The organism is Natronomonas pharaonis DSM 2160, from assembly GCF_000026045.1.
GTDB classification, from domain to species: Archaea; Halobacteriota; Halobacteria; order Halobacteriales; family Haloarculaceae; genus Natronomonas; species Natronomonas pharaonis.
The window spans coordinates 1-113,799 of the sequence record NC_007426.1; the positions used below are offsets into that span (position 1 = coordinate 1).

Annotated in this window: 110 protein-coding genes, 1 tRNA gene and 1 pseudogene (1 of these 112 only partly in view); 51 read left to right on the top strand and 61 right to left on the bottom strand. The window is 64.4% G+C overall.

What is annotated here, in order from left to right; translation table 11 throughout:
- Positions 1-5 precede the first annotated feature (5 nt).
- Together NP_RS00005 and NP_RS00010 are read right to left on the bottom strand one after the other, a co-directional pair.
- Positions 6-1,106, bottom strand: a complete 1,101-nt coding sequence (locus NP_RS00005; protein ID WP_011321731.1) for a hypothetical protein — start codon at positions 1,104-1,106, stop codon at positions 6-8.
- A gap of 46 nt (positions 1,107-1,152) precedes the next feature.
- Positions 1,153-1,224 (bottom strand) — tRNA-Val (locus NP_RS00010).
- Positions 1,225-1,309: 85 nt separating this feature from the next.
- On the opposite strand from NP_RS00010, the gene NP_RS00015 reads away from it, so the two are divergent.
- The 3 genes from NP_RS00015 to NP_RS00025 all read left to right on the top strand — a co-directional run bounded on the left by NP_RS00015 (position 1,310) and on the right by NP_RS00025 (position 4,830).
- The gene (locus NP_RS00015) at positions 1,310-1,861 is read left to right on the top strand and encodes a DUF192 domain-containing protein (RefSeq protein WP_011321732.1); all 552 of its coding nucleotides are present in this window, start codon (positions 1,310-1,312) and stop codon (positions 1,859-1,861) included.
- A gap of 71 nt (positions 1,862-1,932) precedes the next feature.
- On the top strand, positions 1,933-3,858 hold the full coding sequence (locus NP_RS00020; RefSeq protein WP_011321733.1) for an ABC transporter ATP-binding protein: 1,926 nt from the start codon (positions 1,933-1,935) through the stop codon (positions 3,856-3,858).
- 102 nt (positions 3,859-3,960) lie between these two features.
- On the top strand, positions 3,961-4,830 hold the full coding sequence (locus tag NP_RS00025; RefSeq protein WP_011321734.1) for an ATP-grasp domain-containing protein: 870 nt from the start codon (positions 3,961-3,963) through the stop codon (positions 4,828-4,830).
- Between the two features lie 33 nt (positions 4,831-4,863).
- Here NP_RS00025 and NP_RS00030 read toward each other — a convergent pair whose 3' ends face one another.
- Positions 4,864-5,238, bottom strand: coding sequence for an Hsp20/alpha crystallin family protein (locus NP_RS00030; RefSeq protein ID WP_011321735.1), 375 nt, complete (start codon positions 5,236-5,238; stop codon positions 4,864-4,866).
- Positions 5,239-5,288: 50 nt separating this feature from the next.
- Positions 5,289-6,305, bottom strand: coding sequence for a type II glyceraldehyde-3-phosphate dehydrogenase (locus NP_RS00035; RefSeq protein WP_011321736.1), 1,017 nt, complete (start codon positions 6,303-6,305; stop codon positions 5,289-5,291).
- A 131-nt stretch (positions 6,306-6,436) separates the two neighbouring features.
- Between NP_RS00035 and NP_RS00040 the strand changes: the two genes are divergently transcribed.
- The 4 genes from NP_RS00040 to NP_RS00055 are packed head-to-tail and all read left to right on the top strand — an operon-like array spanning position 6,437 to position 9,524.
- A complete protein-coding gene (locus NP_RS00040) occupies positions 6,437-7,414 on the top strand; it encodes an aminopeptidase (protein ID WP_011321737.1) in 978 nt (325 codons plus the stop codon).
- A gap of 37 nt (positions 7,415-7,451) precedes the next feature.
- A complete protein-coding gene (locus NP_RS00045) occupies positions 7,452-8,102 on the top strand; it encodes an HVO_0476 family zinc finger protein (protein ID WP_011321738.1) in 651 nt (216 codons plus the stop codon).
- A gap of 3 nt (positions 8,103-8,105) precedes the next feature.
- Positions 8,106-8,744: a protein-L-isoaspartate(D-aspartate) O-methyltransferase gene (locus NP_RS00050; RefSeq protein WP_011321739.1), complete on the top strand. Its 639-nt coding sequence runs from the start codon at positions 8,106-8,108 to the stop codon at positions 8,742-8,744.
- 39 nt (positions 8,745-8,783) lie between these two features.
- Positions 8,784-9,524, top strand: coding sequence for a protein-L-isoaspartate O-methyltransferase family protein (locus NP_RS00055; protein ID WP_011321740.1), 741 nt, complete (start codon positions 8,784-8,786; stop codon positions 9,522-9,524).
- Here the strand turns inward: NP_RS00055 and NP_RS00060 are convergent, their stop codons facing one another.
- Entirely contained in the window at positions 9,525-9,974 is a 450-nt protein-coding gene (locus NP_RS00060; RefSeq protein ID WP_011321741.1) for a DUF7382 domain-containing protein, read from the bottom strand.
- Positions 9,975-10,055: 81 nt separating this feature from the next.
- On the opposite strand from NP_RS00060, the gene NP_RS00065 reads away from it, so the two are divergent.
- Positions 10,056-10,415, top strand: a complete 360-nt coding sequence (locus NP_RS00065; protein WP_011321742.1) for a fluoride efflux transporter FluC — start codon at positions 10,056-10,058, stop codon at positions 10,413-10,415.
- Positions 10,403-10,753 carry a fluoride efflux transporter FluC gene (locus NP_RS00070; protein ID WP_011321743.1) on the top strand — a complete coding sequence of 117 codons (351 nt, stop codon included), beginning with the start codon at positions 10,403-10,405 and terminating at the stop codon, positions 10,751-10,753. Before NP_RS00065 ends, NP_RS00070 begins: the two co-directional genes overlap by 13 nt.
- Before the next feature lie 36 nt (positions 10,754-10,789).
- Here the strand turns inward: NP_RS00070 and NP_RS00075 are convergent, their stop codons facing one another.
- Positions 10,790-11,356, bottom strand: a complete 567-nt coding sequence (locus NP_RS00075) for a HalX domain-containing protein (RefSeq protein WP_011321744.1) — start codon at positions 11,354-11,356, stop codon at positions 10,790-10,792.
- A 140-nt stretch (positions 11,357-11,496) separates the two neighbouring features.
- Here NP_RS00075 and NP_RS00080 point away from each other — a divergent pair, with 140 nt between their 5' ends.
- A complete protein-coding gene (locus NP_RS00080; RefSeq protein ID WP_011321745.1) occupies positions 11,497-12,687 on the top strand; it encodes a CBS domain-containing protein in 1,191 nt (396 codons plus the stop codon).
- Here the strand turns inward: NP_RS00080 and NP_RS00085 are convergent, their stop codons facing one another.
- Positions 12,688-13,455, bottom strand: coding sequence for an enoyl-CoA hydratase/isomerase family protein (locus NP_RS00085; RefSeq protein ID WP_011321746.1), 768 nt, complete (start codon positions 13,453-13,455; stop codon positions 12,688-12,690).
- A gap of 88 nt (positions 13,456-13,543) precedes the next feature.
- Between NP_RS00085 and NP_RS14540 the strand changes: the two genes are divergently transcribed.
- On the top strand, positions 13,544-13,870 hold the full coding sequence (locus NP_RS14540; RefSeq protein WP_011321747.1) for a hypothetical protein: 327 nt from the start codon (positions 13,544-13,546) through the stop codon (positions 13,868-13,870).
- Position 13,871: 1 nt separating this feature from the next.
- On the opposite strand, the gene NP_RS00095 is transcribed toward NP_RS14540, so the two are convergent.
- The 6 genes from NP_RS00095 to NP_RS00120 form a co-directional block, all read right to left on the bottom strand.
- Entirely contained in the window at positions 13,872-14,303 is a 432-nt protein-coding gene (locus NP_RS00095; protein WP_011321748.1) for a universal stress protein, read from the bottom strand.
- Positions 14,304-14,371: 68 nt separating this feature from the next.
- A complete protein-coding gene (msrA, locus tag NP_RS00100; RefSeq protein ID WP_011321749.1) occupies positions 14,372-14,908 on the bottom strand; it encodes a peptide-methionine (S)-S-oxide reductase MsrA in 537 nt (178 codons plus the stop codon).
- Positions 14,909-14,973: 65 nt separating this feature from the next.
- Positions 14,974-16,449, bottom strand: coding sequence for an APC family permease (locus tag NP_RS00105; protein WP_011321750.1), 1,476 nt, complete (start codon positions 16,447-16,449; stop codon positions 14,974-14,976).
- Between the two features lie 112 nt (positions 16,450-16,561).
- Complete coding sequence (locus tag NP_RS00110) at positions 16,562-18,856, bottom strand: amino acid permease (protein ID WP_011321751.1); 2,295 nt, start codon at positions 18,854-18,856, stop codon at positions 16,562-16,564.
- A 50-nt stretch (positions 18,857-18,906) separates the two neighbouring features.
- Positions 18,907-19,302 (bottom strand): universal stress protein, encoded by a 396-nt coding sequence (locus NP_RS00115; protein WP_198408091.1) that lies wholly within the window; start codon positions 19,300-19,302, stop codon positions 18,907-18,909.
- A 145-nt stretch (positions 19,303-19,447) separates the two neighbouring features.
- Positions 19,448-19,723 (bottom strand): SPX domain-containing protein, encoded by a 276-nt coding sequence (locus NP_RS00120; protein WP_232503977.1) that lies wholly within the window; start codon positions 19,721-19,723, stop codon positions 19,448-19,450.
- A 9-nt stretch (positions 19,724-19,732) separates the two neighbouring features.
- Between NP_RS00120 and msrB the strand changes: the two genes are divergently transcribed.
- The 3 genes from msrB to ubaA all read left to right on the top strand — a co-directional run bounded on the left by msrB (position 19,733) and on the right by ubaA (position 21,731).
- Complete coding sequence (gene msrB / locus NP_RS00125; RefSeq protein WP_011321754.1) at positions 19,733-20,146, top strand: peptide-methionine (R)-S-oxide reductase MsrB; 414 nt, start codon at positions 19,733-19,735, stop codon at positions 20,144-20,146.
- Between the two features lie 39 nt (positions 20,147-20,185).
- The gene (locus NP_RS00130) at positions 20,186-20,857 is read left to right on the top strand and encodes a halocyanin domain-containing protein (protein ID WP_011321755.1); all 672 of its coding nucleotides are present in this window, start codon (positions 20,186-20,188) and stop codon (positions 20,855-20,857) included.
- A gap of 61 nt (positions 20,858-20,918) precedes the next feature.
- Entirely contained in the window at positions 20,919-21,731 is an 813-nt protein-coding gene (gene ubaA, locus NP_RS00135; RefSeq protein WP_011321756.1) for an SAMP-activating enzyme E1, read from the top strand.
- Here the strand turns inward: ubaA and NP_RS00140 are convergent.
- The 8 genes from NP_RS00140 to NP_RS00175 all read right to left on the bottom strand — a co-directional run bounded on the left by NP_RS00140 (position 21,724) and on the right by NP_RS00175 (position 28,753).
- The gene (locus NP_RS00140; protein ID WP_394296339.1) at positions 21,724-22,485 is read right to left on the bottom strand and encodes an NAD+ synthase; all 762 of its coding nucleotides are present in this window, start codon (positions 22,483-22,485) and stop codon (positions 21,724-21,726) included. The two genes, ubaA and NP_RS00140, sit on opposite strands and share 8 nt — an antisense overlap.
- A 251-nt stretch (positions 22,486-22,736) precedes the next feature.
- A complete protein-coding gene (locus NP_RS00145; RefSeq protein WP_011321758.1) occupies positions 22,737-23,171 on the bottom strand; it encodes a universal stress protein in 435 nt (144 codons plus the stop codon).
- A gap of 75 nt (positions 23,172-23,246) precedes the next feature.
- Entirely contained in the window at positions 23,247-23,489 is a 243-nt protein-coding gene (locus tag NP_RS00150) for a hypothetical protein (protein WP_011321759.1), read from the bottom strand.
- A 66-nt stretch (positions 23,490-23,555) separates the two neighbouring features.
- On the bottom strand, positions 23,556-25,034 hold the full coding sequence (locus NP_RS00155; RefSeq protein ID WP_011321760.1) for a globin-coupled sensor protein: 1,479 nt from the start codon (positions 25,032-25,034) through the stop codon (positions 23,556-23,558).
- A 71-nt stretch (positions 25,035-25,105) separates the two neighbouring features.
- Positions 25,106-25,519, bottom strand: a complete 414-nt coding sequence (locus tag NP_RS00160) for a desampylase (protein ID WP_011321761.1) — start codon at positions 25,517-25,519, stop codon at positions 25,106-25,108.
- On the bottom strand, positions 25,516-26,430 hold the full coding sequence (locus NP_RS00165; RefSeq protein ID WP_011321762.1) for an ABC transporter substrate-binding protein: 915 nt from the start codon (positions 26,428-26,430) through the stop codon (positions 25,516-25,518). Before NP_RS00165 ends, NP_RS00160 begins: the two co-directional genes overlap by 4 nt.
- 49 nt (positions 26,431-26,479) lie before the next feature.
- Positions 26,480-28,222 carry an arginine--tRNA ligase gene (argS, locus tag NP_RS00170; RefSeq protein WP_011321763.1) on the bottom strand — a complete coding sequence of 581 codons (1,743 nt, stop codon included), beginning with the start codon at positions 28,220-28,222 and terminating at the stop codon, positions 26,480-26,482.
- A 75-nt stretch (positions 28,223-28,297) separates the two neighbouring features.
- Complete coding sequence (locus tag NP_RS00175; RefSeq protein ID WP_049939372.1) at positions 28,298-28,753, bottom strand: HTH domain-containing protein; 456 nt, start codon at positions 28,751-28,753, stop codon at positions 28,298-28,300.
- Between the two features lie 221 nt (positions 28,754-28,974).
- Between NP_RS00175 and twy1 the strand changes: the two genes are divergently transcribed.
- The 3 genes from twy1 to ribB all read left to right on the top strand — a co-directional run bounded on the left by twy1 (position 28,975) and on the right by ribB (position 31,496).
- Positions 28,975-29,949 carry a 4-demethylwyosine synthase TYW1 gene (gene twy1 / locus NP_RS00180; RefSeq protein ID WP_011321765.1) on the top strand — a complete coding sequence of 325 codons (975 nt, stop codon included), beginning with the start codon at positions 28,975-28,977 and terminating at the stop codon, positions 29,947-29,949.
- Positions 29,950-30,085: 136 nt separating this feature from the next.
- A complete protein-coding gene (locus NP_RS00185; RefSeq protein WP_011321766.1) occupies positions 30,086-30,784 on the top strand; it encodes a DUF120 domain-containing protein in 699 nt (232 codons plus the stop codon).
- Entirely contained in the window at positions 30,771-31,496 is a 726-nt protein-coding gene (gene ribB / locus NP_RS00190; RefSeq protein WP_011321767.1) for a 3,4-dihydroxy-2-butanone-4-phosphate synthase, read from the top strand. Before NP_RS00185 ends, ribB begins: the two co-directional genes overlap by 14 nt.
- A 37-nt stretch (positions 31,497-31,533) precedes the next feature.
- On the opposite strand, the gene glnA is transcribed toward ribB, so the two are convergent.
- A complete protein-coding gene (glnA, locus tag NP_RS00195) occupies positions 31,534-32,904 on the bottom strand; it encodes a type I glutamate--ammonia ligase (protein ID WP_011321768.1) in 1,371 nt (456 codons plus the stop codon).
- A 127-nt stretch (positions 32,905-33,031) separates the two neighbouring features.
- Here glnA and lrp point away from each other — a divergent pair, with 127 nt between their 5' ends.
- A complete protein-coding gene (lrp, locus tag NP_RS00200) occupies positions 33,032-33,484 on the top strand; it encodes an HTH-type transcriptional regulator Lrp (protein ID WP_011321769.1) in 453 nt (150 codons plus the stop codon).
- Between the two features lie 42 nt (positions 33,485-33,526).
- Positions 33,527-33,814, top strand: coding sequence for a hypothetical protein (locus NP_RS00205; protein ID WP_011321770.1), 288 nt, complete (start codon positions 33,527-33,529; stop codon positions 33,812-33,814).
- Here NP_RS00205 and hisH read toward each other — a convergent pair.
- The 4 genes from hisH to NP_RS14290 all read right to left on the bottom strand — a co-directional run bounded on the left by hisH (position 33,811) and on the right by NP_RS14290 (position 35,925).
- Positions 33,811-34,458, bottom strand: a complete 648-nt coding sequence (hisH, locus tag NP_RS00210) for an imidazole glycerol phosphate synthase subunit HisH (RefSeq protein ID WP_011321771.1) — start codon at positions 34,456-34,458, stop codon at positions 33,811-33,813. The genes NP_RS00205 and hisH overlap by 4 nt on opposite strands.
- 92 nt (positions 34,459-34,550) lie before the next feature.
- The gene (locus tag NP_RS00215; protein WP_011321772.1) at positions 34,551-35,135 is read right to left on the bottom strand and encodes a uracil-DNA glycosylase; all 585 of its coding nucleotides are present in this window, start codon (positions 35,133-35,135) and stop codon (positions 34,551-34,553) included.
- Positions 35,132-35,752, bottom strand: coding sequence for an endonuclease dU (locus NP_RS00220; RefSeq protein WP_011321773.1), 621 nt, complete (start codon positions 35,750-35,752; stop codon positions 35,132-35,134). Before NP_RS00220 ends, NP_RS00215 begins: the two co-directional genes overlap by 4 nt.
- Positions 35,749-35,925, bottom strand: a complete 177-nt coding sequence (locus NP_RS14290; RefSeq protein WP_011321774.1) for a DUF5786 family protein — start codon at positions 35,923-35,925, stop codon at positions 35,749-35,751. Before NP_RS14290 ends, NP_RS00220 begins: the two co-directional genes overlap by 4 nt.
- Positions 35,926-36,121: 196 nt before the next feature.
- Here NP_RS14290 and NP_RS00225 point away from each other — a divergent pair, with 196 nt between their 5' ends.
- Positions 36,122-39,163 (top strand): PAS domain S-box protein, encoded by a 3,042-nt coding sequence (locus NP_RS00225; protein WP_049939374.1) that lies wholly within the window; start codon positions 36,122-36,124, stop codon positions 39,161-39,163.
- Between the two features lie 26 nt (positions 39,164-39,189).
- Positions 39,190-39,801: an MBL fold metallo-hydrolase gene (locus tag NP_RS00230; protein ID WP_011321776.1), complete on the top strand. Its 612-nt coding sequence runs from the start codon at positions 39,190-39,192 to the stop codon at positions 39,799-39,801.
- Positions 39,802-39,867: 66 nt separating this feature from the next.
- Here NP_RS00230 and NP_RS00235 read toward each other — a convergent pair whose 3' ends face one another.
- A complete protein-coding gene (locus NP_RS00235) occupies positions 39,868-40,017 on the bottom strand; it encodes a 50S ribosomal protein L40e (RefSeq protein ID WP_011321777.1) in 150 nt (49 codons plus the stop codon).
- A gap of 128 nt (positions 40,018-40,145) precedes the next feature.
- On the opposite strand from NP_RS00235, the gene NP_RS00240 reads away from it, so the two are divergent.
- The 12 genes from NP_RS00240 to NP_RS00295 all read left to right on the top strand — a co-directional run bounded on the left by NP_RS00240 (position 40,146) and on the right by NP_RS00295 (position 57,136).
- Positions 40,146-41,546, top strand: a complete 1,401-nt coding sequence (locus NP_RS00240) for a signal recognition particle protein Srp54 (RefSeq protein WP_011321778.1) — start codon at positions 40,146-40,148, stop codon at positions 41,544-41,546.
- A gap of 74 nt (positions 41,547-41,620) precedes the next feature.
- The gene (locus tag NP_RS14930) at positions 41,621-42,901 is read left to right on the top strand and encodes a COG1361 family protein (protein ID WP_011321779.1); all 1,281 of its coding nucleotides are present in this window, start codon (positions 41,621-41,623) and stop codon (positions 42,899-42,901) included.
- Positions 42,888-43,544, top strand: coding sequence for an ABC transporter ATP-binding protein (locus NP_RS00250; RefSeq protein ID WP_011321780.1), 657 nt, complete (start codon positions 42,888-42,890; stop codon positions 43,542-43,544). Before NP_RS14930 ends, NP_RS00250 begins: the two co-directional genes overlap by 14 nt.
- Entirely contained in the window at positions 43,541-44,668 is a 1,128-nt protein-coding gene (locus NP_RS00255; protein ID WP_011321781.1) for an ABC transporter permease, read from the top strand. Before NP_RS00250 ends, NP_RS00255 begins: the two co-directional genes overlap by 4 nt.
- A 53-nt stretch (positions 44,669-44,721) precedes the next feature.
- Positions 44,722-46,146 (top strand): dihydrolipoyl dehydrogenase, encoded by a 1,425-nt coding sequence (gene lpdA / locus NP_RS00260; RefSeq protein ID WP_011321782.1) that lies wholly within the window; start codon positions 44,722-44,724, stop codon positions 46,144-46,146.
- Positions 46,147-46,207: 61 nt separating this feature from the next.
- Entirely contained in the window at positions 46,208-47,011 is an 804-nt protein-coding gene (gene pheA / locus NP_RS00265) for a prephenate dehydratase (RefSeq protein WP_011321783.1), read from the top strand.
- A 213-nt stretch (positions 47,012-47,224) separates the two neighbouring features.
- Positions 47,225-47,452, top strand: coding sequence for a DNA-directed RNA polymerase subunit H (locus NP_RS00270; protein WP_011321784.1), 228 nt, complete (start codon positions 47,225-47,227; stop codon positions 47,450-47,452).
- A complete protein-coding gene (locus tag NP_RS00275; protein WP_011321785.1) occupies positions 47,449-49,014 on the top strand; it encodes a DNA-directed RNA polymerase subunit B'' in 1,566 nt (521 codons plus the stop codon). Before NP_RS00270 ends, NP_RS00275 begins: the two co-directional genes overlap by 4 nt.
- A gap of 1 nt (position 49,015) precedes the next feature.
- Positions 49,016-50,848 (top strand): DNA-directed RNA polymerase subunit B, encoded by a 1,833-nt coding sequence (rpoB, locus tag NP_RS00280; protein WP_011321786.1) that lies wholly within the window; start codon positions 49,016-49,018, stop codon positions 50,846-50,848.
- Entirely contained in the window at positions 50,845-54,027 is a 3,183-nt protein-coding gene (locus tag NP_RS00285) for a DNA-directed RNA polymerase subunit A' (protein WP_232503990.1), read from the top strand. Before rpoB ends, NP_RS00285 begins: the two co-directional genes overlap by 4 nt.
- Positions 54,020-56,704, top strand: coding sequence for a DNA-directed RNA polymerase subunit A'' (locus NP_RS00290; protein WP_011321788.1), 2,685 nt, complete (start codon positions 54,020-54,022; stop codon positions 56,702-56,704). The genes NP_RS00285 and NP_RS00290 overlap by 8 nt, the downstream gene beginning before the upstream one ends.
- 6 nt (positions 56,705-56,710) lie before the next feature.
- On the top strand, positions 56,711-57,136 hold the full coding sequence (locus NP_RS00295) for a NusA-like transcription termination signal-binding factor (protein ID WP_011321789.1): 426 nt from the start codon (positions 56,711-56,713) through the stop codon (positions 57,134-57,136).
- Positions 57,137-57,141: 5 nt separating this feature from the next.
- Here the strand turns inward: NP_RS00295 and NP_RS00300 are convergent, their stop codons facing one another.
- Positions 57,142-58,068 carry a cation diffusion facilitator family transporter gene (locus tag NP_RS00300; RefSeq protein ID WP_011321790.1) on the bottom strand — a complete coding sequence of 309 codons (927 nt, stop codon included), beginning with the start codon at positions 58,066-58,068 and terminating at the stop codon, positions 57,142-57,144.
- 117 nt (positions 58,069-58,185) lie between these two features.
- On the opposite strand from NP_RS00300, the gene NP_RS00305 reads away from it, so the two are divergent.
- The 3 genes from NP_RS00305 to NP_RS00315 all read left to right on the top strand — a co-directional run bounded on the left by NP_RS00305 (position 58,186) and on the right by NP_RS00315 (position 60,636).
- Positions 58,186-58,614 carry a 30S ribosomal protein S12 gene (locus NP_RS00305; RefSeq protein ID WP_011321791.1) on the top strand — a complete coding sequence of 143 codons (429 nt, stop codon included), beginning with the start codon at positions 58,186-58,188 and terminating at the stop codon, positions 58,612-58,614.
- Positions 58,614-59,225 (top strand): 30S ribosomal protein S7, encoded by a 612-nt coding sequence (locus tag NP_RS00310; protein WP_011321792.1) that lies wholly within the window; start codon positions 58,614-58,616, stop codon positions 59,223-59,225. The genes NP_RS00305 and NP_RS00310 overlap by 1 nt, the downstream gene beginning before the upstream one ends.
- A gap of 73 nt (positions 59,226-59,298) precedes the next feature.
- Positions 59,299-60,636, top strand: coding sequence for a PQQ-dependent sugar dehydrogenase (locus NP_RS00315; RefSeq protein WP_011321793.1), 1,338 nt, complete (start codon positions 59,299-59,301; stop codon positions 60,634-60,636).
- On the opposite strand, the gene NP_RS00320 is transcribed toward NP_RS00315, so the two are convergent.
- On the bottom strand, positions 60,633-61,388 hold the full coding sequence (locus NP_RS00320) for a DUF5781 family protein (RefSeq protein WP_011321794.1): 756 nt from the start codon (positions 61,386-61,388) through the stop codon (positions 60,633-60,635). The genes NP_RS00315 and NP_RS00320 overlap by 4 nt on opposite strands.
- A 149-nt stretch (positions 61,389-61,537) precedes the next feature.
- Between NP_RS00320 and NP_RS00325 the strand changes: the two genes are divergently transcribed.
- From NP_RS00325 to NP_RS00340, 4 genes are all read left to right on the top strand, one after another.
- Complete coding sequence (locus tag NP_RS00325; RefSeq protein ID WP_011321795.1) at positions 61,538-63,727, top strand: elongation factor EF-2; 2,190 nt, start codon at positions 61,538-61,540, stop codon at positions 63,725-63,727.
- Between the two features lie 134 nt (positions 63,728-63,861).
- Positions 63,862-66,135, top strand: coding sequence for an NADP-dependent malic enzyme (locus tag NP_RS00330; RefSeq protein ID WP_011321796.1), 2,274 nt, complete (start codon positions 63,862-63,864; stop codon positions 66,133-66,135).
- 56 nt (positions 66,136-66,191) lie between these two features.
- Entirely contained in the window at positions 66,192-66,542 is a 351-nt protein-coding gene (locus NP_RS00335; RefSeq protein WP_011321797.1) for a winged helix-turn-helix domain-containing protein, read from the top strand.
- An 82-nt stretch (positions 66,543-66,624) separates the two neighbouring features.
- Entirely contained in the window at positions 66,625-67,287 is a 663-nt protein-coding gene (locus NP_RS00340; RefSeq protein ID WP_011321798.1) for a helix-turn-helix domain-containing protein, read from the top strand.
- Here the strand turns inward: NP_RS00340 and NP_RS14055 are convergent.
- The 12 genes from NP_RS14055 to NP_RS00400 form a co-directional block, all read right to left on the bottom strand.
- Complete coding sequence (locus NP_RS14055) at positions 67,270-68,724, bottom strand: sensor histidine kinase (protein ID WP_011321799.1); 1,455 nt, start codon at positions 68,722-68,724, stop codon at positions 67,270-67,272. The genes NP_RS00340 and NP_RS14055 overlap by 18 nt on opposite strands.
- A gap of 6 nt (positions 68,725-68,730) precedes the next feature.
- The gene (locus NP_RS00350) at positions 68,731-69,210 is read right to left on the bottom strand and encodes a response regulator (RefSeq protein WP_011321800.1); all 480 of its coding nucleotides are present in this window, start codon (positions 69,208-69,210) and stop codon (positions 68,731-68,733) included.
- Between the two features lie 55 nt (positions 69,211-69,265).
- Entirely contained in the window at positions 69,266-70,954 is a 1,689-nt protein-coding gene (locus NP_RS00355) for a sensor histidine kinase (protein ID WP_011321801.1), read from the bottom strand.
- Complete coding sequence (locus NP_RS00360; protein ID WP_011321802.1) at positions 70,951-72,837, bottom strand: sensor histidine kinase; 1,887 nt, start codon at positions 72,835-72,837, stop codon at positions 70,951-70,953. The genes NP_RS00355 and NP_RS00360 overlap by 4 nt, the downstream gene beginning before the upstream one ends.
- Before the next feature lie 48 nt (positions 72,838-72,885).
- A complete protein-coding gene (locus NP_RS00365) occupies positions 72,886-73,431 on the bottom strand; it encodes a hypothetical protein (protein WP_011321803.1) in 546 nt (181 codons plus the stop codon).
- 114 nt (positions 73,432-73,545) lie between these two features.
- Positions 73,546-74,070, bottom strand: a complete 525-nt coding sequence (locus NP_RS00370; protein ID WP_011321804.1) for a DUF7261 family protein — start codon at positions 74,068-74,070, stop codon at positions 73,546-73,548.
- A complete protein-coding gene (locus NP_RS00375; protein ID WP_011321805.1) occupies positions 74,052-74,459 on the bottom strand; it encodes a DUF7262 family protein in 408 nt (135 codons plus the stop codon). Before NP_RS00375 ends, NP_RS00370 begins: the two co-directional genes overlap by 19 nt.
- On the bottom strand, positions 74,452-75,093 hold the full coding sequence (locus NP_RS00380) for a DUF7263 family protein (RefSeq protein WP_011321806.1): 642 nt from the start codon (positions 75,091-75,093) through the stop codon (positions 74,452-74,454). The genes NP_RS00375 and NP_RS00380 overlap by 8 nt, the downstream gene beginning before the upstream one ends.
- Positions 75,090-75,551, bottom strand: coding sequence for a DUF7266 family protein (locus tag NP_RS00385; RefSeq protein WP_011321807.1), 462 nt, complete (start codon positions 75,549-75,551; stop codon positions 75,090-75,092). The genes NP_RS00380 and NP_RS00385 overlap by 4 nt, the downstream gene beginning before the upstream one ends.
- A complete protein-coding gene (locus NP_RS00390; protein WP_011321808.1) occupies positions 75,544-76,251 on the bottom strand; it encodes a DUF7289 family protein in 708 nt (235 codons plus the stop codon). The genes NP_RS00385 and NP_RS00390 overlap by 8 nt, the downstream gene beginning before the upstream one ends.
- Positions 76,248-78,095 carry a type II secretion system F family protein gene (locus NP_RS00395; RefSeq protein ID WP_011321809.1) on the bottom strand — a complete coding sequence of 616 codons (1,848 nt, stop codon included), beginning with the start codon at positions 78,093-78,095 and terminating at the stop codon, positions 76,248-76,250. Before NP_RS00395 ends, NP_RS00390 begins: the two co-directional genes overlap by 4 nt.
- 105 nt (positions 78,096-78,200) lie before the next feature.
- Positions 78,201-80,363 (bottom strand): type II/IV secretion system ATPase subunit, encoded by a 2,163-nt coding sequence (locus tag NP_RS00400; RefSeq protein ID WP_011321810.1) that lies wholly within the window; start codon positions 80,361-80,363, stop codon positions 78,201-78,203.
- 140 nt (positions 80,364-80,503) lie between these two features.
- On the opposite strand from NP_RS00400, the gene NP_RS00405 reads away from it, so the two are divergent.
- Both NP_RS00405 and NP_RS00410 read left to right on the top strand, forming a co-directional pair.
- Positions 80,504-81,214 (top strand): helix-turn-helix domain-containing protein, encoded by a 711-nt coding sequence (locus NP_RS00405; protein WP_011321811.1) that lies wholly within the window; start codon positions 80,504-80,506, stop codon positions 81,212-81,214.
- 53 nt (positions 81,215-81,267) lie between these two features.
- Positions 81,268-82,902, top strand: coding sequence for an acyl-CoA synthetase (locus NP_RS00410; RefSeq protein WP_011321812.1), 1,635 nt, complete (start codon positions 81,268-81,270; stop codon positions 82,900-82,902).
- Positions 82,903-82,917: 15 nt separating this feature from the next.
- On the opposite strand, the gene NP_RS00415 is transcribed toward NP_RS00410, so the two are convergent.
- The 11 genes from NP_RS00415 to rpl18a form a co-directional block, all read right to left on the bottom strand.
- Positions 82,918-83,652 (bottom strand): ABC transporter ATP-binding protein, encoded by a 735-nt coding sequence (locus NP_RS00415; protein WP_011321813.1) that lies wholly within the window; start codon positions 83,650-83,652, stop codon positions 82,918-82,920.
- Complete coding sequence (locus NP_RS00420; protein ID WP_011321814.1) at positions 83,645-84,424, bottom strand: ABC transporter ATP-binding protein; 780 nt, start codon at positions 84,422-84,424, stop codon at positions 83,645-83,647. The genes NP_RS00415 and NP_RS00420 overlap by 8 nt, the downstream gene beginning before the upstream one ends.
- Before the next feature lies 1 nt (position 84,425).
- On the bottom strand, positions 84,426-85,562 hold the full coding sequence (locus NP_RS00425) for a branched-chain amino acid ABC transporter permease (RefSeq protein WP_011321815.1): 1,137 nt from the start codon (positions 85,560-85,562) through the stop codon (positions 84,426-84,428).
- Positions 85,559-86,518, bottom strand: coding sequence for a branched-chain amino acid ABC transporter permease (locus tag NP_RS00430; protein ID WP_011321816.1), 960 nt, complete (start codon positions 86,516-86,518; stop codon positions 85,559-85,561). The genes NP_RS00425 and NP_RS00430 overlap by 4 nt, the downstream gene beginning before the upstream one ends.
- A 63-nt stretch (positions 86,519-86,581) precedes the next feature.
- Entirely contained in the window at positions 86,582-87,898 is a 1,317-nt protein-coding gene (locus NP_RS00435) for an ABC transporter substrate-binding protein (RefSeq protein ID WP_011321817.1), read from the bottom strand.
- 132 nt (positions 87,899-88,030) lie between these two features.
- A complete protein-coding gene (locus NP_RS00440; protein WP_011321818.1) occupies positions 88,031-88,702 on the bottom strand; it encodes a nitroreductase family protein in 672 nt (223 codons plus the stop codon).
- Positions 88,703-88,806: 104 nt separating this feature from the next.
- Entirely contained in the window at positions 88,807-89,910 is a 1,104-nt protein-coding gene (locus tag NP_RS00445) for a carbon-nitrogen hydrolase family protein (RefSeq protein ID WP_011321819.1), read from the bottom strand.
- Positions 89,911-89,985: 75 nt separating this feature from the next.
- On the bottom strand, positions 89,986-90,369 hold the full coding sequence (locus NP_RS00450) for a type IV pilin N-terminal domain-containing protein (protein ID WP_011321820.1): 384 nt from the start codon (positions 90,367-90,369) through the stop codon (positions 89,986-89,988).
- A 4-nt stretch (positions 90,370-90,373) separates the two neighbouring features.
- On the bottom strand, positions 90,374-91,480 hold the full coding sequence (gene ftsY / locus NP_RS00455; protein WP_011321821.1) for a signal recognition particle-docking protein FtsY: 1,107 nt from the start codon (positions 91,478-91,480) through the stop codon (positions 90,374-90,376).
- Between the two features lie 7 nt (positions 91,481-91,487).
- Positions 91,488-91,943: a prefoldin subunit alpha gene (gene pfdA / locus NP_RS00460; protein WP_011321822.1), complete on the bottom strand. Its 456-nt coding sequence runs from the start codon at positions 91,941-91,943 to the stop codon at positions 91,488-91,490.
- Positions 91,940-92,113, bottom strand: coding sequence for a 50S ribosomal protein L18Ae (rpl18a, locus tag NP_RS00465; protein WP_011321823.1), 174 nt, complete (start codon positions 92,111-92,113; stop codon positions 91,940-91,942). The genes pfdA and rpl18a overlap by 4 nt, the downstream gene beginning before the upstream one ends.
- A gap of 117 nt (positions 92,114-92,230) precedes the next feature.
- Between rpl18a and NP_RS00470 the strand changes: the two genes are divergently transcribed.
- Entirely contained in the window at positions 92,231-94,036 is a 1,806-nt protein-coding gene (locus NP_RS00470) for a PAS domain S-box protein (protein ID WP_049939382.1), read from the top strand.
- On the opposite strand, the gene NP_RS00475 is transcribed toward NP_RS00470, so the two are convergent.
- Genes NP_RS00475 through NP_RS00485 form a run of 3 tightly spaced genes read right to left on the bottom strand, consistent with a single transcriptional unit; the run spans position 94,020 to position 97,372 of the window.
- A complete protein-coding gene (locus NP_RS00475) occupies positions 94,020-94,910 on the bottom strand; it encodes a phosphatase PAP2 family protein (protein ID WP_011321825.1) in 891 nt (296 codons plus the stop codon). The genes NP_RS00470 and NP_RS00475 overlap by 17 nt on opposite strands.
- Positions 94,907-96,214 carry a YihY/virulence factor BrkB family protein gene (locus tag NP_RS00480; RefSeq protein ID WP_011321826.1) on the bottom strand — a complete coding sequence of 436 codons (1,308 nt, stop codon included), beginning with the start codon at positions 96,212-96,214 and terminating at the stop codon, positions 94,907-94,909. Before NP_RS00480 ends, NP_RS00475 begins: the two co-directional genes overlap by 4 nt.
- Positions 96,215-96,271: 57 nt before the next feature.
- A complete protein-coding gene (locus tag NP_RS00485; RefSeq protein WP_011321827.1) occupies positions 96,272-97,372 on the bottom strand; it encodes a tRNA (guanine(26)-N(2))-dimethyltransferase in 1,101 nt (366 codons plus the stop codon).
- 32 nt (positions 97,373-97,404) lie between these two features.
- Here NP_RS00485 and NP_RS00490 point away from each other — a divergent pair, with 32 nt between their 5' ends.
- Positions 97,405-97,815, top strand: a complete 411-nt coding sequence (locus NP_RS00490) for a hypothetical protein (protein WP_011321828.1) — start codon at positions 97,405-97,407, stop codon at positions 97,813-97,815.
- Here NP_RS00490 and NP_RS00495 read toward each other — a convergent pair whose 3' ends face one another.
- A complete protein-coding gene (locus tag NP_RS00495; protein WP_011321829.1) occupies positions 97,816-99,669 on the bottom strand; it encodes a PINc/VapC family ATPase in 1,854 nt (617 codons plus the stop codon).
- A 105-nt stretch (positions 99,670-99,774) separates the two neighbouring features.
- Between NP_RS00495 and NP_RS00500 the strand changes: the two are divergent.
- Together NP_RS00500 and NP_RS00505 are read left to right on the top strand one after the other, a co-directional pair.
- Positions 99,775-100,512: pseudogene (locus NP_RS00500) on the top strand (M20/M25/M40 family metallo-hydrolase); the annotation flags it as partial.
- 27 nt (positions 100,513-100,539) lie between these two features.
- Positions 100,540-101,976, top strand: a complete 1,437-nt coding sequence (locus NP_RS00505) for a DHH family phosphoesterase (protein WP_011321831.1) — start codon at positions 100,540-100,542, stop codon at positions 101,974-101,976.
- Here the strand turns inward: NP_RS00505 and NP_RS00510 are convergent.
- Genes NP_RS00510 through NP_RS00520 form a run of 3 tightly spaced genes read right to left on the bottom strand, consistent with a single transcriptional unit; the run spans position 101,973 to position 105,093 of the window.
- Positions 101,973-103,505 carry a phytoene desaturase family protein gene (locus tag NP_RS00510; RefSeq protein ID WP_011321832.1) on the bottom strand — a complete coding sequence of 511 codons (1,533 nt, stop codon included), beginning with the start codon at positions 103,503-103,505 and terminating at the stop codon, positions 101,973-101,975. The genes NP_RS00505 and NP_RS00510 overlap by 4 nt on opposite strands.
- Before the next feature lies 1 nt (position 103,506).
- A complete protein-coding gene (locus NP_RS00515) occupies positions 103,507-104,550 on the bottom strand; it encodes a Brp/Blh family beta-carotene 15,15'-dioxygenase (RefSeq protein WP_011321833.1) in 1,044 nt (347 codons plus the stop codon).
- 54 nt (positions 104,551-104,604) lie between these two features.
- On the bottom strand, positions 104,605-105,093 hold the full coding sequence (locus NP_RS00520) for a hypothetical protein (protein WP_011321834.1): 489 nt from the start codon (positions 105,091-105,093) through the stop codon (positions 104,605-104,607).
- Positions 105,094-105,296: 203 nt separating this feature from the next.
- On the opposite strand from NP_RS00520, the gene NP_RS00525 reads away from it, so the two are divergent.
- The gene (locus tag NP_RS00525; protein ID WP_011321835.1) at positions 105,297-107,216 is read left to right on the top strand and encodes a beta-CASP ribonuclease aCPSF1; all 1,920 of its coding nucleotides are present in this window, start codon (positions 105,297-105,299) and stop codon (positions 107,214-107,216) included.
- A 1-nt stretch (position 107,217) separates the two neighbouring features.
- Here the strand turns inward: NP_RS00525 and NP_RS00530 are convergent, their stop codons facing one another.
- On the bottom strand, positions 107,218-108,570 hold the full coding sequence (locus NP_RS00530) for a DEAD/DEAH box helicase family protein (protein ID WP_011321836.1): 1,353 nt from the start codon (positions 108,568-108,570) through the stop codon (positions 107,218-107,220).
- A 111-nt stretch (positions 108,571-108,681) separates the two neighbouring features.
- Between NP_RS00530 and NP_RS00535 the strand changes: the two genes are divergently transcribed.
- The 4 genes from NP_RS00535 to NP_RS00550 all read left to right on the top strand — a co-directional run bounded on the left by NP_RS00535 (position 108,682) and on the right by NP_RS00550 (position 113,230).
- Positions 108,682-109,137 (top strand): DUF2267 domain-containing protein, encoded by a 456-nt coding sequence (locus NP_RS00535; RefSeq protein ID WP_011321837.1) that lies wholly within the window; start codon positions 108,682-108,684, stop codon positions 109,135-109,137.
- 54 nt (positions 109,138-109,191) lie between these two features.
- A complete protein-coding gene (locus NP_RS00540) occupies positions 109,192-109,845 on the top strand; it encodes a nucleotide exchange factor GrpE (RefSeq protein WP_011321838.1) in 654 nt (217 codons plus the stop codon).
- Positions 109,846-109,978: 133 nt separating this feature from the next.
- Complete coding sequence (gene dnaK, locus NP_RS00545) at positions 109,979-111,949, top strand: molecular chaperone DnaK (protein ID WP_011321839.1); 1,971 nt, start codon at positions 109,979-109,981, stop codon at positions 111,947-111,949.
- Between the two features lie 72 nt (positions 111,950-112,021).
- Positions 112,022-113,230, top strand: a complete 1,209-nt coding sequence (locus NP_RS00550) for a potassium channel family protein (RefSeq protein ID WP_011321840.1) — start codon at positions 112,022-112,024, stop codon at positions 113,228-113,230.
- 12 nt (positions 113,231-113,242) lie between these two features.
- Here NP_RS00550 and NP_RS00555 read toward each other — a convergent pair whose 3' ends face one another.
- Positions 113,243-113,799 carry the 3' portion of a magnesium transporter gene (locus tag NP_RS00555; protein ID WP_011321841.1) on the bottom strand. It continues 94 nt past the right edge of the window, so the window shows 557 of its 651 coding nt (coding positions 95-651); its start codon lies off the right edge, out of view; the stop codon is at positions 113,243-113,245.

Below are 113,799 nucleotides of genomic sequence, written 5' to 3' on the forward strand. Positions count from 1 at the left end.
GCCGCTTACCGGTCAATATCGGCGACCACGTCGTTGTGATACGCCAGATACGCCGCCCCAAGGTCGTGGTCGTCAGCGACGGTCAACCGGTGGCCGTCGACGCTGTCTTCGTAGGCATGCTGGATGTCGAGCGTCTGCGGGTCGATGCGAACGAGCCCGTGTTCGAGGTCGGCTCGGTGGTTCGGGCAGACCACAACCGCGTTTGCCGCCGTCTCCGGACCACCCTCCGCCGGCGGCATCGGCCGGTGCAGTTCGGCGTATCCCTCGTCAGAGGCGCGCCGGCGGCGGTCGCCACAGACCATACACCGGTAGTCGTAGGCGTCGAGGAGCGACGTTTCAGGGGGTGTTTCCGAAGCGGAGTCAGTGCCGGCATCGGGAACAGCGCCGGCGTCGGTGTCGGTGTCAGCAGCAGCAGTATCGGCATCAGCAGCAGTATCGGCATCAGCAACAACAGCGGTATCGGTAGCGCGGTGGCTCTCCCCGCCGGGGGCGGTCGTCAGTCCATCGTCCGCGCTCGCTTCGACCGCCGAAGTGGTGTCGGTTCCGTTCGCCTCGCCGTCGGTGTCGGCGCGCTCCCGGAAGCCGTCGATGCCCTCCGAGCGCCGCTTGCCGGCCCGCGTAAGCTCGTTGAGCCCGCCGTCACGAGTGAGGTAGCCGAGCGCGACGAGCCACTGCAGCAGCGGCTCGACGGCATCGGTGTCTTCGAGCTCGGCATCGAGTTCGGTGCCGAGCAAATCGAGAATCTCGATATCCGTCAGCGGACGGACCCCCAGCGCGTCAACGGCGGCGTCGAACCCGCGAACCGACGACAGTGCTCGGTAGAGAACCACCGGCTCCGTGTCGGGGGCAGCATCAAGCAGCCGGCGGCCACGCTCGTCAAGCCGGCACTCCTCGTCGACGTACAGGAGACCAAGGTCGTCGAGAAACCTGAGTTGTCGCTCGGCGGCGGCGCGGCTCGCAGCGCCGCGGTCACACAGCCACGAGGCGGCGGCCGAGGCCGAGGGTGCGTCGTCGCTGACGTGTACACACAGCGAACGAACCGTCTCGGACCACTCCGAGGGCGGCCCGGCGAGCGGCTCGATAGCCAGCGCATCGAGGTCAGTCATTGGCCGGGGATACAACGAGGACCGAAAGGAAGGTGTCGGAACAGAGTGGGCGCGGATGGAATTGAACCATCTTCTTGGCCTTGTAAGGGCCACGTCATAGCCACTAGACCACGCGCCCGCAGTTCGTCCAAGTCGGTCGTTGGGGATAACGCTTACTTTCTGTGCCGGAACGCTTACCGGCCCACACCACCAGCATTCGGTCGATGGACACCCGCCGCGTCGTCGGGTACGCCGTCGCAGCCGTTGCGCTCGCGGCTGCGGCCGTGCTGCTCGCGTTCTCGACAGGCCTTATCGCGCCGTTTCTCGGCGACGGCTACGACCCGGACGCCTACGACCCGGACGACAGCTACGGCGGCGACACCGACTACGAGCACACGACGGTCACCGTCGTTGACGGCGAGACCGGCGCAGAACTCGGGGCTGTCGATGCCGCCATCGCGGACACGTTCAACAAGCGGTATCTCGGCCTGAGCGCGACCGACGGCCTTCCCGAAGACCGTGGGATGTTCTTTGTCCACGACAGCCCCGACGACTACACCTACGTGATGCGGGATATGTCGTTCGGCATCGACATCGTCTACGCCGACGCCGACGGGACGATTACCGCGGTCCACGAGGCTCCCGCACCCGGACCGAACGAGGACGGCGACGACCACGAGTACCCGGGCTACGGCCAGTACGTTCTCGAAGTCAACAAGGGCTGGATGGCCGACCGTGGAGCCGGCGTCGGTGACAAACTCCGATTCGAGCTGTAGTCGTCGCCGAAAACCGGCGCTGAACCGCCGGGAGGCCAAGGATTATCCGCCACCAGCGGCGAAAAACACCGATGGCGGATATCGCCTGGGACGACGACGACCCCTTCGAAGAACAGCGGGCCAATACGGATGACCCGATGGGGCGACTTTTTTCGGCGTACGGGCGGCCACACATACTGCCGGCGACAGTCGGCGTCATCGCCAGCATCGCCGCCCGACTGCTCGATTTGCTGCCGCCGGTGCTGCTGGGGCTGGCCATCGACGCCGTCTTCAACGACGACGCCGCGTTCGCGATGTGGCTCATCCCTGATGCGTGGCTGCCGGCCGAAGAAAGCGAACAGTTGCTGTTTGTCGTCGGCCTCATCGGCGGTGCGTTCGTACTCAGCGCCGGCTTCCACTGGGTCCGCAACTGGGGATTCAACGCCTTCGCCCAGCGCATCCAACACGACGTCCGGACCGACACCTACGATGCGATGCAACGGCTCGAAATGGGCTTTTTCGCCGACAAGCAGACCGGCGAACTCATGTCGATTCTCTCGAACGACGTCAACCAGTTGGAGACGTTTCTCAACGAGGGGTTGAACTCGATGTTCCGGCTCGGCGTGATGGTCGTCGGCATCGGTGCCGTGCTCCTCTACTACAACTGGCAACTGGCGCTTGTCGCGCTGTTGCCGGTCCCGCTCATCGCGGGCTTTACGTACCTCTTTGTGAAGGTTATCCAGCCGAAGTACGCCCGTGTTCGTTCGTCGGTGGGGACGGTGAACTCCCGGCTGGAGAACAACCTCGGCGGGATGCAGGTCATCAAGACCGCGACGACAGAGGAGTACGAGTCCGACCGCGTCGATGCGGTCTCTTCGGAGTATCTCGACGCGAACTGGGACGCCATCGGAACACGAATCAAATTCTTTCCGGCGCTTCGGCTGCTCGCCGGCCTCGGGTTCGTGCTCACCTTCGTCGTCGGCGGGTTGTGGGTCATAACCGGCAGCGGTCCGGGGCCGCTGACCGGCGACCTCACCGTCGGGACGTTCGTCGTCTTCATCCTCTTTACACAGCGGTTCGTCTGGCCGCTGGCGCAGTTCGGGCAGATAATCAACATGTACCAGCGCGCCCACGCCTCCGCCGAGCGGGTCTTCGGACTCGTCGACGAGTCGGACGGTCTCGAAGCGACCGGGGAGGCAGACCCACTGGCGGTGACAGACGGCAGCGTCGAATACGACGGCGTGACGTTTGGATACGACGGCGAGACAGTCGTCGAGAACATCGACTTCGAAGCCGATGGCGGTGAGACGGTCGCACTCGTCGGCCCGACGGGGGCCGGGAAATCAACCGTGCTGAAGCTCCTGCTCCGGCTCTACGATGTCGATGAAGGAGCGATTCGCATCGACGGACAGGATATCCGCTCGGCAACACCGACATCGCTACGGCGGCACATCGGTTACGTCGGCCAAGACACGTTCCTGTTTTATGGAACCGTCCGGGAGAACATCGCCTACGGAACGTTCGACGCCGACGAGTCGGATATCGAGGCAGCCGCGAAGGCCGCCGAAGCACACGAGTTCATCACCAACCTTCCGGAGGGCTACGAGACGATGGTCGGCGAACGCGGCGTGAAACTCTCGGGTGGCCAACGGCAGCGCATCGCCATCGCCCGTGCGGTGCTGAAAGACCCCGCGGTGCTCGTCTTGGACGAGGCAACGTCCGATGTCGACACTGAAACCGAGCTGCTCATCCAGCGGTCGCTCGACCGGTTGACAGCCGACCGGACGACCTTCGCCATTGCCCACCGGCTCTCGACTATCAGGGACGCCGACACCATTCTGGTCCTCGATGACGGCGAAATCGTCGAGCGCGGCACCCACGACGAACTCATCGAACGCGATGGGCTGTATGCGCATCTGTGGGGCGTACAGGCCGGCGAAATCGACTCGCTGCCGGAGGCGTTCGTCGAGCGAGCCGCCGAACGGCGCGCTCGCGCCGATGTCGACGGCGACGACTGAGTCCGCAGTGGGACGCCGCCGACGCCGACTCGGACCGAAGCGTCGGACCGCATCGGTCGCCGCGACCGGCGTTTTCAAGACGCTGTCGGCCGACGGTGTGGTATGCTCCGGCTCGCGGTCGCAACCGACGCAGAGACGCTTGACCGCATCCGCGACCCGCTCGCTGACCACGGCATCGAGGCCGAACACGTTCCGACGACTGAGCGAGCCCAACCGCTCGGGGAACCGTTCACGGAGACGGCCTTCGATGTCGGCTTCGTCTACCCGTCGCGGCTGATGGAAGGCGGTGTCGCCGACGCCGCACTCGACATCCCGTGGGTCAACGGTCGGGACGCGATACTCAGAAGCCGGAACAAGGCAGGGGCACTGACACGGCTCCAGCGGGCGGACGTGCCGGTGCCCGAAAGCGTCTACCTCTCGAATCCCGTCGACGACGCGACGCTCCGGGCAGCCTTCGAGGCCTTCGACCCGCCGGTCGTCATCAAGCCCAATTCGACGACCCGCGGGGTCGGCATCGCCAAAGCTCACGACCTCGATTCCTTTCTCGGCATCTGTGAGTATCTCTCGCTGGTTCACGACTACCGTGCCGCCGACGACCGCTCGTTTCTCGTTCAAGAGTACCTCCCGGACGCCCGCGACTACCGCGCGATGGTCGTCGACGGCGAGTGCGTCGGCGCTGTCGAGCGGCGGCTGCCGGACGAGGAACGACGGGCCGGCCGCTGGAAGCACAACGTCCACCGTGGCGCGACCGCTGAGGGGGTCGAGCTTCCGGCCGAACACCGGCGGCTCGCTGTGGCGACCGCCGACGCCCTCGACATCGACTGGCTCGGTGTCGACCTGCTCGTATCCGGCGACCGGGCCGTCGTCAACGAGACGAACGCGCGACCAACCGTTGATGCGGCGACAAAATACGAACCGGGGTTTTACGACCAGTTGGCGGCGCTCATCAGGCGAACAGCCGAACAAGGATAGCCGGGAGAGCCGCGATTGGCAAAACCGGCTACGTCAGGAAAGGTCGATATCGGCAGAGCTACCGGTGCGTTCGAACTCGACTTCGAGGACGCCGTTGTTGAACGTCGCCGACGCCGAATGCTCGTCGACGCGGGCCGGGAGCTCGATACGCTCTTTGTAATCGCTGTGGTCGGTCGTCGCCGCGATGGTGACGCGGCGGCCATCGCACTGAATCGTGAGGTCGTCCTTATCGACGCCCGGTAGGTCCGCGACGACGCGGATTTCGTCGTCGTCCTCGTAGACGGAGACGTGGGCATCGCCCCCAAAGCCGGCGTCGCCGGCATCGATGCCGCCCGTCATCTGGTTCATCATTCGCTCTATCTCGTCGAAGATGTCATCGAACGGGTCATCGCGGTCGTCGCGGCGCATATGCGGCGATACGGGAGATGCGCTCAAAAGCCTTCTGTCAGTTACGGATGTTAGAGCCCGACGCCGAGCGTCTCGTTTGTCGTCTCGCGGGACTCGTCGGCGTCGGCAGTCCCGAGCACCGCACGAATGGCGTCGATGTTCTCGGGGACAACGTCGGATTCCTGATGGATGGCCTGGAAGAGATAGAGGTCCGAGCCCTCCATCGAAACGGATTCCGCCCAGATGCAGTTCTCCCAGATGTCGGCGCGCGGGCGGCCGCGGTCCATCGCGAACTCCTTGAGCTTGCCCGCGCCGTCGATGCCGTAGCTTTCGGGGATGAGGAAGGTCCGGTCCTGCTCGTCGAGAAGGTCGGCAACTGCCTCGGCATCAGGGGTAGACTCAAGCGTCACGTTCACCGAGTGGGTGTGCATCAGCGTCGCCGGCACTTTCAACCCGAGGGTGTCGATATCGAGGTCGGGGAAGATAGTGTTGACGTCAGGGCCGTGGTGGGACGGGAGGCTGACCGGGTTCGGAAGGATGTCGTTAATCGGGCCACGGCCGGTCTGTCCGGGGTCGCCGCCGCGCCGGACCAGCGTGACGCGGGCCTTCTCGACACCGTACTCCTCTTGGAGTGGCGCGAGCAGCCGTGAGAGCCCGGTCGTGTTACAGGAGACGACGCGGACGTGGTCGGCATCCGCGGCGGCCTCGAAGTTGCTCCGGGCGTTGAACGAGACGTCGACGAGGTCGGCCGACTCGCCGCCCTGATACAGCGCCGGCGTGTCGTGGGCCTCATAGAGCGATTTGTTATCCGCGCCGATGCCGGACGGGCAGGCGTCGACGACGATGTCGGCGGCCTCGACAAGTTCGTCGACGGTCCCGGCGAGGTCGATGCCGGCCGCCTCGAAGTCGTCAATCCGGTCTTCGATGGCCGCATACAGCGGGTAGTCGTTCTCGACGGCGAGTTCCGCCTCGTGGTTCGGGCTCGTCTTGGCGACGCCAACGAGTTCCATGTCCGGCTGGAGCGTCACGGCGTCGGCGACGCGTTTGCCGATGGTTCCGTAACCGTTGACCGCGACCTGAATGCTCATGCCGGTGGCTCCTCGCCGGACCGGAATAGCCGTTTCGTTCCCGTCTCGTCGCGCCTGTGCCGTGCGGTCACGACCCGACCACAACGAGACAGGTGGCAACGTCTATGCGGCCGCCGCCCGAACTGCCGGGTATGGCCGACGAACTCGAAATCGAATCGCCGTCGGCGGTCGCTTCGGCCGCCGAGACGGCAGTCGAACAGTGTCTCGCCATCGAGGCCGGAGAGCGCTGTGTCGTCGTCACCGACGACAAGCGTGCCCCAATCGGCGAGGCGCTCTACGAGGCCGCGCTTGCGGTGACCGACGACGCGACCATCGTCCGCTATCCGCCGGGGCCACAGCACGGCGCGGAGCCGCCCGCCCCCGTCGCTGCGGCGATGGCCGACGCCGATGCTTTCCTCGCGCCGACGACCAAGAGCCTCAGTCACACTCGCGCGCGCTCGGAGGCGAGCGAGGCGGGGGTCCGCGGAGCGACCCTTCCGGGCATCACCGAGTCGGTGTTCACGACCGGGCTAGATGCTGATTACGACGCCATCGCCGAGACGACCGCGACGGTCTATGCGGCTGTCGCCGACGCCGAGCGCGTCCGGGTCACCTCGCCGCAGGGAACCGACATCACCTTCGAAATCGGCGACCGGGAATGGCTCGAAGACACCGGCATCGTCCACGAGCCGGGGAGCTTTTCGAACCTACCGGCCGGCGAAACGTTCGTCAGTCCGACATCGGCGGACGGCACCTACGTTGTCGACGGGACGATTCGACCCCACGGTCGCCTCGATGCCGACCAGACGGTCACCTTCGAGGTCGAAGACGGCTTCGTGACCGATGTCGACGACGCGGCAATTCGGGACGAACTGGAGACGGCCGCCGCGGAGGTCGGCGAGGACGCATACAACCTCGCTGAACTCGGCATCGGCACGAACCTCGGCGTCGAAGCACTCGTCGGGAGCGTACTCTTAGACGAGAAGGCCGCCGGGACCGTCCACATCGCCGTCGGTGATGACGCCGGCATCGGCGGGGAGACGGACGCACCCATCCACATGGACGGCATTCTTCGAGAGCCAACGGTGCTTGTCGACGGCGAGGAGCTGTCGCTGCCGAGCGCCGAGTAGCCACGCGCTTATACGTCCGGGCGGTCAACCACGAACAATGAGTCAACAACGCGTTGCGGTCCGCTGTCCCTCCTGTTCGCCAGCGGAGGAGACCGCCCACGAAGTTCTCAACGACGGCGGACAGGCGACTGTCCGGTGTGGGGCCTGCGGCCACGTCCACAAAACGGCTATCGAAACCGAATCGACTGTCGACCGCCGTGTCGTCGTCTCCCAAGACGACGAATCGACCGAAGCAAGAGTCGACATCCCGCCGGGCGAGTCGCTGGAGACGGGCGATGAGTTCCTCGTCGAGACCGACGAGGCCATCCTGACCGCTCGAATCACGTCGCTGGAGTTGACGAGCGGTGACCGCGTCGAGGAAGCGACAGCCGAAGACGTCCGGACGCTGTGGACACGGGCCGTCGGTAACGTCGCGGTGAACCTGACGCTGCACCCGAAAGAGGGGGTTCCGGAGGAAAGCCGGAGCGTGAAGATTCAGGTACCGGGCGACGAGGCGTTCGTCGTCGGCGATACTCACGAGTACGGCGGCGAGGAGTTCACCGTCGAGCGGATTATGGTCCGAGAGGACGCCACCGACTACGACCGCGAGGGTTACGATTTCCAGGGCGACACCGTGCTGGCGAAAGACGTCAAGCGGGTCTACGCCCGCGACGAGGACGCCCGCACCCGCGCGTGGTCGGGGTGGTGACGGATGAGCGAGGAGTCGTTCGCGGCACAGCGCGACCGAATGGTCGATGCCCTCGCCGAGAGCGGCCGCATCGAGCGCGAAGCGACGCTCGAAGCGCTGCGTGCGGTCCCCCGACACGAGTTCGTTCCCGAGCCGAGGCGTGAGGAAGCCTACGCCGACCGGCCACTCCCCATCGGCGACGGGCAAACCGTCTCCGCGCCACACATGGTCGGCATCATGTGTGACCGCCTCGGGCTGGCCGCCGGCGACGACGTGCTCGAAATCGGGACGGGCTGTGGCTACCACGCGGCTGTCACAGCCGAAATCGTCGGCGACGACAACGTCTACAGTGTCGAGTACATCGAGCGGCTCGCCGAGGCGGCCCGCGAGCGGCTGGACACGCTCGGCTACGGCGGCGTTTCGGTCCGTGTCGGCGACGGCCACGAGGGCTGGCCCGAACACGCGCCCTACGACGCGGTGTATCTGACCTGTGCGACCCCGGCGATTCCGGACCCGCTCGTCGAACAGCTCCGGGTCGGCGGCCGGCTGCTCGCCCCCGTCGGCGATACGACCCAACGGCTCATTGAGGCCACAAAGACCGACGACGGGCTCGAACGGACACAGCACGGCGCTGTCAGGTTCGTCCGGATGCAGGGCGACTAGGGCGCGCGATTCAAGACCGTCCGGCACTGAATCGGAGATATGGACCCCGCGGTACTCAGAGACGACATGGTCGACAGCCTCGAACACGAGGCGAAGGCTGTCGTCCGCTCCGAGCGCGTCAGCGTCGCGATGCGGGCGGTCCCCCGAGAGCCGTTCGTCGAAGACGAATCGCTCGCCTACGCCGACCGGACCGGCGAGCAACTGGGGACGCGGGTACTCTCGCCGAGCGCCGCCGGGCGGCTGCTCGAGGCGCTCGACGTCGAGCCGGACGATTCGGTGCTGGTTGTCGGGGCTGGTGTCGGCTACACAGCGGCGGTGTTGGCGGCGCTGACCGACGAAACCGAAGTCCACGCCGTCGACATCGACCGCCGGCTCGTCGCTGCGGCGCGGTCGAACCTCGCTACCGCGGGCTATCCCGGCGTGTTGGTCGACTGCCGAGACGGGGCGGACGGATTACCCGAATACGCTCCGTACGACCGGATTCTCGTCGAGGCGGCCGTCGTTGAGCCGCCGCGGGCGCTGCTTGGCCAGCTTGCCGACGGTGGGCGACTGGTCGCCCCGCTCGGCAACGGGGCACAGGAACTCGTCGCCATCGAGGGCGGCGAGCGTGTCGCCGAATACGGGACCGTCGCGTTCCGGCCGCTGCTCGTCGACGGCGAGCGGGCAGACACCGTCGAGCGGAATCGGACCCGTCGCGAAGACCGCGAGCACGCCCAGCGAGCCGCCGAGCGCCGGCGGGGCTGGGAGCAGTCCTGGATAGACTGGGACCGCCACCGGTAGCTACTCGTCGACGACGAGCAGCGCCGTGTTCTCCCGCTCGTCGGCGTACTCGCTGCCAGCCGGCGGCTTGATGTCGAATTCGACAGTCCCGTCCCGCTGGTTCGGGCGGAGCGTCGGCGAGAGGTCGAGCTGTGTGTGGCCGTCGGCGTCGGTCGTCGCCGTCTCGACACCGTCGAGTCGGGCCGAACCGCCGCGGGCGACGACCGTCGCGTCCGCAACGCTGTTTCCGTCGGGGTCGACAACCTCGATGTCGACGGTGTGGTCGCCGGGAGTGACGACCTCCGGGTCGGGCCGAACGTCAAGCTCCGTGACCGCGAGCCCGGAGATGCCCGAGAGCATGTTCATCATCACCGAGAGGCTGGCGACCCCGACCACGAGCGCGATGACGAGCCGGACCGGCAGCCCTTCGATTCCCCTGTTGTCAGCCCACAGCCGCCGTAGCTGTCGCATGGGACGTCTGGCTGCGGTATCGTATATAAACGCTCGTTCCGGAACCGCAAGCTCCCTGTACCGGCCGGTCGGAAGGCGGGTATGAAACCACGCGCGGTCGCGCTCGTCGCCGGTGGCGGCTTCGCCGGGGCGCTCTGTCGGCACGGGATTGCCGTCGTCCTCCCGGGCACGTTCCCGTGGGGGACGCTCGTGGTGAACGTCGCGGGCGCGTTCCTGCTCGGCGCAATCGTCTACGGGACCGAACGGCTCCGGTCAGTTCCCGAGTCGACACGACTCGTCGTCGCAACCGGCTTCCTGTCGTCGTTTACGACCTACAGCACCTTCGCCGGTGAGACGATTGCGCTTGCGCCGCGGCTGGCGGCGCTGAACGTCGTCGGCAACTACGCGCTCGGGTTCGTGGCCGTGCTCGTCGCCCGCGAGGTGATTCGATGGCGCTCCTGACTGCGCTGGCGGTCGGCGCTGGCGGGGCAGCCGGAGCGGTCGCACGATACGCCGTCGGTCTGTCTGTGGGCCGTCGGGCTGTCGACACCGGCCTCGTCAACGTCTTCGGAAGCTTGCTGTTCGGCGTCGCCATCGGCGCTGACTTCGGCGGTGCTCCGGCGGTCGCCGTGACGGTCGGATTCTGTGGAGCGTTCACGACGTTTTCGTCGTTTGCCGTCGAGACCGTCCGGCTGGCAGAGGATGGACAGCGGCTCGCGGCGGCGGGCAACGCCGTCGGCACGCTTGCGGCGGCGCTGCTCGCTGTGTTTCTCGGGATAGCACTCGGAGCGGCACTGTAGGTCGTCGTGCCGGCCTGTCGCGAACGGTTGGTGCGGTCAGGCGATGAGGCGCTGCATCTCGGCTTCGAGGTCGCGGGCATCAAGCTGCGAAAGCGTCGCCTCCAGTTCCGACTGGAGTTGGTCGATATCGGCAGTGAGCTGTTGGTATGCGTCGCTCTGTTCGAGCTTTTCATCGGCTTTTTCAGCACGGAGCGCCGCGCGCTTCGAGGCCAAGGCAAAGAGCCGCTGGACCTGACTGTCGTATTCCGAGCGGGCGACAAGCGCCTCGACAACTGATTCGAGTTCGTCTTTTCGGACCGGCTTGACGGCGTACTCGTCGAAGCTGAGGTCGATGATGTCGAAATCCGGCTCGACGGAGGTAACCATCGCGACCCGGCAATCATAGTCGGCTGCTCGAACGTGGTCGAGCACCTCATCACCGGACGTCTGCGGCATAAGCCGGTCGACGAGCGCGACGTCGATATCCTCGTTGAGCCGCTCTACGGCTTCGGGGCCGCCGTAGGCTGTCCGGACATCGTAGCCCGACTCCAGCCATGTCGCATACAGGTCAGTTAGTTCGGGCTCGTCGTCGACGACGAGCACGGTCGGTTGCTCATCCGTCATGGGCTCGCCATGCCTGTAGCGTCGCTCTGACGCTACATAGCCGTTCGGGGTCTTCTACGCTGCCGAAACCGGGCTACGGACAGCGGCTGCCGTCCGGATGATGGACAATCTTCATAGGTGCGCTCGGCGACAGTTACCATATGTTCAAGAGCTTTCGAGTCGGCTCCATCGCTGACATCCCAATAAAGCTCGATATCACGCTGCTGTTGATACTTCCCGTGCTGGCGTTTCTCATCGGGAGCGGGATGGGTGAAGCCGTCGAGGCGTTCGAGCAAATCGGGGCCGCCTTCGAGAGTCCCGAGCTGCTTGTCGCTGGCTGGACGCCGTGGCTGCTCGGCTTCGTGGCAGCAGTCGGGCTGTTCGTCTGTGTGCTCCTCCACGAACTCGGCCACGCTGCGGTCGCCCGCCACTACGATTACGGCATTGCTTCGATTACGCTGTGGCTGCTCGGCGGCGTCGCCCGCCCGGAAAAGCAGCCCGAGCAGTGGAACCACGAGTTCTGGATTGCTATCGGCGGCCCGGTTGTCAGCGTCGCGCTCGGTATCGGCTGCTATCTCGTCTATGGGTTCGCGGGAGCCGAGCCGGTCCAGTCGGTGCTGGGCGTCCTGACGGCCGATTCGCTTCGGTTTCTCTTCGGCTATCTCGCCCTGCTGAACATCGTTCTCGCGGCGTTCAACATGCTCCCGGCGTTCCCGCTCGACGGCGGCCGCGTCATGCGAGCCCTGCTAGGCCGTACTCGCCCGTTCACCGAGGCGACAAAGACCGCCGTCGCGGTGGGGAAGTTCTTTGCCATCCTGTTCGGCATCTTTGGACTGCTGATGTTCAACCCCTTCCTCGTCGCCATCGCCTTCTTTGTCTACATCGCCGCTGCCGCTGAAGGACGCCAGACCGTGCTCGAAGCGGCGTTCAGAGGCGTCCGGGTCGCCGACGTGATGACGCCCGCAAACGAGGTCCGAACCGTTGAGACGACGGCGACGCTGGACGCAATTCTCGACCGAATGTTCGAAGAGCGACACACCGGCTATCCGGTCGTCGAAGGTGGCAAGCTCGTCGGCATCGTCACACTCGCCGATATCCGAAACGTCCATCCCGAAAAGCGAAGCGAAACGCGGGTAGCAGACGTGATGAGCGAGGACCTCGAAGCCGTTTCGCCGGATACCGAGGCGATGGACGCAATGCGGCAGCTCGCACAGCACAGCGTCGGGCGGCTCGTCGTCACCGATGAGTTCGGCAATCTCGCGGGGCTGCTCACGCGTTCGGACCTCGTGACGGCGATGAACGTCGTACAGGAAAAACGTCTCAGCCGCGGCGAAGAGGCGGCTCCGCGGTGACTACCGGCCCTCGAACTCCGGCTCTCGGTCGGCCAGAAACGCCGCGACACCCTCCATGAAGTCGTCGCTCTCCATCAGCGCCGACTGTGCGAGCGCCTCCTCGCGGAGCGTCTCCTCCATCGACCGCTGGTGGCTACGGTAGACAAGCCGCTTTGCCGCACCGACCGCCAGCGTCGGCCGCTCTGCCAGCATCGCAGCGCGGTCGGCGACGACCGACTCGAAGTCGCTCTCGGGAACTGTCTCGTTGGCGATGCCGAGATTGACCGCCTCGTCGGCGGCAACGCGCCGACCGGTGATGAGCAACTCCAGCGCCTGCCGGACGCCGACCAGCCGCGGCAGCACGTAGGTCGCGCCCGTATCCGGCGCGAGGCCGATGTTCGTAAAGCCCCACTCGAAGAAGGTCCCTTCGACGGGGTAGACGAAATCACAGGCCGAGGCTATCGATGCGCCCGCGCCGACAGCCGGCCCCGGAACCTTCGCCACAGTCGGTTTCTCCATCCGCATCAGCCGCCTGACGATGGCGTTGAGTCCAGCATCGAGTTCGGCGACGACATCCCCGCCACCCATGTCCCCGGCCAAATCGAGGCCGGAGCAGAACGCCTCGCCCTCGCCAGTAACGACGACACACCGCACCGAATCGTCGGCCGCCACGTCGGCAACGTGGTCGGCCATCTGTCGGGCAGTTGGGGCATCAATGGCGTTTTTCCGGTCGGGATTGGAGATGGTGATAGTCGCGACGGCGTCGTCCCGCGTCAGCTCGACACTCATACGCCAATCCCGCCCTCCCAGCGACTTGATTGTATCCACTTCGATACCGATAGATGCGCTTATCGGTGGGGGTGACCGTCTATGAGATATGAGCGACGCCGGCGAGCGACGGCCCGACGGCGATACTGAAGCACGACCCGGCGGCGACGCCGAAGAACGGCCGGAAGCTACGGACAGCGAAGCAGCAGAGGAACCGGCCGACGAAACAGGCCGTCCCGACGACATCGTCACCATCAGGACCGCACTCGTCGGACTCGGGTTCCTGTGGCTGACAGCCGTTGCCGCCGCCGTGACGCTTCTATCGAGCGTCTACGGCGTGCTGTCGTCGGGGTGGTATCTCGTTGCGGCGGTCGCAGCAGCCGGTGTTGCGGTTACGGCCGGCCGTCGGACGGTACGGACGTTTAAAAGTGGGTGAGCTACTCGTCGTCCGTTTTCCGCACGGTGAGAACGGGGACATCAGCGGTACGAACGATGCGCTCGGTGACGCTGCCGAGCAGGTATCGGTCTAGACCGCTCCGGCCGTGGGTGCCCATAACGATGAGGTCACAGCCGGCGTCGTCGGCGTAGTCGAGAATCGACCGGTGCGGCGTGCCGTCCCGGATTTCGGTCACGAGTTCGACATCGGCTTCGGCGGCCCTGGAGCGAATGTTCTCGATGGCCTCCTCGCCGATGGTTCGAAGGGTCGCCTCGACTTGGTCGTCCATCATCTCGGGGGCGTACGGGATGTCCTCGACGACAAAGAGGGCGTGTAGCTCCGCGCCCGTCTCCTCGGCGAGCGAAACCGCTTGGTCGACAGCGGGGTTCGTTCCGGCGCTTCCATCGGTGGGCAGCAGGATGCGGTCGTACATATCCTGACCATTCCGGCGACGGTATAAAGAGATGATGGGGTCGTCCCGAGCGTCAGGGAAGGCCGCGTTCAGCGTGAGTCGACCTTCTCGGCGAACGCTTCCCGGACCGTCTCGATTTTTGGCTGGGCGTGCATCCGACAGTAGGCGTCTTGGGGGTTCTTTTCGAAGTAGTTCTGGTGGTTCTCCTCGGCACGATAGAACGTTTCGAGCCGCTCGATTTCAGTCACGATGTCATCGTCGTACTCGCCGGCCTCGTCGAGTGATTCGATGTATGCTTCTGCCAGTTCCCGCTGTGTGTCGTCATGGTAGAGGACGATAGACCGGTACTGGCTGCCGACATCAGGACCCTGCCGGTTCAACTGCGTCGGGTCGTGGACGGTGAAAAACACCTCCAGCAGGTCTTCGTAGGCGAGCACGTCGGAGTCGTACGCGACCTGTACGACCTCCGCGTGACCGGTGTTGCCGGAGCATACCTCCCGGTAGGTTGGGTCCTCAGTGTGGCCGCCGGCGTACCCGGAGGTGACCGATTCGACGCCGTCGAGTTCCTCGAAGGCCGCCTCGACACACCAGAAACAGCCGCCACCGAGTGTCGCAGTCGCAGTCATACCGCCGCGTACGGTCGGAGCGGGTATGTACCTGACGAGCGGGGCAGAACACGGACGGCCGCCGGTCAGTCGTCGTTGCCAACCTGCTCGTGTTTGTGGAGCAGCGCCATCCGGGACCGCAGGTCCTCACCGCGCCGCTCGTAGGCCCGAATCCGGTACTTGTAGGCAGCAGAGACGATGATGAGCCACGCGAGAACGAGCCCGAAGGCGGTCGGGGCCGTTGTCGCGACCAGCGCCGTAAACACCACCGAAACGACAACGTTGCCGACGGCAACGACCCGCAGGACCGGCAACGGGAGCTTGTAAATCGAGTACTCGTAGCGCTGGGGGAACACCTTTGGCAGGTTCCACAGCGCGACCCCGCCGACCATGAACGCGACGAAGATGCCGGTAACAACCACGACGACGAGCCAATCAAGGACGTCGGGGCCGACGACTGCATCAAGCGTGCCGGCGAACGGAGCGGCCGCAAGCGGCGGGATGCCGAGCAACACGACCGCGCGATTCGGAGTGCCGAACCGCCCGTGGACCTTCGCTAGCCCGCCCGGGACGACCTCATCGCGAGCGGCCCGCATGACGGTTCTGGAGTACGAAGTAAACAGCGTGTTAATCGTCGTCGCGCCGGCGACAAGCGCCGCCAAGGAAATAAACAGAATGCCGGCAGCCGGGATGGTGCCCTCGGCGACGGCCGCGAGGCCACCCTCGACAGGCTCACCCTCAGTGACGCTGCCGCCTTCGGGGACCGTCTCCGGGTCAATCGTCTGTTCCCACGGGACCGCCCCGACGAGCACGAAGATAACGGCAATCGAGACGACGGCGACAAGCCCCATGCCGATGGCGAGCACTCGCGGGATGTTTTTGACGGGGTTTTCGAGCTCCTCGCCGATTTCGATTATCATGCCGAACCCCTGAAACGGGATGTACAGCAGCACGACCGCAAAGAGGAACGGCGCGAGCCCGCCGGCAAACAGGTCGTCGGGGAACATCGGGGTGTAGTTTCCAGTGTCAACGGCCGGCCCCATCCCGACGACAAAGGTCACGAGTCCGGCGAGCAAGAACAGTACCATTCCGATCTGTACCGCCGCGACGATTCGCAGGCCGACGTAGTTGAGCACTAAAAAGAGCCCGACGATACCCCAGACGGTAAGCGTCGTCGAGACCGACACACCGGCGACGGTTGCGGCAAGCCCGTCGAGGTACTGTGCGAACCCAAGCGCCGCAAACAGGATGTACGACCACACTGCGAGTACCGGAATCGCGACCCCAATCATTCCCCAGTAGGGTCCCACGAGCCGCGAGCCGTAGACGTAGATACCGCCGGCAACCGGAATCGCACCGCCGAGCTGTAACAGGAGCAACACCCCAAGTATCATCGGGAGAATGGAAACGAGTATTGCCATCGTGATGCTCGGGCCAGCAACGGCCGCCATCTGTGTCGGGACGATGAAGATACTCATCCCGACTGCCGTCCCGACAAGTAGCGCGACGGCTCCCCACAGTCCCACCTGTTCGTTAATCAGTTTGAAATCGTCAGCCGACATCGTGTGGTATGAGTCACCGTTTCATTCGAGGGCCTTGAACTTACGGGGCGTTCAAGGAGAAAACCGGTGGAGAAAACCCCCGGCGACGAAAGGCGGCTGCTTGAACGACCAGTCAGTTACGACCGAACAACCGCTCCAGAAGCGACCGGTCTTCTGGGCGTTCAGCCATGAGCACCGAGGTGTCAAGCTCCTCCAGGACGGAGAAGGTCAGCGAGCCGCCGACGATTCTGGCAAGCAGGCCGCGGCCGGTCGCGCCGACAACGACGAGTGTCCTGTCCGTTGCGGCTCGTTCGATTGCCGACTCGACATCACCGGTCTCGACAAGCAGCTCGGCGTCTTCGAGGCCTTGGTTGGTTGCCCACTCCGTAATGAACTCCCGGCCGGCCTCGGTGTCGCCGTCGTCGGCAACATAAAGCACCGAGACATCGGCGTCAAGCGTATCCCGAAGCGCACGGGCGACATCGGCCGACAGCGTCGACGAGTAGCCGCCGGCGGTCGGCAACAGCACCTTCGAGGGGTCGAACTCCCGTTCGTTCAGCACGAGGAAATCACAGGGCAGGTCGTAGGCGAGTTCGTCGAGCGCTCCCTCAACACGGCCCCCGGCGAGTCTCGTGCCGCCGTATCCCATCACGACCGTGTCTGCGCCGCTGCTGCGGGCAGCATCGAAAACCTCCTCAATACCACGGTGTGAGAGAACGGTCTTTGTCTCAATGTCTACGTCGAACGCTTCGGCGTCCGCTTTGGCGTCGGCAAGCAGCCGCTCGGACTCGGCTCCGATGTCGTCTCTGTCGGCGGCGGCCTCCAAGGCAGTCTGGTCCGGAACCTGTACGATATGGGTCGCCAGCACGTCCGCATCCTGTTGCTTTGCGAGCGCACCGGCAAGCGTCACGAGCGCCGACTCTGTGCGCGGGTTCGAGAGTGCGACCATGATGGTCCGAGACTCTTCGGCGCTTCCGTTCGGCGCGACGGCCTCGGCGGCGTCAACGACCGGAGACGGCATCCGCTCGCCGCGCTCTAGAATATGCTTTGCCAGCACGCCCTGCTTCTCGGTATGGTGGCGGGCATAGAGGAAATACCACGCGATGGCTCCGAGAACGAACAGCGCCGAGAGGGCGAGTTCGATACCACCAACGACGAGAACGAGCCCCAAGGAGAGCACGATACCCGCAATCGGCGTAATCGGGTACAGCGGAACCCGGAAGTCGGGGTCGTATTCGGGAACGTCCGCCTCCCGGAAGACGATGAGAGCGGCGTTCATCAGCGCGTAGACGATGAGATGGAGCACGCTTGCAGCCTGTGAGAGAATCTCGATAGACTGTCCAAGCAGGATGATGAAGACAAGTATCATTCCGCCGGTCAGCAGAATCGAACGGTACGGCGTCGCGTAGTTCGGGTGAATCTCGTTGAGCCAGTTGGTAACGATTTTGTCCCGACCCATCGCGAAGTTGATACGCGCCGACGAGAGGATGGAAGCGTTGGCCGACGACGCCGTCGCCAGCAGTGCGCCGACTGTCATCACCGCAGCAGCGGCGGTTGCGACACCACCGATGGGGCCGATGGACTCGGGGAAGGCGACGCGGGCAACTTGGTCAACCGGTGCGCTATCGCTGAGTTCCGGCCACGAGACGACGCCGAGCATCACCGTCACGAGAATCGCATAGATGACAGTAACGATGGCGACGCTACCGATGATGGCGATCGGAAGATTACGGCCGGGGTTTTTCAACTCTTCTGCGACGGTGGCTATTTTCGCATACCCAAGGAACGAGACGAAGACGAGCGCTGTCGCTGGCAGGATAGCACCGTAGCCGCCGGTCGCTACGGGCGCGAAGCCGGCCTGCTCTGCGGGCAGTCCCTCCCCGACGAGCGTGCCGTAGTCAAACGAAAAGAAGCCGACGATGGTGAGCACGGTGAGGATAGCGAGCAGAATCGTCACGATAACCGTCTGGATATTGCCGGTCTCCTTGGCGCCGATATAGTTGATAACGATAAATATCGCGCCGGCGATCAGCGCGCCGACCTGAATCTCGCTCAGGATGAGCAGGCTCGGCAACCCGACGAAGGTGACGAGATACTGACCGAAGCCGATGCAATAAAACGCGGAGGCGAATGCAAGTCCCATCCAGTCGCCCATCCCGGCGATAGAGCCGAACATCGGCCCGAGCGACTTGTTAATGTAGTAGTAGCCACCGCCAGCTTTCGGCATGGCGGTGCCGAGCTCCGAAACAGAGAGCGCGTTGACCATCGCAACGAATCCACCGAAAATGAACGAGACGACAACGATCGGGCCGGCGTCGTGTGCGGCAACACCGGGAAGCACGAAGATACCGGCACCAATCATTGTCCCGATACCGATTGTCATCGCCGAGACAAGGCCGAGGTCCTTGGCGAGTTCTTCGTCAGCCATCAGTCGTTACCTCCGGCTCATCACCCGAAAACGCATGTTGCAATCTCATGTTACTGCTCCCGTGGAAGCGCAACGACCGGCACTGCCGCCTCAGTGACGAGTCGCATCGATGTATCTCCTGAGAGGAACCGAACGAGGCGTCCGCCTTTGCGGGCAACAAAAACGACGCTCGTCGAGTCGGTTTCAACCGCGAGGTCGAAGAGCGCGTCGACGATATCGGTGCCGTAGACGATTTCGGTCCGAACATCGGTCTCGTCGCCGAGCCGGGCGTCGACGATATCGAGCATCTCCCGGGCATCTTCTTCCCGTTTCCCCATCGGAGCCTTGTCGATGCCGCCGCCGGCCTTTTCAATCGCGTGAGCGGCGATAACCCGGTCAACATCGTCAAGGTGGGGTTGCAGCGCCGCACACGTTTCGACCGCATCCTCGTCCGTTGCGACGGGCATCAGGACGCGTTGTAGTAGTGTCATAGTAGGTACAGCGTTCCGAACCGGCGACAGCAGCGCCCGCAGCCACCGGCCTGGGACGTCTATCGCCCGATAGCGGGCCGTCTCTGTTAAGCGTTTAGGAAGTACGTGGTGGGGTCCAGTCTCACGAGGTCGTAAAGCCGGCGTCCTCGTCGTACTCTTCGAGAACCCATTCGAGCTCCTCAATCGCGCGCAGGACGGCGACCTCGGCGGTGTCTTCATACTCCGAGGACGGCGGGTCGTAATCGTCGTATTCGGACTCCAATTTCTCGATTCGCTCCTGTATCTCCGATGCAGTTCGCATGTCCGAACCGAGCCGCGGCACCCTCTTTGACCTTGCGGCACGGACCGCGACTGGCAGGACGGCCGCCGCCGTAACGGCCATCCGCATCGAAGCCATACCTGCGGTATGTCCGATACCGACGGCGAGCGCAACGACATCCCCGACAGCGACGACGAGTGGCGCAAGCGGCTCTCGGAGGAAGAATACCGAATTCTCCGGGAGGCCGGGACTGAGCCGAAGTTCTCGGGCGACTACCTCGACAAGGGCGACGACGGCGTCTACCGCTGTGCCGGCTGTGGGGCGACGCTTTTCGACTCGGAGACGAAATTCGACTCGAACTCGGGGTGGCCGTCGTTTTATGCGGCCGAAGACGATGCTGTCGAGTTCCGGGAAGACCGAAGCCACGGGATGGTCCGCACCGAGGTCGTCTGTGCCCGTTGTGAGGGCCACCTCGGCCACGTCTTTGACGACGGCCCGGAGCCGACCGGCAAGCGCTTCTGTATGAACTCCGTCGCGCTCGATTTCGACGACGGAAAGTAACAATCCTCAAATATAGTGGTCGACAACGGCCTCACAACGATGGCTCCGAACGATGGGACCGGACTCGGCCGCCGTGACCTGTTCCGTGCGACCGCGGGGGCGGCGGCAGCCGCGGCCGCGACCGGAACCGCGTCAACGGCGTACGCACAGGAAACGTTCGACTACGACGGCTGGTTCGAGGACGTGCCGAACTACGATGGCACGGTCGACATGACCGGCGAAGACGAAGTCGTCGTCGACGTCGGCGGTGGGGCTGCCGGGCTGACATTCGAGCCCGCTGCCATCCATGTCGACCCCGGAACGACCGTCGTCTACGAGTGGACCGGTGAGGGCGGCGGCCACAACGTCGTCGAACAGGAAACCGGCGACCGATACGAAAGCGAGCGAACCGACGAAGCGGGGACTATCTACGAGGTCACCTACGAGAGCGACGGCATCTCGAAATACGTCTGCGTCCCACACATCGCCAACGGCATGAAGGGCGCTGTCGCCGTCGGCGACGGCGAGGGCGTCCCGGACATCACCGAGGGCGAGACACTCATCGGCGGCCCCGAAGAGGAAGACGACGACGAACCGGAGGACCTCCCGCCAGCGTTCGAGATGGACAGCGAAGTCTTCGCCATGTTCGGCGTCGCCGGGCTGCTCGCGCTGCTGTCGCCGCTCGGCGTCCTCTACCTGATGCGTCGCCAGAACGGCGGCGAGCCGGAGTAGCAGGGCGGAACCCGGTGGGCGACCCCCGGCGGATTTATACACGGGGCTGCAAGTATACGTCATGACCGACCTTTCGCTTTCGGCCGACCAGCTCGACCGCTACTCGCGGCACATTATTATGGACGATGTCGGGCCGGAGGGACAAAAGCGGCTGCTCGATGCGAACGTGCTCTGTATCGGGGCCGGCGGCCTCGGCTCGCCCATCATCCAGTATCTCGCCGCCGCCGGAGTGGGCACGCTCGGCATCGCCGACGACGATGTCGTCGAACGGTCGAACCTCCAGCGGCAGGTCATCCACGGTGACGACGATGTCGGGCAGCCGAAAGTCGAGTCGGCAGCAGCCTTCGTCGAGGCGTTGAATCCGGACGTGACCGTCGAGCCGCACGAAACGCGCGTGACCGCCGACAACATCGACGGGCTGTTGGCGGAGTACGATGTGGTCGTCGACGGCTCCGACAACTTCGCGACCCGATATCTGGTCAACGACGCCTGCACGCTCGCCGGCGTCCCCTTTGCCCACGGCGCAATTCTCCGTTTCGAGGGACAAATAACGACCTTCGAGGCGACACCCGAGGGCCCCTGCTACCGGTGTCTCTTTCCGGAAGCGCCCGAACCGGGGACGGTACCGGACTGTGCGACCGCCGGCGTTCTCGGAGTCCTTCCGGGGACCGTCGGCTGCATACAGGCCACCGAGGCGGTCAAGCTCGTATTGGGCCACGGCGAAACGCTCGATGGGCGGATGCTCTTCTACGATGCCGCCGACATGAGCTTCGAGGAGATCCCCGTCGAAAAGCGGCCGGACTGTCCGGTCTGCGGCGACGGCGGCGTCGAGTCGGTCCACGACGTCGACTACGAGTCGACCTGCGCTATCTGACGGACGGACATGGCGGCCGCCGCCGCTTGTGTGCGGTCTGCTCGTGGTGGCGCTTGACTCGGTCGACGACAGCGGCGTCGACGCCGAGTTCGGAGCATATCGCGTCCGTCGTCCGGTCGTCCGCAACGAGCCGCTTGAGAACGGCATCGACGGTTGTGTACGGCGCGCCGAAGTCGGCACGGTCGGACTGACCGGGGTAAAAGCCCGCCGTCGGTGGTTTCTCAGCGATGAACGGCGGCACCTCAAGCGCGTCGGCGAGCCGTTCGACCTCGGTCTTATAGAGGTGGGCAAGCGGTAGCACGTCGGCGGCACCGTCGCCGTGCTTCGTAAAGTACCCCAGTAGGTGTTCGCTGCGGTTTGTCGTCCCGACGACGAGCCGCTCCATCGCGTTGGCTGTGAGATACAGCATCGACATCCGCAACCGGGCAACGAGGTTTCCGCGCACGACGGGGTCGCCGTGGAGGTCGACCGGCCCGGGGACCATATCACCGAAACAGGCCAAAAGCGGCTGTAGGTGTATCGTCTCGTGGTCGATGCCGAGTACGTCGGCGACGGTTTCGGCATCCTGTGCGCTCTTGGAGCCGAGTTTGCTGCTCGGAAGCACGAGACCGTAGACCCGCTCGGAGCCGAGCGCTTCGACAGCGAGCGTCGCCGTCGTTGTCGAGTCGAGGCCGCCGCTCAGACCGACGACGACGCCGTCGGCGTCGGCCGCGTCGACGGTCGTCTCAATGCAGTCGACCGCCTCCGCAGCCATCGCCTCCGTGTCGGCGCGAAACGAGACGCCCGGCGGCAGAGCATCGGTCATGGGCAGTCCCGGAGGCTGAGTGAACGAACCTTCCGTCGAATACAGTTCATATGTACGAACGTTTCGCTCTTGCCGATAAGTCTTGGCAATAGGGATATTATTATGCCTCTTACTGTTGGGAGGCGTACTAGTGGGTCGGCGGCGTGTGGGCACCGCTACCCGGAGCACAACAAAACCGCACAGATGGCAAAAGCCAGTCGTCAGTCGTCTTCGAGCGGAATCACGAGCACGGGTAGGGTTGATTCGGTGACGACATCCTGCGAGACGCTCCCAAGCATCCGGCGTTCGTGGCTGTCGGCTCCGCGAGTGCCCATAACGATGAGATCGGCGCCGACCTCGTCGGCGTACGCTCGGATTTCTTCGCCCGGTCGACCGCGGCGGACCACGGCCTCGCTTTCGAGGTCGGCGTCGTCTGCCGCCGCGGACAGTTCGTCGACGGCTTCCTGGGCCTCGGTGGTGAGTTCTTCCTCGACGGCGTCTTTCAGGTGTTCATCGAGCGTGAGAAACACGCCTTTGTCGATGACGGAGATGCCATGCAGTGTCGCCCCACGGTCGGCCGCGATAGCGACCGCTTGGTCGATGACTTCCTCCATCTGTTCGCCGCCGTCGGTCGGAACGAGGATATCGTCGTACATCGCCTTCACACGAGGTTCCACGCGGAGCCTCAAAACCGGTTCGTTCGGTCCCGGAAGCCAGGACAAAAGCAGCCACTACAGAGTAAAAACCAACAGCAACAACCCGAGATGCCAGAAGAAAGCAGCGCTCGCGACCGCGGGCTTCCGCGGCGAAACTGGGGGATTCCGGAACAGCGCCTCGTAGAGAAAGAGCGTCGCAACGAGGCTGCCACCGACAAGCCCTTCATGGAGCGTGACAGCGGCATGGAGGCTGGCGAGAGCCCCCATTAAGAGGGAGGCGAGTATCGCGCCCAAGAGCTGTTCGTAGTATCCCGCCATCGTATTTGACGCTTGCCGGGCAGCAAACAAAAACCCTCGACCGCTGTTCGAGTCCGTGAGACCGGCTCAGTCGTCGGTCAGCCGCTTGACGGCAGCCACGATATCGTCGACGCTCCGTTTTTGGTCGCGATTTGCGGCGGAAATCTCGTCGAGTTCGTCGGTGAGCCGCTCGGAGCGGTCTGCGAGTTCGTCGACCACACCGGCAATCTGTTCGGTACTGGCAGCCTGTTCGTCCATCGCCCGTGAAACCTCGTGGATGCCGTCGCTTGCGCCCTCGACAGCCATCTCGATGTCCTCAAGCGCCGCCAGCACGTCGCGCACCTCCGTCACCGAGTCGTCGATTGCGGTGTTGGTCTCGTCGAGATTCTCGACGGTTCCAGCAGCGTCGTCCTGTATCTCGCTCACCATCTCGTCGATGCGGCTGGCTTGCTCCTGTGATTTTTCCGCCAGCGATTTCACCTCGTCGGCGACGACACCGAAGCCGTCGCCGGCCTCGCCGGCGCGGGCGGCTTCGATAGAGGCGTTCAACGCAAGGATGTTCGTCTGGTCGGCGATGTCGTCGATGACATCGACGATTTCGTCTATCTGCCCAACCCGGTCGTGCAGTGTCTCGACATCCTCGGTGACGCTTTCGGCAGCATCGGTGACCGACCCCATCGTCTCGATGGCCTCCTCGGCGGAGGCCCGGCCTTCCGTCGCCAGTTCGTCCGCTTCGGCGCTTTGGGTCGCCACGTCGTCGGTCGTCGAGGCGACCTCTTCGACCGTCGCGCTGAGGCTGCCGACTTCGTTTGCGACCTCGCGGGCGCTTTCGGCCTGGTCGTCGGCCAGCGTCGCGATTTCGTCGCTACTGTCGACGATGCGGTCTGTCACTGACTTGAGCTCCTCGATGGGTGCCTGTACCTCCTCGGTGACATCCTGTTGGAGCTGCGTGCATTTTTCGACCTCCTCCTCGAGGCGTTCGCTGTAGGAGTGAATGTAGGTGTCCATCGCGACCTGCTGGTCGAGGTTCATCGCCTTCAGCACCGACGACATCCGGTCGAAGGCCTCGTCGACGGCCGCCGCAGCCTCATCACCATCGAATTCTGATTTGATATCGTCAGCAATGGCATCGGCAATGCCTTCATAATAGATGGTGTAAGCGCCGAGATACGCCTTCGGCCCCAGGTCCAGCATGTCGTGAATCTTGCCCACCCTCGCCCGCCGGTCGAAATACGACTGGCCGTAGTCGCCGTCGGCGAGGTTCAGCAGATACTCCCGCTGGGTCTCTTTGAGCATTTCGACGGACTTCGTCGACGAATCGATGACGTCGACCGTCTCCGGATGGGACTGCAGGTGGTCGTAAAAATCTTCGACGAGGTCGTCGGCGATTCGCTCGAAAGTACCGGCATGCTCGGCAAGCGTCTCGGCGTCGTCTTCGTCAAACCGGGTGAACTCCTTGCGCCACTCGATTTCGTCGGCATCGATACCGATGTCGTCGGTAAGCTGACTCCCATCGAGTGCACCCCTCGCTTCGTCTGTGACTTTCGCTGACATCCCGCGGCTCATTGGCTGATTAGTAGCTCTCTAATGCATATATTTAATATGTAGTTCTCTATCACCGCATGAGTGTGTGGTGTTCACAATACTTGTGTATCCTCTGAGCGGAATGTCTCCCCAGTCCACCGCCAGCAGCCGACCACTGGCTCTTCGCCGGCAAGAGAGACGATGAGATACGAGTATCCCGGCCACGCCGCGAGTTCGGCGTCCGTCCGGCTTGGCTCGCCGGGTCCGTCCGGATGAGAGTGATAGAACCCGACGACATCGAGGCCGGCGGTGTCGATGCTGTCGAGCAACGACAACTCCTGTGTGGGCGCGATTTCGTAGCGCGTTCTCGGCCGTTCGGCGGCGTTGCGGGCGCGGTAGGCTCGTTCGACAGTCGAGCAATCTTCCCCGTGGTGGCCGGCAAGAGCGCCGACGACCTCCTCCGGTGTGCCAGCGCGGGCGTGGGCGACAATGGCGTCCCGGACCGCCGCGGGTAGTCGCAGCGTCATCCGTCGGCAGCCAACGGACGGGCCATCCACGGGGCTGGGCTGTCGCGTTCTGTCGGCGCACACAGCGCCGCAAGCGTCTCCAGCGTCTCCAACACGCGGATTCCAGGGCGGTTTGTTAGATGGTGGCCGTCCATCGCGTAGACACGGCCGTTGCGGACCGCTCGGAGGTCGTTCCAGCCGGGGCGTTCGGTGAGGTCTGTCCGGTTGTCGGCGGTCTGTTCGAGGTCGAACCCACAGGGGGCGGCGACGAGTACGTCCGGGTCGTACTCGCGTATCGTCGCCCACTCGCGGGGCATCGAGGCGTCGCCGGGGTCGGCAAGCCCGTACTCGCCGCCGGCCCGTTCGACGAGTTCTGGAACCCAGTGGCCGGCGACCATCGGCGGCGAGAGCCAATCGAGGACGGCGACGGTCGGCCGGCGTGAGCGACCGGCCGTGCGGTCGGCGACGCGGTCCATCCGGGATTCGAGCGCCGCCGCAAGGCGGTTTGCCCGTCGGTCCTTCCCGAGCGCCGCGCCGATGCGTTCGATATCCCCCAGAATGTCGTCGACACTGTGGGGGTCGGTCGTCACCAGCCGGCAGTCGAGTCCGAGGTCCGCAATCGCGGCCTCGACCTGTACGGTATCGACCGCACAGACCTCACAGATACCCTGTGAGATGACGATATCGGGGTCGACGGCCGCGAGCGTCTCCCGGTCGATGGCGTAGACGCCGCCGTCGGTTTCGGCTTCGTGGACCTGTTCGTCTATCGTCTCGCTGTCGGCGTCGGCGTCGATACGGGATTCGACGACGGTCGGGGTATCGGCGACCGACGGCGGGTAGTCACACTCGTGGGAAGTGGCTGCGGGGTCGACGCCGAGGGCGGCGACAATCTCGGTCGCCGACGGGAGAAGCGAGACGACGGTGGGGGGCACAGTCTATGCGGACGTTGGGCCGGCGGCAGTATCAACCTGCCGACGGTGGTTACATCGACTCGGGGGCCTCGACGCCGAGGATATCAAGGGCGTTAGCCATCGCATGGCGGGCCGCCGCAACCAGCGCCAGCCGCGCACGCCGGACCTCGGCGTCGTCTGCGGTCGTGACCGGACACTCCCGATAGAACGTGTTGAACCGGTCGGCCAGCCGCCGGGTGTACGTGGCTATCTTGTGCGGTTGGTGGTCGTCGGCCGCCGACTCGATGACACCCGGAAGGCGGGCGACCGTCCGGAGCAGGTCGCGTTCGGCGTCAGTGTCGAGCGGCGCGATAGTGGCCTCGGGGTCGAGCCCGTCGGCTTCATCGAGGATACCGCAGCAACGCGCGTGCACGTACTGGACGTACGGTGCCGATTGTGCTTCGAAGTCAAGCGCCCGGTCCCACTCGAAGGTAATCGCCTTGCTCGGCTGCTTGGCGACGATGTCGTAGCGGACCGCGCCGATACCGACCTGCTCGGCGATGCGTTCGACGTCCGCTTCGTCGAGGTCGTCATCGCGAAGTCGGTCACCAAGGCGGGTCTCGACCTCCTCGCGGGCGCGGTCGATGGCCTCATCGAGCAGGTCATCGAGCTGAACGCCTGTCCCGCGGCGGGTCGACATCTTGCCCTCAGGAAGGTTGACATACGAGTAGATGACGTTGTCGAGCTGGTCGACATCGTTGCCGAGAAGCGACAGCGTCTCCCGGAGTTGGCTGGCCTGCAGTTTGTGGTCCTCACCGAGGACGGTCACCGCGCGGTCGTAGGTGTCGAACTTCCATTCGTGGTGGGCGATGTCGCGGGTGGTGTACAGGGAGGTGCCGTCAGCCCGCAAGAACACGAGGTTCTTATCGATGTCCGCAAACGCCAGTTGCCAGGCGTCGTCCTCGTAGACAGCGCCATCGAGGGCTTGCAGCCGGTCGACGACATCGTCGGTCGAGCCATCGCGCATGAACTGCGTCTCCTTGACAAACTCGTCGAACTCCGCCGGCAGGCGCGCGAGACACGCCTTCATGCCGTCGAGAACGGTGTCGACGACCTCGCCGACGCGCTCGTAGGTCGCTTCATCACCGTCTTCCAGCCCCTGCAGAATGTCCTGTATCTCCGCTTCGGCGGCCTCGACGGCGTCGGGGTCGGCGTTTTCTAGATATTCGTTGCCCTTGCGATAGTACCGGACCATGCGGTACTCGGCGCGGTCGCGGGCCGGCTCCGGGAGGTCGGACTCGTCGAACGTCTCGTAAGCCCACGTGAAGACGGCCATCTGCCGGCCGGCGTCATTGACGTAGTAGTGGCGGTCGACATCATAGCCGGCATACGAAAGCAGGTTCGCAACGGCATCGCCGATGATCGGGTTCCGCGCACGGCCGACGTGGACCGGCCCCGTCGGGTTGGCCGAGGTGTGCTCGACGACAACGGAGGTGTCTTTCGAGTCGAGTTCGCCGAACCGCTCGCTTTGGCCAGCTTCGAGCGCTTCCTCGAAATACGCCTCGCTCGGGAAGAAGTTGAGATACGGCCCCTGCTGTTCGATACGGCCGACGTATTCCCGGCCGGCGGCGTCGAGTTCGGCTGCGAGTTCTCCCGCGACAGCCGGCGGCGGTGCCTCGGCCGCAGACGCAAGCCGAAATGCGACGCTGGAGGCAAAGACGGCGTCGACATCCTCGGGCGGTTCCTCGATACCGAGGTCGTCGGTCGGATAGCCGCAGGCGTCGAGGGCCTCCGAGAGCGCCGTCTCGACCTCTCGGCGGAGTTCGATGAACATACCCGTCGTTCTCGGGCGGCAACTAAAGGGGTTTCCGAAGCGACCGGAGCACGACAGCAGAAAAACGCGACAGACTCAGAGCGGGTCGACGGCATCGCCGGCACACAGCGCCTGCAGGCAGTCGACCGGCGTTTGCTCGTCGTCGCCGTCCGAACGCGGGTACAGTCCCGCGAGGTCGCCGTCTCGGCGGATGGCCACGGCGGCACACGGGACATCGATGGCGTTACCGCCCGCAAGCGACCGGAAGTGCGGTGTGAGTTCCTCTTTACCGACCGCGTCGACGAACTCCTCGTAGCAGGACGCGACATCGCTCTCCTGCCAGGTCCGAACGGAGATGTCTTCGAGCACGCCCGCCGCACGAAGCTGCCTGAAGCCGTCACGCAACTGCTGCTGACGGCGCTCGGCATCGCCGTCGGCCGCTTCGTCGAGGTAGAGCGTTATCTCGCCCGAGACCGGCTCTCTGTCCGCAACCTTGATTATGAGCTGTTCAGCTTTGTCGCCAGTTCCCCTGAAGTCTAGCCCCCGAAGCATACTCGAACGTGACGTGTAGACAAATAAAAGGTTTTCTGCGACCCACCTATATGGTAATGAAACACTATTAACGGATATATACTGCATGGTAGAACCGGGCTCGAGCGGGGCCAGTATTTGAAAACATGAACAAACAGGACGGCCGAGATGGACAAACGGAACACTCGGGGACTCGCGGAGCCATTCAGCCGAACCGCGGCCTTTAGGGAGGGCGACAGCAAATGCCGGGTATGCCGAAGCAGGTTGGGGACCCGGACTACCACAGCGAAAACCACACCGCCGCCCAGACCTGCGGCTGGACGGCAAACGCTCTGCGCGGCGAGGGGCGATGTTACAAGAACCACTTCTACGGCATCCAATCGCATCGCTGTATCCAGATGACGCCGGTCGTCAAGTGCAACGAGCGGTGTGTGTTCTGTTGGCGGGACCACGCCGGCCACGCCTACGAACTCGGCGATGTCGAGTGGGACGACCCCGAGGCAGTCGCCGACGCGTCCATCGAACTCCAGCGGAAACTGCTCTCGGGCTTTGGCGGCAACGACGAGGTCCCACGGGATGTCTTCGAAGAGGCGATGGAGCCGAGACACGTCGCTATCTCGCTTGACGGCGAGCCGACGCTGTACCCGTACCTGCCGGAACTCATCGAAGCGTTCCACGACCGGGACATCACGACGTTTCTCGTCTCGAACGGTACTCGGCCGGAAGTGCTGGCCGAGTGTGACCCGACACAGCTGTATGTCAGCGTCGACGCCCCCGACCGCAAGACGTTCGGCGAGGTCGTCAAGGCCGTCGAAGACGACGCGTGGGACCGCCTCATCGAGACGCTCGATGTCCTCGCGGCGAAAGACGAGACTCGCACCGTCTTGCGGACGACGCTGCTGAACGGCTACAACATGACCAACCCGGCGTGGTATGCGGCGATGGTCGACCGTGCCGACGCCGACTTCGTCGAGCTAAAGGCGTTCATGCACGTCGGTAACTCCCGAGACCGGCTGGACCGGGAAGTGATGCCCGACCACGAGGCGGTCGTCGAGTTCACCGAGTCGATACAGTCGTTCCTGTCGGAGTTCCCCGTTCTCCGGGATATCGAGGCCTCCCGCGTTGCGCTGTTGGCCCGTGATGAAGACACGTGGGTGCCGGAACTAAAGGGCGGCTCCGAGTTCTGGACCGACGGGACGTACGCAAAGAGTGACTGAAAACAGCCGTTGACGACAGCGTTTTACGTTCCCGAGGCAAAATCCGAAGTACAGTTTCCACTGGAACCCGTTTTCCGTTTCTGTTATCCATACCACATTCGTTACGGTTAAGACAGTGAGACACGTAGTCGACGGTATGTCACAGACAACCGAGCGGGTCGGAGCCGACGAGCTATCGACGCTGAAGCTCGTCGCACTCGACGGGGCTCTCGATGGCCGCGTGACAGTCACGTGTGCCGACCTCGCCGACCGGCTCGACGCATCGAACCAGACCGCCTCCCGCAGGCTCCAGCGGCTGGAAGCCGCAGCGCTTGTCGAACGGGATATGACCGGCGAGGGCCAGCGTATCGCTGTCACCGAAGCGGGCGAGCGGGCGCTACAGCGAGAGTACGCCGACTACCGCCGGCTCTTCGAAGGCGACGCCGACGTGACGCTTTCGGGCGTCGTCACCAGCGGGATGGGCGAGGGGAGACACTACATCTCCCTGTCCGGTTATATGCGGCAGTTCCGCGAGCGGCTCGGCTACGAGCCGTTTCCGGGGACGCTGAACGTCGACCTCGACGACGGAAGCGTCCGAACGCGGGCGCGGATGGACGCGCTCGACCCCGTCAAAATCGATGGCTGGGAGGACGACGAGCGCACGTACGGACCAGCGTTCTGCTGGCCTGCCGTGCTGGAGACGGCCGACGGTGACCGCTACGGAACCGCCCACGTCATCGCTCCGGAACGGACACACCACGGCGACGACCAACTGGAGATTATCGCCCCGGAAAAGCTCCGTGAGACGCTCTCGCTCGACGACGGTGACACCCTTAGCATCCATGTCTCGGAGTAGCGACACCGCGACGGCCGACCGCGGCGTCGACGCGGCGGTGTCAGCGTTCGCTGCCGGCCAGCCCGTCCTGGTACACGACGCCGCCGACCGCGAGGGCGAAGTCGACCTTGTCTACCCCGCGGGCGCGGTTGCGCCGGCCGATGTCGCCCGGATGCGCAACGACGCCGGCGGCCTCATCTGTGTCGCGCTCTCGGATGCCGTCTGCACGGCGTGGGAACTGCCGTTCAGGCAAACGCTTGTCGACCACCCGGCCGGTGCGTCCCACGAGCTCGACTACGACGAGCGGTCGTCGTTCTCGCTGACAGTCAACCACCGCGACACCTTCACCGGCATCACCGACAGCGACCGCGCGCTCACCATCGCCGAACTCGGCGCAGCGGCCGACGACATCCGGCGCGCACGGACCGTCGCCGGGGAAGACGCAACCGGAGCCATCGCGCCCGACGCAGAGGCGTTCGCCGAGCGGTTCCGCGCGCCCGGCCACGTCCACCTCCTCCGTGGCGCGCCGGACCTGCTCGACGACCGGGAGGGCCACACCGAACTCGGGTTGGCGCTTGCGGAGGCGGCAGGCGTCGCACCGGCAGTGGTCGTCTGTGAAATGCTCGACGACGAAACCGGTGAGGCGTTGTCGCCAACGGCCGCGAGAGCCTACGCGGACCGCAACGGCTTCCCCTACGTCGAAGGCAGCGACATCGTCTCTCGGCTTGGGTAAGCCAAAAAAGAGCGTCTGAAAGGCAGTTCTATTCGGTTTAGAAGGTTTCGAGGTAGCGGTCGAGTTCCCACTCGGAGACGTCGACGAGGTACTCCTCGAACTCCTGTGTCTTTGCTTCGACGAACTTCTCGCTGATGTGCTCGCCGAGGGCATCGAGGACGACCTCGTCGGCTTCGAGGGCATCGACAGCCTCGCCGAGGTTGCTCGGCAGCGTCTCGATGCCGTATTCGTCGCGCGTGTCCTCGTCGAACTCGTAGATGTTGTCCCGGACCGGGTCGGGGCAATCGAGGTCGTTTTCGATACCGTCGAGACCGGCGTGAATCATCGCCGCGAAGGCGAGGTATGGGTTACACGACGGGTCCGGCGAGCGCAGTTCAATGCGCGAGGCCGCCGGAATCCGGGCGGCCGGCTTGCGAACCAGCGCCGAGCGGTTGCGGTCCGACCACGCGACGTAGACGGGGGCCTCATAGCCCGGCACCAGCCGCTTGTAGCTGTTGACCGTCGGGTTCGCAACCGCCGTAATCGCCGGCGCGTGCTCGAGAATGCCGGCGAGGTACGAGCGCGCGGTCCCCGAGAGGCTGAACTCGTCGTCCTCGTCGTGGAAGGCGTTTTCGCCGTCCTCGAACAGCGACATGTGCGTGTGCATGCCCGACCCGTTGATACGCGGAATCGGCTTGGGCATGAACGTCGCATGCAGGTCGTGCTGAGCGGCGATGGCACGGACGACAGTACGGAAGGTAGCGACGTTGTCGGCCGTCGTCAGCGCGTCGTCGTACTCGAAGTTGATTTCGTGCTGACCGCGGGCGACCTCGTGGTGAGAGGCTTCGATTTCGAAGTCCATCGATTCGAGCCCGTAGATGATGTCGCGGCGGACATCGGACGCGAGGTCCTTCGGCGCGAGGTCGAAATACCCGCCGTGGTCGGCGGTTTCCGTGGTCGCGCGACCCTCATCGTCTTCCTCAAAGAGGAAGAACTCCGGCTCGGGCGCGAAGTTGATGGAGTAGCCCATCTCCTCGGCGCGGTCGATGGCGCGCTTGAGGACGTACCGCGGGTCACCCTCGAACGGCTCGCCGGTCGAAGTGTTGTAGACATCACAGATGAGTCGGGCGGATGCGCCGTCCTCGCGTTTCCGCCACGGGAGAATGGCGAACGTTTCCGGGTCCGGGATGAGCCGCATGTCGGACTCCTGAATGCGGACAAAGCCCTCGATAGAGGACCCGTCGAAGTAGATGCCCTCGGTGAACGCCTTCTCCGCCTGGTCGGCCGGAACGGAGACGTTCTTGACCGTCCCGATGATGTCGGTAAATTGGAGTCGAAGGAAGTCGACGTTCTTTTCTTCGATTTCGTCTACGACTGCCTGTGCCTCTTTGGTAAGCCCACCGTCTGCGGCGACGTTATCGTTCGTCATCTTTCTTGTCGTCTGTTCCGATGCGTCCCCTCATTAAAGCGTTGCTGCTCTGCGCAAATCTCCCCCGTTACTATAGAGAAGTGAATATTCGTAAACTTCTAATCCCCCCAGTGAGTAGGCGGGTGTAATGACGTACGAAAATCTCGACAAGAAGTTGGTGAACGCGCTGCTGGAAGACGGTCGAGCCTCCCTGCGGTCGCTCGGCGAGGACCTCGACGTGTCGGTGACGACGGTGTCGAACCACATCTCGGACCTCGAAGACGACGGCATCATCGAGGGGTATACTCCGGTCGTCAACTACGGCAAACTCGGTTACGACGTGACTGCCATCATCCAGATGAAAGTCGAGGGAAGTTCGCTACCGGACATCACCGACGACCTCAGAGAGCACAAGCATATGGTCTCCGTCTACGAAGTCACCGGCGACCACGACATCATCGCCGTCGGGAAGTTCACCGATACGGACCACATGAACGAACAGATCAAGGAACTACTCGTTGACCCGGAGATCAAGGAGTCGAACACCAGCGTCGTCCTCAACACCGTCGCAGAAAACGAGCAGTTCGAACTCGACTACTGAGCGGCGGGCAGTTTCTTGACACTCGGCGACCAAGAGAGGTGTATGGCAAGCCGCGTGGAGTTCAACGCGACCGTCTCGACGATGTTCGGCCTCTTCCTGTTCGTCGTCGCTGTCGGCAACGTCGTCGCCGGGAGCACGCCGTTTGCGATTATGTTCGGCGCGCTCGGATTCGTCTTTGTCTCCCTGTCGAGCTACATCAGAAGCAACCCGGACGCGTTCGAGGACGGCGACGAGGAGGTCCCCGACCGCTGGATTCGAATCGTACGCGGTGGGGGTGGGCTCGTCCTGCTCGCAGCGGCGGCGTTCGTCGTCGCGCTTGCGCTCGGTTAGCGCTCTAGGCAGTAGTCAACGAAGTTCTGGAGAATCTGTAGCCCCGTCTCGCCGGACTTCTCGGGGTGGAACTGCGTGCCGAAGACGTTACCCGCCTCGTTGGCGACGATGGCGGGAAACTCGACGCTGTAGTCGGTCGTTGCGACGACAGCGGCGTCGTCATCCGGCGCAGCGTAGTAGGAGTGGACGAAGTAGGCGTACTCGCCGTCGATGCCCTCGACAATCGGATGGTCACGGGCCACGTTGAGTTCGTTCCAACCCATGTGCGGGACCTTCTGTCCCTCGTCGAAGCGGACGTTACGCCCGGGGACGAGGTCGAGTCCGCGAACATCGCCCTGTCCGACGGTCTCGGCTTCTTCGCTTGAGGTAAGCAGCATCTGCATCCCGAGACAGATGCCGAAGAGCGGCTGGCCGTCAGCAGCGGCCGCAACCAGCGCCTCCCGGAACGGGCCGGCGTTTTCCATCCCCTCGCTGAACGCGCCGACGCCCGGAAGCACGATACCGTCGGCGGCCGAGAAGTCGTCGGGGTCCGCCGAGAGCGTCACCTCGGCACCCGCGCGTTCGAGCCCGCGGGTGACACTCCGGAGGTTCCCGAGCCCGTAGTCGACGAGAACAACCTCCGCAGTCCGGTCAGTAGTGTCCATACGCCTTCTTGACAGGCCGTGGGCAAAGTGGGTTTCCATCCCGGCGGTGTTGGCGACGTATGCTACGATGCCGAACGGACCGGCCAGTGCCGTCAGAACTCGCCGAGTCGCGACTGGCCGCCGGCGCTGTCGTCAAGAAACCCGACAGCCGCATCGAGCGCGGCGTCGAACTGCTCTCGCTGGCTTGGGTCATACAGCGTCGCCGCTGGATGGACACAGACGAGGACGCGCCGGGCGGTGCCGTCAATGCGGGCGTCATAGATAGCACCCGCAGCCTCCGTGACGGCGACAGACCGGTCCAGCAGATGCTCGGCGGGAACTTTTCCGAGAGCGACGACGACATCGGGGTCGACAGCCGCGATTTCGGCGTCGAGGTACGGCCGGCAGTTGCTCCGCTCCTCGGCGGTCGGGTCACGGTTGTCCGGCGGCCGGCAGCGGACACAGTTTGTGATGCGGATATCCCGCCGCGAGAGGCCGCGGTCCCGAAGCCCCTCGTCAAGGACGTCCCCGGAGCGGCCGACGAACGGCTCGCCCACCTCGTCTTCCGTCTCGCCGGGGGCTTCGCCGACAAACAGTAGGTCGGCATCGGTCGGACCGACGCCGTTGACGATGCGGCTCCGGGAGGCACACAGCTCCGAGCAGCGTCGACAGTCGGTCACGTCGACGTCGTCTGTCATACCCGACGGTCGTCGCCATCGGTGTTAACCCCGCCGGATTCGGCCGGCAGTCGCCCGCCGCGTCGGGCGTCGTCGGCGCGTCCTGCCAGTCGCTTTGCGACCCGCAACGGGTCCGGCCGCCGCTCGTGTGTGTAGGCGTCGACCACGCGGTCGGTTTCGTCGGCACCGAGGCCGACACTCCGGGCGAAAAGCGGTGGGTCGGCCTGAAGCCGCCGGCGCGGCGGCAGCGACCGGTACGTCGCCAATCGGTCGTCTCGGGCGTCGCCGTCGAACGCGTCCTCGATGGCCGATTCGAGCCCGTCGCTTGCTTCGAAGGAGACAGCGACGACCGGACGGTCGATACGGTCGGCAAGTACCTGGAGGTCGACGACGTTATACCACGCCAGCGCGACGCCCGCGAGGAAAACATACTGGACATCGGGGCGGTCAAGCCGCTCCCAGAGGTCAGCGACGGCACCGGTCCCGTCGGACCCACCGACGGTACAGGTCCCGAAAACGAAGTCGTCTACAGTCCGGTCGGCACGGACGACAGCGCCGGCCAGCGTACTCTCTGTGGTTCCATCGTCGGTGCCGCGGAACGACTCTGCGATGCCGACGGCCCGACGGCCGGGCTTCACTCGCCCTGCAGCCGCTCGTAGGTCTCCAACAGGTCTTCGCTCGAGGCGTCGTCGTACTCGAATTCGACTTCGCCGTCGTGGGTCGGCAGCGTCGACTGGCCGCCGTCCTCGATGTCGTCAGTATCGAGTTGCTGGTTTTCCTGTTCGGATTCGTCGTAGCTTCCGAACCCCATGGTCGTTTGTGACTATTCGCTCCAGCAGTGTAAATGATACGCCGCCTGCACAGATGCCGAATCGTTGGCTATCCCGATGCCGTCGTGGGAAATTATTCTTCCGTTGTATTGCGGACTCAAGCGAATGAAACCGGCAGTAGTGTTATGTGGGGAGTTGTCCTAAAACCTGTAGAATGCCAGCCAGAGTGGTCACGGCGTGAGCGATGGGGGCGAGCCGACGGCCACCGTCGCGTACGTCGGTCACCAGCCGCCGATGGAATCCGGCGGTGGAATCCGCATCGAGCGCGTCGGCCGTGGGTCCGTCGACGAGTACGCCCCCTACGCCGACTGCGTGCTCCTCGAAGAACCGGGCGGCGGGCTCGAGGCGCTGGCCCGGTTACAGGAACGGTCCGTGCCGACAGTGCTGTACGACCGGACCGCTGACCCGACAATCGCCGCCGAGGCGACGCGATACGGAGTCACGGAGTACGTAACAGACCGGGCGCTCGGGGCGGAGACGCTCGCCGACCGCATCGCCGACGCTGCGGGCATAACCGCACTCGACGCCGACGGCGAGCGCGAAGAGCGGGCGCTCCAGCAGTTGACGACCGCCGCAGGCGATGCAACGCTGTCGTCGTCCGAAAAGGTGCGACGGATACTGAAAGCCGGTCGGGAACGGCTCGGGGTGTCGTTCGGCTTCCTCTCGGAAGTCGACGACGGCACATGTACCGTCGTCGCCGCCGACGGCGACCCGGACGGCGTTACGCCAGGAACATCAGCGCCGCTCGAGTCGACGTTCTGCCGGCAGACGGTTCGTACAAGGGGTGTACGCGCTCTCCGCGACATTGAAAGCGATGTCTGGACGGACGGTATGGCACCGAACTACCGCTCGTTCGGTTGCTACATCGGCGTCGAGGTACACGTCGGGGACCGCTCCTACGGGACGCTGTGGTTCGCCGACACGGAGGCCCGTGAGCCGTTCACACAAAGTGAGCGGACGTTCGTGCGGCTCCTCGCGGAGTGGCTCGGCCACGAGGTCGAACGCGACCATCGAACAGTAGAGCTCCAACAAGCCCAAGAACGAACCGAGAACGTCCTCAAGCGGGTTGGTGACGGATTCTTCGCCGTCGACGACGACTGGGAACTGACATACATCAACCCGCGAGCGGAGGCACTGCTGGACGGCGACGCCGACGAGTGGCTCGGTAAGTCCCTGTGGTCAGTACTGCCGGAAGAGCTTGTCACAGAGCTTCGGGGACAATACGAGCGGGCGCTGTCGACAGGGGAAGCGACCACGTTCGAAGTCCGTCCCGAATCGCTCGGGCTGTGGCTGGAGATGAGCGTCTACCCGGACGACGACGGGCTGACGGTGTATTTCAAGGATATCAGCGGGCGAAAACGGTACGAACAGTCGGTCGGGGAGCTGCTATCCGCGGGCGAGAAGCTCCATGCCTCCGAATCAGCCGGCGGCATCACCGATATCGCAGCCGAGGCTGCAACGCAGATTCCGGGCTTCGACCGAAGTATCGTCCGCGTTCCGGATGGGGATGGCCTCGCTATCGACGCTGCCGAAGGCTGTTCCAACCCTGATTGCGGGACCGTCGCTATCGGCGAGGGGGTGGCGGGACAGGCCTATGAGCGCGGTGCGCTCGTCGACGGGGACAGCTCGTGTCTTCCGGGCGACGAGTCGTTGGCGGCCCCGCTTGGCAAACACGGCGTCATCGTCGTCGGCTGTGGGTCGGCGACCGGCGAGACCGACCGGCGGCTGCTGTCGCTGCTGGCGTCGAACGTCGAGTCAGCGCTTGAGCGAACCGACCGCGAACGGCAGCTCCGGCGCTACAAGGCCATCCACGAGACCGTCGAACAGATGGTGTTTGTCGTCAGCGAGGGCACACAAATAGACCTCGTTACCCAGCCGCTTGCCGACCGATTCGGCTACGACCGCGAGGAACTCGTCGGGTCTGAGCTGACAGCGCTCGCTGACGACGAGACGGTCGAGCTCGGCTTCGAAGCCTACGAACGGCTCCGGAACGGCGAGGAGGGACCCGTCGTTATCGAAACGACGCTCCCGGCGGCCGACGGCGAGACCGTTCCGGTCGAGATAGAGTACTCGCTGCTCTCATCGAACAGCGAGTTCGACGGGCTCGTCGGCGTGGTCCGTGACCGGACGGAGCTGGCCCAGACACGGGCCGAACTCGAAGACGAGCGCGACCGCTTTCAGCACCTGTTCAACCAACTGCCCGATGCCGTCGTCGACACCGAGTTCGTCGAAGGAGAGCCGGTCGTCAGGGACGCAAACGCCGCTTTCGAGGAGACGTTCGGCGTCGATGCCGAACAGCTTCGCGGCGACCCGCTCGATGAGCACATCGTTCCGCCGGGTCATGAGGAAGGGACCAAACAGCTCAACGACGACGCGCTTTCGGTCGATCGCCACACCGCCGAGGTCAGACGGGAGACGGCCGACGGCCAGCGAACGTTCCTCTTCCGCGGCGTGGCCTACGAAGTCGAGTCGACGACCCGCGGGTTCGGCATCTACACGGACATCACCGAACGGCTCGAACAGGAGCGCCGGCTCCGTGTTCTTCACAGAGTACTGCGACACAACCTCCGCAACGAGATGACCGCCATCGTCGGCTATGCGGATATGTTGCGGGACGAACTTGACGGAGTGGAACACCGCGGCTACGCCGAGCAAATATACCGGCAGGCCAACGAGGTTTCGAAGCTCGGCGAGCAGGTAAAGCGCATCCAGCAGGCGCTGGATGTCGAGCGGCGGCGGGTACCGGTCGACCCCGAACGGCTCGTCGACGACATCGCCGAGTGGTACCGCGACGAGTATCCCACAGCGTCGATATCGGTTGCTGCCGACTCGACGGTGCCGGTCGTCGCCGACGAACTCCTGAAGACGGCCGTCGACAACCTCGTCGAAAACGCCGTCGAGCATCATCCGGGCGAACCGACCGTCGATGTCGAGCTGGAGGCAGTCGGCGACGAGTGGTTCGACATCACCGTCCGGGACGACGGCCCCGGTATCCCCGAACGCGAGCAGGCGGTCATCAGCGGCGAACGGGAGATTACCCAGCTCGACCACAGTATGGGGCTCGGGCTGTGGGTCGCCCGCTGGATTGTCGACGGCATCGGCGGCGAGTTCGTCTTCGGTGACTGCGAGGACGGGACGGAGGTGACGCTGCGGCTACAGCAGGCGACGGTGGAGACGGACGTGCGGGCCGAGCCGACAGCCGACGAGCCGCCAACCTGAATACGGCAGCCGACGACCCTCTCGGCATGGACGTATACCACGTGACAGCCAACGCGGAGACGTTTACCTGCAATGCCTACCTCGTCGATGGCGACCGAACAGTGCTCGTCGACGCCGGCGCGATGGACGGCGTCGTCGATGTCGTCGACGAGTACACCGACATGCTCGATGCGGTCGTCCTAACACACCAGCACAGCGACCACATCGCCGAGCTCGATGCCGTGCTCGATGCCTTCGATGCGCCGCTGTACGCCTACGACGACCATCCACAGCGGACGAACGAACTCGACGACGGCGACCAGATATTCATGGGCGACGAGCCGTTCGACGTCGTCTACACCCCCGGCCACGCCGACGACCACGTCGCCCTCGTCTCGGAGACGACGCTTTTCAGCGGCGACGTGGTCGTCCACGACGACGGGGCCTTCGATTACGGAAGCTTCGGTCGGACCGACATGCCCGGCCAGTCGCGCGAGCGGCTCATCGAAAGCATCCAGACACTTCTAGACCGGATGGGCGAGGACGTCGAACACATGTACGCCGGCCACGGCGACACGTTCCACGGCGATGTTCGGGATGTCGTCGAGACGGCGCTACAGCGGGCCGAGAAACGGGAGCCAAAATATCCAGAAGAGTAACGCCGGTGGTCCGAGCCGTGGGCTGTCGGGAGAGCGTGCCAACGGAAAACAGCAGCCGAAGCCGGATTAGGCCGCGCGGCGTTCCTTCGCCTTGGGGCGAAGCTTCTTGTATCCGCACTTCCGGCAGCTGTCGGCACGTTTCGGGTTGCGGGCGTTGCAGCGCATACAAATCATCTTGTCGAGAATGCGCTCTTCTGCCTCCTCGAAGCTAGCCATACGCGAGCCGAGACGGCCCGCGCGGATAAACCTAACCGTTCGCGGCCGCTCCACGGAGTGTTCGGTCGGCGCGGGCGACGGCCACGACGAACAAAGGCTTTACCGGCTGGACCATCTACGGACGGCAAATGGTACTCGACGACCTGGGCAGTTCCCTTCGGGGAACGCTCGACAAACTACAGGGGAAGACGACCCTCAGCGAGGACGATGTCGAGGAAATCGTCAAGGAGATTCAGCGGTCGCTGCTGTCAGCGGACGTCGACGTCGACCTCGTGATGGACCTCTCGGACTCGATTCGGGAGCGCGCACTCGACGAGGAGCCACCGGCGGGCACGACCGCTCGCGACCACGTCCTCAAGATTGTCTACGAGGAGATGGTCGAGCTGGTCGGCGAGTCGACAGCGCTGCCGCTCGAGGAACAGACCATCGTGCTTGCGGGACTGCAGGGGTCGGGGAAGACGACCACCGCCGCCAAGATGGCGTGGTGGTTCTCGAAGAAAGGGCTTCGCCCGGCAGTCATCCAGACCGACACCTTCCGGCCCGGTGCCTACGACCAGGCCAAGGAGATGTGCGAACGGGCCGAGGTCGACTTCTACGGCAACCCCGACAGCGACGACCCGGTCGAAATCGCCGAGAGAGGACTCGAAGAGACCGCCGATGCCGACGTCCACATCGTCGACACGGCCGGTCGGCACGCCCTCGAAGAAGCGCTCATCGACGAACTCGAGGCCATCGAGTCGGCCGTCGACCCCGACCGGAACCTGCTGGTACTGGACGCCGCCATCGGGCAGGGCGCAAAGGACCAAGCCGAGCGGTTCCACGACGCGGTCGGCATCGACGGCGTCGCCATCACCAAGCTCGACGGGACCGCCAAAGGTGGGGGCGCGCTAGCGGCTGTCGACCAGACGGACTCGTCTATCGCCTTCCTCGGGACCGGCGAGGAGGTCAAAGACATCGAGCGGTTCGAACCCTCCGGGTTCATTTCGCGGCTGCTGGGGATGGGCGACCTCAAACAGCTCTCAGAGCGCGTCGAACGCGCAATGGAGGAAACCCAAGCCGAGGAGGACTGGGACCCCGAGGACCTGATGAAAGGGGAGTTCACCCTGAAGGACATGCGGAACCAGATGAACGCGATGAACAAGATGGGGCCGCTCGACCAGGTAATGGATATGATTCCGGGGCTCGGCGGAGGAATTAAAGACCAGCTCCCGGACGACGCGATGGACATGACCCAAGAACGGCTGCGGGATTTCGAGGTCATCATGGACTCGATGTCCGAGGCCGAACTGGAGAACCCCCGCGCTATCGGCCAAAGTCAGATTGAACGCATCGCCCGCGGCTCCGGCACGGACGAAGACACCGTCCGGGAACTGCTCGAACAGCACAAGATGATGAGTCGGATGATGAAGCAGTTCCAGGGCATGGGCGACGGCGATATGCAGCGGATGATGAAGCAGATGCAACAGGGCGGCGGCGGAGGCGGCGGTGGCGGTGGCGGCCTCGGCGGCATGGGGCCGTTCGGCGACTAACGCCCCTGGCTGGCCGCGGTAACCGATACGGGTGAGCGACACCCATAACAACGCTCTGGTGCCTATTTTCGGTAGTGGCACACAGACGGACGCTTCTTTTCGCCGTGGTACTCGTTGCGCTCGGAGCGATAGCCGTCCCGGTCGTTGCGGACGTGCCGGATGCGCGACTCGTCGTCTCCGATGTCGAGGTAACGCCGGAGGCTCCCGAGCCGGGGAACACGACGAGCGTCGAGTTCACCGTCGAGAACTCCGCCGGCAGCGCCACCGGCGTCGACATCGAGGCCATCGAGCTTCGAGAACGGGCACGTGTCGGCGAGACGCACGCCGCGGCCGGCAACGTCGGGTCGCTCTCGGCGGGTGACGACGTCACGCTCTCGTTGTCGACCGCCTTCGAGGAAGCGGGCGTCCACGACCTCGAACTCGCGGTGACGGCGGTCGACGAAGCCGGAGCCGAGGTTACCGTCACCCGGCCCGTGACCATCGTCGTCGGCGGCGTCGACGCCGCGGGCATCACCGACGACGTGCAAATCGACGTTCAGGAGGTCGACCCGGCAGAGTTGGACGACGAGGAGGACGACCTCGATGTCGACCTCGGTGCCGACGGTATCCTCGGCGACGGCGACGACGAGGACGAGGAGTCCCGAACGTCACTAATCCGCGTCGAGGTGACGAACTTCGGAACCGCAACCGCCCGCGAAGTCGCCGTCACACCGGCGGTGGAGGACGGTCCCGAACTGGCCGAGCCGCCGGCACGTCTCGCCCTCCCTGATGTCCAGCCGGGCGACGCCGAGAGCGTCTTCTTCAATGCGGCAGCCTTCGACGAACCGACGACGCTGTCGTTCGAAGCCGGCTATACACTCGGCACGGAGCGGGAAACGAGCGAGACGACCTTCGAGTACCGGCCCAACCGCGGCGAGGTCATCCTCACCGATGTCGATATGACCAGCGAAGACGGCACGGTGACCGTCACCGGCAATGCCGCCAATCCCGGCCTCGGCGAAATAAACGGCGCTGTCGTCGCCGTCGAGGAAACGGAAACAGTCTCGCCGACCTATCCCGCCCGGGAGTACTTCGTGGGGACGGTTCCGGAAAGCGAGTTCGTCAGGTTCGACGTGACTGCCGATGTGGACCACGACAACGCCACTACGGTCCCCATCACGGTCACATATCTCGCCGACGGCGAGCCATACGAGCGGACCGTCGAACTCCCCTACGAGCCGCGTACCGCCGACAGAGGCGACAGCGGCGGCGGTGACGGTGTCCCGCTTTCCGTCGCCGCCGCGGTCGCCGGGTCGGCGCTCGTTGCGGGGTCGGTCGCTGTCGGCTGGAGGCGCAGAAGCCGTGCCGGCGATTGAGCTGACTGGCGTTACGCGACGCTACGAGGGGGGCGGTGAAACGGTCGTGGCGCTCGATTCGGTGTCGCTTTCGGTCGACCGCGGCGCGTTCGTCGCGATAATGGGGCCGAGCGGCAGCGGCAAATCCACGCTGCTGAACGTCATCGGGTTGCTCGATGCACCGGACGCTGGCAGCGTCGTCGTTGACGCTGTCGACGTAACTGACCTCGACACCGCCGAGCGGACACAGATGCGCAAGGAAACTGTCGGATTCGTCTTTCAGGACTTCCATCTCATCCCGACGCTGTCGGCCCAAGAGAACGTGGTATTGCCGACGATATACGACCGGGAGCCGCGGCAAGAGCGGGCGCGGGCGTTGCTGGAACGGGTCGGGCTTGGCGACCGGCTCGACCACGCGCCGGACGAACTCAGCGGCGGCCAGAAACAGCGCGTCGCCATCGCGCGGTCGCTCATCAACGAACCGGGCATTATCCTCGCCGACGAACCGACCGGAAACCTCGACCGCGAGACGGGCACCCGGATACTGGAGACGCTAACCGACGTGACCGACCGCGGCGTTAGTGTCGTCGCGGTGACCCACGACCCGGCGGTCGCCGACCACGCCGACCGGACTATCGAACTCCGCGATGGGGTGATACAGTGACGCGGATACCGTCGCTTTTTGTCGCCCGGCGGAACCTCTCGCGGAACCGGCTTCGGTCGGCGCTGGCAGCGCTCGGCATCCTTGTCGGTGTTGTCGCCATCGCCTCGCTCGGCATCTTCGGCAACGTACTCGCCGTCGGGGCCGACGACGCGCTCGGCGATATCGGCACGCAGGTCATCATCACGCCGAACGCCGACGCCGGAATCAGTTCCATCGACGACGGGACGGTAACGGAAATCGAACGGGTCGCCGGGGACGCCGCCGTCGTGCCGTTACGAACCGACGGCGGGCTGGTCGAACGAGGGAGCGCGACCGCCGCCGGGACGATATACGGCATCGAGAACCCCGCAGCGGTCTACACCGCTGATGAGGGGCGGCTCCCGGAACGGCACAGACAGGGGGCTGTCGTCGGCGCGGACCTGGCGTCGACGCTTGAACTCCGGGTCGGCGACAGCATCGATGTCGCCGGCGATAGCCACCGCGTCATCGCGGTGCTCGAACCGGTCGAATCGTTCACCCCAATCTCGCCGGACGACGCGGTGATGCTGCCGGAAGCAGCTGTCGGTGATGGCGACGGCTACGAGCAAGTGGTCGTCCAGACGGAGACAGGAGCGGCGGCGACGGCCGTTGCTGACGCAGTCGAACTGACGGTCAACGACCGCGACGAACGGGTCGATGTGTTCGAGCTTTCCTCCGTCGTCGACGAGATAGACGAGTTCTTCTCGCTGCTTTCCGTATTCCTCATCGGGTTAGGTGGCATCTCGCTTTTCGTCGCCGGCGTGAGTATTCTCAATGTAATGCTGATGAGCACCGTCGAGCGGCGGGAAGAAATCGGCGTGATGCGTGCGGTCGGCGTGCCGCGGCGGGCGGTGCTCCGGACGATGCTCTTCGAGGCGGCGCTTCTGGGGCTGGTCGGAGCAGCCGGCGGCGTCGTCATCACGGCGCTGCTCGTCGTTGGGCTCTATCTGGCGACGCCGGTCGAACTGTGGGTCGTCCTCGACCCGACGAACGGCGTCTATCTGGCGGCTGCGTTCGCCTTCGGCGTGCTCATAAGCGTCGTCAGCGGGCTGTACCCGGCATGGAAGGCCGCCAACGAGCGGCCGGTCGAAGCGCTCCGGAGCTGAGCGCCGCGACCACCGCCGACCCGTTTTTAACCCCGGCGGGCGTGGCATCGACAATGGTCGTCGGAGATATCTCGACCGGAACGGAACTGCTGGTTGTCGGCGGCGGCCCGGGCGGCTACGTGGCCGCGATTCGGGCCGGCCAGCTCGATGTGGACGTGACGCTCGTCGAGGCCGACGCCTACGGTGGAACCTGCCTCAACGAGGGCTGTATTCCGTCGAAGGCACTCATTCACGTCGCAACGCTGGCCGACGAGGTCGAATCGGCCGAGGCGATGGGATTGCACGCCCGGGCGGACGTGGATATGCAGGGCCTTGTCGACTGGAAAGACGGGGTCGTCGACCAGCTGACAAGCGGCGTCGAGAAGCTCTGTAAGGCCAACGGCGTCTCGCTGGTCGAGGGCCGCGCCGAGTTTGTCGACGGGGAAACCGCCCGCATCGCTCATGGCGGCGAAGGGCAAGGAAGCGAGACCGTGACCTTCGACAGCGCCGTCATCGCCACCGGAAGCCGCCCAATCGAACTGCCGGGCGTCGAGTTCGACGGCGAGCACATACTGGATTCGAGCGACGTGCTCGATTTGCGGTCGGTGCCGGAGTCGATGACCGTCGTCGGCGGTGGCTACATCGGCATGGAACTGTCGACGATGCTGGCGAAACTGGGCTGTGACGTGACCATTGTCGAGATGCTCGACGACATCCTCCCGGGCTATACGGAGGATATCACGCGGCTGGTCCGGAACCGCGCCGAATCGCTCGGCGTGGCGTTCAGCTTCGGCGAGCGGGCGACCGGCTGGGAGCCGGCCGGCGACGGCGTCCGCCTCGATACTGAAACCGAAGACGGCGAGACGGCGAGCTACACCGCCGAGAACGTGCTCGTCGCGGTCGGTCGTGAAGGGGCTGCCGACACGTGTAACGTCGAGGCGCTCGGGCTGGAGCCACGGAACGACGGGACCCTCGAAACGGACGCAACGACCCAGACGAGTGTCGACGGTATCTACGCCGTCGGCGACGTCGCCGGCGAGCCGATGCTTGCACACAAGGCCTACCGTGAGGGGCACGTCGCTGCCGAGGTCGTTGCCGGCGAGCCATCGCGACTTGATTATCAGGCCATTCCGTCGGCGGTCTTCACCGACCCGGAAATCGGGACTGTCGGGCTCACCGAGGCGGAAGCCGAGGCCGAAGGGTTCGACCCGGTCGTCGGCGAGATGCCGCTGCGGGCCTCCGGCCGAGCACTGACGCTTGGGGCCGACGAAGGGTTCGTCCGCATCGTCGCCGACGCCGAGACGGGGTTCGTGCTCGGCGGCCAGATTGTCGGCCCGGAGGCCGCAGAACTCGTCGCCGAGGTCGGCCTCGCCATCGAGCTCGGAGCGCGACTCGAGGACATCGCGGCGACAGTACACACCCATCCGACGCTGTCGGAGGCTGTCGCAGAGGCGGCCGCAAACGCCCGCGACAGCGCGATTCACACGTTGAACCGGTAACCCGACGGACAGACCGCGGCGACCCCATCGCTTTTGCCGGCCGGCCGTCTACCCGCGGTCGATGAAGGCGCTTACGCTCGGTCCGGAAGGCACCTACTCACATCGTGCTGCGAAGGCGGTCACCGACGACATCGAGTTCGTCGAGTCGGTGACCGGTATCGTCGAGGGCGTCGCCGGCGGCGAGTACGAACGCGGCGTCGTCCCGATAGAAAACAGCATCGAAGGGTCGGTCACCGAATCGCTCGACGCGCTGGCGGACCGCAACGTCGCCATCGTCCGTGAAATCGTCACGCCGATTCAACACGCACTGTTGGCCCAAGCCAGCGAGTTCGACATTGTCGCCAGCCACCCACAGGCGCTGGCGCAGTGTCGAGAGTTCCTCAGCGCGGAGTATCCGAGCGCACAGACGGAAGCCGTCGCCTCGACGGCTCGTGGCGTCGAACGCGCCCGCGAGGACCCAAGCGTCGCCGCCATCGGCCATCCCGACACTGCCGGCGACGGCCTCCAAGTCCTTGCCCGCGACATTCAGGATAGCACCTCCAACGCCACGCGCTTTGTCGTGCTCGCGCCGGAGACGGAACGCTCCGAGGCTGGCGGCAAAAGCACTATCATCGTCTACCCGAACACGAACCATCCCGGGCTTCTCTTGGAGTTGCTCGAACCGTTCGCCGAGCGCGATATCAACCTCTCGCGGGTCGAGTCGCGGCCGAGCGGCGAGCGGCTTGGCGACTACGTCTTCCACGTTGATTTCGCGGCCGGACTCTATGAGGAACGGACCCAGAACGCACTCGAAGCAGTACGCGACATTGCCGGCGAGGGCTGGGTCCGCGTGCTCGGCTCCTACGACACCGAACACGTCGTGTGAGCGGCGAGCAAAGCCGTGTCGTTGGGTCGACCCCGGAGGCGACACAAGGGTTTTTGAAGGCCGACGCCGAAAGAGAGCCAACGAGCAGCCCCGTGCCGCACGAGAGGCGGCACGGATAGCCGCGGCCGTCAGATTTGGCAACCCTTAAATCCCTGCCGGCTATAGCACGCTGTAGTATCTCGTGACAGCTTCTTCACCGGGTCAGCCAAACACATGGTAGACGTAAGCCAACACAACATGGTTCCGGAGCACACGGTCCTCGACAGGGAGGAAGTAGAGGACGTGCTCGCGGAGTACGACATCAAGCGCACAGACCTGCCAAAAATACAGCGTCGCGACGCCGCACTGCCCGACGATGCCGAGCCGGGCAACGTGGTCAAAATCGTTCGCGACTCCCGAACGACGGATGAAGCCGTCGTCTACCGGCTGGTGGTAGAATGAACCGGGAGGACAGACGCTCCGTTTCTCGGGAATACTTCTCACGGGAGCGGCTCGCCGAACACCACTTCCGGTCGTTCAACAATTTCCTCGACCGGGGCATGCAGGACGTCGTCGACGAAAAGGAGTCCATCGACACGGATATCGGCGACAAGGAGGGTCAAGAGCCGGTCCGGGTCGACCTCGGCAACGTCCGCATCGTGACACCGCGGGTCCGGGAGGCTGACGGCTCCGAGGAGCTGCTCTACCCGCAGGAAGCCCGCCTCCGGAATATCACCTACTCCGCGCCGGTGTTCATGGAGATGAGCATCGTTCGCGGCGGCGACGAGGAGGAAGAACAGGTTGTCGACCAAGCCGAAACCAAGGTCGGCCGAATGCCGGTGATGGTCGGCTCCAACAAGTGTAACATCGCCGACTTCAACGACGAAGAGCTCATCGAAATCGGCGAAGACCCCGCCGACCCCGGCGGCTACTTCATCGTCAACGGCTCCGAGCGCGTCCTGATGACGAGCGAAGACCTCGCGCCGAACAAGATTCTCGCCGAATACGACACGAAATACGGCGACGAAATCCAGATCGCCAAGACGTTCTCCCAGCGCCGCGGCTACCGTGCGCTGGTGCTGTGTGAGCGGAACCGGAACGGTATCCTCGAGGTGTCGTTCCCCTCCGTCTCCGGCAGCATCAACTTCGTCACGCTGGTGCGGGCGCTGGGGCTGGAGTCCGACGAGGAAATCGTCCACCGCGTGAGCGACGACCCCGAAATCGTGAAATACATGCTGGAGAACCTCGAGGCCGCGGAGGTCCAGACGACCTCCGAGGCCATCGAGACGCTCGGCCAGCGGGTCGCCGCCGGACAGGGCAAAAACTACCAGCTCAAGCGGGCCAACTACGTCATCGACCGCTATCTTCTGCCGCATCTCCACGAGGAAGGCGTCGAAGACGAGGAAGTTCGCATGAACAAGGCGGTCTACCTCTGCCGGATGGCCGAGGCCTGCTTCGAACTCGCGCTCGGTCGGCGCGAGTCCGACGACAAGGACCACTACGCCAACAAGCGGCTGAAGGTCTCCGGCGACCTGATGAAGGACCTGTTCCGGACGGCGCTGAACAAGCTCTCCCGGGACGTCAAATACCAGCTCGAACGCGCCAACATGCGGAACCGCGACCTCTCTGTGAGTACCGTTGTTCGTTCGGACGTGCTGACAGAGCGGCTCGAACACCCCATCGCGACCGGGAACTGGGTCGGCGGGCGCTCCGGCGTCAGCCAGCTCGTCGACCGGACCGACTACATGGGTGTTCTCAGCCACCTTCGGCGGCTTCGTTCGCCGCTGTCCCGTTCGCAGCCGCACTTCGAGGCGCGTGACCTCCACGCCACTCAGTGGGGTCGTATCTGTCCCTCCGAGACCCCCGAGGGGCCGAACTGTGGGCTAGTCAAGAACTTCGCACAGGCGATGGAACTGTCCCAGAGCGTCGAGGACGAGCGCCGGCTGAAGCGGGAGCTCGCCTCGATGGGCGTCGAGGGCATTCCGGGAATCGAGACCGTCGAAACACACACAGCAGACGACTAATATGAGCCAAGGACAAGGACGAGACGCCAAAGTCTACGTAAACGGGAGCCTCATCGGCACCCATCCGGACCCGCACAAACTCGCAAACGACATTCGGGAGGCCCGCCGCCGCGGCGAGGTCGACGAGATGGTCAACGTCTCGGTGCGCGACCGCACCGACGAGGTCATCGTCAACGCCGACGCCGGCCGCGCCCGGCGGCCGCTTATCGTGGTCGAAGACGGCGAGCCGCTGCTCGGTGACGCTGAAATCGAAGCCCTCGAAGACGGCGAGCTCGAATTCGAAGACCTCGTCGACCGCGGCTACGTCGAGTTCATCGACGCCGAGGAGGAAGAGGATATCTACGTCGCCGTCGACGAAGACGACCTGAGCGAAGACCACACCCACCTCGAAGTCGACCCGCAGCTGATGTTCGGTATCGGTGCGGGCATGATTCCGTACCCCGAGCACAACGCCTCGCCACGGATTACGATGGGGTCGGGGATGATCAAGCAGTCGCTGGGGCTCCCCTCCGCGAACTACCGGATTCGCCCCGACACCCGACAGCACCTGCTGCATTATCCGCAGCTGTCGATTGTCAAGACGCAGACGACAGAACAGATCGGCTACGACGACCGGCCGGCGGCACAGAACTTCGTCGTCGCCGTGATGAGCTACGAGGGCTTCAACATCGAGGACGCCCTCGTGATGAACAAGGCCAGCATCGAACGCGCGCTGGCTCGGTCACACTTCTTCCGGACCTACGAAGGCGAGGAGCGACGGTATCCGGGCGGCCAAGAGGACCACTTTGAGATTCCGGACGACGAGGTCCGTGGCGCACGCGGTGAGGAAGCCTACAGCCACCTCGACGAGGACGGACTGGTCAACCCCGAGACGCACGTCGGCGAAAACGACGTCCTGCTCGGCAAGACATCGCCGCCGCGGTTCCTCGAAGAGCCAGACGACATGGGCGGACTTTCGCCCCAGAAACGGCGCGAAACGTCCGTGACGATGCGGTCCGGCGAGTCCGGTATCGTTGACACCGTCACGCTGATGGAGGGCGAAGACGGCTCGAAGCTCTCGAAGGTCAAGGTCCGCGACGAGCGGGTGCCCGAACTCGGCGACAAGTTCGCATCGCGGCACGGCCAGAAGGGTGTCGTCGGCCACCTTGCGCCCCAAGAGGACATGCCGTTCACGCAGGACGGCGTCGTGCCGGACCTCATCCTGAACCCGCACGCGCTGCCGTCCCGGATGACGGTCGGACACATTCTGGAGATGCTCGGCGGCAAGGTCGGCTCGCTCGAGGGCCGGCGTGTCGACGGCACGCCGTTCCAGGGGGAAGACGAAGACGAGCTCAGAGAGTCGCTCATCGACCGCGGTTTCAAATCCAACGGCAAGGAGGTCATGTACTCCGGTATCACCGGCGAAAAAATCGAGGCGGAAATCTTCGTCGGCGTCATCTTCTATCAGAAGCTCTACCACATGGTCTCCAACAAGCTGCACGCCCGCTCCCGTGGGCCGGTGCAGGTGCTTACTCGGCAGCCCACCGAGGGTCGAGCCCGCGAAGGTGGGCTCCGTATCGGTGAGATGGAACGGGACGTCTTCATCGGCCACGGCGCGGCCATGACGCTCAAAGAGCGGCTGCTTGATGAGTCAGACCGGGAGGACATCTACGTCTGCGGACAGTGTGGTATGTCGGCCGTCGAAAACGTCGAGCAACGCCGCGTCTACTGTCCGAACTGCGATGAGGAGACCGATGTCCACGAAGTCGAGATGAGCTACGCGTTCAAGCTCCTGCTCGATGAGATGAAAGCGCTCGGTATCGCCCCCCGAATCGAACTGGAGGACGCAGTATAATGCAAGGACAAGCACCCAAAAAGATCGGCTCGCTGAGCTTCGGGCTGATGGACCCCGAGGAGTACCGGAACATGTCGGCCACGAAGATTATCACGGCCGACACCTACGACGACGACGGCTTCCCCATCGACATGGGGCTGATGGACCCGCGGCTGGGTGTCATCGACCCCGGACTGGAGTGTAAGACCTGCGGCAAACACTCCGGGTCGTGTAACGGCCACTTCGGCCACATCGAGCTGGCCGCGCCGGTCATCCACGTCGGCCACGCCAAGCTCATCCGGCGGCTCCTCCGCGGGACCTGCCGGAAATGCGGCCGACTGACGCTGACGGACCCCTCCGACCGGGAGTTCCGCCGCGAATACTTCAAAGAACGGGACGACAACCCGCCACGAAACTGGTTTGTCAGTCCGGAGGACGCCCGGAAGGCACAAGAAAAGGCCAAGCAGGCCGCCGAACGGAAGATGGCCCAGTTCCGCGAGGAGCTCGAACGGACCCGAGAAATCGGCGAGGACCCCTCGAACGTCCTGAAGGCAGCCATCCGGCAGGCTCGTGACGCCGACTACTGTCCGCATTGTACGGAAAGCGACGACTACCGCGAGCGCTATCCGACCGCCCAGTACGACATCAGCCACGAGAAACCCTCGACGTACCTCGAACAGGGTCCCGTCCCGGACGGCGACGTCCGCGACCTGCTGGCGGAGGCGCTGGAAGGCGGCGAGGGCGGCACCGAAATCGAACTCAACGAGCTCGTCGAAACAGTCAACGATGTCATCAAGAGGTGGGGCGGCGACGCCTCGGTGACCGTCTCCGACATCAGCCGGCTGATGAGCGGCCAAGGCCCCGGCGACAGCGAGCGCATCGGCCGCGAGCACGTCTCGCTGTTGCAGATCATCGGCGAAGTGATGTCCTCCAGCGGAGCCTTCGGTGGCCGCTTCGAGAACGCACCAGCGCCCGACTTCCTGCTTTCCTACAGCGGCGACAAGCTGATGCCGAGCAACGTTCGGGACCGCTTCGAGAACATCCCCGACGAGGACATCGAGACGCTCGGCATCGACCCCGAGCGCTCCCGACCGGAGTGGATGATACTGACCGTCCTGCCGGTGCCGCCGGTGACGGCGCGGCCGTCGATTACGCTCGATAACGGCCAACGCTCCGAGGACGACCTCACACACAAGCTCGTCGACATCATCCGTATCAACCAGCGGTTCATGGAGAACCGCGAGGCCGGCGCACCGCAGCTTATCATCGAGGACCTCTGGGAACTGCTGCAGTACCACGTCACCACCTTCATGGACAACGAGATCTCGGGCACGCCGCCGGCACGACACCGTTCCGGCCGGCCGCTGAAGACCCTCTCTCAGCGCCTGAAGGGCAAGGAGGGCCGCTTCCGTGGCTCGCTGTCCGGAAAGCGTGTCAACTTCTCGGCGCGAACCGTCATCTCACCGGACCCGACGCTTAGCCTCAACGAGGTCGGCGTTCCCGACCGGGTCGCAAGCGAGATGACCCAGACGATGATCGTAAACGAGCGGAACCTCGATGACGCCCGCCGATACGTCGCCAACGGCCCCGAATCACACCCGGGTGCGAACTATGTCAAACGGCCCGACGGACGACGGCTGAAGGTGACCGAAAAGAACTGCGAGGAGCTCGCAGAGAAGGTCAACCCCGGCTGGGAGGTCGCCCGTCACCTCATCGACGGCGACATCATCATCTTCAACCGGCAGCCGTCGCTGCACCGGATGTCAATTATGGCTCATGAGGTCGTCGTGATGCCGTACAAGACGTTCCGGCTGAACACGACGGTCTGTCCGCCGTACAACGCTGACTTCGACGGCGACGAGATGAACATGCACGCGCTTCAAAACGAGGAGGCGCGTGCTGAGGCCCGCGTTCTGATGCGCGTACAGGAGCAGATTCTCAGCCCCCGGTTCGGCGAGAACATCATCGGCGCGATTCAGGACCACATCTCCGGGCTCTACCTGCTGACGAACCAGAACCCGAAATTCAACGAGACACAGGCGCTTGACCTGCTCCGGGCGACGAGCATCGACGAGCTCCCCGACCCGGACGGCCAAGACGAGGAGGGCGTCGACTACTGGACCGGTCGCAGTATCTTCTCGGAGCTGCTGCCCGACGGGCTCAGCCTCGAGTTCACCTCGTCGGCGGGCGACACCGTCGAAATCAAGGACGGCCAGCTCATCTCCGGGACCATCGACGAGGACGCTGTCGGTGCCTTCGGCGGCGAGATTGTCGACACCATCTGCAAGGTCTACGACAACACTCGCGCCCGCGTGTTCGTCAACGAGGTCGCAACGCTGGCAATGCGGTCGATTATGCACTTCGGGTTCTCCATCGGTATCGACGACGAGTCGATCGAACGGGAGGCCGAAGAGCAGATTCAGGAGGCCATCGACAACGCATACGAGCGCGTCGAAACCCTCATCGAGACGTACCGGCGCGGCGAGCTCGAGTCGCTCCCCGGCCGGACCGTCGACGAGACGCTGGAAATGAAGATCATGCAGACGCTCGGGAAGGCCCGGGACTCCGCCGGAGACATCGCCGACGACCACTTCGATGACGACAACCCGGCGGTCGTGATGGCCGAGTCCGGCGCGCGTGGGTCGATGCTCAACCTGACCCAGATGGCCGGCTGTGTCGGCCAGCAGGCGGTCCGTGGCGAGCGTATCAACCGCGGGTACGAGGACCGCACGCTCAGCCACTTCAAGCCGAACGACCTCTCGGCGGACGCCCACGGCTTCGTCGAAAACTCCTATCGGAACGGGCTGACTCCCAAGGAGTTCTTCTTCCACGCGATGGGCGGCCGCGAGGGACTTGTCGACACGGCAGTCCGGACCTCCAAGTCCGGCTACCTCCAGCGACGGCTCATCAACGCGCTCTCCGAGCTTGAGGCCCAGTACGACGGGACGGTCCGGGACACCTCGGACACCGTCGTGCAGTTCGAGTTCGGCGAGGACGGCACCTCGCCGGTCCGGGTCTCCTCCAGCGAGGAGTTCGACATCGATGTCGAATCCATTACCGACCGTATTCTCGACGAGGAGTTCGAATCCGAACTCGAACGCGAGGAGTTCCTCGGCATCGAGGAACCGAAGACGAACCTCTCCGAACACGGCGAATCGTGGCGCGCTGATACGGTTCAGGAGGTGGAATCCGATGACTGAGATTACCGACGACGTCGAGGCCATCGTCGAGGATACCGACCTGCCGCGGCGGCTGAAAGACGAGGTCTACGAGACGCTGGAATCGCGAAGCGGCGTCGCGCCCGAGGATGTCGAAGACATCGTACAGGCCGTCGAGTCGCAGTATCTCGAAACGCGGGTCGACCCGCTCGACCCCGTCGGAACCGTCTCGGCACAGAGTATCGGCGAACCCGGAACGCAGATGTCGATTCCGGCCGACGAGCAGGTCGTCGTTCGAAGGAACGGCGAGACCGAGCTGACAGAGATCGGTCCGCTTGTCGATAGCCTCATGGATAGCCGCGAGACGCGTTCGTTCGATGACCACGAGGTCACACTGGCCCCCGACGGTATCGAGGTGCCGAGCCTTTCCAGCGAGGAAACCGTCGAATGGAAGCCAATCGAGGAGGTCAGCCGACACGAGACGCCCGACGAGCTGCTCCGATTTGAGCTGGAATCCGGACGCTCGATCCGGGCGACGAAGGCCCACTCGTTCGTAACGCGGCAGGAAAACGAGGTCGTCCCCGTCGCCGGTGAGGAACTCGAGGCCGGTGACTGGCTGCCAGTCGTCGCATCGCTCGATGCGACCGATACCCAAGAGACAGTAGACCTCCGGAAGTATCTACCGGCAGGCGACTACTGGTATACCTCTGTGCTCGCGGACGGCGGCGCTGAGGCAGTACCCGGCGGACCGGACCAGCTTCGGAACAAGCGCGCGGCGCTCGAAGCCGGCGAACTTGCCGAGCACACGGCGTATCCGGTCCAAGGGACTGTCGGACTGCCGGAGCAGTTCCCGCTCGACGAGGAAACCGGCTTCTTCGTCGGAGCGTGGCTCGCCGAAGGCTCACTGGCCGACCACTACGTCTCGATTTCGAACGTCGATGCGGCGTTCCAGTCCCGGATTCGGTCGTTTGCAGAGCGGTTCGACCTCACCGTCAACGAGTACGAAAACGATAGCGGCTTCGCAGCCGGATACGACATCCGCCTCAACGGGACGATTCTCTCGGATTTCCTCCGAGCTGCGTGTACGGACGACGGTGAAAAGAGTATTCCAGGGTTTGCCATCGGTGCCAACGAGGCGTTCTTGAAGGGGCTGCTCCAGGGCTACTTCAGCGGCGATGGAAACGTCGGAACGAACGCCATCCGCTCCAGTTCGACGAGCGACAGGCTCACCGCCGGCGTTGGGCTGCTGTTGGCTCGCTTCGACGTGTATGCGACGCTCGGCCAACAGGAAGACTCCAGAACCCTCCGGGTTCCGAAAAAGCACGTTTCACGATTCGACAATCGTATCGGCATGGTCGGCGAGCGCGGGGCAGAACTCGAAGCGCTCGCTGAATCGGCCGACAGTGACGGGCCTGATGCAACCGACCAGATTCCGAACTTCGGAGACGCCCTCGAAGCGGTCGCCGAGGCTGCCGACATCCCACAGCGGCAGGTCAACAGCGCAACGAAGCGTCAGCGAATCGATCGGAGTCGACTGGCTCGCCTCGTTGCAGCGGCGGAAGCAGAGCTCGACGGGGAGCAGTCCGAACTCGATGCGCTCCGACAGGCCGTTACGGGCGATGTCGTCTGGGACCGAATCGAATCCATCGAGACGGTCGAAAGTGACCACGAGTACGTCTATGACGTCTCCGTTGAGGGCCTCGAGACGTTCACGACGGCAGATGGGGTCGTGACGCACAACACGATGAACACGTTCCACTACGCCGGTGTCGCCGAAATCGACGTCACACAGGGGCTTCCCCGGCTCATCGAGCTGGTCGACGCCCGCAAGACGCCCGATACGCCGATGATGACGGTGCATCTAGAGGGCGAATACGCCCGCGACCGCGAGCGGGCCCACGAAGTTGTCTGGAAAATCGAGGCGACGAAGATACTCGCGCTCGGTGACGTGTCGACGAACGTCGCCGACATGCTCGTCCAGATAGACCTCAACGAGGAAACACTGGCCGAGCGGTGGCCGACGATGGAGAGTATCGACGATATCGCCGGCCGCATCGCCGGCACCATCGAGGGCGAACTGGGCGTCGATACGGCCCGGCCCAAGCCGACGGTCATCGAGTTCGGCCCCGAAGAGCCGTCCTACCGGCAGCTGCTCCAGCTCGTCGAGGAGCTTCGGGAAATCGTCTTTAAAGGTATCGAGGAGATCAACCGCGTCGTCATTCGGAAGGAAGAAACCGAACAGGGCGAGGAGTTCGTCCTCTACACCGAGGGGTCGGACCTGAAGGAGGTCCTCGACATCGAGGGCGTCGACGCCTCGCGGACGACGTGTAACAACATCCACGAAATACACAACAACCTCGGCATCGAGGCCGCTCGCGAGGCCATCATCGAGGAGACGATGAACACCCTCGAAGAGCAGGGGCTGGACGACGTGAACATCCGGCACCTGATGTTGGTCGCCGACATCATGACCAACAACGGCGAAATCGAATCCATCGGCCGCCACGGCATCTCCGGTAACAAGGATTCGGTGCTTGCGCGTGCGGCGTTCGAAGTGACGGTCAACCACCTCCTCGATGCGGCCATCCACGGCGAGGTCGACGACCTCGACGGCGTGACCGAGAACGTCATCGTCGGCAAGCCGATAAAGCTCGGCACCGGTGACGTCGACCTGCGGATGGGTGCGACCCGAGACAGCGGGTCGAGGGCCGACGACTAAACAGCTATGGCCGTCACACTCACCGACGAAGCGCGGCGGTATATCGCCCTCTTCGACGAAGAGACGGACGTGGCGGCCACCGACTGCGTCGTCGACGAGGAGTACGACCGCATCGCCTTCGTCGTCCCGCCGGGGACGATGGGGCAGGCTATCGGCCCCGGCGGCGACCACGTCGCAACGGTCGAATCGAAGGTCGGCCGCGACGTGACCGTCATCGAAGGCGCCGAAACGGCGGCGGATTTCGTCGCCAACGCGCTTGCGCCGGCGGCGGTTTATAACGTCACCATCAGCGAAAACGACACCACGGTCGCCTACGCCGAGGTCGACGAGAACGACCGCGGCGTCGCCATCGGCGCCGACGGGCGGAACATCGACCTCGCCCGCCGGCTTGCCGACCGACATTTCGACATCGACGACGTCGAGTTGACATAAACCGGCTACCGGTCTGCGGTCACCGGCCGCGACTCCGCTTCGACGTAGATACGATTTGCTTCCGGAACGACATCTCTGACAGCGACTTCGACCGCATCGATTGCGGCCTCGATACCGCGGGTATCGAGGTCGTTATCGAAGTCGATTTCACAGGCGACAAGCACCGACTCCGGGCCGAGATGCATCGTCCGGAGGTCGACGACGGCGTTGACACCATCGGCAGCAGCGATCGCATCGAGCAGCCGTCGGCGCTCCCGGCGGGTGACACCCTCGCCGACGAGGAGGCCGCGGCTCTCCCATGCCAGCCCGAGGGCAACGCTCATCAACAACAGCCCGATGACGGCGCTACCGATGGCGTCGTAGGTCGTATTGCCGGTCACGTCGGTGAGATAGACCCCCGCAAGCGCGACGAGTACGCCAACGACGGCGACGAGGTTCTCCGTGGCAGCGGTCAAAAGCGGCGCATCCTTGCTCCGACGAAACGTATCGAACAGCGACCGGAACCCCTCGGTGTCGGCCTCCTCACGGACCGCTTGGTAGGATTTGTAGAAGGCAGCAGACTCAAACAGGAGGGCGACACCGAGGACGATGTAGTTGATGGTCACGTCGACATCGCGGGCGGGCGTGCCGATGGTCTCGTAGCCTTCGCGGACAGCGGCGTAGCCGGTGACACCGAACAGCAGCATCGTAACAACAAACGCAAAGACGTACTGCTCTTTGCCGCGGCCGAAGGGGTGTTTTCGTGAGGCCCCGGCGTCGCTGAGGCGGAACCCGAGCAAAAAGAGTAGCTGGTTGCCGACGTCGCTCAGCGAGTAGTACACCTGGCTGAGCATGCTGGCGTTGCCGGTCGCGAGCCACGCGATAAACTTCGCGACCGCAATGGCGGCGCTGGCGACAAGCGACACCACCACCACGAGGCGGGTTGAAACCATCTACCGCTGGTTCGCCTTGGCGGGCCGTAATCGTTTGGTCACAGGGCGTGGGGGGCGACCGCAGGGTGACGGCAAAAAGGGATGCTTAAGTAGCTCCGTAGGAAAGCAAGATGTACCATGGCGAACGGCAAATACGCCGCGCGCAAGCTGAAGCAGGACCGCCAGAAGCATCGGTGGTCCGACTCGGATTACGCGCGACGTGCCCGCGGACTCGGCAAGAAGTCCGACCCGCTCGAAGGGGCCCCGCAAGGCCGGGGTATCGTCCTCGAGAAGGTCGGTATTGAAGCAAAGCAGCCCAACTCGGCCATCCGAAAGTGTGTCCGGGTACAACTCATCAAAAACGGCAAGCAGGTCACCGCCTTCTGCCCCGGCGATGGTGCCATCTCCTTTATCGACGAACACGACGAGGTCACCATCGCGGGCATCGGTGGCGCAAAGGGCCGTGCGATGGGTGACCTTTCGGGCGTCAACTACAAAGTCGAGAAGGTGAACGGCGTCTCGCTCATCGAACTCGTCCGCGGGAACGCGGAGAAGCCGGTGCGATAATGAGTTCGGAAGCCCCCGAGCCGGACGCGCCCGCGTCGACCGACGACGAGCGCGTCTCGGCACAGCTGTTCGGCGAGTGGGAAATCGGCGAAATCGAATACGACGACCCCTCGACGCGACGGTACATCACCGTCACGCCGATAGCCCACACGATGGGCCGTCACTCCGAAAAGCAGTTCAAGAAATCGGAGATATCCATCGTCGAGCGACTCATCAACCGGCTGATGCAGACCGACGAGAACACGGGCAAAAAACAGCAGGCGACCAAAATCGTCCGTGAGGCGTTCGACATCGTCGCCGAGCGCACCGACGAGAACCCGGTGCAGGTGCTCGTGACGGCCGTCGAAAACGCCGGTCCACGAGAAGAGACCGTCCGCCTCAAGTACGGTGGCATCTCCGTACCGAAGGCCGTCGACGTCGCGCCCCAGCGGCGCGTCGACCTCGCGCTGAAATTCATCGCCGAGGGAACCTACAACGACTCCTTCAAGACCACGACGCCCGTCGAGGAAGCGCTGGCCCACCAGCTTATCGGCGCAGCGAACTACGACCTGCAGGCCTATCCGGTCAGCCAGAAGGAAGAACAAGAGCGCGTCGCGGCGGCGGCACGCTAACCCCGTTCGCCCCTTTCGTTTTCGCGGCGCATCGTAACTGATTCCTTTCGGCTTCCGTAAGTTAGTGTCACGCATGCGCCGCCCGCACTCCCGCCGACAGTTTCTCGTAGCCGCCGGCCTCACGGTGACCGCCGCGGCAGCCGGGTGTTTCGACTCAGCGTCGGAGCCGACCGGCGAGGAGCCGGTCGAGGCCGACCACGACCTGAGTGTCGACCACGACATCGAGTCATGGGACCGGTACGACCCGGACTGGACAGTGCCGGACGCGTCGCCCGGAGCACTCGAAGCTGAGACAGTCGTCGAGAACCTCGAAATCCCGTGGGACCTGTCGTTCGCCAGCGACGGCGAGTGTTTCCTCACCGAACGGGTCGGCCGCATCAGCCGGTACGACGGCGGCGACCTCGATGCCGTAACCGAGCCCGCCAACGTCATCGACCACGCGACCGCTATCGACCACGGCGACGAAGGCGGCTGGTGGGCCACCGGCGGGGAAGGGGGGCTGCTCGGAAACGCTCTCCATCCGAACTATCCCGAGGTGCCCGTTCTCTATGCGGTCTACACCTACGAGGTCGGCGACGACTACCGGAACCGGTTGGTGTACTTCGACCTGGCGGGCGAAGAGCCCGAGGAGACAATCATCATCGACGACATCCCGGGCGACAGCTTCCACAACGGGTCGCGGCTCGTCTTCGGCCCCCGGAACTACCTGTGGGTGACGACCGGCGACGCCGGCGACGAGCAGTTGAGCGCCGACCCGGACCGGCTGGCGGGGAAGGTACTCCGGCTCAACCCCGACGGCACCGCACCAGCGTCGAACCCCGATGTCGGCGACCCACGCGTCTACAGCTACGGCCATCGGAACGCGCAGGGGCTTTCGTTCATGCCGGACGGGACGCCGATAGCCTCGGAGCACGGCCCGGCGGCCCGCGACGAGGTGCAGATAATCGGTCCCGGCGAAGACCACGGCTGGCCGGCCGTCCGGAACGGCCCCGGTGTCAACGACGAGTACGAGCGCTACGACGCGGCCGACGGCGTGACGAGCCCGCTTGTCAACACCGGCATGGAAGAGACGTGGGCCCCATCGGGAGCCGTCTTCTACACCGGCAGCGAAGTGCCGTCGCTCCGGAACCGGTTTCTCGTCGGCGGACTCGGCTCGCAGACGCTATACGTCGTCACAGTCGGCGAATCGGTCCCTGACATCGGCGGGAAGCGCTACGACGCGCCGTGGCTTCACCCGAGCTACGAGGCGGTCGTCCACGAGCGGTTCGAGGACGAACTCGGCCGCATCAGACACGTCGAGCAGGGCCCGGACGGGGAGCTGTACGCGGTCACATCGAACCGCGATGGTCGGGCCGACGGCCCGTTCCCGACCGAATCCGACGACCGGCTGGTCCGCATCGTCGACGCCTAGTCGGCCGCCTGACCGGTATCGGAGAGAACGTATTCGCGGGTAGCGTCGACGAGGGCTTTCCGGTAGGCTGACTCGTCAGGGTCGTCTTCCAGCGACCGAAAGCGCCGCTTGAACGCCGAAAGCGACACCGACGGCGCATCGGCCGCCGCAGCGCTCGCGAGGTCGTAGAGCCGGTGGTCGGCATCGATTGCATCGTGTCGCTCCAAAAGCGCCAGCGCGAAGGCGGCATTGACGACCGTGATTTCCGGGTCAGCACCCGGTCGGAGCCGCCGGCCATCCTCGGGCGGTGATGGCGGCGAGTCGGCCAACGCTCGGGCCAACGACGACTCAAGAAACGACACCAGCTTGTCGGTCGGCCCAATATCGAGGGTGATGTCGTCGGCGTAGATATCTTTCATGTGATTTGCTATCTGGTAACAGTGACTCAGCTTCCGCTGTTCGACGCTGCGGCCGGCCAAGGCGAGAAACAGCGCCTCCTCGGTCGACTGGAGATGGGAAGGATGGGCCTGTTCGTAGCGAGCCATATGCGCGAACTCATGGAGGGCCAACTCTCTGGCCATCGCCGAGGTCGCCGCGCGCCGTGAGACGACGAGTTCGTGGCGGTCGTCGTAATGGCCAACCATCGTTCGCTCGTCAGGGTCGTCTCTGATGTCGACGACGACCGGCCGTTCGAGGCCGTACTCGGTGTCGAGCATATCGCGGGCGCTGAGAAACGGTGCGGCCGGTCCGTCACCCCGCACTCGAATATCCATGTCAACTATTACCAGTCGCCGCGGACGTTTGACTGTTTCGCAGGCGGCGACCCGCGAGCGGAGGACAGTTCGGCCCGCTCGGTACGCGTTGTCCACCCAAATCGCAAAACACTATCCTTTTCACCTTGCTTTCGGAACGTGACTGTATAATGGGCCGACGCAAGAAAATTGTACAGGAGTGTGAACGGCTTATGGACGAGCCGGAGCAGATCCGGAACATCGCCATCGCCGCTCACGTCGACCACGGCAAGACGACGCTTACCGACAACCTGCTGGCCGGCGCCGGCATGATTTCCGACGAGACCGCCGGCGAGCAGCTCGCGATGGACACCGAAGAAGACGAGCAGGAACGCGGCATCACCATCGACGCCGCAAACGTTTCGATGACCCACGAGTACGAGGACGAAAACCACCTCATCAACCTCATCGACACCCCCGGCCACGTCGACTTCGGCGGAGACGTGACGCGTGCGATGCGTGCTGTCGACGGCGCGCTCGTGGTCGTCGACGCCGTCGAGGGCGCAATGCCCCAGACGGAGACGGTTCTCCGGCAGGCGCTCCGTGAGGGCGTCAAGCCGACGCTGTTTATCAACAAGGTCGACCGCCTCATCTCCGAGCTACAGGAAGGACCCGAGGAGATGCAGCAGCGGCTGACCGGCGTCATCGGCGATGTCAACGAGCTCATCCGCGGGATGACCGAGGAGATGGACGACATCAACGAAGACTGGACGGTTTCCGTCGAGGACGGGACCGTCGGCTTCGGGTCCGCCCTCTACAAGTGGGGCGTCTCGATGCCGTCCATGCAGCGGACGGGGATGGACTTCGGCGAAATCATCGAGCTCGAACGAGCCGACAAGCGGCAGGAGCTCCACGAGCGAACGCCGCTTTCCGATGTCGTCCTCGACATGGTCTGTGAGCACTTCCCGAACCCGGTCGACGCCCAGCCCCGTCGTATTCCGCGTATCTGGCGTGGCGACGCGGACTCCGAGGTCGCCGAAGCGATGGAGCTTGTCAACGAGGACGGCGAACTCGTCATGATGGTCACCGACATCGGTATCGACCCCCACGCCGGCGAAATCGCCGCAGGCCGTGTCTTCTCCGGCACCATCGAGAAGGGCCAAGACCTCTATGTCTCCGGAACCGCCGGGACGAACCGGGTCCAGAGCGTCGGTATCTACATGGGCGGCGAGCGCGAGGAGGTCGAACGCGTCCCCGCAGGTAACATCGCCGCAGTCACGGGGCTCAAAGACGCTATCGCCGGCTCGACGGTTTCGTCCGTCGAGATGACGCCGTTCGAGTCCATCGAACACATCTCCGAGCCGGTCATCACGAAGTCCGTCGAGGCAAAGAACATGGACGACCTGCCGAAGCTCATCGAGACGCTCCAGCAGGTCGCCAAAGAGGACCCGACGATTCAGATCGAAATTAACGAAGACACCGGCGAGCACCTCATCTCCGGACAGGGCGAACTTCACCTCGAAGTCATCACCCAGCGTATCGAGCGCAACCAGGGAATCCCGGTCAACACCGGCGAACCCATCGTCGTCTTCCGTGAGGCGCCCCAGCAGGAGTCCCGCGAGGTCGAAGGGCGCTCCCCGAACAACCACAACCGGTTCTACATCACCGTCGAGCCGCTTGAAGACGATATCGTCGAGACCATCAAGATGGGCGATGTCTCGATGGACATGCCCGAGCTCGAACGCCGTGAAGAGCTGATGGAGCAGGGCATGGACAAGGATACGGCCCAGAACGTCGAGACCATCCACAACACCAACGTCTTCATCGACGACACGAAGGGTATCCAGCACCTCAACGAGACGATGGAGCTGGTCGTCGAAGGGCTCGAAGAAGCTCTCAACGACGGCCCGCTGGCCGCCGAGCCCGTCGAAGGCGCACTCATCCGCCTGCACGACGCCCGTCTCCACGAGGACGCTATCCACCGCGGTCCGGCACAGGTCATCCCCGCCGTCCGCGAGGCGGTTCACAACGCGCTCATCGACGCCGAAATCAAGCTGCTGGAGCCAATTCAGGAAGTCCGCATCGACGTGCCCAACGAGCACATGGGTGCGGCCTCCGGCGAGATTCAGGGCCGACGTGGCCGCGTCGACGATATGTACCAAGAAGGCGACCTGATGGTCGTCGAGGGCGTCGCCCCCGTCGACGAGATGATCGGCTTCTCCAGCGACATCCGAAGCGCCACGGAGGGGCGTGCGTCCTGGAACACCGAAAACGCCGGCTTCCGCGTTATGGCTGATAACCTCCAGCCGGAAACTATCGATGAGATCCGCGAGCGGAAGGGCATGAAGCTCGAACTGCCCGAGCAGATCGACTACTTCTAGACGCTCCGGCGGCCGTCGGTCGCTGACGGCCGTCCGGTTCTCCCGTGTGTATCCGGACGCCGCCGTATTCTTCGTGGTCTTTCATCGACGATTAGTCACCACCACTCATTACCCTGCGTGCCGCCAGTTTACCTATGGGACTGGAGGAGGACGCCCTTGAGTATCATCGTACCGACCCGCCGGGCAAGCTCGAGATTTCGACGACGAAGCCGACAAACACCCAGCGAGACCTCTCGTTAGCGTATTCACCGGGAGTGGCAGCCCCCTGTTCGGAGATCGCCGACGACCCCGAGGCCGCCTACACATACACCACCAAGGGGAACATGGTCGGGGTCGTCTCGAACGGCACGGCCGTGCTCGGACTGGGAGATATCGGCGCACAGGCCTCGAAGCCGGTCATGGAGGGCAAGGGCGTCCTCTTCAAGCGCTTTGCCGACATCGACGTCTTCGATATTGAACTCGATGAGGACGACCCCGCGGCCTTCGCCGAGTCGGTTGCCCGGATGGAGCCGACGTTCGGCGGTATCAATCTCGAAGACATTTCGGGACCGGAGTGTTTCGAAATCGAATCCTATCTCCGAGAGCAGATGGACATCCCGGTGTTCCACGACGACCAGCACGGCACCGCCATCATCTCCGGAGCCGCCCTGCTCAACGCCTGCGAAATCGCCGACAAGTCGATATCGGACCTCAACATAACGTTTTCCGGGGCCGGAGCGGCCGCGACCGCGACGGCGGAGTTTTACGTCTCGCTGGGTGTTGCCCCGGAAAACATCACGATGTGCGATATCGACGGCATCATCACCGAAGACCGGGTCGCAAACGACGACCCCCACAGCTACGTCGAGCCGTTCGCCGAGCCAGCCGGCGGCGACCTCGCGGATGCGATAGCGGGTGCCGATGTCTTTGTCGGCCTCTCTGTCGGCGGTATCGTCTCGCCCGAGATGGTCCAGTCGATGGCTGAAGACCCGATTATCTTCGCGATGGCCAATCCGGAGCCGGAAATCGGCTACGAGGCGGCCAAGCAGGCCCGCGACGACACGGTCATCATGGCGACAGGGCGCTCGGATTATCCCAATCAGGTCAACAACGTCCTCGGGTTTCCGTTCATCTTCCGCGGCGCGCTCGATGTCAGAGCGACCGAAATCAACCAGGAGATGAAGGTGGCGGCCGCCGAAGCGCTCGCGAATCTCGCAAAGCAGGACGTACCCGACGCCGTCGTCAAGGCCTACGGCGACCAGCCGCTGCAGTTCGGCCCCGAGTACATCATCCCGAAGCCGCTTGACCCACGCGTTCTCTTCGAGGTTTCCGGAGCCGTCGCGGAGGCGGCGATGGAAAGCGGCGTCGCGCGGGACGACCTCGACCTCGACACCTACCGAGAAGAACTGGAGGCACGGCTGGGCAAGTCCAGAGAGATGATGCGGGTCGTCCTCAACAAGGCCAAAAGCGAGCCCAAGCGGCTCGTCCTCGCCGAGGGCGACGACCCGAAAATGATTCGTGCCGCGTATCAGCTCGTCGAGCAGGGTATCGCCCATCCCATCCTCGTCGGGGACAAGCGGGCCATCTGGGAGCAGGCCGCCGAACTCGGGCTGGATTTCGACCCGGAAATCGTCGACCCGGCGACCGACGAACTCGACCCCTACGCCGAGCGGCTCTACGAACTCCGCAAGCGGAACGGGGTCACACGCCGCGAGGCCGACGGGCGGGTACGCGACGGCAACTATCTGGCAAGCGTCATGGTCGAGATGGGCGACGCCGACGCGATGTTGACGGGGCTAACGAACCACTACCCCACGGCGCTGCGGCCGCCGCTGCAGGTCGTCGGGACGGCCGACGACGCCGACTACGCGGCGGGCGTCTACATGCTCACGTTCAAAAACCGAGTCGTGTTCGTCGCCGACGCCACCGTCAATCAGTCGCCGGACGAAGAGGTCCTCGCCGAAGTGGCACAGCACACCGCCGAACTGGCCCGGCAGTTCAACGTCGACCCCCGTGTGGCGTTGCTCTCGTACTCCGACTTCGGCACCGTCGACAACGAGGGGACCCGAAAGCCTCGCCAAGCGGCCGAAATGCTCCGTGACGACGACGCCGTCGATTTCCCCGTCGACGGCGAAATGCAGGCCGACACCGCCGTCGTCGAGGAGATGCTGACCGGCGACTACTCGTTTGCCGACCTCGATGAGCCGGCGAACGTGCTCGTGTTCCCGAACCTGGAGGCGGGCAACATCGCCTACAAGCTACTCCAGCGACTCGGCGGTGCCGAGGCCATCGGCCCCATGCTCGTCGGCATGGACAAACCCGTCCACGTCCTCCAGCGCGGCGACGAAGTCAAAGACATCGTCAACCTCGCCAGTGTCGCCGTCGTCGACGCACAAAATGACGCATCGGTCGACAGCATCCAACACTGAAAACCCCTGAATATTACCGGGGGACTGTCTTCGGGACAGAGCGTCTCAGTATACGTATGAGCACCGAAACCGGGGGCACGGTAGCACACGAAACGGAGCCAGCCAAAAGCGGAGAGGCAGTGGTCGGCGACGACGATGTCGGGGCGACGCTGGCGTTGCTGGCCGACGAGGAAGCCAGAGCGCTGTTTCGGCATACCGGCAAGCCGAAGACGATACCGGAACTGACCGCTGACTGCGGGGTTGCCCGTTCGACGGCCTACCGGAAGGTACGAAAGCTGACCGCGGCCGGGCTACTCGAACCAGCCTCGGCCGATGACGACCCCAATACAGCGACGGCCTACCAGCGGACTGTCGACGCACTGGAAATTATCGTCGGCGAGGCGGAAACCATCGAAGTGCGGCGGTAGAGGCCTTAAAAGATGTCTCACAAACTGGGACCCACAGGGGAGGAATTTACAATACGGGTCCGTATATCGGGTAGAAGAGCGTATGTCTTCCCCGAAACCGAACGCCGACGGCCATCTCCGGGTCGTGCTCGCGGTGACGCCCTCGCCGGACGCCAGCTGTCACATCCTTGGGTCCGGAAAGCGCGGCACCGTGACCAAGCGTGACCTCCGTTCTGACGACGACAGCGGCGAGTGTACCTGTAAAGCTGAGGCATCACTCGACGACGGGCCGGCACAGCTTGTCGAAAGCGATGTCACGAACGGCTGTGTCTGTCCCGCGTTCCGCGAACACGACTGTGTCGCCTCGCTGGACGGCTTCGAAGACGGCACGCTCATTGTTTCAGTGGCCGTTCCAGACCGTGAGGAACTGACATCGGTCGTCGCCGAGCTCAGAGAGCGTGGCGCAACCGTAAAGCTCCGCCGAATCGATAGCTCTGCGGTTGGCAGCGACAGACGAGTGCTCCGGCTCGACGCCGACGGCATAACCGAAAAACAACGCGAGGCGGTCCAGGTCGCCGCCGACGCCGGCTATTACGAGACGCCACGGGAGGCGGACCTCAGCGAGTTGGCCGACCAGCTCGGCGTCTCTCGGTCGGCAGTCTCCCAGCGGCTTACTGCCGTCGAGACGAAGCTCGTCGAGGAGCTTGTCCAAGCCGAGAAAAACGGCTGGCCGGGACCACAGCCGGCATCAGTCGGCGACCGGTAGCTCGACGATGAAGACGCTGCCCTCCGGCTCGTTGTCCTCGACCCACACCTCGCCGCCGTAGCTCTCGACGAGCGTTCGGACGAGATACAGCCCGACGCCGGTACCTTCGCTTTCGAGGCCTTTCTCGCCCTTGCCGAATATTTCCTCTTTTTGGGCGTCCGGGACCCCCGGGCCGTTGTCTGCGACCCGAATCTCGGCGATGTCGCCGTCGACCACAGCCGAAACAGACACCTCGGGAAGCGGCTTGTCGTTGTGCTGGACGGCGTTTTTCAGGAGGTTCCGGAAGACGGCTCCGAGCATATCGTTGCCGACGACGTCGACCGTCGGCAGCGACCCGTCGACTGTGACGGCTGCATCCGAGTGTGTCGAGCGTATCTCCTCAAGCTGCCGTTCGAGGGACCGGTCGAGTGCGACCTGTCTGTTCTCGACATCGGGCTGGAGCATCACCTCCGCGAGGTCTCTGGCAGTCGTCGTGAGGTCGACGGCGTTCTCGGCGCTTTCTTTGACTGTCTGCAGATACTGCGTGCCGTCGTCATCGACGTGGGCTTCGAGCATCTCCGCGTAGGCGGTCACAAGCTGGAGGTCGTTGCGGATGTCGTGTCGTACGACCTCGTTGAGAATCTCGAGGTTGTCCCGCTGTTCTTCGAGCCGTCGCTCGTAGGCGACGCGGTCGGTGATGTCGATGTTGCTCTCGGCCATCTGGACAACGTTGCCGTCGTCGTCGAAGATAGGCGCGGCATGGACCTTGTAAACCCGCTTTTCGCCGTCTTCGGTGTGATGAATATGTTCGAGTTCCTGCGGCTCGCCCGTCTCGACGACCGACGGCAGCGGACAGCCGAGATCAGCATCGGCCTCATCACAGGGAACGTCTCGCCCGTGTGTGGCGGCGTGGCAGGTGTCGCCCTCCTCGACCGGAGCCCGGGAGTTCGCGTGCGTGACGGTGTAGTCGTCGACATCGACGACGTAGAAGGGATACGGCAGGCTCTCGATGACGGTATCAAGGAAATCACGTTCGGCTTTGAGCTTCTGTTCGTGCTTCTTTCGCTCGACGGCATACCGGACCGACCGCGACAGTTCGCTGCCGTTGAGGTCGTCTTTGGTGAGATAGTCCTGTGCGCCCTCAGTGATAGCCTCGAGGGCAAGTTGCTGGTCATCAAGCCCCGTCAGAACGACCACAGGGATGTTGTCGGCTGCGTCGGTGACAGCACTGAGCGTATCGAGACCGTTTGACTCCGGTAGCCCGAGGTCCAGCAGCACGACATCCCAGTCGGATTCCGCCAGCGCGTCGAGACAGCCCGCAAGGTCGTCAACGTGAGCGAGCGTGTGGTCAGAAGCCAGAAGCGACTCGTCGGCCCGTTCGAGCCGCTTTTCGATGAGGCGGGCATCGCCCGGGTTGTCTTCAACCAGCAGTACATCGAGTTCGGCGCGTAGTTCCATCAGCTGTCACCTCGGCGGCAGCGTCGCCACGCAGAACCAGAACCCTTCGATTCGCTTGACGACGTCCCGGAAGCCGTCGAACGTAACTGGCTTTGTCAGATAGGCGTTGGCGTGGTCGTCGTAACTGTCGACGATATCGCGTTCGGATTCGGAGCTGGTCAGGATGACGACCGGAATCCGGCGGAGGTCCGGGTCCGACTTGATCTCTTCGAGGACCTCGTGGCCGCTCATTCGGGGGAGCTTGAGGTCGAGTAGGACGATATCCGGTCGGTCGCGGTCGTCGTCACGGAGATACGTCATCGCCTCGACGCCGTCGGCGGCGACATCGATGTGGTTTGCCAGCGCGGCCTTCTCGAAGGCCTTCTTTGTCAGTTTCACGTCGCCGGGGTTGTCCTCGACGAGCAGGATGGAGGCGGGTTCCACCGCAGCCGCTTCGGCACCGCCGGAAGGGGCCGATTCGTCGCCGACATCCGCCGGTTCAGGCATTGTGAGCACTTTTTCGTAGTATCGATTAAGTCTTGTGTCATCGACGAATGTTCTGTCAGCGTCGCTCGCTGTCGTGTTCGTCTGGGGTCGGCAGCGTAAAGTAAAACGTCGAGCCGTCGCCGACCGTCGAATCAACCCAGATGTCGCCACCGTGGGCTTCGACGATGCGCTTACAGACCGCCAGACCGACGCCGGTGCGCGATTCGTCGTCGCGGTCGCCCCGAGTGAAAAGCTCGAAGAGCTTGTCCTGCTGGGGTTCGGGGATGCCGACGCCGTCGTCGGCCACGGAGAACCGGTAGCGGCCGTCACACTCGCTTGCGGAGATGGTGACACGCGGCGTCCCGGCCTCGTTGTACTCGATTGCGTTCGAAAGCAGGTTCTGGAACAGCTGGACGAGCTGTCGTTCAGTCCCCTCAACGGCCGGTAGCACGTCGTACTCGATTTCGGCGTCGGCGGCCGTGACACTCACATCGAGGTTGTCGATGGCCCGTTCGAGGACCTGTTCGGTATCGACCGTCGTACTCTCGCCAGCGTCGGTTTCGAGCCGCGCAAACGCCAGCAGGTCGTCGATGAGCTGCCGCATCCGCTCGGCGCCCGTCACCGCGTGTGCTATGGACGCCTGTGCCTCCGCATCGAGGTCGTCGCCGTATTCGGACTCCAAGAGCGTCAGATGTGCAGACACCATCCGCAACGGCTCCTGAAGGTCGTGGTACGCGACGTGGGTGAACTGCGCCAGCTCGGCCCGGGACTGTTCGAGCCGGTCGACAGTCGCCTCGAGTTCCCGTTCACGAACCGCAAGCTCGCGGCTGACGGCGTTGAACCGACGGCCGATTTCGGCCCACTCGTCGGTCGCCCCGAGGTCAACGCGGGTCCCGTACTCCCGGTCGGCGAGCCGGTCGAACCCGGACAGGAGCGCGTCGACTTGCCGGAGGTTATGGCGGTAGAACCAGCCCGCAAAGCCGACAAGTGTCACGAGAACGATGACTACTGACCCAAGCTGCAGGAGTGTCGCAGTCTGGGCCGCGCCGACGACGGCTGCCTCCGGGCGGGCGACCGTTACCGTCCAGTCAGCCGTTTCGAGGTCGCTTCCCGCGGCCAGCAGGTCGGCGCGGTCCCACGGGCCGGTCTCGAAAAGCGTCGTCCCGTCGGTGGTCACTCGGACGGCGGTGTCGGCGCTGGGGTCCGGCGCGACGGATGCAAAGAACGCGTCGTCATCGAGATGCAAGGCGGCGTTGAGCGCCCCGACTATCTCGCCGTCCCGCTCGATGGGGGTGCTGATAGTGACGATGAAGTTCCCGGTTTCAGCCGCCACGGGGTCGCTGACATGTGTTTCGCCATCCAGTGCCCGTTGGACGTACAGCCGGTCGCTGAGGTCGCTTCCGCTCAGGTCTTGGCGCTCGGCCGCCGAGAGTCCCTCCGACTCGATATCGAGTATCCGGCCGTCGGCGTCGACGACGGATGCACCCTGGAAGGTCGTTCGCTCGACGAATCGGGCCAGCGAGGCACGCCGCTCCTCGTCAGTGCTGGTTAACGCCGGGTCGCCGGCGTGTAGCTCGACCGTGCGTGACCGCTCGGCCAATAGGTCCTCAAGCTGGCCTGCTGTCACATCCGCGGTTCCGCCGAGCGACTCGCGCTCGCTTTGCTCTAAGGCGTCGCCGTAGAGCTGAAACCCCGAGGCGACGGCGACAGTGAGGACAACGGCAACGACAACGAGAACAACGGCGAAGGCGCGGCGGAGCTTCATCCGGCGTCACCCTCTGGTGCCGGCAGCGTGAAGTAGAACGTCGTTCCGTCGCCGACCGTCGAATCAACCCAGATGTCACCGCCGTGGCGGTCGACGATGCGACGGCAGATAGCGAGCCCGATGCCGGTTCCGGAACCGCGGTCGGCGTTGCGCCCGCGCTGGAAGACCTCAAAGATGTCCTCGCGGTCGCGTTCGTGAATGCCGACCCCCTCGTCAGCGACAGCGAAAACGTACTCGCCGTTCTGCCGTTCGACCGCAACATCGACAACTGGCGGCTCGTCGCCCGCATACTCGATTGCGTTCGAAAGCAGGTTCCGGAACAGCTGGCCCAGCTGGCTCCGGTCAGCAAGAACCGTCGGGAGGTCGTCGGCCTCGATTCTGGCGTTGGTCTCTTCGATGCGCTGCTTGAGGTCTCTGTGAGCCTCCTCGAAAACCGCCGCGGCATCGACGGGGGCCGGCTCCTCGCCGCGTGTCTCGACACGGGAATACGAAAGCAGGGCGTCTATCATCCGGCTCATCCGCTCGGCACCATCGACAGCGAAGTCGATGTACTCCCGTGCTTCGGCGTCGAGGTCGTCGCTGTACTCGGATTCAAGCAGGTCCAGGTAACTTGAAACCATCCGCAACGGTTCCTGAAGGTCATGGGAGACGACGTAGGCGAACTGCTGGAGCCGTTCGTTTGACTCCCGGAGTTCGCGTCGTCGGGCATCAAGTTCGCGCTCGTAGGTGTCTCGCTCCGTAATGTCGCGGGCGTAGCCGAGCACCGCCGTCTCGTCGGTGCCGGCGACCTCGAACGGTATTTTCGTCGTCTCCAGCACCCGTGTTTCGCCATCGGCCGTCGTGAGTTCCTCTCTGTCGACGTGTGTGGGCTCGCCGCTGTCGATGACGTGGCGGTCCTGTTCGCGGAACGCTTCCGCCTCTGTCTCGTCCGGAAGCACCTCGGCGTCGGTTCGGCCGACGACCTCGTCAGGCGCAAGCCCGTAGTAGTCGGCGGTCGTTTCGTTTGCGAGCAGATATTCGCCGTTGGCGTCCTTGACAAACAGCAGGTCGGGAACGAGGTCGATTATCTGCCGGAGCTCATCACGGGCCCGCTGGAGGGCGCTTTCGTGTTCCTTCCGCTCTGTGATGTCCCGGGCGAAAGCGAGAAACTGCACCTCGCCGTCGATTTCGAGCTTGTTGAGCCAGATTTCGACCGGAAAGGTAGACCCGTCGGCGCGGCGATGGGTGCCTTCGAGTGTCCCGGTTTCTCCGACGTCCAGTTCCGACCAAAACGCCCGGAGCGACTCGATATCGTGGCCGGCCTCGAAGTCCGCAACCGACATCGACTGCAGTTCCGACCGGGAGTAGCCGAGGTTCTCGACGAGCCGCTCGTTCACGTCGAGAACGGCACCGTCAGCGTCGTGGAGCACAACAGCGTCGGGAGCCTTATCAAAGAGCGCGCGGAGTCGCTTGCGGCGTGCCTCCACGTCGCGATGTGTGGCGGCGTCGACATCGGTCGCCGCCGAGATAGCTGTCCGGACCCGGTGGGCAAGGAGGTCACCGTCGCCGTGGACTGTTTCGGAACGAACGAACTCGGCAGCAAAGGAATCAAGCGCGTCGCGGGCAAGCCGTTCGTTGCCGTCGTCGACGGCGACGACGACCGGGCAACCGTCGACACCGGCGCAGGGCACCCGTGTCGACCACTCCCTGACGGTCGAATCGGAGACAATAGCACAATCGAAGTCATCGGTTGCCATCTCGTCTGCAGCGGTAGCGGTGCTGAAGGCGGCGTCCGCTGTCGTATCGGTACTGACCTCGATGTCGTGGGCGGAAAGCGCCTCCAGCGTCTCCTGTGGGACCGTTATTCCCACCGTCGCGAGCCGAATCCCCTCTCTGGTCGCCATTCGTTGGCCGGGCTACCGGCTACTGGTTTAATTACACATCGGTCGGTATCAGGCGTCGGGAACGCCATCGACGGCGAGGTCCTCAAACCGCTCGGCCGGGCGGTCAATGAGGTCGATTCCGTCGACGGCCGCGACGATAGCCATGATGGCTGCGGTCTCACCGAGCCGAGCCGTGACGGCTCCCGCCGTCGTCTCGCCGGCTTCGTGGGTTGCAAGCGCAGCGTCGGAGCAGGTTTCGGCCGTATCACGCGTGCTCTCGTTGAGGGCGTCTACGGTGTCGGCGCTCCGCTCGGCCAACACCCCACCCGCCTCGAAGAGCGCCATCTCGGCGGCCGCAGCGGCGTCAAGTCGGCGGTCGAGGCGTTCGAGAGAGTCATCGAGGAGCGGCATCGTCGCCGTAGCCACGTCGGCAGCGGCGCGGGTCGTCGACACCCCGGCCGCGCCGACAGCGGCCGCAGCGTCAGCGGTAGCAGCCACGGCATCGGCGGTCTGTCGCTGGGCGTCAACGCCGCTGTTGGTGATATCCGTCGCGGTTGCTATCGCCTGTCGCTGTGCTTCACAGAGGGAGCCGAGGAGACCGCTCGCAGTCGCCATACCGTGTGCAAGACCACCACGAGGTTTTAGTCTGCCGCCTCCGGTTGGGATGGCGGCTCGTGAGAGCGGCCCTGTTTCGTTCTCTGCGGAATGGAAACCGTCTGGCGTACAGTCTCATCCACCGACATCGATGACAACGGTCAGTTCGGCCGTCGACTCGGGACCGATAGCCCGGACATCGAACGCAACGGCGACGAGGACCGCGTCGCCCGCCCGCGGCTGCACGACGACACCGCCGTCGGCGGCGCAATCCCCAAACCGGGCACCTGGACCCGTCTCGCAGGCGGCCCCCTCCCAGCCGGCCGCGGCGGTCGCATTGTACGTGACCTCGTAGCCGACCCCCTCTTCGAGGCGCGAGCGGGCCAACGCTTCGATGTCGTCATCAATCGAATCGCGAACGGCGTCGGCCAGGTCGTCGGATTCGTGTGCCGCGTAGTCGCCCGCCGTCGCCGCAGCGGCGTCGTGAACCGACCGGTCGAGATAGGCAACGGCGTCGTCGCCGGCAACCGCCGGCGTTCGGTCGACATCCGGATGAAAGCCGAGCTGGAGATAGGCAAACAGTATCGGCACCAGCCCGATGGCGATGACGGCCGCCGCGACCAACACGAGTTGCCCGCGGTTCAGACGTGCCAGACCCATACTCTCACCTCCCCGCCGGCGGTTGGCGCGGTCGCTTGCCCGGCTGGCGACCCGGCCGGCCGCTCGTAGCCGACAGCGCCGTGTGGCGTTTCGAGCCGATACATCAGGTTGGCCGACAACAGTCGGTCGACGCGGCTCTCTAGCGCGTCGCGCTCGCGGTCGAAGGCTGCCGGGCTCCGTGTGACCTCTTCGAGCCGCGTCTCGCCGCCGTGCCGCGGTGGCTCGTTTGCGAGCACCGTTGCAACGTCGTCGGCGTAAGCGTCTAGCTGCGGCGTTTCGGTATCTGGGGCTGGCACCCCGAGCGCGAAACCGAGCGCGACCGCGAGGACGAAGACAACACCGACGCCAGCCTCAACAATCGACAGCGAAAGCTGGCCGCGGTCAGGCATTGACCGTCACCTCCAAGAGCGCTTTCTGTGTTTGCCGTGGATAGTAGGTGACGGTCACCTCGCCGTCGTCCGGGAACCCGTCGACGCGGAGCGTGGTCGTCTCGTATCGGGACAGCGGGACCTCATAGGTGCCGTCGAGGCCACCCGGCTCGTAGAGGACGACCCGGTCGTTGGCTCGAACGGTCTCAATGTCGGCGCTCGGCTCGATATCGAGCGTTGCCCGCGGGCTCCGCCGTGGGAGCGTTACCGACCGGAACTCGAAGGGTGGCTCGACTTCGACGGCCTGCTGGTCCGCAACGAGGACAATCCGGCGGGCCGTCTCACCCCCAGTTGGGTCGCCACGCTCGTAAACCGCCTCGCCGTCAAGCGCGACACGGGCGTCGACATCTGGCGGAAGGCTAGCCGCAACCGAGTCGGCATCGAGGCTGCCGTTCAGTACGTTGCCGCGGACCGTCGCCGCGCTATCGGCGGCGACGAGCCGGTCAGCGGTCGCGGTCGCGACCGCCCGGTCAGCAGCGTTCCGCTCGGCACCGCGTACGGACGCATCCGCAATCGTCACCGCGAGCACGGCGACAGTGGTGAGCACCAACAGCGCAATCGCCAGCGCCGGGAGGTTGGCCTGACCGCGGCTCACGACAGCTGCACCTCCAGCCCGTCTTCCGTGGTGGTAACGACCGCGACCGTTCGGTCGCCGCTGTTCCATGTTCCGTCGACGGCGACGACTCGGTCCGGAAGCGACAGCGGCACTGACGCTTCTATCCCCGGGTTCGGGTGGTCAACGGCGAGTCGGTCGCCATCGGCCTCGACGCGGTAGGCTTCGCCAGCGATTGTCGGCGGCAGTTCGACAACGGTGCGGGTCTCGGCGGCCGCCACGTCGGGCGGAATGGACCGTTCGATGTCCGTCGCCGCGTCGGCAGCCGCTCGCTCGGCCAGTTCCGTTCCGGCTGCGGCCCGGTACTCCGGCACTGCGCCGCCATACAGCGCCGCGGTAACGATGCCGAGATAGAGGACGACGAGCGTCGCCTCCATCGCCTTCCCGACGACGGGGCTCATCGCCCGCCGGTCGGCGGGCGGCACACAGCGGTCACGCATGGCCACCGACCTCCGCGGCAAGGTCGTGAACGACGAGGTAGCCGGTTCGGTCGCCGTCGAAGGTCGCCTCAACGGTCGGCGGGTCGCCGGAGCGTCGGTCGACGCTCGCGCCGTGTCGCTCGAAGTATCGTTCCCACGCACCGGGGGCAGCCGTCTCGACAGCGACCGAGACCGTCGCCGTCCCGAGGTCGGTCCGGCTGTGGCTGACGTTCGTCCGGACGGTCGTCGTGACGCCGCCGCTGCCGGAGACGGTCCGAATGTCGTCGCCAAGACGGGCGACGCCGACAATAATCAGGTCATCATCGACCGTTATGGGCGGCGGCGTCTCCAGCCACGCCTCGCCGGCCTGTCCCCGAACGACCGCACCCGAGTGGAAGGCGACGCGGCGGTCGTCGGATTCGTAAACGAGCGCGTCTGCCTGCACCGTCTCTACAGTGACGCCGTCGACTCTGATTTCGACGGTGCGGTCGACAGTCGTAAGACGCCCCTCGCCGAACGTCACCGTCCCGCGCTGCGGGCCGGTCGCGGCGACGGGCTCGAACGTCGCATCGAAGTCGGCGGCGACGCGTTCGGCGTCGGCGGCCGCGGCGTTCGAGTCGACCAACATACCGACAGTCGCGGTGAGCGCTCCCATCGACACGACTGCGATGCCGAGCAGCAACGCAACGCCGACGACGTTCGACTGAGCGCGTCGGCTCATATCATGCCCGCCCCCGCAAAGACCAGATAGCAGACGACGACCAGCGCCGACGAGTGCAAAAGCGCCTCATAACGGCTCCGCGAGGCGACGCCAGCGAACCACCCGCAGGCGAGCATTGTCGCCTGCGTGACGACGTAAAACCGCCACGCGTCCCGTTCGATGTCGACCGCCTCGGGGTCGATAGCGACGCCGGAGGCACCGGAGACGCTGGAAAGCTGTGCGAACCCATCGAGGACGTAGGCGTTGACCGCGACGACGATGCCGACGACGAGCAGGGCTGTCGTCCAGCCGACGGCCACGTACACGGCCATCGCCGAGCGGAGTTTCTTCCGCTGGTGGTACAGCGAGCCGATTTCGGTCTGGAGCGTCTCGAAGGTCGTCTCGGCGTCGCTGCCGACAGACAGCGCTCCCGTCACGAGCCCGACCGTTTGCTCTGAAAGCGGTGTTCCGACCCGCTCGACGAAGCGGTCGAGGGCCTCTCTGCGGGTCCCGCCATCGCGGGTGCCGGTGGTGAGGCCGAGCCGAAACGCGAGGTCATCGACATCGGCCTGCAACGGCCCGAAATCGACTTCTTCGGCGACTGTCTGGACGGCTTCGTCGAACGGCTTGCCGAGGCTAACGTGGCCGGCGACGGCGTGGACGAAGTCTCGGATTTCACGGTCCTTCGCGTCATCGAGGCGGGCACGCCGGACCGAAATCGCACCCACCGGCAGGCCGTAAGCAGCGTAGCCGAGCAAAGCGACGTTGACCGCCGGCTCACCGACCCACCAGAGGAGCCCACCGAGAGCAGACGCCGGCGGCAGAAAGACGACGGCGGCGCTTGCGGGGTTTGTCGTCGCCGTCACGAGCGTTTCGAGCCCGCCGGGGCGGTCGTAGCTTACGCCGTGGTTGGCCGGCCGGAGCTCGACGACAAGCGCCGCGGCACAGCCCCCGACGACGAGAACGAACGCCGCGCTGCCGTAGACGAGCAGCGCGCGCATCGTCGGCTCACCGGGTATCGGAACGGGCCTAGAGAGGCCGGGCGCGAGGACGCTCATCACTGTCACGATGATAACTAAAAGCGCCGGCAGCACCAGCAGGACGATGAAAAGCTCCGCAAGCAGTTCCAGATAGTCACCGGCACGCTGTCGCTCGCGGGAGCGCTGATGGGAGAGCATCCGTGATTCCATCCGCAGGTAGCCCTGCAGTGCGTCCGAGCCCTGGTTCGCGTGCTCGCGGAACTTCAGGAGAAACGGCGACAAAAGCTCCCGGGAGGGTGTCTCGCGGGCGACGCTTCGGAGGCCCGAATCGAGACTGCCGGTGAGTTCCGCCTTCCGGAGCACTCGCCGAAGCTCGGCGCTCGTCTCGCCGTAGGCGTCCTGTTTGGCGACCCGGCGAAGCATCTCGCGCCGACCCTCGCTACCGTCGGCCAGCGCCCGCAGGTATCGGACCGCTCCCGGAAGCGTCCGTTCGATAGCTGTCCGGCGGGCGTCGACCCGCCAGCGGAGGTACGCACCGCCCGAGGCGACTGTCGCCCGTTTTCCGATTGCGCCAACGGCTACCCCAGCCGCGACAGCGCTGTAAAGCCGGGGCACCGACGGCAGGGAAACGTCGCCCGGAGCGGCGGCACCGAGAGCCGTTGTAGCGGCATCGACAGGGGCAACGAGCAAAATCGCGGCGACGGCTGCCGCGAGAACGGCCGCGACGAGCCATGAGATGCCGTAGATGCGGGCGAGGTACGTATCGAAACCAACTGTGAGTCCCGCTCCGCGATACCGGTCGCGGTCACGGTCGTGGCGGGCGCTGTCGGCGTGGCGAGAAAACAGCGCATGCAGCCCGCGGTCGAGCCGAGAGGCGACGCTCATCGCGTTGCCCACCTCCGACAACGGCGATGTTGACACCGGCTCCGCGGAGCCACGCTCGTTTGGGGCGTCGCATGCGGCGCAATACCCGACGGCTGGCAGGTGTGGTCAGTCATCGGCGGCCGCCTGTCGCTGGATGCGTTCGACTGTCGCTGCCTCGTCAGTCCGGAGGTCGCCGAGGAATCCGAACAGCGAGTCGATGTCGGAGACGCCCTCGCGAACGAGGTATTCGACGTAGCCGTGTTTGCGGTGGAACTCGTCCTGTACGTCCGCAATCGGGCGGTTCAACCGCTGTGCAAGCCGGGAAAGTGCGTACATCCCGTTCCGCGCTGTCGGGTCACCGAGGTCGGGGTGCTCGTAGGCGAACTCCCAACCGCCGTCGGGCGTCCGGTCGAGTACGCGGTTGTAATGTATCGTCGACCCGTCTTTCTCGATTGTCTCGACCGGCGCATCGAGGGCGGCGGCTTCCTGCTCGGAGAGCAATTCAACGACGGAACCGACAAAGCGGTCGCCATCGACGTGCTTTGGGAAGACGACAAGGTCGATTTCCCGCAACAGGTACGGCGGGAGGCCCTTCTCGACGACCCGGTTGACGAGCTTTTCGATGTCCTCGGCGTGGGTCGTTCCCAAAACGCCGTGGCCCGTCTGAAGCACCTCACCGAACGTCTCGAACGACTCCGGCGTGTTTATCTCCGCGATGACCTCCACGTCCGGGTTGAGGTAGTTCGTCTCGGTCATCAGGTCGGCCATCGAGACGTTCTTGAACTCCTCTTGGTGTTCACGCGTGGTCAGCGAGACGCCCGTCTCGTGGGGCAAAAGCACCTCTCGGGAGCCTTCGTCGATGCTCACGGGGCGGTCCTCGTAGCTCACGAAAGGCATATGCGAGTTCATCAGCGTCGTCTTCCCGGCCCCGGTCGGCCCGGAGAACAGCACGACGCCGTGGTGTTCATAGAGCAGCCACAGCAGCGTCACGAGCTCGGTCGGTAGCGACCCGCTCTCGACGAGGTCGACAGGGGTGAGAACGTCCGGAGCCTGCTTTCGAATCGAAATATGGGGGCCGTCCTCGGAGATTGTCGGCAGCGCGACCGCACAGCGGATGGTCTGGTCGACGCCGTCGAGGTCGAGGTTGACCTTCGCCGACGGCCGGCTCGCGGAGAGTTCGACGCCGTCGTTGGCCGCAAGCTGCGTAACGACGTTGACGAAGGCGGATTCGGAGTCGAACCGGAGGTTCGTCGGTTCGCGGCCGTCGCCGCGAGGGACGACCTTGATACGCTCGCCGACGCGGTTGGCCTCGATATCTTCGAGGTTCGGGTCGCGTATCGGTATCGTCAGCTGGCCGTAGCCGACCAAATCGCGGAGGACGTAGTACGTGAGCGCATCCAGCCGGCCGTCGGCGAAGCGACCATCGACCGGCGGGACGGCCAGTCCGTACTCCGCCAGCGCCGCCCGGAGTCGGTGTTCGGCCGCATCGAGCCACGCACGGGTGTTCCGGGCGGTCAGGCGACGGGAAAGCAGCTCTTCGCCGCGCTCACGGACGACGGAGCGGCGGTCATCGACCGACGACTCACCGTCAACCCCCGTCTCCCAAATGCGCGTCTTGCACTCGGCGATGAGTTCGTCGTCGCCCGGCAGCCGGTCGGGTTCGAGAACGGCGTATTTCCGCTCGAAGGCGTCCGCGCCGAGCATCCGGTCGCGGTAGCGGACGACCGGGACCTCGTAGCCGGCAAACGAAACGGTGTAGCGGTCGAGCCGTTCGGCGCTGAACCGGTCGACGAAGTCGGCGTCGTCGATGCCGGTTCGGGCCGGCGCGTAGTCGCGGAGGTGGACGAGTAGTTCGTCGCCCGCGACGTCTGCGACCTCGATTTCGTCGTCGAGCGCATGGGGCGTCAGCTCGCCGAGACACTTCAGCTCGGCCAGCAGATGATACGTTAGCCGCCGGCGACCACTCGGCGAACAGTCGACGAGTCGGTCGACGACACGGTCGTACTTCCGGTCGAAGCCCTCGCGGAACCGCTCTGCGGCACCCTCTCGGGTCCGGGGACGGCTTAGTTCAGCCCCCTCGAAGTGGCGGCGAACGGTCCGCAGGTCCGTTTCGGCTGCTGTCGAAAGCGACGGGTCCCGGACCTCGTAGACGAAGCCGTCGTCGTCGGAACGAACCGTCGCGACAACACCGGGGGCGATCTCGTAATGGTCGTGGACATCAGGTGCATACCACGCCGCTGGGCTGTCCGGCGGCTCCGGGGCGGGGACGACAGGGGCGTCAGAATACATTTTGCGTCGTTCTGTGCTCGGTATTTGGTATAAATACTAGGGAACTGCGGCGGGTGCGAAAGCAGTTCATCAGCAACAGAATGAGATATGCACTCATGCACCAATATTAAGACAGTCCGCCCCATCCCCCTAATAGAATCATGATAGACCTCGATATCGATATGCGTCAGTACGACTGTCCGTTTATCGATACGACCGACGAGGTGCCGGTGAGTTTCTCGGCGATGCAGTGGCATCTCGACACCAGTTACGGACAGTTGGAAACCCGGATGATAGTGAAAGGCGAGTCCCGCGAGACGCTCACACGGGGGCTACAGACGCTTCGGGACCACGGAAACATTACTAGCTGTGTCTCCCTCAAAAAGAAAGGCGACACGGCGACGATACGGACCGTCATCGAAGAGACCGACGCGATGTCTGTTGTCCAAAACCACGACGGCTACATCACCGGTCCGTTCAACATTGAGGACGGGACCGAGATCTGGCACGTCGGGTTCGACGACGAGGCAACGGCAGACCGGGCGCTTTCGGACCTCGACGACGAGAACGATGTCGCCGTCGAGAGCCGCACAGAGCTGACTGTGGCGGAGCTTTTCGACGTCATCGAGAACGCCAATGCAGCACACAGTTTCCTCGACAGCTGCCGAGCGTTGACAGACACAGAGCGGGAGACGCTCGTGGCAGCCGCGGAAGCCGGCTACTTCGAGACACCACGGGGGGCGTCACTCGATGACCTCGCCGAGGAGTTCGATGTTTCAAAAACTGCCGCCTCGATGAACCTCCGCCGAGCGGAGCGGAAACTCGTCGAGGCGACCATCGAATCGATGTCGTCACTCCGTGGTGTCGAGTAGCGGACTGATATGTTAACGTCCTGCTTTATTCTCGCTGCGGGCGTTGTCCAGGTATGGTATGGCACGTCACAGTCCCGGAAGAGAGCTACGAGCAGGCGACAGCCGAATTTACGTGGGACATTCCGAACGACTACAACGCTGCCTACGACCTCGTCGGGAAACACGAACACGCCGACAGGCCAGCGTTGTTTCAGGCCTACCCCGATGGCCGGCGGGAGGAGTACAGTTTCGGCGACCTTGACGACGAATCCGACCGGCTCGCGAACGCCCTCGCCGACTTAGGCGTCGGCAGGGGCGACCGCGTCGGCGTCGTGTTGCCGCAGGTGCCGGCGAATCCGATAACACATCTGGCCTGTTGGAAGCTCGGGGCCGTCTCGATGCCGCTTTCGGTTCTGTTCGGCCCAGACGGCCTCCAGTACCGGCTTGACGACAGTGAGGCGACTGTTGCCGTCGTTGACAGAGATAGCTATGAAACCGTCGATGGCATCCGTGAGCGCTGTGCCGGACTGGAACACGTCGTCGAGGTCGACTGGGCCGGCGCGGGACACCACGAAGGGTCGACAACGTTCAGCGGGCTTGTCGCAGCCGCCGACAGCAGCTTCGAGCCGGTCGATACCTCCCCTGAAACGCCCGCCATCATCATGTATACGAGTGGCTCGACGGGGCCACCGAAAGGGGCACTCCACACCCACTCCGTGTGGGTCGGCCACTGTCCGGCTTTCAAGATGTATTTCGAACTCGACATGTCCGAAGCGGTGTTCTGGACACCCGCCGACTGGGCTTGGATAGGGGCACTTGGCGACCTCGTGTTTCCGGCGTGGCACTACGGCCGACCGGTTGTCGGCTATCCGATGGGGGAGTTCGACCCCGAGTTGGCCTTCGAACTCTCCGCCGAGTTCGATGTCACATCGACGTTCCTTCCACCGACGGCTATCCGCATGCTGATGGGCATCGAAACAGACAGCTACGACCTCTCGCTGGAGGCCATCTGTTCTGGAGGCGAGCCGCTTACGTCCGAGATTCTCGAGTGGGCCGAAGCGGAACTCGACGGTGTCGCGGTAAACGAACTGTACGGCCAGACCGAGGCAAATCTGTTGGTCTGCAACTGCCAGTCGTGGTTCCCCGCACAGGCCGGGAGCATGGGGAAGCCAGTTCCAGGGCATGAAGTCGCCGTCGTTGACCCCGACGATGGAACACCGGTTGCGACAGGCGAGGTCGGACAGATAGCAGTCAAGCGGACGGATGACCCGGTTGTTTTCGAGGAGTACTGGAACCAGCCGGAGAAGACGGCGTCGGTTACCGTCGGCGGATGGCACCTGACCGGCGACCTCGCAGAGCGAGACGAGGACGGATACATCTGGTTCAAATCCCGAGACGATGACATCATCATCACGAGCGGCTACCGGGTCGGTCCCGGCGAAGTCGAGGAAGCCATTCTCGAACATCCGGACATTGAGCAGGCTGGCGTCGTCGGCGTGCCGGATGAAACCCGGGGTGAGATTATCAAGGCGTTCTGCCAGCCAGTCGAAGGCGTTGCGGGCGACGACGGCCTCCGGACAGAAGTGCAGTCGCTCGTCAAAGAAAACCTCGCCAAACACGAGTATCCCCGGGAGCTGACGTTCGTCGACGAGCTACCGACGACGACGACCGGGAAGATACGGCGTACCGAGCTCAGAAAAGAGCCGTAGACACGGCCAGAGGCGCTAGCCGCCGCCTCCGCCCTGCATCAGTTCCTGTATCTCTTCGTCTTCCAGCAGCGCCTCAGGGTCACCGCTATCGACGATTTCGCCGCGTTCGATGACGTACATCCGGTCGACGATATCGGGGACGTGGCTCGCGTTTGATTCGGCGACGAGCACGGAGATATCGCGGTCAATAATCTCTCTGAGATACTCCTTGAGGTTCTCGACGACGATGGGGGCAAGTCCCTCAAGCGGCTCGTCGAGAAGCAGCAGGTCCGGGTCCAGCGCCATCGCGCGGCCGATGGCACACATCTTTCCCTGCCCGCCGCTCAAGTTTTGCACCTCAGCGTCGCGCCGGTCGTCAAGCTCCTCAAAGAGGTCGAAGATGCTCTCGACCATCGCGTCCTCGTCGTCGATGCCGCGGGCGTCGCCGGAGGTCCAGATGGGGAGCCGGAAGTTCTCCTCGACGGTCATACCGGTAAAGAGGTCGCGGCCTTCCGGCTGATAGCCGATGCCACGCATCGGAATGACCTCAGGCCGGAGGTCGGTGAGCTCCTCGCCGTCGAACCTGACAGACCCCGAATCAAGCGGTGTCAATCCCATGATGCCACGGAACGTCGATGTCTTGCCGGCCCCGTTGCGGCCGACGAGCGCGACAGCCTCGCCAGCCTCGACGGTCAGGTCGATACCGTGTGTGACCTCGAACCCCTCGACCATCGCGTGGTTGTCGGTCAGCTCCAAAAGCGGGTTACTCATCCTCGGACACCCCCAGAAGCGTTTGGCGCAGGTCGTCGTCGGTGTCGAGCAGCGTCGGCGGCCCCTCTCGGAACACCTCGCCCTCGACGAGCGCAACCATCCGGTCGGCGTAGGTTCTGACGATGTCCATATCGTGCTCGATGGTGACCGTTGAGACGTTCTGTTCTTTGCTCGCCTCGACGACTGTCTCAATGACGTACTCCTTTTCTTCGGCGCCGACACCGGATGTCGGCTCATCGAGCAGCAGGTAGTTCGGGTCCAGCGCGAAGGAAATCGCGACATCGAGCAGCTTCCGGTCGCCATGCGGGAGCGTTTCGGCGACCTCGTCGGCGACGTCTTCGAGCCGGAACTGTTCGAGCAGGGCGTCGACATCTGCCTCGACAGCCTCGTGTTCGTCGTCCAAGCTCCGGACCTTCGTGAACTTGTCGTGGTTCGAGAGCGCGGCGGTTCGGACGTTTTCCCGAACGGTCATCTCCTCGAAGAGATGGACGATCTGGAAGCTACGGACTAGGCCCTCTTTGACGCGCCTGTCCGGGCGCATTTCCGTAATATCCCGCTCGACAGTTCCGTCATCGGTCTGTTCGTGCATGACGACCGAGCCTTCATCGGGCTCTAGCAGTCCAGTCAAGAGGTTAATCAGGGTCGTCTTCCCGGCGCCGTTCGGTCCAACGATGAAGACCATTTCACCGGATTCGGTGCCGAACTGCAGCGATACGTCGTCTGTCGCGCGGAGCTTTCCGAACTCCTTTACGAGATTGCGTGCTTCGAGCATGTCATTTCACCCCAAATAGGATAATCTTCGTCGTGTGGGCTGCGTCGCGGAGCTTCGCGGCAATCATCGAGGCCAACACGCCGATATCATCCGAAAGCAGCCCCGGGTTGCTGACTCGTTTGCTGAAGCCGGCCGCGATGGTCGGCCACGAGCCGAGGATGCCTCTCGGCAGCAAGAACACCACGAGCAGCAACACGAAGCCGGTCGCGAACTCCCAGTATTCCGTCGCAAACCGGAGCTCTGTGAGCATGTACGTCAGGACGATACCACCGGCTATCGGACCGAGGAGGGTCTTGAAGCCGCCGAGAATCGCCATGAACAGTATCTCACCGGACCGGAGCACGAACAGCGTGTTGCCGGGCCTGACGTGGAGCATGCTGAGCGAGTAGAGCCCGCCGGCGAGCCCCCCGTAAACGGCTGAGATAACGAACGTCACCCAGACGTACCGCTTGACGGGAATGCCGATAAAGCGGGCTCGGGTTCGGTCCTGTCCGATAGCGTCGAGTGCACGGCCGAACGGGGAGTTAATCAGCCGCCACGTCACCAACAGCATGACGATAAGCACCGCGATGGCGACGTAGTAGATCAACACCTCGTACTGGGCGGCGGTGAACTCCACGCCGAAAAGCGTCGGCCGAGTCAGTTCACTCGCCGGACGGACGCTAAGCCCATCATCAGAGCCCAGTAGCCGAGGGCTCCCCATGACGATGGCGAACAGGAGCTGGTTGAACGCAAGCGTCAAGAGGGCGAAGTAGATGTCGAGATATCCGGCGACAAGCCAGCCAATGACGACAGCGAGCGAGATGGCGACCAAAACGCCAGCGAGGACGAGCAACACGGCCTCCTCGATGCCGGCATACTGGGCGACGAGCGCGGCACCGTAGGCACCGCCGCCGAAGTACGCGGCGTGGCCGAACGAAACCAACTCGGTGTGTCGCAAGAGCAGGTTCACGCCAAGGGCTGCAAGTCCCCAGCAGAGCCCGAGGTATATCGTCTGCATGCGGAGGTCAGCGTGGAACTGCTCGATGTCAGGGACGGCAAGCAACACCGCAACGGCGATGCCGATATAGAGGAGCTGTCTGGTCGAAAGCTCAAGCCCCTTCATAATCCGGAACTGGCGGCTGTCGTCGTTGCTCATTCGATCTCACCCCACGTTCCGTAGAGCCCCTCGGGTCTGAGAAGCAACACGGCGACCATGATCGCAAACGGCGCGGCGAGTTCAGCCGGCGGGTATATCATCGTCGCCCAGCGGCTGGCGACGCCGATGAGCAGCGCGCCGACGAAGGCTCCCTTGATGGAGCCGAGCCCACCAACGACGATGACAACGAACGAGAGCACGAGCGGATTGACACCCATCCCCACGTCGGCGGAGATGGGGCCGGCACCGTGGACAGCACCGGCGAAGCCGGCGAAGAAACCACCCATCGCAAACACGAGGGTAAACACACGGTCGGTGCTGACGCCCATCGCCGTTGCCGCCTCGCGGTTGATGGCTGTGGCACGAACGATACGGCCCGTCTTCGTCCGCTCGAAGAACCACACGAGGAACCCGAACACACAGAGCCCGAGCAGGATGGCAAAGATGTTGTAACTCGGATAGCTGAACCCGACGAGTTCGGTCGTCGGAATCTGGTTGACTGTGTTGAACACGCCTTCGAGCCGCTGGGGTTGACCGCCCCAGACCAAAAGCAGCACGTCAACGAGCATCAACAGCAGCGCGTAGGTCAAAAGCAGCTGGTAGACCTCATCACGGTCGTAGATTGGTCTAACGAACACTGCTTCAAGGAACGCGCTTATCGGCAGCAGGATGGCCGCGGCGACGAACACCCCGACGAGCGCGAGAACAGCCACAAGCGCGATGGAGACGGGGTCGGTCGGGTCGCCGACGAAGCCAACAAAGAAGCCGGCAATGCTGAAAACGAGGAACGCACCGAGCGCGTAGAACTCACCGTGGGCGAGGTTGAGGATACCGAGCACGCCGAAGATAATCGTCAGCCCCGTCGCTATCATAAAGAGGATGAACCCGAAGAAGAGCCCGTTGAGCGTCTGCTCTACGAACAGCTCCGGGGAAACAAAGAGCGCGGCTTCAAGCACGGAGACCACGCTCCCAGCAGCCGTCGTGTTGCGTATCGTCGAATAACATAGATGGCCTCCGACTTACCAGCTCTCGATCCAGTCGATGGAAATCTCACCCTGCGGCGGCGACACGTGGCTCGCCGGAATCGTGGTGACGTTCTCCAGCACCGGCATGTCCATACCGTCGTCCCACGTCATCTCACCGAAGTGGGCGGTGGAGTATCCCTGATGGTCCGGACCGATGGTGTGGTAGCCGGCGGGCGTATAGAAGCCGTGGTTTTCGAGGGTGGCTGCAATCTGGTCTTGGGAGGGCCAGCCACCGACGATGTCGACGGCCTTTTCGACGGCGGTCGCCCACGCGGTGACGGCACCGTACCCGCTCATAAAGTGAGCGGTCGGAATCGTATCGTGCTCGTCCTGTGCCTCCTCGAATAGCTCCACCCCGGGGTCCCACTGATTCTGCGGTGGCGAGCCCCAGTAGAAGTTCCGCGAACCGGACCAGATATTCCCCTCGACAAGCTCTTCAGAGAAGTCGTTCGCGGCGCTGTAGAGGACTGGTCCGACCGTGATATCGACGGCATCGAAGAGGTCACCAGCCTGCCCTTGGTCCAAAAGCAGTGTCGCGTCGCCGCCCCAACAGCTCGTAAACAGGACGTCCGGTTCCGCGTCGGCAACTGCGGTCACGTGTGTCGACATGTCGTCAGCACCGAGCTCCGGATAGCCGTCGTAGACTTCCTCAGCGCCCGTGAGCTGCTCGATACCGGCGTTGAACACCTCACGCTCGTCGTAGCCGAACGTGTAGTCGGGATTGATATTGGCGAACGTGTCGATGTTCTCCGCACCAAGCTGCTCGACTGCGGTTCGAGCGGCTGATAGGGCCTCCATCACGTCGTGGTTCTGGAACCGGAAGGAGTACTCAACGTCCGGGTATTCGGTCTCGTAGAGCGTCGTGACCGTTCCGTCGGTGCCAACGTTGACAACACCCTCCTCTTCGACGACTGGAACGAGCTCTTCGTGGCCGCCACTGGAAATCGGACCGAACGTAACGTCTTTTCCTTCATCGACGAAGCGGCGATAGTTCTCTATCGTCGCCCCCTCCTCCTCGATAACGTCGAGTTCCATCTGTCGCCCGGCGATTCCGCCGGCATCGTTGATGCGGCGAATGGCTGTCTGAGCGCCGTATTCGGCTTGAAGCCCGAGCACCGACGGTGCCCCCTCTCTAAACGTCTGGAGGCCAGCCTCTATCGGCTCATCAGGAACGTCCTCGAGCGCTGCACCACCGTTTCCGTTCTCTTCTCCATCAAGCAAGACTGAGCATCCCGCAAGCGCCGCGGCAACTGCGGTCCCCCCGGCGGCTTTGAGTACATTACGTCGGTCGAGGTTGAAACTGTCTGTCATGGTTGACCGTCACTAACGAGTGTGCGGGGAAGACAATTATAACCGGACGTGAACATATCAACCCGGCTCGGATAATAATAGACCGGGCGAAAACGGTAGGTTGCTTATATACTCTCGGAAGCCGACCGCGGCTTAGTCTTTATTCGGCACTGCAAGCGACGTCGTCTCCGCCGGCTCGAACTCGTCGTAATGAACAACGTCATCGACAGGCCGGCGACCCTTCCGCTCGTTTTCGACATCGGCAGCGTCCGCGGCCGGATAGCCGAGCGTGATGAGCATCACCGGCTCGTACGCATCAGGGATGTCGAACTCCTCGACGAGCGCCTCGGCGTCGAAGCCTTCCATCGGACAACTGGCAACGCCTTCATCCCACGCGGCGTACATCAACGTCATCGCAGCCAGCGCCGTCGACCGTGTCGTCCAGATGCGCCGTTCGTCTTCCGGCATCTCGGCCATTCCCTCGACGTTCTCAAGGAGGGCGTCCCGTACGTCCTCGTTCGGGACGTAGCCCTTCGCCAGCCAATCGTCGAAGACCGGCTCGGCGTGTTCAGTCGGGTCCGTGTGCCCGAGCACGACGACGGCGGTGTCGGCCTCGGTGACGTGTTCTTGGTCGTAGGCGATTTCTCGAAGAGCCTGCTTCCGTTCGGGGTCGCGGAGTGCGAGGAACTCCCACGGCTGGAGGTTATACCCCGAAGGCGCAAGCGTCGCCGCCTCGAATATCGTCTCAAGCGTCGCCTCGTCGATTGATTCGTCGCTGTACTGGTGGACTGACCGTCGGGCGCGGAGTAGCTCGTCGAACTGCATCACAAACGCCTACGACCCCGAAAGGAAAGGTCGAGTCGGTCTCGGTGGTCCGTACCGCTTTTCTTCGAGGTATACCACGGTACTTTATACCACAGTATCCTACGCTACGGCTGGTGGCGGTCGAGGATGGCGTCGGCGACCGCCTCGACAGCCTCGGTGTCGATGTCGTGGTCGTCGGCGATTGCCTCGGCGGCAGCGGCCGAAAGCGTTCCGTTGTCTCGGATGACATCACCGGTCTCTACAGTCGGCGAGAGCGTCTCGTCGCTTATGGAAAGCGAGACGGCATCCCAGCGGGTGTAATGGCCCATCGCGTCGAAATACGCCTTCGTCGCCCGTCGCTCGTCGCGTTCAAAATCCGCAGTCAAAAGCCCTTCCTCGCCGACGAGCGGCCCGGCTTTGACAATACCGGCCGGGTTGATGAGCATACTCCCGCCGGCGGCGACGTTGAACCCGAGTTCCGACTCGGAGAATCCATCGGGGATATCCTCTCCCATGTACGCCGAGCAGGCGGCGACAAAAGACTGCGTCTCGAAGGCGTACTCTCGCATCGCCGGGTAGATGTCGCAGGTATCGACCGCCTCGCTGCTCTCGGCGCGGCTCTTGTCGCCCGGGTGGCCGTGCTGTTCCCAAAAGCCCGGCCAGACGGCGGCGTGGATCTCTTCACCCATCGCGGTCAGCGCCGCCTTCGAGAGCGTCATGTGGTTTTCATAGCAAACGAGCCCGCCGAGCGTGCCGATATCCGTCTCGTAGGTGTCGAGACTTGATGGGTCACCCCGTCCCCAGATGGCGCGTTCCTCCTGGGTCGGCATCAGTTTGCGGTGGCGGCCAAGCAGGTCGCCGTCCCGGCTGAAGTAGAATATTGAGTTGTACAGCGTCTCGCTGCCCGGGCGGTCGCTGCGCTCGTTGGTGCCGAGCGCGACGTGGACGTTGGCGTCGGCGGCCGCCTCCGCAAGCACGTCGACTGCCTCGTCGTCGACATGGAGGCTGTTCTTCTGTAGGTCAACCATAAGTTCAGTCCACCGTGGAATCGAGACGCTGCCGCGCCAGTACGGATAGCCGGGAAAATACGTCTCGGGAAAGACAACGAGGTCGGCACCCGCATTGCCGGCGCGCTCGATATATCGACAGGTCTTGTCGAGCGTCGCCGCCTTGTCGTGATAGACCGGTTCGATCTGTGCCGCCGCGAGCGTGAACGATTCGGCTGGCATGGCAGGCCGGTACAGCGGCTCCGCAGTTAACCATGTGGGACGGTCTCACCCCGAGTGAAGCGAGAAAAACCTGCGCTACAGGTGTGTCTCGTACAGCGTCGCCGGCCCCTCGTCGCCGAACCAGCGGACAACGAGCCGCTGTCCGGACTCGAAACGGGGGTCCTCGACTTCGAGCCGGTCGGTTTCCTGTATCAGCCCCGGCTCCTCCCACGTCGTCGCATGGACCGTCCGGTCAGGTATCAGCGGTCGGTCCTCGTAGACGAGCACGCGGACGGCCCCCGAATCCAGCGAGTCACCACCGACGTGTTCGACGGTGACCGTGTCGGCCGGGTCACCGGTGACCGCAAAATCGGCGTTCGGGGCCGCCGACGGCGGCGCATCGGTCGTCAAAAGCGAGCCACCGACGGCGGCTGCGACGACCGCGAGCAAAAAGACCGCGACGGCGACGCGGTCGCGCATCGGCTCACGCCTCGAGCAGGCGGGAGACGATTTCGTCGGGGTCGAACCGCTCGATGTCGTCGTAGCCCTGCCCGGTCCCGAGGAACAAAATTGGCTTGCCGGTGACGTGGGCAATGGAGATGGCCGCACCGCCCTGTGAGTCGGCGTCGGCCTTCGTCAGGATTGCGCCATCGATTTCGGCGGCATCGTTGAACTCCTTGGCGCGGTTCGTCGCGTCTTGGCCGGCAACGGCCTCGTCGACGAAGAGAGTCAGGTCGGGGTCGACAACACGGTCGATTTTCTCTAGTTGCGCCATCAGGTCGTCGGCGGTGTGGAGTCGGCCGGCCGTATCGCCGAGGACGACATCGACATCGTTTGCTTCGGCGTATTCGACGGCATCGTAGATGACCGCCGCCGGGTCGCCGCCCTGTTCGTGGGTGATGATTTTCTTGTCGAGGGCGTCGGCGTGTTCTTCGATTTGCTCGTTGGCTCCGGCGCGGTAGGTGTCACCGTTGGCCAGCACCGACGAGTGGCCGCGCTCTTCGAACCAGCGGGCCAGTTTGGCTATCGATGTCGTCTTGCCGACACCGTTGACACCCGTAAAGACGATGGTGACCGGCTTCTCGGCGTCGGCAATACGGGACTCGAAGTCGAACTGGCCGACGCTTATGACATCCCGGAGCGCCTCGGCGATAGCTCGCTCGACGACCTGCTCGCCGGATTCGACCTGTTTGCGGGTCTCGCCGACCAGTTCCTCGCGGATACGGTCGGTTATCTCTTGGGCGACGCTCATCTCGACATCGCCCTGCAGGAGTTCGAGTTCGAGCTGTTCGAGCGGCTCCTCTAGCTCTTCTTCGGTGATGATGGTCCGGCCGGTCGCTGCCAGCGCCGCCTTCTTTGCCAGCCCGGGGTCGTCTTCAGCATCGGTCTCCGGGTCCGAGTCCGGCTCGGGCTCGGTTACGGAGTCCGGCTCGCCTGTGTCCGTGTCCGTCGACGACGCTTCGGGTTCAGCGGCTGCTTCGGCGTCGGCTGTCTCGGGCTCGGCCGCGTCCGCCTCGCTGTCGGGCTCGTCGGCCTGCTCTTCGACGTCGCCTTTGAAGCTGCTGAGTTTGTCTTTCAGTCCCTCGAACATCTATCCCTTACTCGTCTTCCTGCTGCATCTGCTGGAGCTGCTGCATCTGCTGCTGCTGGGCCTGCTGGGCCTTCTCTTCGAGGCTTGCGGTCTCTTCTTCGACGGTCTCGATTTCGCCTTCGAGCTCCTCGATGCGGTCGTCGAGGGTCTCCTTTTTCCGTTCGAGAGATTCGACAGCGCCCTCGCTGTCGCGTTCGGCAGCGTAGCCGCCGCCGAGCGTGACGACGACTTCGTCCATGTCCTCGATCGTCGCGCGGACGTAGGCGTCGCCGCCGAGCGGCACCTGCACCGTTGCGCCGGTTTCGAGCGTCTCGATGGCTTCGATGGCCTCGTCGATCTCGGATTGCTCGTCGCGGACGTTCTCGATTTCGGCCTGAATGGCCTGCTTTTCCTGTTCGAGCGCCTGCAGCTGTTGCTGAATCTGCTCCATCGCTCCGCCGCCGCCGCCACCACCGAGGCTCATGCGTCCACCTCGTCGATGGTTATCTGGGTGCGCTTGAGCCCGTGCTGGGAGCCGAAGTTCGCGTAGACGCGCTCTTGGGCGACGTCCTCGTTGGGGGCTTCGACGTTTTTCTCGAAGTTCTGCTCGCCGTAGCGGGCCGGGAACCGGCCTCGAACCGTGAACTCACTCATGCGTGGAACACGTGCCGCAAGCGGGAAGTATCTTCCTAACCGTAAACGTGTGAGAACGGGTACCGCGGAATCGGGGACCTATAGAAATAAAACTATGAAAAACGTACAGACGGTGTAGTGGAACAGCGCCCTGACCCGGTCAACACGCTGGTCGTCGGCGACCGGACCACGACGGAGCAGGTCGACGCCGAGCTAGCACGGCATACAGCGTCATTCACTCTCATGTGTGCCGATACCGCCGCGGCGGCTCTGGACCGGCTCGACAACGACCACGACAACGGCAGTATCGACTGTGTCGTTTCGGCATACGACCTCCCCGGGGACGACGGAATCGCACTGCTGCATGCCGTTCGAGAACGGTATCCCGACCTGCCGTTCGTGCTCCGCACCGACGCGGGAAGCGAAGCCGTCGCCAGCGAGGCAGTGTCAGCCGGCGTGACAGACTACGTCCGCGCGGGCGTCGACGAAGGACAGTCGCTTGCCGAGCGACTCATAACACACGTCGAGAAAGCGGCAGAACGCCGCCGGGAGCGGCGCTGTTCGGAAGCCATCGAGTCGACAAAGGAAGGCATCAGTATCCTCGACGACGACGGCCGGTTCGTATACGTCAACGAGGCATACGCCTCACTGTACGGATACAGCCGCGACGAGCTCCTGGGCGAGCACTGGGAGTTGTTACATCCCGAGAACTACATCGAGCGGATGAAAGAGACGGTGCTGCCGGCATTGGAACCGGGCGACGACTGGCGAGGGGAAACGACCGGCCGCAGAGCGGACGGGACGACGTTTACCGAAGACCACATCCTCTCGCGAACGGCATCCGGCGGGCTCATCTGCTCTGTCCGAGATATCTCTGCCTCAAAAGAGCGCGAGGTGGCACTCCGGACGTTTCGCGAGGCCGTCGAGCAGGCCGGCCACGCCGTCCTCATCACCGACCCGGACGGCACCATCGAGTATGTCAACCCCGCTTTCGAGGCGGACACAGGCTACAGCCGAAAGGAGGTAGTCGGCCGCACGCCGTCGGTACTCAAATCCGGCAAACACGACGACAGCTTCTACGCGGCGTTGTGGGAGACGATACTCGACGGCGAACTCTGGGAGGCCGAACTTATCAACCGGAAACGTTCGGGCGAACTCTACCGGGTCCGACAGACAATCGCACCAATCACCGACAGCAGCGGCGAAATTACGCAGTTCGTTGGCATCGAGGCTGAAATCACCGACGAGTGGCTGCGACGACAGCGGCTCGACGTGCTCAACCGCGTGTTGCGCCACAACGTCAGAAACTGGATGACAGTCGCGAAGGGCAACGCCTCGCTGCTCCAAGAACATCTCGACGACGAACGGTTGCGGTCGTACGCGGCCGACATCGAGACGAAGGCCGACGACCTGCTCCGCGTGAGCGAGAAGGCGGCGACCGTGCGAGCGCTCTTCGAGAGCGACACCGACCCGGAGTCGACTCGTGCGGTGTCGACGCTCTTTGCGGACCTCAAACGGGAGTTCAACGAGCAGTACCCCGACGCAGAAATCTCCGTTGGAGGAGCCGACGACCTCGTCGTCCGGGCAGACGACCGGCTAAAGGTCGCACTCCGGGAAGCCGTCGACAACGCCATCGTCCACAACAGCCGGGAACCGGCCGTCGTCAGTATCAGCGCCACAGCGGACGAAGCTACCACCGCCGGCGACTGGGTCGAAATCGATATTGCCGACAATGGCCCCGGTATCCCCACACACGAGCGGGAGGCCATCGAATCCGGCAAGGAGACGCCGCTGGTGCATGCGACCGGACTGGGACTGTGGCTCGTCTACTGGGTCGTCGCCGCCTTCGGTGGCGAGGTTCGCTTCGCGGAAAACGACCCTCGCGGCAGCGTCGTCACGCTCCGGCTTCCGGCGAGAAACCCCGAGTTCACAGCCGGCGCGTGACAGCCTCGCCGACGAGCGGCGCGACGAGAACACCCGCGACAACGACGCTCATTCCGAGGAAGCTGACGTAGGGGGCCGGCTCAACGAAATAGAGGGCCGCAAACCCGCTGGCAAAGGCGAGGCCGACGGCAGTCGAGACCGCGCCGCCGAGCAGTGTCGTCTCCTCGTGGGCGACCGCGCCGCCGACGATTCCCCACGCTATCCTCGCTCCGAGTGTGCCGCCGAGGGCCAACATCGTGTCCTGTCCGTAGTGGATTGCTGCGCCGACGACGGCGACAAGAAGCGCTATCATCATCGCCCGCCCGGGCGCGTCCCCGCGCCCGCAAAGCCGGTAGACGGCCGCGAGGTAGCCGCCACCGAGCGCCAGCCCGACGAGAATGTCAACGAGGTAGTGGACGCCGATGACGACCCGCGACAGCGGAATCAGCAGACAGAGCAGTCCCGCAACGGCGTAGCCACGCCGGCTATCAATAAGCAGCGCCAGACCGCCGTAGACGACGATGGCGGCGACCGCATGGCCGCTCGGAAAGCCGAAGCCGTCGGCGGCGGCGACCTGAGCGTGAGCCGACGGCGGCAGCATCGTGAGCAGTCCCGCTGCTGTCGGTTCAGCCGCGCCAGCGGGGCGCGGCAGTCGCAGCCACTCTTTCAGCGCTGTCGTCAGCGCAAGTCCGCCGAGTGCCAAGGCAACGGCGAACGCCGAATGCGGCCGCGACAGCGACACCGGGCCGGGAAGCGCCGACCCGAACCAGTAGAGCACGCCCAAAAACAGGAAGACGAACCACACATCTCCAAGCGCCGTGACGACAACAGCGGCACTGACGACCCATTCCGGGAGGCCAGCGACCGTTGCGGTTTCGCCGATAGCCCGGCTCATCGGTCACGGACGCGGTCGAGAAGCCGGCCAGGGAGGCCGGCGGCGGTCAGCGTCGTTCCGACGATGAGCATCAGGGCATAGAGACCGAGCGTCGACAGCCAGATGACGACCATCGCGAGGACGGCCCACCCGCCGGCGAGCCAGTAGAAGGCTCCGAGCGTCATCGCGGTCCCGTACAGTAAGACGAGATACGGCCCCCAGCCGCGGGCCTTGCCGCGCCTGACGCGTCGGCGGACGTATCGCCGGAGGTCCGACTCCAGCGTTTCGCGGTGGACGGTCCGGTCCTCGATGCGTTCCTCGAAGCGGTCGAGTTCGTCGTAGAGCCGCTCGATTTCCTCGCGAAGCTCCTCGTTCGATGCGTCGTCGTCAGGTCGGTCGCGTGTCATAGTATCTGATCTCGCAGTCACGGCCGACGCGGGTACGGTCGTGTCGGCCGACGGTGCAGGTGGGCGTCCAGCAGCCGGAGCCGCAGCCCCGGCGGCCGCGGTCATCGAATCGGGGTCGGACGGCGGCGACCGGCCGGCGAGGACGGCGTTGAGAACGGCTCCAAGCAGCAACACGAGCGCGCCGAGATACAGGAAGGTGACAAGCAGGAGCACGCCCCCGAGTATCCCGTAGGCGGCGTAGGCGTCTGTCGCGCCGGCGTAGATGCGAAAGCCGGTCTGCAGCGCCGTCCAGCCGATGGCCGCGAAGGCCGCACCGGGGACCGCCTCCGAGAGCGAAACGTCGGTTCCCGGCAGGAAGTAATACAGCGGCAGGAAGGCGACAGTCAACGCCACGAACAGACCGAGCGTACCGACGAGGGCAACGCCCTCGACGGCGGCATCAACGCCGAGAACGGCGATGGCAGCGCCGGCTGCGACGGTCGCGGTGACGCCGAGGCCGACGGCCCCGAGCGTGACGACGGCGTTTCGGATGCCGGAGAGCAACGACTCCGGCCCGGCGGTGCCGTAGACTTCCGAGAAGGCGATATCGAGCCCCCGAAAGAGCTTCAGCCCGGACCACAGGAAGACGGCGAGGCCGAGCAGTGTCGCACCGCCGCGACCAGCGGCACCGGTCAGCGCATCGCCGAGGACATCGCCGGCCTGCTCGCCGAGCGCGTCGCCGACGGCTACCACCAGCGCCTCGATGAGCTGTCCCTCGCCGACGACGGAGGCCGCGACCAGCGCCAAGACGAGAAGCGGAACCAGAGAGACGAGCCCGTAGTAGGCGAGGCTGGCGGCGAGAAACGTGATGCGGTCGGACCGAGCGCCGTCGACGACGCCGCGAGTCACCGCTACCGTCCGGTCGACGTGCCGCTTCACGGTCCGGGCTATGCGTGACCACTACATATAATCGGCGGGACGGGCGGGAAAGGAGGGTTACTCGACCGCGTTTCGAATGTCGGCGACGTCGGCGTCCGTCTTGAACGTCGTGCCGCCGTAGTGGGTCCGGGACGCCTCGTGGCCGGCGGCACGGAGCGCCGCAAGGAAATCGTCCATCGCGATGTTCGGCTCGTTCCACCGCTTGTAGAGCTTGTGCTGGTCGTAGTGGGTCGGTTGGTGGAGTTCGGTGGCGACCGTCGACAGCAGGTCGCGGGCCTTGTCGGCGGTGCCGAAGGAATCGGGGATGGCTCCGGCGACATCGTCGACGAACGCCGCGTCGTGGGCCGGGCCGAGCCACACCGGGCCGGCGGTCCACGTCGACTGCCCGCAGTGCGGACAGGTTGTCGTGGGGTCGGGAACGCGTCCTCGCTCGTGGTCGCGCCAGAGACAGCGCTGGCAGTGGTCGATGTAGCCGAGATGCTCCAGCAGCGCGTCGGCGGCGCGCGCACCGGAGTCGACCCGGAGATAGGTCCGGACGTAGTGGCTCGTGACGTGGCTCAACACCGGCTCGGCAGCGATATCGTGTCGGGCAGCAGTACGGACAAGCGCCGACAGGAGCACTCGCAGCCCCATCTCGGCGTGGAACTCGGTGTTCCGCGGGACGGCATCGTAGCTCCGAACACCGCTCTCGAAGTGGGCACCACACAGCGGCGCGGTGTCGGTCGCGGTGACACAGAGATACTCGCCGGCGCTACGGACGGCCGCATCCGCAAACGCCATCGGCGTGCCGAACGGGTCGAGGTCGACGACATCGTGGGCGGACTCGTGCATGTGGGCGTTGACGTTCCGGTGGTGGACGGTCCCATCGACGCCGTTTCGGTCGAGGTTACGGCGCGTCAGGGCGACAGCGTCGTCGTCGATGTCACAGGCAGTCACGTCATAGCCTGCCGCCGCGGCTCGCACCGACCGGATGCCGCTGGCGGCCATCGCATCGAGATACTCGTCGCAGTCGTCGGAGACAGTCCGGAGCACGGCGGCGGTAATGTCTCGGTTCAGCTCCTGTACCGGGTTGTAGAAGACGCCCTCGCCGGAGCCTTCGCTTGCGCCGTGTCGCTCCTCCGGCACCTCGACGGTAACCGACCCTTCGGAGACCTCCATGTGGGCCTGTCCGGGCCGCCGGGCGAAAAGCGATGTGCTTGGCGGCCGTCGCCGCGACCGAACCTGTTTTGCCGTCCGACGCGGAAGACGGAGCCGTGAACGCGGTCGAAACGTGGGAGCGGACGCTGGAGGCCGACGGCGAACTCACAAGCGACGCCGTCGAACAGATTATCGACACCCACGACGACCGCGGCGTGCGGGCCATCGAGGCAGTCAGCGAAGAACGTGTCAAACAGTACCGTGATTTCACCGTCGTTGTCGGCCACTCGGAGGAGTACGTCATCGAAGACGACGGCTGTAGCTGCGAGGACAGTCGATACAATCTCGACCCGGAGGACCCGACGGCGCTGTGTTGGCACGTCATCGCGGCGAAAATCGCCCGCCGCATCGACGCCGTCGACCACCACGACATGTGGTATTCGGAAGTGCGGGAGTTCCTGTAGCTACTGCGGAACGACAGCGATTTGTCGGCCGCGGTCGATTGCCTGCTCCAGTTCCTCAGCGATTGCCGACCCCCGCGAAACCTGTATCTCGCCGCCGCGGGAGACGGTCGCAGTAAAGAGGTACTCGTCGTCGGCCCGGACCTCAACGGTCTCGCCGTGGTGGTCATCGAGCGGAATGACGACGTGGCGGCTCGTCACCTCGGGGACGACCGTCTCGCCGCCGGCAACACCGGAACCGGACGCGGACGACCCCGAGCCGCTGCGGCCATCCGAGCGGTCGGAGAACGAACGGACGTCGATGTCGATGCCGAGACGGTCTTCTATCTGGCTGATTCGGCCGCCGCCCTTGCCGATGACGTGTGAGATGTCGTCGTCTTCGACCCAGACGACCGCGGTGTTGCCGCCCTTGATTTCGACATCGACGTGGCCGTGGGAGACAGAGCGGATTTCCCGTTCTATCTCCTGTTTTGCGACCCGTTCGACGCCGGTTTCGCCGCCCGACTCGTCTTCGGCCCCCTCCAGCGGCACGGTGACGACCTGCCGGTTGAAGGTGTATATCTCGTAGGCCGGGACGCCGGTCTCGAAGTCCTCGATGACGATAACCGGCCGCGCGAGGTCCTCCTCGACGAGCCCGTGGGGGACCTTGACCTCCGTTTTGACATCGTAGACGGTGTCGACATCGCCGGCCTCGATGTAGACGACGGTGTCGACGACCTGCGGAATCATCCCCAACTCGACGCGGCCGACGAGCCGCTGGAGGGCGTCGATAGCACGGGTGGCGTGTACAACGCCGATCATTCCGACACCGGCCATCCGCATGTCGGCGAACGTCTCGAAGTCGGACGTTTTCCGGACCTCGTCGTAAATCGTGTAGTCCGGCCGAACCATCAAAAGCGAGTCGGCGGTGTTTTCCATCGACCCGCCGAGCTCGGTGTACTGGGTGATTTCGGGGCCGACCTGCAGGTCGCGGGGCTTTTCCATCGTCTTGACCGCGAAGCCGGAGTCATCGAGGAACTCCGCGACAGCTTGGGCGAACGTCGACTTCCCGGCACCCGGGGCTCCGGAGATGAGGACGCCGCGTTGATGTTCGGTAAATCGGTCCCGGAGGGCGTCGGCGCTCTCGTAGTCGTCGAGGTCGGTCTTGACGATGGGGCGGACGGCGGTCACTTCGATGCCGTCCGCGAACGGCGGCTCCGCGACCGCAATCCGCATATCGCGTATCTGGACGATTGTCATCCCCGGCTGCGAAAGCTCGACAAAGCCGTCGGAAACCGTTCGAGCGGTGTCGATAACGTCGTTGGCGAACGACCGCATCTCGGACTCCGAAAGCGGCTCCTCGGCGATGTGTTCGTAGCGCATCTCGCCGACGGTGCCGCGCTTGGCCATGGGCGGAACGTCGGTTTTGAGGTGGACCGACATCGTCTCCTCGTCGAAGTAGGCCTCGACAGCCAGTTCGCCGGCGTCCTCGGTCCGTGGCTCGACGTACTCGACGGGAAGCCCCTTTGCCTCGGCGACCTCGCTTTGGACGACATCGCTTGTCAGCAACGTCGCACCATGTTCGGCCGCGAGGTCGCGGATGAGCGCATCAATCTCGCCCTCGCCCGCATCGCGCTTCTCGATGGCGTCAGGGCGGCGGCCGACGTACTCGATGTCGATGTCACCCGCATCAGCGAGTGCCGCGAGCTGCTGGAGCTCTTCGAGGCCGTCCCAGCCGCTGTCGCGGCCATCGTTGGCCTGTGCCTCCAACTCGCCGACGACCGCCTCCGGGATATAGACGACGTCGACGCCGTCTTCCTCGACGCGTTCCGACACGCGGCCGTCGATGACCGCGCTCGTGTCCGGCAGAATATCCATACTCGCGGGTCGGGTCCGAGGGGGGATAAATACCGTGGTGGGTGCGCCGCCGTCGGCGGCCGGTGATATAAACGCCACCGGGCGAATCGGTCAGACATGGAGAGTCTCGAACTCGCCTCGTTCGTCGGCGAGGAGGACGGTGGCGTCGGCTGTCGGGCCGCCATCGAGAACGGCTTTGCCCCGGAGTTCGCCGTCGTTGGTGAGGGGTCGACCGGCTACTCGGCGGCCGGGGTGACGGATGTCGCAGTTGCACACAAGGGCCGACGCGGGGCGACGCTCGTCGCAACCGGCGATGCCGCTCACGCCAGCGAAGCCGACGCAGCGACAAACGCCATCTATCGAGCTACCGATGCCGTGGCCGTGGTTCGAGAGCTCGATGCACCCGAAACACGGGTGTTCGGCGAGCGGCTCGCCGGTAGCGCCACCGTCACCGAAATCGACGGCGGCGAGGCGTGGAACGTCGTCCCCGACCGCTGTACGGTAACCGTCGACGAGCGGACGGTGCCCGGCGAACGGGCCGCGCTCGAAGCGGCGGCTGTCGACGGCGTCACCCTCGACATCGAGCAAGACCTCCCGCCGATGGCCTGCAGCGACGACGGGTTCGCTGAGACGGCGCTTGCGGCCGCTGACGCCGCCCAGAAGGGCGACGCCGAGGCCGTGACGAAGCCACATGCAACCGACGCCGGCTGGCTTGCGAGTCGCGCGGGGACGGCGTGTGTCGTCTGTGGGGCCGCCGAACCCGGGGAGGCCCACACCGACACCGAAAGCGTCTCGGCGGCAGCCGTCGAGCGCTGTGTCGACATCTATCGCCGGGTTGCCGAAGCGGTCGATGCCGAGGTTTAACTGACAGAGCGAGCAATACTCGCTACGATGGCCGTCGCCGACGCCCCCGTTCCGAAGCTACAGGCCCGCGCCGCCGACTGCGCCGAGCGGCTGCTCGAAGCCGACAGCGTGTTACTGGCCTCTCACATCGACGCCGACGGGCTGACAAGCGCCGCGGTCGCCGCGACCGCGCTCGAACGGGCCGGCCTTCCCTTCGAGGTCGTCTTCGAGAAACAGCTCGACGCCGACGCTCTCGCGGCTCTCGCCGGCCGCGAGTACGAGACGGTGCTGTTTACCGACTTCGGCAGCGGCCAACTCGACATCATCGCCGACCACGAGGCGGCGGGCGATTTCACCCCAGTCATCGCCGACCACCACCAGCCGGCCGAGGCGACGACCGACTACCATCTCAATCCACTGCTGGAAGGCATCGATGGGGCGTCGGAGCTCTCCGGAGCCGGCGCGGCGTACCTGCTGGCGCGTGCGCTGGCGAGCGCCTCCAACGCCGACGAGCGGCTCGACAACCGTGACCTGGCCGCACTCGCGGTCGTGGGCGCTGTCGGTGACATGCAGGCCTCTGGGGGCCAGCTACAGGGAGCCAACGAGGATATCGTCGCCGAGGGGGTCGACGCCGGCGTTCTCACCGAGACGAAAGACCTCGCCGTCTACGGGAAGCAGACGCGACCGCTGCCAAAGCTCCTCGAGTACGCCTCCGACGTGCGGCTGCCGGGCATCACGAACGACGAACGCGGCGCGATCTCCTTTCTCGACGACCTCGACGTTGACTGTCGCGCCGACGGCGACTGGAAGCGGTGGGTCGACCTGACCGACAGCGAGAAACAGACGGTCGCCAGCGGACTGGTACAGTACGCCGTCAACCGCGGCGTCCCGGCGTACAAAATCGAGCGGCTCGTCGGGACGAGCTACGTCCTCAACGAAGAGGAACCGGGGACGGAGCTCCGTGATGCCAGCGAGTTCTCGACGCTGCTGAACGCGACCGCACGCTACGAGCGCGCCGATGTCGGGCTGGCAGTCTGTCTCGGTGACCGCAAAGAGGCCCTCGACCGGGCACGGGAGTTGCTTTCGAACCACCGGCGGAACCTCTCGGAGGGCATCGAATGGGTCGAAGAACACGGCGTCACGAAGACCGACCACCTACAGTGGTTCAACGCCGGCGACGAGATACGGGAGACCATCGTTGGCATCATCGCCGGGATGTCGATGGGGGCCGACGGCGTCTCGCGCGACCGACCTATCATCGCCTTTGCCGAAAAGGGCGACGAGGAAACGAAGGTCTCAGCCCGCGGCACCGGGCCGCTCGTGGGGCGTGGGCTCGATCTCTCGGTCGTGATGGGCGAGGCTGCGCGGGCGGTCGGCGGCGATGGCGGCGGCCACGACGTTGCCGCCGGGGCGACGATACCGGCCGGAAATGAGGCCGAGTTCGTCGACCACGCCGACGAGATTGTCGCCGACCAACTCGGCTAACGCCCGCTGAACAGTCCGCCGGTAGCGTCCGCACGGACGGCTGCTGCTGCGTGTTCGCCGCTCGTTAGACACATCGGGACGCCGATTCCCGGCGACGTGTAGGAGCCAGCATAGAACAGCGAATCGGAGACCGACGACCGAATCGACGGCCGAAGCGGGCCGGTCTGTGAAAGGGTGTGTGCGAGGCCGAGGGCGGTCCCCTGTGGCGCGCCGAACCGTTGGCCGAACTCCGAGACACACGCCGTCCGTTCGAGAACGATGCGGTCCCGGAGGTCGACGCCGGTGTGGGTAGCGATATCGTTGAGGACCTGCTCGCGGAACGTCTCGCGGACCGCCGGGCCGTCGTCGAGACCGGGCGCTATCGGCACCAGCACGACGACCGCCTCGTGGCCGTCGGGAGCCATCGTCGGGTCCGTCGATGACGGGACGTTAATGTAGTAGGCTGGGTCATCCGGCCAGGCTGGCGTCTCGAATATCTGTCGGAAGTGGTCGTCCCAGTCGGTCGGCAACACGAGCGTGTGGTGGTACAGCGGCTCAACGTCGCCTTCGACGCCCAGATACAGCATGAACGCCGACGGCGCGTAGGTCCGGTCCGACCAGTAGTCGTCGCCGTATTCGGCGACGCCGTCCGGCAACAGGTCGCGGTCGACGTGTGCGGGAGCGGCGTTGGCGACGACGGTGTCGGCACGATGCGTGCCGGCGTCAGTACTGACCGTGATTGCGTTGTCTGCGGGGTCGAGACCCGAAACGGGCGTGCCGGTCTCGATGTCGACGCCGAGGTCCCGAGCCAACTCGGCGACGCCATCGACGACGGAAGCGATACCGCCGGTCGGGTGGTAGACGCCGAGATTGAAATCGACGTGGCTCATCAGCGTGTAGATGGCCGGCGTGTTGTGCGGCGCGCCGCCGAGGAAGACCAGCGTATACTGGACGAGCTGTCTGAGCTTCGGGTTCTCGAAGTAGTCGGCGACGTACTCGTCCATCGAGGACAAGAGCGTGAGCCCTCGCACCGCCCGCAGGAGCCGTGGGTCCAGACAGTCCCGGACGCGTGAGCGGTCCTCGTAGACGAACTCGTCGACGCCGACCTCGTAGGCGTGTTCGGCGCTGTCGAGATACGCCCGGAAGGCGTTGCCTGCGCCCGGCTCGTAGCGTTCGAACAGTTCGGCGACCGCCTCGGGGTCGTCCGGCACGTCGACGCGGTCGCCGTCCTTCCAGAAAACCCGGTAGTGCGGGTCGAGACGTTCGAGGTCGTAGAACGCCGACGGCTCGCGGTCGAAGTGGCCGAAGAACCGCTCGAAGGCACCGGGCATCAGATACCACGACGGCCCCGTATCGATGCGGAACCCGTCGGTCTCGATGCGGCCGGCGACGCCGCCCAGTCGGTCGTGCTGTTCGAGCAGCCGGACCTCCGCGCCGTCGGCCGCGAGATGGCAGGCCGCCGCAAGCCCGCCGAATCCGCCGCCGACGACGGTCGCCGACTGGCCATCGAGCGGACAGCGAGCGTGTTGGGTGGTATCCGTGGCGGGCATCTCAGGGGACATACCAGATGCCGCGGTCGGTGTCGAACCAACTGCCGACGACGACGTGCGGCAGGGCGATGATGCTGATGAAGACGGTAAAGAAGGCGACGCCGCTTATCAGCAGCGTCCCGCCGGCCATCGGGTTTGGGAGCAACACAAAGAGGAGTCCCGCGAGCGCGAACGTCGCGATAGCGCCGCCGACGAAGGCCGCAACGGCCGTCCCGGGCGCTGTCCGGCTGGAGTCGGGACCCGAGTCGAGGGTGTCGGATTCGACGGCCGCGATGCGGGCGCTCTGTCGAGCCGAGTACCACAGCGGGAAGTAAAGCCCCACCGCGACGACGACCGGAACGACCGCGAAGTACGCGATTAGCAGCGCCGTCTCGCCGGCGTCGAGTGCCCACGTCGAAAGCGTTTCGTGTCGGAGATAGCCGACGGCGACGTGAGAGACGGCCGCAACCGCAAAGACAGCACCGAGCCCGTACCGGAGCGCGTCGAAATGCGGCGCGACGCTCGCGAAAGCGCCCATCTCGAACATATCGACCATGAAGGTGCTGAATGCCGCGAAGTCACCGGGCCAAAAGAAGAGCGGCACTATCATCACCGTGCCGCCGCGGACAAACGCCGCAAGCGCCCGTTGGGCCGTCGTCTTGAGGTGGGACGTCCCGACCGTCGCATCAAGCACCCGGAGCCCGCCATGGCCGCCCTTCGCGACCGCGACGGCGATAGCGAGCGCGAGACCGACGACGGGCGCGACGAAGAACACCGCGACAAAACCGACTACGAGGGCGAGGTACGCAGCGATATACCGGAGCCCGAAGGAGAGCTCCCGCGGGTCGAGATTGACCATGTGCTCGTAGCCGCCGTACGGGAGATTGAGCGCGACCATCCCGAACAGATACACCGCGGCCTGTGTCTGCATCGACAGGGAGATGCCAGCCCAGCGGGCAAGCAGGAACCAGCCGATGAGCACAACGAGTGCGATACGCGACCCCGACAGCAGCCGCCGGCTTCGGCTGGTGCCGAGCCGACGGAGATTCGATTCGACGGTCGCCATATGAGTGTATTAGGCCGGCAGCCATCTCCCAGTCAGCCCACAATATGGTGGGGTTTAACCGTTACCCGTCACCCCGAAGGGGCTCTCGCCTTCGGTCCACTCCCAGCCGGGCAGCCGCGTCTGGAAGCCGGCCGCGAGCGCGGCTTCGAGGTCGTCCGCGCCGGCAGCCTCGTCAGCGCCGCCGTGGGTATGGATGTCGGCGACGTGGAAGGTCGCCTCGGCGAGCAACGCGAACGGCTCGCCGCCAGCAATTGTCGCCGCCAGCTTTCGGCCGAGGAACTCGTCGACGACAAACCCCGGGTAGTCGCCGTGGCAATCGAGCGACCGTAGGAGGCCACACAGCGCCGCGACGTTGACCGCACGGTCGCCGTCGGCGAAGACAGCGTCGACTTCCCGACGGTACTGGGCCGGCGAGACTGGCGTAACCTCAACGCCGAAGGCGTCCCCGAGCCGTACACGCACGTCGTTGATGTGTTCCGGAACCCGTTCGTTTTCCCGTAGCCGTTCGTGTTCAGCCGACACGGACGACGGTGTCACGTCCATACGGACGTTTTTGCGAAGGGTTTTATATGAGTAGTTGATTAGGAACGACTACGAGCGGGTTTTCCGGTGCGTCCCGCGGTCGTCACCGACGACAGCTACCGATATCAATGTGGTTCACACGTGTACAGTCAGCCGTCCTGTCAACTGTTTCGGTAGCGTTCTGTCGCGGCACCGGGAGCCCCAAAACAGAGGATTTCTAACGCATGAGTGCAGTAGAGCGGAAACTCGACGATATCAAATCGACGATAGTTAGCGAAGTTCCGAACGACATCTCGGTGTCGGACGTGAAATACGAGGGGCCGGAACTGGTCGTCTACACGAAGGACCCAAAACGGTTCGCCAGCGACGGCGACCTCGTCCGACAGCTCGCCTCGAAACTCCGAAAGCGGATTACCGTTCGCCCGGACCCCGAGGTGCTCTCGCGGCCGAGCGACGCCCGCGAGCAGATTATGTCGGTCATCCCCGAGGAGGCCGGCGTCACCGACCTCGATTTCCACCCTGATACGGGCGAGGTCGTCATCGAAGCCGAAAAGCCCGGCATGGTCATCGGCCGCCACGGCTCGACGCTCCGAGAGATAACACAGGAAGTCGGCTGGACGCCCGAGGTCGTCCGGACGCCGCCCATCGAGTCCTCCACGGTGTCGAACGTCCGGAACTTCCTGAAACAGGAACGCGAGGAGCGCCGCGACATCCTCGAACGCATCGGCCGGCAGATTCACCGCGAGGAGATGTCCGACGACGAGTGGGTGCGCATCACGACGCTTGGCTGCTGCCGTGAGGTCGGCCGCGCCGCCTTCATCCTCAACACCCCGGAAACGCGGGTGCTCATCGACTGCGGTGACAAGCCCGGTGCGGAAGGCGAGGTTCCCTACCTCCAGGTCCCCGAAGCCCTCGGTGCTGGCGCGTCGAACCTCGATGCGGTCGTGCTCACCCACGCCCACCTTGATCACTCGGCGCTGATTCCGCTGCTGTTCAAATACGGCTACGATGGGCCGATCTACTGTACGGAGCCGACCCGCGACCTGATGGGACTGCTCACCCTCGACTACCTCGATGTCGCCAGCAAGGAAGGCCGGACCCCGCCGTACGACTCCTCACAGGTTCGGGAGGCCATCAAACACTGCATCCCGCTGGAGTACGGCGACGTGACCGACATCGCGCCCGACCTCAAGCTCACGTTCCACAACGCCGGGCACATTCTGGGGTCGGCGGTCACCCACTTCCACGTCGGCGACGGTCTCTACAACGTCGCCTTCTCCGGCGACATCCACTACGACGACACGCGGCTGTTCAACGGCGCTGTCAACGACTTCCCCCGCGTCGAGACGCTCGTGTTGGAGTCGACCTACGGTGGCCGCAACGATTACCAGACCGACCAAGAGGACTCCGAGGAGACCCTCAAAGAGATTATCCGGGAGACGACGACCGAGGGCGGCAAGGTGCTCATTCCGGCCTTCGCTGTCGGTCGGTCCCAAGAGATCATGCTCGTCCTCGAAGAGGCGATGCGCGAAGGCGAGATTCCGACCGTCCCGGTCCACCTCGACGGGATGATCTGGGAGGCGACCGCCATCCACACCACCTACCCCGAGTACCTCCGTGATGACCTCCGGGACCGCATTTTCCACGACGATGAGAACCCCTTCCTCGCCGACCAGTTCAACCACATCGACGGCGGCGAGGAGGAGCGACAGGAGGTCGCCGATGGCGGCCCCTGCATAGTTCTCTCGACATCCGGGATGGTCGAGGGCGGCCCCATCATGTCGTGGCTCAACCACATCGGCAGCGAGGAAAAGTCGACGATGACCTTCGTCGGCTACCAGGCACAGGGGACGCTCGGCAGCCGCATCCAGAGCGGCTGGGACGAGATTCCGATGAACGACCGCGGCAACGGCCGTGGCACGCTCAAGCTCAATATGAACGTCGAGACGGTCGACGGCTTCTCCGGCCACGCCGACCGGCAGGGGCTGATGAACTTCGTCCGGACCATGAACCCGCGTCCCGAGAAGGTCCTCTGTGTCCACGGCGACGAGTCCTCGGTACAGGACCTGTCGTCGGCACTCTACCACGAGTTCAACATGCGGACGTTCGCCCCGAAGAACCTCGAAACGTTCCGCTTCAAGTAAGTTATCGCCGCCGCCTCGCGACCCGCTCTTCTGCCGTCTCCTCGGCAACGACTTCATACAGCAGCGCCCGACCGCCGTCGTCGCTGGGGCGCAGCACGCGGCCGAGCCGCTGGGTGAACTCCCGTTGGCTGCCCGACCCGGAGAGAACGACCGCAACGTTGGCGTCGGGAACGTCAACGCCCTCATCAAGGACGTTTGCGGCGACGACGCGGGAGTAGTCGCCGCGACGGAACCGGTCGAGTATCTCGCGCCGCTCGTCGGTACCCATCTCGCTGGTTATCGGCGGTATCAGGAATCGCTCGGCAATGTCGTAGACGAGGTCGGTGTAGGCGGTAAAGACAATGACGCGGTCGCCGTCGTGCCGGTCGAGGATGTCGGCCAGCACGGTCAGTTTCCGCTCGGCGTTCATCATCACCTCTCTGGCTCGTTGCTTGGCGAGCAGTGCTTCGCGGGCCTTCGGGTCCGAGCCCGACCGTTTGACGAGTTCCTGATAATCGCTGCCGGACCGAAGTTGGATGTCCGACGACGCGAGATACTCGGTGAACGTCTGTTGGTGGCGCTCGTAGATGTCCCGCTCTTCGGGCGTGAGCGGAACTTCGAGCCGGCGGATGTCGTAGTCGGCGAGGTGGTCCCCGGCGAGGTCCTCGGCGGAGCGCTCGTAGACGACCGGACCGACGAGCGTCTCGATGACCTCGTGTTCGCCGTCGGGGCGTTCGAAGGTAGCAGTCAGCCCGAGGCGAGCCGGCGCGGCCGAGAGCCGCGCGGCGTCGCGGTAGCCCTCGCCGCCGAGGTGGTGGACCTCATCAAAAACGACCAGCCCGAAGCGGTTCCCGAGGTCCTCAGCCCGAAGATACGCCGAATCGTAGGTCGCGACCGTCAGCGGCTCGATGCGCTGGACGCCGCCGCCGAGCCGGCCAACCGCCGTCGCATCGCCGAACTCGGCGGATAGCTCCTCGTGCCACTGGTCGAGCAGGTCGACAGTCGGGACGACAACGAGCGTCGGTGTTTCGAGGGCGGCAATCGCGCCGACGGCCAGTACGGTCTTGCCGCTGCCGGTCGGGAGGACGACGACGCCACGGTCGCCGTGGCTCCGCCACGCGTCGAGGGCTTCCCGCTGGTAGCCGCGGAGTTCGTATGTCGTCGACAGCCCGTCGACAGCCGGCGTATCGAGGACACGGTCCTCGACAGCGAGTCCGCGGTCCCGACAGGTCCGGCGCAGGAACGGATACCGGAACGCCGGCGCGCGATGGCTCTCCGAACGCGGGTCGGCCTCGACAAACGACAGGCTGGCGAGCCGCTCTGTGCCGTCGCCGTCGATTCGAACCGTGCCCTCGTCGTAGCGGAGCGTGACCACACCGATGTTCGGCACCCGGGGCGTTTAACGGCGACGGCTGCGGGGATTCGGTCAGAATTGCCGTAAGTTTTGTAACGTCGCTGGGAGATGTCCCGTGTGGTGAGCTGTCGTATGAGCACGAGTTTCAAGGATTTCGTCGGTGAGGTACAGCATCGAATCGAGGCTGGCGAACAGGCCGAGGCCGTCAGAACGACGCGGGCGGTGCTGACGACGCTCGGCGAGCGGGTCAGCGAGGGTGGTGCGACCGACATCGCCAGCCCGCTGCCGAAAGAAATCGACCGGTATCTGCTGGCGGCCGACCACGGGCAAGTCTACGACTACGACACCTTCATCCAACGGGTAACAGACCGGCTCAACTACGACGACCTCGAACTCGACAGCGGCCACGGGCAGCCGTCAAACATCGACCAAGGCGAGGCCGTCTACCGCACGAAGGCGGTCGTTGCGCTGGTCAGCGACCTCGTTCGTGGCGGTGAGTTGGCGCACGTCGAAGAACAGCTGCCGCCGGAATTCGACGACCTCTTTGAGTTCTCGAAAACCGACTCGCCCCCTTGGGGTGACGACTGACCCGCCCGGGGGCGTTTCTCAACGCTTATTGGCGGCGACCGGCTGCCGTCGTATATGAGCGACGACCAGGGAGACGCCGTCGAAGCGTCATCGGAGGCTGACGAAGAAGCGTCGACATCGCCCGACGAAGGAGACGACCGCGACCCGGTGGCTGCCGTGGCCGAGCGGGCCGAAAACGACCCTGCGTCGGTCGCGGCGGAACTGGTCGCTCTTCGTGAGGAGGCCGCCGAGTTGGAAACCGAGCGGGACGACCTCGAATCCCGACTCAAGCGGAAGCAGGCGGAGTTCCAAAACTACAAGAAGCGACAGGAAAAGCAGCGCGAGAAGGAACGCGCCCGCGCGACAGAAGCGCTCGTCGAAAAGCTGCTAGAGGTTCGGGACAACCTCAACCGCGCACTCGAACAGGATGCGGACGCCGACATCCGCGAGGGTGTCGAGGCGACCTTCCGGCAGCTCGACGACATCCTCGACGGGGAGGGCGTCGAGGCCATCGAACCCGACCCCGGAACCGAGACGGACCCGAAGCGCCACGAGGTACTCCTGCAGGTCGAAAGCGACGAGCCGGAAGGTACCGTCGCGGAACTCCACCGCCCGGGCTACGAGATGGCCGGCAAAGTCCTCCGTGCGGCGCAGGTGACAGTCTCGGAAGGGCCATCCGGGGACAGTGAAGCCGAGGATGACGCCGACGGCGAAGACGGGGACGAATAGCGCTTCTGTTTATATCCCTCGGTCCGGGCAGCACCGGTGAACCAAAACCACCAGAAGAGACGGTGACGCATCCGAACCACTCTCGGCCCGTCTAGCAACTTTTAACCGACTTAATCCGGTATAGCCGAACAAGATGGCGAGCAACAAGATTCTCGGTATCGACCTCGGTACCACCAACTCCGCGTTTGCGGTCATGGAGGGTGGCGACCCCGAGATAATCGTCAACAGCGAGGGCGAACGGACGACGCCGTCGGTTGTCGCCTTCACCGACGACGGCGAACGGCTTGTCGGCAAGCCGGCCAAGAACCAGGCGGTCCAAAACCCCGAGGACACGATTCAGTCCATCAAGCGACACATGGGGGAAGACGACTACACCGTCGAGGTCGGCGACGACGAGTACACACCCGAGCAGATCTCGGCGATGATTCTCCAGAAGATCAAACGCGACGCCGAGGAGTACCTCGGCGACGACATCGAGAAGGCCGTTATCACGGTGCCGGCCTACTTCAACGACCGACAGCGACAGGCGACCAAGGACGCCGGCGAAATCGCCGGCTTCGAGGTCGAACGCATCGTCAACGAGCCGACGGCGGCTGCGATGGCCTACGGGCTCGACGACGAGTCCGACCAGACGGTGCTCGTCTACGACCTCGGCGGCGGCACCTTCGACGTCTCCATCCTCGATCTGGGCGGCGGCGTCTACGAGGTCGTCGCCACGAACGGTGACAACGACCTCGGCGGCGACGACTGGGACGAAGCCATCATTGACTATCTGGCCGACTCCTTCGAAGAGGAACACGGTATCGACCTCCGTGAGGACCGACAGGCGCTCCAGCGGCTTCACGAGGCCGCCGAGGAGGCGAAAATCGAGCTCTCCTCGCGGAAGGAGACGAACATCAACCTGCCGTTCATCGCGGCGACCGACGAGGGGCCGCTCAACCTCGAAGAGAGCATCTCGCGAGCGAAGTTCGAGTCGCTGACGAGCGACCTCGTCGAGCGCACTGTCGGCCCGACCGAACAGGCGCTTGACGATGCTGGCTACTCGAAGGGCGACATCGATGAAGTCATCCTCGTCGGTGGGTCGACCCGGATGCCGATGGTCCAAGAGAAAGTCGAGGAACTGACGGGCCAAGAGCCAAAAAAGAACGTCAACCCCGACGAAGCGGTCGGTCTCGGGGCAGCCATTCAGGGCGGCGTGCTCTCCGGCGATGTCGACGACATCGTCCTGCTGGACGTGACGCCGCTGTCGCTCGGTATCGAGGTCAAGGGCGGCCTCTTCGAGCGTCTCATCGACAAGAACACGACCATCCCGACCGAGGCCTCGAAGGTCTTTACGACCGCCGCCGACAACCAGACCTCGGTCAACATCCGCGTCTTCCAAGGCGAGCGCGAAATCGCCGAGGAAAACGAACTACTCGGTGCATTCCAGCTAACCGGCATCCCGCCGGCACCCGCCGGAACACCGCAGATTGAGGTGACGTTCAACATCGACGAAAACGGCATCGTCAACGTCGAGGCCGAAGACCAAGGCTCCGGCAACAAGGAAGACATCACCATCGAGGGCGGCGTCGGCCTCTCCGACGAGGAGATCGAGGAGATGCAGGAAGAAGCCGAAAAGCACGCCGAGGAAGACGAAAAGCGCCGCGAGCGCATCGAGGCCCGCAACGAGGCCGAATCGACGCTCCAGCGCGCCGAGACGCTCCTCGACGAAAACGAAGACGCGGTCGACGACGACCTCCGTGCCGACATCGAGGCGTCGATGGACGACCTCCGCGAGGTCGTCGAAGACGAGGACGCCGACACCGACGAACTCACCGAGGCGACCGAGGCACTCGCCGAAGCGCTCCAGGAAATCGGCAAGCAGATGTACCAACAGCAGGCCGGTGAAGGCGGAGCCGGCGCTGGTGCAGGCGCCGCAGGCGGTATGGGCGGCGCTGGCCCCGGTGGCATGGGCGGTGCCGGTCCCGGCGGTATGGGTGGCGCTGGCCCCGGTGGCATGGGCGGCGCCGGTCCGGGTGCCGGTGCCGGCCAGCAAGGCGACGGCGAGGAGTTCGTCGACGCCGACTTCGAGGACGTCGACGACGAAGACGACGAAGACGAATAACGGGATTGAACGACCCGCAGCCGGGCGGTTCCGTGGCAAGGTTTTTTACCACCGCGTAGGGATTGTAGCCTCATGACCGGCTTCGATGAGGGGGCGCAACCGAGAACTGTCGATTACGAGCCGAGAAGCGTCAAGGACCTCCTCGTCGAGATGAAGGACACCTCCGAGTTACTCATCGATTTAGCGTACTCGGCGGTGCTCCACCAGAACGACGAACTCGCCAGCGAGGTGCTCGCGCTCGAAGAAAAGATGGATGTCCTTCAGATGCGAGCCCGGATGAGTCTAATGTTGGCGGTCCGGAACCCGAAGGAGGCCGAAGCCCTCGCCCCTGTGTTGGGCATCGTCGCCGGTGCAGACCACGTCAGCGACGCTGCCGCGGACATTGCGAAGATTGTCCTCGACGACATCGGCCTCCCGGAGTCGATGCGGGCGGCGCTACCGGAAGCCGTCGAGACGCTTGTCCGCGGCACCGTCGCGCCGGCATCGAGCTACACCGGGCGGACACTCGAAGGAATCAATCTCGAGTCCGAGACGGGGGTCCGTGTCATCGGCATCCGGCGGGGCGACGAATGGATACTGAACCCGGGACCGGAGACGAAGCTCGCAGCGGAGGATACGGTGTTTCTCCGCGGGCCGGAACAGCGCCTCGATGAAGTCTACATGACGCTGACCGGCACGGAATACGAGTCGACGGAGCCGCCGGAGCCCGATATCGACGACCTCGAACGGGCCGTCGACTCTATCATCCTGATGAAGAACCTCTCGGAGCTGGCGGTAGATTTAGCCTACGGGAGCGTGCTCTTCGACAGCGATGAACTCGCAGCGGAGGTCAGGAACCTCGAAGTCGAGGTCGATGCCCTCCGGTCGCGGTTCGAGGCGTGGCTGCTCGGTGCGGCCGCCGATGCCGACGACCCTGTCGCCCTGCGGGGCCTCATCTACCTCGGCGTCTCGACGGAGACAATCAGCGATGCGGCCCTCGATATCTCCGAGGGCGTGCTGCGCGGACTGACGGTCCATCCCGTCGTCGAGTTGGCGGTCCAAGAATCCGACGAGCTGCTCGTCCGCGTTGCGGTCGAGGAGGGAAGCGACCTCGATGGAACCGACATCGAAGCCGGCGTTCCGGTGACAGAGCTGGGGATGAACGTCATCGCTGTCAGACGGCCTGACGAGGGATGGTTGCTCGTCTCCGACATCGACCTGACACTGCAGCCCGGCGACGTACTCATCGCCAAGGGAACCCGGACGTCTGCCGCGGAGTTCCGGGAGCTGGCCGTCGCTTGAAACGGACCGCGCTCAGAGGAGAAGGACTACGAACTCCACGAGCGCCGCGGTCGTCTCCTCGATACCGTCCCCGAAGTCTTGGTCGAGCACGAGAATCGCAACGCCCGACAGTATCAGAACGCCACAGATGTCAGCGACGTTCGTGACGACGGGGATGGTCGTGTCGTCGGGGTCCAGCCCCATCCGGTAGGAGACGTAGGTCGCGCTGACCGCGAGGAGAATCGCCAGCACGGCCAGCGACATCCCGCTGAGAAGCGAGATGAGAAGCAGGTCAAAAAGCGGCAGCGGCTCGCCGGTGATAAACTGCCCGACCCCGTAAGCGGCGAAGCCGAGAATCGTGAAGATGGTCGCCGCCAGCCCCAAGATTGCGATGACGTTCGTCCACAGCGCCGTATCTCGGATGTCGAACTCGAGGACGCCGAGGTGGAGCCGCGTCGAGAGCCGCGAGGCGAGGATGCAGCCGAGATTGCCGCCCATGTCGATCATCACCGGCACCAAGACGAGCAGCGTCGGGTTGCCGAGATACGTCTCCTCGAGCGTCTCCAAGACGGCTCCGGACACCATCTGCA

Bases quoted from the DNA above. Each gene is read 5' to 3' on its own strand.
- NP_RS00270 (WP_011321784.1), top strand. From the start codon at position 47,225: ATGGTAGACGTAAGCCAACACAACATGGTTCCGGAGCACACGGTCCTC.
- NP_RS00490 (WP_011321828.1), top strand. From the start codon at position 97,405: ATGTGCTTGGCGGCCGTCGCCGCGACCGAACCTGTTTTGCCGTCCGAC.
- NP_RS00015 (WP_011321732.1), top strand. From the start codon at position 1,310: ATGGACACCCGCCGCGTCGTCGGGTACGCCGTCGCAGCCGTTGCGCTC.
- NP_RS00535 (WP_011321837.1), top strand. From the start codon at position 108,682: ATGAGCACGAGTTTCAAGGATTTCGTCGGTGAGGTACAGCATCGAATC.
- NP_RS00315 (WP_011321793.1), top strand. From the start codon at position 59,299: ATGCGCCGCCCGCACTCCCGCCGACAGTTTCTCGTAGCCGCCGGCCTC.
- NP_RS00370 (WP_011321804.1), bottom strand. From the start codon at position 74,070: ATGGGTCTGGCACGTCTGAACCGCGGGCAACTCGTGTTGGTCGCGGCG.
- NP_RS00320 (WP_011321794.1), bottom strand. From the start codon at position 61,388: ATGGATATTCGAGTGCGGGGTGACGGACCGGCCGCACCGTTTCTCAGC.
- NP_RS00095 (WP_011321748.1), bottom strand. From the start codon at position 14,303: ATGTACGACCGCATCCTGCTGCCCACCGATGGAAGCGCCGGAACGAAC.
- NP_RS00440 (WP_011321818.1), bottom strand. From the start codon at position 88,702: ATGCAGTTCGACGAGCTACTCCGCGCCCGACGGTCAGTCCACCAGTAC.
- NP_RS00105 (WP_011321750.1), bottom strand. From the start codon at position 16,449: ATGTCGGCTGACGATTTCAAACTGATTAACGAACAGGTGGGACTGTGG.
- NP_RS00080 (WP_011321745.1), top strand. From the start codon at position 11,497: ATGTTCAAGAGCTTTCGAGTCGGCTCCATCGCTGACATCCCAATAAAG.
- NP_RS14290 (WP_011321774.1), bottom strand. From the start codon at position 35,925: ATGGGGTTCGGAAGCTACGACGAATCCGAACAGGAAAACCAGCAACTC.
- twy1 (WP_011321765.1), top strand. From the start codon at position 28,975: ATGCCGGGTATGCCGAAGCAGGTTGGGGACCCGGACTACCACAGCGAA.
- NP_RS00495 (WP_011321829.1), bottom strand. From the start codon at position 99,669: ATGGATATTCTGCCGGACACGAGCGCGGTCATCGACGGCCGCGTGTCG.
- NP_RS00515 (WP_011321833.1), bottom strand. From the start codon at position 104,550: ATGGCGACCGTCGAATCGAATCTCCGTCGGCTCGGCACCAGCCGAAGC.
- NP_RS00415 (WP_011321813.1), bottom strand. From the start codon at position 83,652: ATGAGTAACCCGCTTTTGGAGCTGACCGACAACCACGCGATGGTCGAG.
- NP_RS00395 (WP_011321809.1), bottom strand. From the start codon at position 78,095: ATGAGCGTCGCCTCTCGGCTCGACCGCGGGCTGCATGCGCTGTTTTCT.
- NP_RS00505 (WP_011321831.1), top strand. From the start codon at position 100,540: ATGGCCGTCGCCGACGCCCCCGTTCCGAAGCTACAGGCCCGCGCCGCC.
- NP_RS00375 (WP_011321805.1), bottom strand. From the start codon at position 74,459: ATGCCTGACCGCGGCCAGCTTTCGCTGTCGATTGTTGAGGCTGGCGTC.
- NP_RS00365 (WP_011321803.1), bottom strand. From the start codon at position 73,431: ATGGCGACTGCGAGCGGTCTCCTCGGCTCCCTCTGTGAAGCACAGCGA.
- NP_RS00295 (WP_011321789.1), top strand. From the start codon at position 56,711: ATGGCCGTCACACTCACCGACGAAGCGCGGCGGTATATCGCCCTCTTC.
- NP_RS00110 (WP_011321751.1), bottom strand. From the start codon at position 18,856: ATGGCTGACGAAGAACTCGCCAAGGACCTCGGCCTTGTCTCGGCGATG.
- dnaK (WP_011321839.1), top strand. From the start codon at position 109,979: ATGGCGAGCAACAAGATTCTCGGTATCGACCTCGGTACCACCAACTCC.
- msrA (WP_011321749.1), bottom strand. From the start codon at position 14,908: ATGACTGCGACTGCGACACTCGGTGGCGGCTGTTTCTGGTGTGTCGAG.
- NP_RS00020 (WP_011321733.1), top strand. From the start codon at position 1,933: ATGGCGGATATCGCCTGGGACGACGACGACCCCTTCGAAGAACAGCGG.
- NP_RS00055 (WP_011321740.1), top strand. From the start codon at position 8,784: ATGGACCCCGCGGTACTCAGAGACGACATGGTCGACAGCCTCGAACAC.
- argS (WP_011321763.1), bottom strand. From the start codon at position 28,222: ATGTTCATCGAACTCCGCCGAGAGGTCGAGACGGCGCTCTCGGAGGCC.
- NP_RS00205 (WP_011321770.1), top strand. From the start codon at position 33,527: ATGGCAAGCCGCGTGGAGTTCAACGCGACCGTCTCGACGATGTTCGGC.
- pfdA (WP_011321822.1), bottom strand. From the start codon at position 91,943: ATGAGCCTCGGTGGTGGCGGCGGCGGCGGAGCGATGGAGCAGATTCAG.
- rpoB (WP_011321786.1), top strand. From the start codon at position 49,016: ATGAGCCAAGGACAAGGACGAGACGCCAAAGTCTACGTAAACGGGAGC.
- msrB (WP_011321754.1), top strand. From the start codon at position 19,733: ATGTCCGATACCGACGGCGAGCGCAACGACATCCCCGACAGCGACGAC.
- NP_RS00390 (WP_011321808.1), bottom strand. From the start codon at position 76,251: ATGAGCCGACGCGCTCAGTCGAACGTCGTCGGCGTTGCGTTGCTGCTC.
- NP_RS00140 (WP_394296339.1), bottom strand. From the start codon at position 22,485: ATGGCTGCGGAGGCGGTCGACTGCATTGAGACGACCGTCGACGCGGCC.
- NP_RS00445 (WP_011321819.1), bottom strand. From the start codon at position 89,910: ATGCCAGCCGAATCGTTCACGCTCGCGGCGGCACAGATCGAACCGGTC.
- NP_RS00425 (WP_011321815.1), bottom strand. From the start codon at position 85,562: ATGAGCAACGACGACAGCCGCCAGTTCCGGATTATGAAGGGGCTTGAG.
- NP_RS00310 (WP_011321792.1), top strand. From the start codon at position 58,614: ATGAGTTCGGAAGCCCCCGAGCCGGACGCGCCCGCGTCGACCGACGAC.
- NP_RS00385 (WP_011321807.1), bottom strand. From the start codon at position 75,551: ATGCGTGACCGCTGTGTGCCGCCCGCCGACCGGCGGGCGATGAGCCCC.
- NP_RS00360 (WP_011321802.1), bottom strand. From the start codon at position 72,837: ATGGCGACCAGAGAGGGGATTCGGCTCGCGACGGTGGGAATAACGGTC.
- hisH (WP_011321771.1), bottom strand. From the start codon at position 34,458: ATGGACACTACTGACCGGACTGCGGAGGTTGTTCTCGTCGACTACGGG.
- NP_RS00335 (WP_011321797.1), top strand. From the start codon at position 66,192: ATGAGCACCGAAACCGGGGGCACGGTAGCACACGAAACGGAGCCAGCC.
- NP_RS00030 (WP_011321735.1), bottom strand. From the start codon at position 5,238: ATGCGCCGCGACGACCGCGATGACCCGTTCGATGACATCTTCGACGAG.
- NP_RS00420 (WP_011321814.1), bottom strand. From the start codon at position 84,424: ATGCTCGAAGCACGCAATCTCGTAAAGGAGTTCGGAAAGCTCCGCGCG.
- NP_RS00400 (WP_011321810.1), bottom strand. From the start codon at position 80,363: ATGTATTCTGACGCCCCTGTCGTCCCCGCCCCGGAGCCGCCGGACAGC.
- NP_RS00340 (WP_011321798.1), top strand. From the start codon at position 66,625: ATGTCTTCCCCGAAACCGAACGCCGACGGCCATCTCCGGGTCGTGCTC.
- lrp (WP_011321769.1), top strand. From the start codon at position 33,032: ATGACGTACGAAAATCTCGACAAGAAGTTGGTGAACGCGCTGCTGGAA.
- NP_RS00410 (WP_011321812.1), top strand. From the start codon at position 81,268: ATGGTATGGCACGTCACAGTCCCGGAAGAGAGCTACGAGCAGGCGACA.
- NP_RS00070 (WP_011321743.1), top strand. From the start codon at position 10,403: ATGGCGCTCCTGACTGCGCTGGCGGTCGGCGCTGGCGGGGCAGCCGGA.
- NP_RS14540 (WP_011321747.1), top strand. From the start codon at position 13,544: ATGAGCGACGCCGGCGAGCGACGGCCCGACGGCGATACTGAAGCACGA.
- NP_RS00435 (WP_011321817.1), bottom strand. From the start codon at position 87,898: ATGACAGACAGTTTCAACCTCGACCGACGTAATGTACTCAAAGCCGCC.
- NP_RS00065 (WP_011321742.1), top strand. From the start codon at position 10,056: ATGAAACCACGCGCGGTCGCGCTCGTCGCCGGTGGCGGCTTCGCCGGG.
- NP_RS00275 (WP_011321785.1), top strand. From the start codon at position 47,449: ATGAACCGGGAGGACAGACGCTCCGTTTCTCGGGAATACTTCTCACGG.
- NP_RS00155 (WP_011321760.1), bottom strand. From the start codon at position 25,034: ATGAGCCGCGGGATGTCAGCGAAAGTCACAGACGAAGCGAGGGGTGCA.
- NP_RS00405 (WP_011321811.1), top strand. From the start codon at position 80,504: ATGATAGACCTCGATATCGATATGCGTCAGTACGACTGTCCGTTTATC.
- NP_RS00160 (WP_011321761.1), bottom strand. From the start codon at position 25,519: ATGACGCTGCGACTACCCGCGGCGGTCCGGGACGCCATTGTCGCCCAC.
- NP_RS00120 (WP_232503977.1), bottom strand. From the start codon at position 19,723: ATGGCTTCGATGCGGATGGCCGTTACGGCGGCGGCCGTCCTGCCAGTC.
- NP_RS00355 (WP_011321801.1), bottom strand. From the start codon at position 70,954: ATGAAGCTCCGCCGCGCCTTCGCCGTTGTTCTCGTTGTCGTTGCCGTT.
- NP_RS00290 (WP_011321788.1), top strand. From the start codon at position 54,020: ATGACTGAGATTACCGACGACGTCGAGGCCATCGTCGAGGATACCGAC.
- ubaA (WP_011321756.1), top strand. From the start codon at position 20,919: ATGACCGACCTTTCGCTTTCGGCCGACCAGCTCGACCGCTACTCGCGG.
- NP_RS00175 (WP_049939372.1), bottom strand. From the start codon at position 28,753: ATGCTTCGGGGGCTAGACTTCAGGGGAACTGGCGACAAAGCTGAACAG.
- NP_RS00185 (WP_011321766.1), top strand. From the start codon at position 30,086: ATGTCACAGACAACCGAGCGGGTCGGAGCCGACGAGCTATCGACGCTG.
- NP_RS00115 (WP_198408091.1), bottom strand. From the start codon at position 19,302: ATGCCCGTCGCAACGGACGAGGATGCGGTCGAAACGTGTGCGGCGCTG.
- NP_RS00550 (WP_011321840.1), top strand. From the start codon at position 112,022: ATGACCGGCTTCGATGAGGGGGCGCAACCGAGAACTGTCGATTACGAG.
- NP_RS00130 (WP_011321755.1), top strand. From the start codon at position 20,186: ATGGCTCCGAACGATGGGACCGGACTCGGCCGCCGTGACCTGTTCCGT.
- NP_RS00075 (WP_011321744.1), bottom strand. From the start codon at position 11,356: ATGACGGATGAGCAACCGACCGTGCTCGTCGTCGACGACGAGCCCGAA.
- NP_RS00540 (WP_011321838.1), top strand. From the start codon at position 109,192: ATGAGCGACGACCAGGGAGACGCCGTCGAAGCGTCATCGGAGGCTGAC.
- NP_RS00045 (WP_011321738.1), top strand. From the start codon at position 7,452: ATGAGTCAACAACGCGTTGCGGTCCGCTGTCCCTCCTGTTCGCCAGCG.
- pheA (WP_011321783.1), top strand. From the start codon at position 46,208: ATGAAGGCGCTTACGCTCGGTCCGGAAGGCACCTACTCACATCGTGCT.
- NP_RS00145 (WP_011321758.1), bottom strand. From the start codon at position 23,171: ATGTACGACGATATCCTCGTTCCGACCGACGGCGGCGAACAGATGGAG.
- ribB (WP_011321767.1), top strand. From the start codon at position 30,771: ATGTCTCGGAGTAGCGACACCGCGACGGCCGACCGCGGCGTCGACGCG.
- NP_RS00050 (WP_011321739.1), top strand. From the start codon at position 8,106: ATGAGCGAGGAGTCGTTCGCGGCACAGCGCGACCGAATGGTCGATGCC.
- ftsY (WP_011321821.1), bottom strand. From the start codon at position 91,480: ATGTTCGAGGGACTGAAAGACAAACTCAGCAGCTTCAAAGGCGACGTC.
- NP_RS00485 (WP_011321827.1), bottom strand. From the start codon at position 97,372: ATGGAGGTCTCCGAAGGGTCGGTTACCGTCGAGGTGCCGGAGGAGCGA.
- glnA (WP_011321768.1), bottom strand. From the start codon at position 32,904: ATGACGAACGATAACGTCGCCGCAGACGGTGGGCTTACCAAAGAGGCA.
- lpdA (WP_011321782.1), top strand. From the start codon at position 44,722: ATGGTCGTCGGAGATATCTCGACCGGAACGGAACTGCTGGTTGTCGGC.
- NP_RS00525 (WP_011321835.1), top strand. From the start codon at position 105,297: ATGAGTGCAGTAGAGCGGAAACTCGACGATATCAAATCGACGATAGTT.
- NP_RS14055 (WP_011321799.1), bottom strand. From the start codon at position 68,724: ATGGAACTACGCGCCGAACTCGATGTACTGCTGGTTGAAGACAACCCG.
- NP_RS00305 (WP_011321791.1), top strand. From the start codon at position 58,186: ATGGCGAACGGCAAATACGCCGCGCGCAAGCTGAAGCAGGACCGCCAG.
- NP_RS00300 (WP_011321790.1), bottom strand. From the start codon at position 58,068: ATGGTTTCAACCCGCCTCGTGGTGGTGGTGTCGCTTGTCGCCAGCGCC.
- NP_RS00150 (WP_011321759.1), bottom strand. From the start codon at position 23,489: ATGGCGGGATACTACGAACAGCTCTTGGGCGCGATACTCGCCTCCCTC.
- NP_RS00350 (WP_011321800.1), bottom strand. From the start codon at position 69,210: ATGCCTGAACCGGCGGATGTCGGCGACGAATCGGCCCCTTCCGGCGGT.
- NP_RS00035 (WP_011321736.1), bottom strand. From the start codon at position 6,305: ATGAGCATTCAGGTCGCGGTCAACGGTTACGGAACCATCGGCAAACGC.
- NP_RS00510 (WP_011321832.1), bottom strand. From the start codon at position 103,505: ATGCCCGCCACGGATACCACCCAACACGCTCGCTGTCCGCTCGATGGC.
- NP_RS00475 (WP_011321825.1), bottom strand. From the start codon at position 94,910: ATGAGCCGGGCTATCGGCGAAACCGCAACGGTCGCTGGCCTCCCGGAA.
- NP_RS00025 (WP_011321734.1), top strand. From the start codon at position 3,961: ATGCTCCGGCTCGCGGTCGCAACCGACGCAGAGACGCTTGACCGCATC.
- NP_RS00060 (WP_011321741.1), bottom strand. From the start codon at position 9,974: ATGCGACAGCTACGGCGGCTGTGGGCTGACAACAGGGGAATCGAAGGG.
- NP_RS00330 (WP_011321796.1), top strand. From the start codon at position 63,862: ATGGGACTGGAGGAGGACGCCCTTGAGTATCATCGTACCGACCCGCCG.
- NP_RS00235 (WP_011321777.1), bottom strand. From the start codon at position 40,017: ATGGCTAGCTTCGAGGAGGCAGAAGAGCGCATTCTCGACAAGATGATT.
- NP_RS00450 (WP_011321820.1), bottom strand. From the start codon at position 90,369: ATGCGCGACCGCGTCGCCGTCGCGGTCTTTTTGCTCGCGGTCGTCGCA.
- NP_RS00005 (WP_011321731.1), bottom strand. From the start codon at position 1,106: ATGACTGACCTCGATGCGCTGGCTATCGAGCCGCTCGCCGGGCCGCCC.
- NP_RS00520 (WP_011321834.1), bottom strand. From the start codon at position 105,093: ATGGACGTGACACCGTCGTCCGTGTCGGCTGAACACGAACGGCTACGG.
- rpl18a (WP_011321823.1), bottom strand. From the start codon at position 92,113: ATGAGTGAGTTCACGGTTCGAGGCCGGTTCCCGGCCCGCTACGGCGAG.
- NP_RS00040 (WP_011321737.1), top strand. From the start codon at position 6,437: ATGGCCGACGAACTCGAAATCGAATCGCCGTCGGCGGTCGCTTCGGCC.
- NP_RS00085 (WP_011321746.1), bottom strand. From the start codon at position 13,455: ATGAGTGTCGAGCTGACGCGGGACGACGCCGTCGCGACTATCACCATC.
- NP_RS00230 (WP_011321776.1), top strand. From the start codon at position 39,190: ATGGACGTATACCACGTGACAGCCAACGCGGAGACGTTTACCTGCAAT.
- NP_RS00240 (WP_011321778.1), top strand. From the start codon at position 40,146: ATGGTACTCGACGACCTGGGCAGTTCCCTTCGGGGAACGCTCGACAAA.
- NP_RS00215 (WP_011321772.1), bottom strand. From the start codon at position 35,135: ATGACAGACGACGTCGACGTGACCGACTGTCGACGCTGCTCGGAGCTG.
- NP_RS00325 (WP_011321795.1), top strand. From the start codon at position 61,538: ATGGGCCGACGCAAGAAAATTGTACAGGAGTGTGAACGGCTTATGGAC.